This is a genomic window from Pseudoalteromonas sp. TB41, assembly GCF_000497975.1.
GTDB classification, from domain to species: Bacteria; Pseudomonadota; Gammaproteobacteria; order Enterobacterales; family Alteromonadaceae; genus Pseudoalteromonas; species Pseudoalteromonas tetraodonis.
Map to the genome: position 1 here is coordinate 1 of NZ_AUTH01000011.1, position 83,759 is coordinate 83,759.

The 83,759-nt window shown below is 40.4% G+C and carries 71 protein-coding genes and 5 pseudogenes; 37 read left to right on the plus strand and 39 right to left on the minus strand.

The window, feature by feature from the left end; translation table 11 throughout:
- Positions 1–8: 8 nt before the first annotated feature.
- Positions 9–1,189 (minus strand): IS3 family transposase gene (locus L641_RS0101785; RefSeq protein ID WP_086007400.1). Its coding sequence is split into 2 segments (ribosomal slippage): positions 9–931 and positions 931–1,189, totalling 1,182 coding nucleotides; the frame shifts between segments, so codons are not numbered across the junction.
- A gap of 256 nt (positions 1,190–1,445) precedes the next feature.
- On the opposite strand from L641_RS0101785, the gene L641_RS0101795 reads away from it, so the two are divergent.
- The 7 genes and pseudogenes from L641_RS0101795 to L641_RS0101825 all read left to right on the plus strand — a co-directional run bounded on the left by L641_RS0101795 (position 1,446) and on the right by L641_RS0101825 (position 9,036).
- Positions 1,446–2,126, plus strand: a complete 681-nt coding sequence (locus L641_RS0101795) for a DUF2326 domain-containing protein (RefSeq protein ID WP_024600960.1) — start codon at positions 1,446–1,448, stop codon at positions 2,124–2,126.
- 2 nt (positions 2,127–2,128) lie between these two features.
- A complete protein-coding gene (locus L641_RS22115; RefSeq protein ID WP_249365144.1) occupies positions 2,129–2,860 on the plus strand; it encodes an endonuclease NucS domain-containing protein in 732 nt (243 codons plus the stop codon).
- 601 nt (positions 2,861–3,461) lie between these two features.
- On the plus strand, positions 3,462–3,845 hold the full coding sequence (locus L641_RS0101805; protein ID WP_013464929.1) for a response regulator: 384 nt from the start codon (positions 3,462–3,464) through the stop codon (positions 3,843–3,845).
- An 8-nt stretch (positions 3,846–3,853) separates the two neighbouring features.
- Complete coding sequence (locus L641_RS0101810) at positions 3,854–4,759, plus strand: MoxR family ATPase (RefSeq protein ID WP_013464928.1); 906 nt, start codon at positions 3,854–3,856, stop codon at positions 4,757–4,759.
- Between the two features lie 232 nt (positions 4,760–4,991).
- Positions 4,992–5,753 (plus strand): DUF58 domain-containing protein, encoded by a 762-nt coding sequence (locus L641_RS0101815; protein ID WP_235420474.1) that lies wholly within the window; start codon positions 4,992–4,994, stop codon positions 5,751–5,753.
- A pseudogene (locus tag L641_RS22120) lies at positions 5,746–7,717 on the plus strand (DUF3488 and transglutaminase-like domain-containing protein). Before L641_RS0101815 ends, L641_RS22120 begins: the two are co-directional and overlap by 8 nt.
- Positions 7,714–9,036: a Na+/H+ antiporter family protein gene (locus tag L641_RS0101825; protein ID WP_024600962.1), complete on the plus strand. Its 1,323-nt coding sequence runs from the start codon at positions 7,714–7,716 to the stop codon at positions 9,034–9,036. Before L641_RS22120 ends, L641_RS0101825 begins: the two are co-directional and overlap by 4 nt.
- A 183-nt stretch (positions 9,037–9,219) precedes the next feature.
- On the opposite strand, the gene L641_RS0101830 is transcribed toward L641_RS0101825, so the two are convergent.
- The 3 genes from L641_RS0101830 to L641_RS0101840 are packed head-to-tail and all read right to left on the minus strand — an operon-like array spanning position 9,220 to position 11,328.
- Positions 9,220–9,654 carry an acyl-CoA thioesterase gene (locus L641_RS0101830; RefSeq protein ID WP_008114650.1) on the minus strand — a complete coding sequence of 145 codons (435 nt, stop codon included), beginning with the start codon at positions 9,652–9,654 and terminating at the stop codon, positions 9,220–9,222.
- Between the two features lie 5 nt (positions 9,655–9,659).
- Entirely contained in the window at positions 9,660–10,478 is an 819-nt protein-coding gene (locus L641_RS0101835; RefSeq protein ID WP_024600963.1) for a M23 family metallopeptidase, read from the minus strand.
- Positions 10,471–11,328 carry a 6-carboxytetrahydropterin synthase gene (locus L641_RS0101840; RefSeq protein ID WP_024600964.1) on the minus strand — a complete coding sequence of 286 codons (858 nt, stop codon included), beginning with the start codon at positions 11,326–11,328 and terminating at the stop codon, positions 10,471–10,473. The genes L641_RS0101835 and L641_RS0101840 overlap by 8 nt, the downstream gene beginning before the upstream one ends.
- A gap of 195 nt (positions 11,329–11,523) precedes the next feature.
- Here L641_RS0101840 and fabA point away from each other — a divergent pair, with 195 nt between their 5' ends.
- On the plus strand, positions 11,524–12,039 hold the full coding sequence (gene fabA, locus L641_RS0101845; protein WP_010389976.1) for a bifunctional 3-hydroxydecanoyl-ACP dehydratase/trans-2-decenoyl-ACP isomerase: 516 nt from the start codon (positions 11,524–11,526) through the stop codon (positions 12,037–12,039).
- Between the two features lie 63 nt (positions 12,040–12,102).
- Here the strand turns inward: fabA and rmf are convergent, their stop codons facing one another.
- Positions 12,103–12,273 (minus strand): ribosome modulation factor, encoded by a 171-nt coding sequence (rmf, locus tag L641_RS0101850; RefSeq protein ID WP_008114656.1) that lies wholly within the window; start codon positions 12,271–12,273, stop codon positions 12,103–12,105.
- Between the two features lie 363 nt (positions 12,274–12,636).
- Here rmf and L641_RS0101855 point away from each other — a divergent pair, with 363 nt between their 5' ends.
- From L641_RS0101855 to L641_RS0101865, 3 genes are all read left to right on the plus strand, one after another.
- Positions 12,637–13,272, plus strand: coding sequence for a TetR/AcrR family transcriptional regulator (locus tag L641_RS0101855; protein ID WP_016900341.1), 636 nt, complete (start codon positions 12,637–12,639; stop codon positions 13,270–13,272).
- Positions 13,273–13,321: 49 nt separating this feature from the next.
- Positions 13,322–14,314, plus strand: coding sequence for an MDR family oxidoreductase (locus L641_RS0101860; RefSeq protein ID WP_024600965.1), 993 nt, complete (start codon positions 13,322–13,324; stop codon positions 14,312–14,314).
- A gap of 72 nt (positions 14,315–14,386) precedes the next feature.
- Positions 14,387–14,803: a VF530 family DNA-binding protein gene (locus tag L641_RS0101865; RefSeq protein WP_008114664.1), complete on the plus strand. Its 417-nt coding sequence runs from the start codon at positions 14,387–14,389 to the stop codon at positions 14,801–14,803.
- A gap of 63 nt (positions 14,804–14,866) precedes the next feature.
- Here the strand turns inward: L641_RS0101865 and L641_RS0101870 are convergent, their stop codons facing one another.
- Both L641_RS0101870 and L641_RS0101875 read right to left on the minus strand, forming a co-directional pair.
- Positions 14,867–15,298, minus strand: a complete 432-nt coding sequence (locus tag L641_RS0101870) for a DUF3859 domain-containing protein (RefSeq protein WP_024600966.1) — start codon at positions 15,296–15,298, stop codon at positions 14,867–14,869.
- Positions 15,299–15,356: 58 nt separating this feature from the next.
- Positions 15,357–17,174, minus strand: coding sequence for a phosphotransferase (locus tag L641_RS0101875; protein ID WP_024600967.1), 1,818 nt, complete (start codon positions 17,172–17,174; stop codon positions 15,357–15,359).
- 239 nt (positions 17,175–17,413) lie between these two features.
- Here L641_RS0101875 and L641_RS0101880 point away from each other — a divergent pair, with 239 nt between their 5' ends.
- Both L641_RS0101880 and L641_RS0101890 read left to right on the plus strand, forming a co-directional pair.
- A complete protein-coding gene (locus L641_RS0101880) occupies positions 17,414–18,931 on the plus strand; it encodes a leucyl aminopeptidase (RefSeq protein WP_024600968.1) in 1,518 nt (505 codons plus the stop codon).
- Between the two features lie 183 nt (positions 18,932–19,114).
- Positions 19,115–20,662, plus strand: coding sequence for a methyl-accepting chemotaxis protein (locus tag L641_RS0101890; protein ID WP_024600969.1), 1,548 nt, complete (start codon positions 19,115–19,117; stop codon positions 20,660–20,662).
- A 49-nt stretch (positions 20,663–20,711) separates the two neighbouring features.
- Here L641_RS0101890 and L641_RS0101895 read toward each other — a convergent pair whose 3' ends face one another.
- The 5 genes and pseudogenes from L641_RS0101895 to L641_RS0101915 all read right to left on the minus strand — a co-directional run bounded on the left by L641_RS0101895 (position 20,712) and on the right by L641_RS0101915 (position 24,500).
- Complete coding sequence (locus L641_RS0101895) at positions 20,712–21,263, minus strand: cytochrome b (protein WP_024600970.1); 552 nt, start codon at positions 21,261–21,263, stop codon at positions 20,712–20,714.
- A gap of 452 nt (positions 21,264–21,715) precedes the next feature.
- Positions 21,716–22,231, minus strand: a complete 516-nt coding sequence (locus L641_RS0101900) for a hypothetical protein (RefSeq protein WP_024600971.1) — start codon at positions 22,229–22,231, stop codon at positions 21,716–21,718.
- A 150-nt stretch (positions 22,232–22,381) separates the two neighbouring features.
- A pseudogene (locus L641_RS23095) lies at positions 22,382–22,707 on the minus strand (IS3 family transposase); the annotation flags it as partial.
- Between the two features lie 211 nt (positions 22,708–22,918).
- Positions 22,919–24,034 (minus strand): annotated as a pseudogene (locus tag L641_RS23140) (transposase).
- Positions 24,035–24,224: 190 nt separating this feature from the next.
- Positions 24,225–24,500, minus strand: coding sequence for a hypothetical protein (locus tag L641_RS0101915; RefSeq protein ID WP_013464909.1), 276 nt, complete (start codon positions 24,498–24,500; stop codon positions 24,225–24,227).
- A gap of 253 nt (positions 24,501–24,753) precedes the next feature.
- On the opposite strand from L641_RS0101915, the pseudogene L641_RS23770 reads away from it, so the two are divergent.
- Positions 24,754–25,186, plus strand: a pseudogene (locus tag L641_RS23770) (phage integrase N-terminal SAM-like domain-containing protein); the annotation flags it as partial.
- Positions 25,187–25,292: 106 nt separating this feature from the next.
- Here L641_RS23770 and L641_RS0101925 read toward each other — a convergent pair.
- The 7 genes from L641_RS0101925 to L641_RS0101955 form a co-directional block, all read right to left on the minus strand.
- The gene (locus L641_RS0101925; RefSeq protein WP_024600973.1) at positions 25,293–26,063 is read right to left on the minus strand and encodes an SDR family oxidoreductase; all 771 of its coding nucleotides are present in this window, start codon (positions 26,061–26,063) and stop codon (positions 25,293–25,295) included.
- Between the two features lie 9 nt (positions 26,064–26,072).
- Positions 26,073–26,972 carry a 3-hydroxyisobutyrate dehydrogenase gene (mmsB, locus tag L641_RS0101930; protein ID WP_013464907.1) on the minus strand — a complete coding sequence of 300 codons (900 nt, stop codon included), beginning with the start codon at positions 26,970–26,972 and terminating at the stop codon, positions 26,073–26,075.
- Between the two features lie 4 nt (positions 26,973–26,976).
- Complete coding sequence (locus L641_RS0101935) at positions 26,977–28,134, minus strand: enoyl-CoA hydratase/isomerase family protein (protein ID WP_024600974.1); 1,158 nt, start codon at positions 28,132–28,134, stop codon at positions 26,977–26,979.
- Complete coding sequence (locus tag L641_RS0101940; RefSeq protein WP_024600975.1) at positions 28,134–28,913, minus strand: enoyl-CoA hydratase; 780 nt, start codon at positions 28,911–28,913, stop codon at positions 28,134–28,136. The genes L641_RS0101935 and L641_RS0101940 overlap by 1 nt, the downstream gene beginning before the upstream one ends.
- 10 nt (positions 28,914–28,923) lie before the next feature.
- Positions 28,924–30,081, minus strand: coding sequence for an acyl-CoA dehydrogenase family protein (locus tag L641_RS0101945; protein WP_024600976.1), 1,158 nt, complete (start codon positions 30,079–30,081; stop codon positions 28,924–28,926).
- 120 nt (positions 30,082–30,201) lie between these two features.
- Complete coding sequence (locus L641_RS0101950; protein WP_013464903.1) at positions 30,202–31,692, minus strand: CoA-acylating methylmalonate-semialdehyde dehydrogenase; 1,491 nt, start codon at positions 31,690–31,692, stop codon at positions 30,202–30,204.
- A 70-nt stretch (positions 31,693–31,762) separates the two neighbouring features.
- Entirely contained in the window at positions 31,763–32,944 is a 1,182-nt protein-coding gene (locus L641_RS0101955) for an acetyl-CoA C-acyltransferase (RefSeq protein WP_024600977.1), read from the minus strand.
- A gap of 330 nt (positions 32,945–33,274) precedes the next feature.
- Here L641_RS0101955 and L641_RS0101960 point away from each other — a divergent pair, with 330 nt between their 5' ends.
- From L641_RS0101960 to L641_RS0102000, 9 genes are all read left to right on the plus strand, one after another.
- On the plus strand, positions 33,275–33,709 hold the full coding sequence (locus L641_RS0101960) for a MerR family DNA-binding transcriptional regulator (protein WP_008114692.1): 435 nt from the start codon (positions 33,275–33,277) through the stop codon (positions 33,707–33,709).
- A gap of 37 nt (positions 33,710–33,746) precedes the next feature.
- Positions 33,747–34,922, plus strand: coding sequence for an isovaleryl-CoA dehydrogenase (locus L641_RS0101965; protein WP_024600978.1), 1,176 nt, complete (start codon positions 33,747–33,749; stop codon positions 34,920–34,922).
- A gap of 10 nt (positions 34,923–34,932) precedes the next feature.
- On the plus strand, positions 34,933–36,540 hold the full coding sequence (locus L641_RS0101970; RefSeq protein WP_024600979.1) for a carboxyl transferase domain-containing protein: 1,608 nt from the start codon (positions 34,933–34,935) through the stop codon (positions 36,538–36,540).
- Positions 36,541–36,552: 12 nt separating this feature from the next.
- Positions 36,553–37,323: an enoyl-CoA hydratase/isomerase family protein gene (locus L641_RS0101975; RefSeq protein WP_016899945.1), complete on the plus strand. Its 771-nt coding sequence runs from the start codon at positions 36,553–36,555 to the stop codon at positions 37,321–37,323.
- A gap of 8 nt (positions 37,324–37,331) precedes the next feature.
- Entirely contained in the window at positions 37,332–39,314 is a 1,983-nt protein-coding gene (locus L641_RS0101980; protein WP_024600980.1) for an acetyl/propionyl/methylcrotonyl-CoA carboxylase subunit alpha, read from the plus strand.
- Position 39,315: 1 nt separating this feature from the next.
- On the plus strand, positions 39,316–40,215 hold the full coding sequence (locus tag L641_RS0101985; RefSeq protein ID WP_008114701.1) for a hydroxymethylglutaryl-CoA lyase: 900 nt from the start codon (positions 39,316–39,318) through the stop codon (positions 40,213–40,215).
- 28 nt (positions 40,216–40,243) lie between these two features.
- Positions 40,244–40,942: a CoA transferase subunit A gene (locus L641_RS0101990; protein ID WP_010389947.1), complete on the plus strand. Its 699-nt coding sequence runs from the start codon at positions 40,244–40,246 to the stop codon at positions 40,940–40,942.
- 15 nt (positions 40,943–40,957) lie between these two features.
- Entirely contained in the window at positions 40,958–41,614 is a 657-nt protein-coding gene (locus tag L641_RS0101995; RefSeq protein WP_008114705.1) for a 3-oxoacid CoA-transferase subunit B, read from the plus strand.
- A gap of 247 nt (positions 41,615–41,861) precedes the next feature.
- Positions 41,862–42,740, plus strand: a complete 879-nt coding sequence (locus L641_RS0102000; protein ID WP_010389946.1) for a LysR family transcriptional regulator — start codon at positions 41,862–41,864, stop codon at positions 42,738–42,740.
- A gap of 648 nt (positions 42,741–43,388) precedes the next feature.
- Here L641_RS0102000 and msrA read toward each other — a convergent pair.
- Positions 43,389–44,696: a peptide-methionine (S)-S-oxide reductase MsrA gene (gene msrA / locus L641_RS0102005; RefSeq protein WP_024600981.1), complete on the minus strand. Its 1,308-nt coding sequence runs from the start codon at positions 44,694–44,696 to the stop codon at positions 43,389–43,391.
- A 178-nt stretch (positions 44,697–44,874) separates the two neighbouring features.
- On the opposite strand from msrA, the gene pxpB reads away from it, so the two are divergent.
- The 4 genes from pxpB to L641_RS0102025 all read left to right on the plus strand — a co-directional run bounded on the left by pxpB (position 44,875) and on the right by L641_RS0102025 (position 50,800).
- Complete coding sequence (gene pxpB / locus L641_RS0102010; RefSeq protein ID WP_024600982.1) at positions 44,875–45,534, plus strand: 5-oxoprolinase subunit PxpB; 660 nt, start codon at positions 44,875–44,877, stop codon at positions 45,532–45,534.
- Complete coding sequence (locus L641_RS0102015; RefSeq protein ID WP_008465709.1) at positions 45,527–46,468, plus strand: biotin-dependent carboxyltransferase family protein; 942 nt, start codon at positions 45,527–45,529, stop codon at positions 46,466–46,468. Before pxpB ends, L641_RS0102015 begins: the two co-directional genes overlap by 8 nt.
- Before the next feature lie 287 nt (positions 46,469–46,755).
- Positions 46,756–48,420 (plus strand): asparagine synthase B, encoded by a 1,665-nt coding sequence (asnB, locus tag L641_RS0102020; RefSeq protein WP_024600983.1) that lies wholly within the window; start codon positions 46,756–46,758, stop codon positions 48,418–48,420.
- 799 nt (positions 48,421–49,219) lie between these two features.
- Positions 49,220–50,800 carry a BCCT family transporter gene (locus tag L641_RS0102025; protein WP_013464887.1) on the plus strand — a complete coding sequence of 527 codons (1,581 nt, stop codon included), beginning with the start codon at positions 49,220–49,222 and terminating at the stop codon, positions 50,798–50,800.
- Between the two features lie 78 nt (positions 50,801–50,878).
- On the opposite strand, the gene L641_RS0102030 is transcribed toward L641_RS0102025, so the two are convergent.
- The 4 genes from L641_RS0102030 to L641_RS0102045 all read right to left on the minus strand — a co-directional run bounded on the left by L641_RS0102030 (position 50,879) and on the right by L641_RS0102045 (position 57,665).
- Positions 50,879–51,580, minus strand: a complete 702-nt coding sequence (locus tag L641_RS0102030) for a 3'-5' exonuclease (protein ID WP_016899938.1) — start codon at positions 51,578–51,580, stop codon at positions 50,879–50,881.
- A 3-nt stretch (positions 51,581–51,583) separates the two neighbouring features.
- A complete protein-coding gene (locus L641_RS0102035; RefSeq protein ID WP_016899937.1) occupies positions 51,584–53,479 on the minus strand; it encodes a putative nucleotidyltransferase substrate binding domain-containing protein in 1,896 nt (631 codons plus the stop codon).
- Positions 53,480–53,565: 86 nt separating this feature from the next.
- The gene (locus L641_RS0102040; protein ID WP_024600984.1) at positions 53,566–56,646 is read right to left on the minus strand and encodes an efflux RND transporter permease subunit; all 3,081 of its coding nucleotides are present in this window, start codon (positions 56,644–56,646) and stop codon (positions 53,566–53,568) included.
- 2 nt (positions 56,647–56,648) lie between these two features.
- Positions 56,649–57,665 (minus strand): efflux RND transporter periplasmic adaptor subunit, encoded by a 1,017-nt coding sequence (locus L641_RS0102045; protein WP_016899935.1) that lies wholly within the window; start codon positions 57,663–57,665, stop codon positions 56,649–56,651.
- 221 nt (positions 57,666–57,886) lie between these two features.
- Here L641_RS0102045 and L641_RS0102050 point away from each other — a divergent pair, with 221 nt between their 5' ends.
- Complete coding sequence (locus L641_RS0102050) at positions 57,887–58,324, plus strand: hypothetical protein (RefSeq protein ID WP_016899934.1); 438 nt, start codon at positions 57,887–57,889, stop codon at positions 58,322–58,324.
- Between the two features lie 59 nt (positions 58,325–58,383).
- Here L641_RS0102050 and L641_RS0102055 read toward each other — a convergent pair whose 3' ends face one another.
- Positions 58,384–59,391 carry a rhodanese-related sulfurtransferase gene (locus L641_RS0102055; protein WP_024600985.1) on the minus strand — a complete coding sequence of 336 codons (1,008 nt, stop codon included), beginning with the start codon at positions 59,389–59,391 and terminating at the stop codon, positions 58,384–58,386.
- 205 nt (positions 59,392–59,596) lie between these two features.
- On the opposite strand from L641_RS0102055, the gene L641_RS0102060 reads away from it, so the two are divergent.
- Complete coding sequence (locus L641_RS0102060) at positions 59,597–60,919, plus strand: DEAD/DEAH box helicase (protein ID WP_008114733.1); 1,323 nt, start codon at positions 59,597–59,599, stop codon at positions 60,917–60,919.
- Positions 60,920–60,921: 2 nt separating this feature from the next.
- Positions 60,922–61,752, plus strand: coding sequence for a S1-like domain-containing RNA-binding protein (locus L641_RS0102065; RefSeq protein ID WP_010389931.1), 831 nt, complete (start codon positions 60,922–60,924; stop codon positions 61,750–61,752).
- Between the two features lie 55 nt (positions 61,753–61,807).
- On the opposite strand, the gene L641_RS0102070 is transcribed toward L641_RS0102065, so the two are convergent.
- From L641_RS0102070 to gyrA, 10 genes are all read right to left on the minus strand, one after another.
- Complete coding sequence (locus tag L641_RS0102070) at positions 61,808–62,182, minus strand: hypothetical protein (RefSeq protein ID WP_016899933.1); 375 nt, start codon at positions 62,180–62,182, stop codon at positions 61,808–61,810.
- A gap of 90 nt (positions 62,183–62,272) precedes the next feature.
- On the minus strand, positions 62,273–62,977 hold the full coding sequence (gene pyrF, locus L641_RS0102075) for an orotidine-5'-phosphate decarboxylase (protein WP_016899932.1): 705 nt from the start codon (positions 62,975–62,977) through the stop codon (positions 62,273–62,275).
- 33 nt (positions 62,978–63,010) lie between these two features.
- Positions 63,011–64,147, minus strand: a complete 1,137-nt coding sequence (gene lapB, locus L641_RS0102080; RefSeq protein WP_024600986.1) for a lipopolysaccharide assembly protein LapB — start codon at positions 64,145–64,147, stop codon at positions 63,011–63,013.
- Between the two features lie 2 nt (positions 64,148–64,149).
- A complete protein-coding gene (locus L641_RS0102085) occupies positions 64,150–64,431 on the minus strand; it encodes a LapA family protein (RefSeq protein ID WP_008114742.1) in 282 nt (93 codons plus the stop codon).
- Between the two features lie 21 nt (positions 64,432–64,452).
- Complete coding sequence (gene ihfB / locus L641_RS0102090; RefSeq protein ID WP_024600987.1) at positions 64,453–64,740, minus strand: integration host factor subunit beta; 288 nt, start codon at positions 64,738–64,740, stop codon at positions 64,453–64,455.
- 66 nt (positions 64,741–64,806) lie between these two features.
- A complete protein-coding gene (rpsA, locus tag L641_RS0102095; protein ID WP_002961176.1) occupies positions 64,807–66,474 on the minus strand; it encodes a 30S ribosomal protein S1 in 1,668 nt (555 codons plus the stop codon).
- Between the two features lie 95 nt (positions 66,475–66,569).
- Positions 66,570–67,280, minus strand: coding sequence for a (d)CMP kinase (cmk, locus tag L641_RS0102100; protein WP_016899929.1), 711 nt, complete (start codon positions 67,278–67,280; stop codon positions 66,570–66,572).
- Between the two features lie 107 nt (positions 67,281–67,387).
- Positions 67,388–68,665: a 3-phosphoshikimate 1-carboxyvinyltransferase gene (gene aroA, locus L641_RS0102105; RefSeq protein WP_016899928.1), complete on the minus strand. Its 1,278-nt coding sequence runs from the start codon at positions 68,663–68,665 to the stop codon at positions 67,388–67,390.
- Positions 68,665–69,747 (minus strand): 3-phosphoserine/phosphohydroxythreonine transaminase, encoded by a 1,083-nt coding sequence (gene serC, locus L641_RS0102110; protein ID WP_016899927.1) that lies wholly within the window; start codon positions 69,745–69,747, stop codon positions 68,665–68,667. The genes aroA and serC overlap by 1 nt, the downstream gene beginning before the upstream one ends.
- Before the next feature lie 98 nt (positions 69,748–69,845).
- Positions 69,846–72,545 (minus strand): DNA topoisomerase (ATP-hydrolyzing) subunit A, encoded by a 2,700-nt coding sequence (gyrA, locus tag L641_RS0102115; RefSeq protein ID WP_008465686.1) that lies wholly within the window; start codon positions 72,543–72,545, stop codon positions 69,846–69,848.
- Positions 72,546–72,723: 178 nt separating this feature from the next.
- Here gyrA and ubiG point away from each other — a divergent pair, with 178 nt between their 5' ends.
- The 7 genes from ubiG to yfaE all read left to right on the plus strand — a co-directional run bounded on the left by ubiG (position 72,724) and on the right by yfaE (position 79,995).
- Positions 72,724–73,434: a bifunctional 2-polyprenyl-6-hydroxyphenol methylase/3-demethylubiquinol 3-O-methyltransferase UbiG gene (gene ubiG, locus L641_RS0102120; RefSeq protein ID WP_024600988.1), complete on the plus strand. Its 711-nt coding sequence runs from the start codon at positions 72,724–72,726 to the stop codon at positions 73,432–73,434.
- Positions 73,434–74,114, plus strand: a complete 681-nt coding sequence (locus L641_RS0102125; RefSeq protein ID WP_024600989.1) for an HAD-IA family hydrolase — start codon at positions 73,434–73,436, stop codon at positions 74,112–74,114. Before ubiG ends, L641_RS0102125 begins: the two co-directional genes overlap by 1 nt.
- A gap of 411 nt (positions 74,115–74,525) precedes the next feature.
- Positions 74,526–76,808, plus strand: coding sequence for a class 1a ribonucleoside-diphosphate reductase subunit alpha (gene nrdA, locus L641_RS0102130; protein WP_016899924.1), 2,283 nt, complete (start codon positions 74,526–74,528; stop codon positions 76,806–76,808).
- Positions 76,809–76,881: 73 nt separating this feature from the next.
- Positions 76,882–77,724 carry a class Ia ribonucleoside-diphosphate reductase subunit beta gene (gene nrdB / locus L641_RS0102135; RefSeq protein WP_024600990.1) on the plus strand — a complete coding sequence of 281 codons (843 nt, stop codon included), beginning with the start codon at positions 76,882–76,884 and terminating at the stop codon, positions 77,722–77,724.
- Between the two features lie 38 nt (positions 77,725–77,762).
- On the plus strand, positions 77,763–78,584 hold the full coding sequence (gene nrdB, locus L641_RS0102140) for a class Ia ribonucleoside-diphosphate reductase subunit beta (RefSeq protein WP_076916048.1): 822 nt from the start codon (positions 77,763–77,765) through the stop codon (positions 78,582–78,584).
- 26 nt (positions 78,585–78,610) lie between these two features.
- Complete coding sequence (gene nrdB, locus L641_RS0102145; RefSeq protein ID WP_008110144.1) at positions 78,611–79,741, plus strand: class Ia ribonucleoside-diphosphate reductase subunit beta; 1,131 nt, start codon at positions 78,611–78,613, stop codon at positions 79,739–79,741.
- Between the two features lie 5 nt (positions 79,742–79,746).
- Positions 79,747–79,995 carry a class I ribonucleotide reductase maintenance protein YfaE gene (gene yfaE, locus L641_RS0102150; protein ID WP_024600991.1) on the plus strand — a complete coding sequence of 83 codons (249 nt, stop codon included), beginning with the start codon at positions 79,747–79,749 and terminating at the stop codon, positions 79,993–79,995.
- A 247-nt stretch (positions 79,996–80,242) separates the two neighbouring features.
- Here the strand turns inward: yfaE and L641_RS23145 are convergent.
- The 4 genes and pseudogenes from L641_RS23145 to L641_RS0102165 all read right to left on the minus strand — a co-directional run.
- Positions 80,243–80,374: pseudogene (locus L641_RS23145) on the minus strand (transposase domain-containing protein); the annotation flags it as partial.
- A 99-nt stretch (positions 80,375–80,473) separates the two neighbouring features.
- Complete coding sequence (locus L641_RS0102155) at positions 80,474–81,475, minus strand: tyrosine-type recombinase/integrase (RefSeq protein WP_024600953.1); 1,002 nt, start codon at positions 81,473–81,475, stop codon at positions 80,474–80,476.
- Positions 81,472–82,398 carry a tyrosine-type recombinase/integrase gene (locus tag L641_RS0102160; RefSeq protein ID WP_024600954.1) on the minus strand — a complete coding sequence of 309 codons (927 nt, stop codon included), beginning with the start codon at positions 82,396–82,398 and terminating at the stop codon, positions 81,472–81,474. The genes L641_RS0102155 and L641_RS0102160 overlap by 4 nt, the downstream gene beginning before the upstream one ends.
- Positions 82,395–83,633: a site-specific integrase gene (locus tag L641_RS0102165; RefSeq protein WP_024600955.1), complete on the minus strand. Its 1,239-nt coding sequence runs from the start codon at positions 83,631–83,633 to the stop codon at positions 82,395–82,397. Before L641_RS0102165 ends, L641_RS0102160 begins: the two co-directional genes overlap by 4 nt.
- Positions 83,634–83,759 lie beyond the last annotated feature (126 nt).

Here is an 83,759-nt window from a genome sequence, read left to right on the forward strand (position 1 = left end):
TGTAGTGGTCAATAAAATTTGGCCACAGCTTTAGAATCTTGGTATCTAACCTCAGATTCATTTGGCGCTAAACCGGCATTATAATGATGTGGCCTAACGTTGTTGTAATACCCGTTGATATAATCACTCACACTATATTTAGCATCTTTAAAGTTTTCGTATCCAACCTTTGGCATCCACTCCGTTTTAAAGCTTCTAAAAAATCGCTCCATTGGCGCATTATCCCAACAATTTCCGCGCCTGCTCATACTTTGTGTAATTTTATAGCGCCATAAACGTTGACGATATTTTAAACTTGTATAATGACTACCTTGGTCTGAATGAAACATCAGTCCACTTGGCTTACCTCTGCTTTCATACGCGAGTTCAAGCGCTTTTAGCGTTAAGTTAGTATCTGGCGACAACGACATTGCCCAACCAACGACTTTACGTGCAAACAAATCAACAACGACCGCTAAATAGGCCCAGCGATTGCCTGTCCAAATATACGTCACATCACCGCACCACACGGTATCTGGCTCAACAACATCAAATTGTCTATCAAGCAGATTTGGAATTTCAAGGTGCTCATTACCACCGCGTTTATATGAATGTTGAGGTACTTGGCAGCTTTCAAGCTTTAATTTAACCATTAGCTTAGCAGCACGATAACGACTCAATTCAAAATCATTGTTCGTTGCTATTGCCGCGATTGTCCGCGCCCCAGCTGAGCCGCCGCTCATTGCATGTATGGCTTTAACTTCAGCTTCTAGCCTTATTTGCTCTGGCGTCGGCGTTGTATCCCGTATAGCCCAATATTTATAGCTGCTACGATGCACATTGAATACGTTACACAGCACGCTAATTGGGTAACGCTCTCGTTGATTTAGTTTCTCAATTAACGAGAATTGTTCAGGGAGTCGGACATCAAGAGAGCGGTAGCCTTTTTTAATATATCCTTTTCTAATTTAATGCGTTGGATTTGCTTTTTAAGTTCGCGGATTTCAATTTGTTCGGGCGTCATTGGTGAAGCAGATGGTGTCTGGCCACTCCGCTCTTGCTTTAATTGAGTAACCCACTTACTGACGGTTGATTTACCCACCCCCATCGCTTTGGCTGCTTCTTCTTGAGTATAACTTTGGTCAACTACAAGCTGAGCTGTTTCTAATTTGATTGCCGCAGAATACGTTGCGCGTTTTAATTTCGTCATTTTTTCACCCAAATTTGTATGCTTATTAGCATAACATTTCTTTCTTAATGGGTGGCCAAAATCACTGTACCACTACAATAGTGAATTTTCAAAATTTATTAAAAAAAGTCTTGATGAAGTTGTTCAATTCAGGAAACAAATTTCATCAAACAGAAATCGTTTTTTAAAAGAAAGGGAATCACAATATCAAAATAAGTTAGAAAGCATTCAATCGGAAGTTGCAGCTTTAGAAACGGAAAGATCTAAGTTTTATAAAATGTTAGATGAACTATCTGCATTCGATGCGTTAAAGAATGCTTATAACAACTTAGTTGAAGAGAAGGCTAACTTATCAGGACAGCTTTCTTATGTTGAGCAACTTGACTATATAGAAAATGCTATTGCAACTAAAAAGTCCTCTGTTAGTAAAACAGTAGCTGAAATCGTTAAAAATAAAGATAAGCTTGAGTGTGTTGTTGAAGGCATAAAAGAAGTTTTTTTAGATTTAGTTGACGGTTCAGTTGATACTGATAGTTCAGATACTAATCCTTACTTTAATATTGAAGCTAAAGCTAAGCAAAATAGTCCTCTTAAATTAACAATTGAAGTACCTAGGGGTGGGTCTTTAGGTAAAGGAAGATTCAAAATTCTAGCATTTGATATGACGGTATTTATATCCTCGTTATACAGGAATAAAAATTTACCCTCTTTCTTAATTCATGATGGGGTGTTTCATGCAATAGCTCACAAAACCAGAATTAAGTACCTCAATTACATAAATAGAAGGTTAAGCACTATCAAAGGCGCTCAATATATAGTAACTGTTAATGAAGACGAAATACTCTTTCCTGACAGTGAAGGTGTAAACGTTGAACTTGATTTTGACTTGAATGAAAGGACATTGATTACATTAGAAGATAACCCTCAATCTATGTTTCTGGGTAGGGATTTCGGTTAGTTATGGCTATAGAGCAAGGCATCTGGAAAATAGGCGATAAACCAACAAGATTAAAAACTGTAACCTTGGAAAGCGAACAACAATTGGAGGAACTCATAGTTGCAGACATTTCTATTTTAAATCCAAATTGGTTGCTTATTGGTCGTCAAGTGCGAACTGATTTTGATAAATACATTGATTTACTTGCTATAGATGCAAGCGGAAGTGTCATTATCATTGAGTTAAAGCGCGATAAAACACCAAGAGATGTCGTAGCTCAAGCACTAGATTACGCATCTTGGGTGGTCGAAATTGACGACAGTAAATTAGTTGATATTTATCATGATTACAGTACGAAATTCGCAATATCGGAACAAAGTTTGGATAGGGCGTTTGAGTCAAAATTCGGTGTTCCTTTCAACGATGTAAACTATGACGGCTCGCACCAAATGATAATTGTAGCTGCTGCATTGGATGCAAGTTCAGAACGGATCATCAACTATTTAAATGACAAAGCTAAGATACCTGTTAATGCTGTGTTTTTTACAGTATTTGAGGATGGTACAAATCAGTATTTAAGCCGAGCTTGGATGATAGCACCTGAAGAAACCCAAGATCGCGTTATTTCAAAATCAACAAAAGAGCCGTGGAACGGTGAGTTTTATGTTTCTTTTGGGCATGGTAAAGAGCGCCATTGGAATGATGCATTAAAATATGGATTTGTTTCCGAGGCCGTTGGTATTCAAATACATTAAACATGTTAGATATTGGTGATCGTGTATGGGTAAAAATTCCTAAAACGGGCTTTGTAGCTGTTGGAAAAGTCGCTGGTGAAATATCAAGAGCAGAAAACTACCGAATGGATTAAAGCAGTGCCGTTGGCTCAAGCATTTAATGAAACAGGATTGTTTGGAAATCAGAATTCAGTCTGCAAACCACAAACACCAAAGTGGTCACATACTGTTGAAAGAGTAAAAACGCATTTCAATCTTTAGAATTAATATTTTAAAAGTAAATATGAGTACTTTTTAAAACAATCTCAAATTATGAGTCCCTAGGGGACTCAATCTCCAGTGAGTCCCAAATCTCAATTTATAGTCCGTTTGTCAACAGTTAGTTTGATTAAGTATACTTCCACCGTATTTAACATAATATAAATTATAGGTAGTAATATATCTATACATAAGCAGCGCTCTATTTTAAAAGCTTTAAGTCCGCTAAGTCCAATACTAGACGGTATCGGACATTGTGTGACTTTAAACAACTATTATGGTTATTCATAGTTATCACCTTGAGGTTCCTTAATGCTTAGCTTAATATTAAAGCACAAGCCGTAAAAAACATTGAAGTATTCATATGGAATTTGTACGCCCACTCGAACCAATTTTAATTATTGATGATGTTAAACAGATCCGCGCTGATTTAAGCCAAGTATTAGCCGGTTTAGGTTTTGATGACATTATTGAGTGCGATAATTTTAATTGTGCTAAACCTCTGCTTATTGAAAAATCACCCAACGTTATATTCTTAGATGTTGATTTACCTGATTCTGAAAGCATTGAAATTTTAGAGTCGATTAACAACGAACACCCTCATGCACATGTTGTTATGTGTTCAGGCCACAATAGCTTTGAAACAGTGCAAAATACCTGGGAGCTAGGCGCAAAAGAATTTATAGCTAAGCCCTTTAACGCGCAAAAAGTTGATGCGGTAATGAAACGTTTAGAACTCATAGATTAAAGGAAATTATGCAGCACATTGTTACGACAATAATTGATGACCTATCTACCGTTATATTTGGTAAACAACAACAAATAAAATTAGCGTTAGCCTGTTTATTTAGTGAAGGCCATTTACTAATTGAAGACTTACCCGGCATGGGAAAAACCACTTTGTCGCATGCATTAGCTGCAGTACTGGGGTTATCGTATCAGCGTATACAATTTACCAGCGATTTATTGCCCGCTGATATTATTGGCACCAATATATTTAATAATAATGAACATAGTTTTTCATTTCATAAAGGCCCAATTTTCAGCCAAGTGGTGCTCGCTGATGAAATAAATCGCGCGGGTCCTAAAACACAAAGTGCTTTATTGGAGGCGATGGAAGAACACCAAGTAACAGTAGATGGAGACAAGTACCCGCTCCCTACTCCATTTTTTGTAATTGCGACTCAAAATCCATTATATCAGGCAGGTACATACCCGTTACCAGAATCACAACTAGATCGTTTTTTAATGCGAATAAGTTTAGGGTTTCCACCTAAAGATGCAGAAAAACGGTTACTGTTAAATAATCTAAAACGTGATTATTCGCAGTTACCGCAGCGAATTGAACAACATCAACTTAAGCAAATTCAAGATGCTATATCAAATATCACGCTAAGTTCGCCAGTGGTTGATTATATAATTGAGTTAGTGACTTATACTCGTGAATCTCAAACATTAACGACTTCGCTTTCCCCAAGAGCCAGTATGGCACTGGCTAAATCGGCCAAAGCGTGGGCCTATATTGAAGGCCGTGACTACGTATTACCCGAAGATGTACAGGCTGTTTTTTCAAGTGTGTGTCAGCATCGATTAGGCTTACATAGTGATGCGGGCGATACACAAATAGTTGCCATTTTAAAACATGTTTTAGTGCCCGTTTAGGTAAATGCGTATTTATAAATTTAAGCGCCCTACTCTTATTGACGATATAAAAAGCGCGATTTTAACTGCCTTATTAAAAAATAAGCACAAAAAAAATAGCATCACCTTAAAACATAATACTATTTATGTTTTACCATCCACGCTTGGCGTTTACTTTAGCGTTGTTGCATCATTAAATTTTGTAATGGGGATTAATTATCAAAATAATTTAATTCTGTTTATGGCTTATTTAATGTTTGTGATTATAATTTTTGCATTGTTATTGGGCTACAGTAATGCCAGAGGTTTAACTGTCAGCTTTAAATACGCCATTGACAGTTTTGCGCCTCAGACACCACAGCTAGTTTGGCAAATAGAAGCCGATGATCCTTGCCAATCCATTACATTGAGTTACCCCAAGGATTTAAAAAATGCGTGTTACATTACGCGCGTTAAAAATGAAGTAATAAAATGCCAATTATCATTACCTTACACCAAGCGAGGCTGTTACAAGTTAAAGCCAATAAAAATTGCCAGTAATTACCCCTTTGGTTTAGTCAGTGTGTGGAGTTATATACAACCGAATAAAGCAGTGTATGTTTATCCGTCAATAATTAAAACAACAAATCAAAAACACCAAAACTTAGTTGCAAATAATACCGATGAAGGCACTGAAAAACATAAAGGTGATGATGAATTTGAAAGTTTAATTACTCATTTGCCAGAAATGGGGTTACAGCGAATATCATGGAAGCACTATGCAAAAACACAGCAATTACTTGTAAAACAATTTAGTGATTTTAAATCAGCGGATGCACAATTCGATTTTAACTTAGTCACGGGCGATACCGAACAGCGTTTAGGGCAACTCTGTTTTTTAGTTTGCCAAGCATTTGAAAGTGATATTAATTATTCTTTAAAACTTCCTAATAAATTAATCACTACCAATTCAGGCAAGCTGCATCATCAGCGCTGTTTACAAGCGTTAAGCCAAGTCGGTAATGATAATGAATGAGATTAAAAACCATCGCGTTATTAATTTTGCTCTATCGTTTATTTATTTAGGGCTAGTCAGTTTTTTTACAGAGCACTTACCCCTGCCCTTTATTGCTATGCTTAGCGTGTTATGTGGCTGGAATATTTATTTAACAGTTAAGCAAAAGCAGAAACCCAACGCGTGGTTTGCTAATGGATTGGCCGCCATTGCATTAATTATTATGCTAAGCAGCATAGGCTTTAAAGATACCGTCGTATTGTTTGTCGCCATGCTGTTATTGTCGTGTGTTTTTAAATTATTGCAGGCAAAATCAAAACAGCATTACCAATTGATCATTACCCTTACGTTCTTTTCACTCTCAGCGGTGTATCTGTTTAGCCAAACCATTTTTACTACCTTAGTTATAAGCACCTTCTATATTTTAAACTTTGCGGTGCTAGGGTTATTAGAGTCTAGTCATAGCTTAAAACTCTCTTCAAAACAAAGTGCTAAAATTATGCTACTGGCTTTTCCTTTAGCCGTAATACTTTTATTATTTCTACCTAAACTTCCGGCATTTTGGCAACTACCTGGTCCAAAAATGGCACAAACAGGATTATCTGAACAAGTCGATCCGTTTGATATAGCAAAGTTATCAAATTCTGATGAACTGGTATTTAGAGCAAAATTTAATGGTACACCACCCCCTACGCCCTATTATTGGCGCGCTATTGTACATGATGAATTTGATGGTGCAGCGTGGAAAACATCCTCCTTTTTAAAGCAAGCGTTGATATTACCCGCTAAAAAAAGTACGAGTGAAAATGAGGCTCAGTATACGGTTATAGCTGAGCCTGCTATTTCAGATTGGCTATATGGGCTTGGTTTTTCAAGCAGTGAAAGCCCCAATGTTATTGCCAATACTTTAGGTTTATTACGTAAACAACAATATAAATCCAAGGTTTTACAATACACAGTTAATAGTGAACCGTTATCTAGTACATCGCTTAATAAGTCCCAACAGCGGTTTTATAGCCAATTAACTGTTAGTAATAATCAAAAATCTCAGCAGTTAGCGCAAAAATTAAAAAATAATAGTGCCAATGCCGATGAATTTTTTAATCAACTTTTAAGCTATTTTTCGAAAAATGAATTTAGCTATACACTAACACCTACACCCATGCGCGGCGAAAATACGCTCGATCAGTTTATGTTTAATAATAAACGCGGCTTTTGCGGGCATTATGCCAGTGCCGCCGCCTTTATTTTTAGAAGTGCAGGTATTCCTGCGCGTGTTGTCAGTGGCTATTTAGGAGGCGAGCTAAATAAAAACAGTGATTATATGACTATTCGTCAATACGATGCGCATGCCTGGGTTGAAGTATATACCGGCGCGGGTTGGAAAATATTTGATGCCACAGCGGTTGTCGCACCCGAGCGGTTAAACGGCTCCTTGTCACAAAGCACCACCCTTAATGACGAATTTAAAAATAATATTAACTTTGGACTCGTTAGTTTAAGTAACTATGCCGCCATTAATTGGCTTAGACTTGAATTAGAAAACTTAGATTATCAATGGTCTAGTTGGGTACTTGGGTTTGATAAAGACAAACAACAAGATTTGTTTGCTACCTTATTTGGTAATAAGTTTATTTGGCTGGTGCCAATTGGGGTTATTATTATTTTAATTTTGAGTTTTACGGCTTACTTTATTTATTTAAACAGACCTAAAGCCTCAANAACAACCGCCACTGGTCAATGAGTATTATGAAATTATTCGTTGGGCTAATAAACACGCGATTAGCTATCCTGAAAATGCCACGCCAACCCAAACTTTAGAACATATTAGCAATCAAGCGCCCCATGCAGAGCAACAAATAACCGCTTTTTGTGAGTTATTTAAGCAAGTGCGCTATGCAAGGCATCCATTTACTAAAGAACGTAAAAATCAGGCTAAAGATCTGATAAAATTAATTAAATCTACAAAACAGAGAAATCTATGAACGCAGTAATTATCGGCGTTATTTTAATGCTTGGACTCACTTTAGTCCGTGTAAATGTGATTGTTGCAATGACGATAAGTGCACTGGTTGCCGGATTAACCGCTGGCATGGGATTGAAAGAAAGCATCGATGCATTCAATTCAGGATTATCGTCAGGTGCCGAGATTGCTTTAAGTTATGCTATGTTGGGCGCATTTGCCGTGGCAATTTCTAAGTCAGGCCTAACACGTATTTTAGCTGCGAAGTTATTAGCTAAAGTTAATGCACAAACAGGTTCGAGTGAAACCCTGCTCAGCTATTTTATTCTGTTTATTATTTTGATTTGTGCTATTTCTTCACAAAATTTAGTCCCTGTTCATATTGCGTTTATTCCTATTCTAATTCCGCCGCTATTAGTGGTATTTAACAAATTGCGATTAGACAGACGCGCTATTGCTTGTATTTTAACCTTTGGTTTAGCCACCTCGTATATGGTACTCCCTTATGGGTTTGGTGGAATTTATTTATACTCAATATTACATAAAAACCTAGTGGATAATGGCCTTGAAATAGTCAATACCAGCGTACCTTTGGCGATGATTATTCCTGCTATTGGCATGTTCGTGGGGTTGTTAATTGCGCTGTTTATTACTTATAGAAAACGCCGAGAATATACAAATACCACCCTTACCGTTGAGAGTAAACAAACAGAAATTGATAACCCCAAAAAAGTAATGATGGTTGGTTTATTTGCTGTTGTTGCGTCGTTAATTGCTCAAAATGCCAGTGGCTCTATGATATTAGGCGGCCTAGTTGGTGTGGTTATATTTAGTGTATTCGGTGTGGTTAAGTGGGAAGAAAACGGCGACGTATTTAGTAAAGGCGTGGCAATGATGGCCATGATTGGTTTTATTATGATCTCAGCACAAGGTTTTGCCGCGGTCATGAAAGAAACTGGGCACGTAGCCAGCTTAGTTCACAGTAGCGCCGCTATTTTTGATGGTAATAAGCCGATGGCTGCGGCTGTAATTTTATTAGTGGGCTTATTCATAACGATGGGAATTGGCAGCTCGTTTTCAACGGTACCTATTATTGCCACCTTATTTGTTCCTTTATGTTTAGAGCTAAACTTTTCCGTAATGGCAACCGCTGCTCTTGTTGGTACTGCTGGTGCATTAGGTGATGCCGGCTCCCCTGCCTCTGATTCTACATTAGGGCCAACTTCCGGCCTTAATGCTGATGGTCAGCACGATCATATTTGGGATTCAGTGGTACCAACCTTCATTCACTTTAATTTACCGCTATTGGTATTCGGCTGGATAGCCGCCATGGTACTTTAATTTTTAAAAGGTGTGCTTTGTGCACGCCTTTTTATTTTGAAATTTACACCCTCCTTTTTACTGATTATCCCAAACAAACATTAATGCTAAGTTTGCAGCATTAAGAAATATAGTATGATGTGTTCTTATTGTGCTTTAATATAAGCACCTAGTTTGGTGCTTATATTAATTTACTATTTCGCGTTATAACTCAAAGCCATGTAGCATTTTATCGCATACTACCGGTGTTGGTCTGTGGTTATCATCCACGGCAACAAAGGTAAAACTACCCGTAATAGCAGAATGCTTATTATCTTTGTGCATGGTTTCTAGGAATATTTCAACATCTACCTTTAGGCTGGTATTCCCTACATGCGACACTTTTGAGATTAATTCGGCAAATGAACCTGCCGGAATAGCCTCTTTAAAATCTACCCTATCAGATGAAATAGTCACTAATGGCTTACGGCAAAAACGGGTAGCTGCTATAAAAGCAACCTCATCCATCCACGCTAATGCATCACCACCAAATAACGTATTGTGGTGATTAGTACGCCCAGGAAATACCGCTTTTGTAACCGATGTGGTCGAATCTTTTATACGCTGCGCAATAATTGCTTCGCGCTCTACTTGAGTCATAATCTCTACTTTTTGTTTGCTAATGTGTCTTGCATCAATAATGCAGGGTCAAGGCGTTCACCTTGCCAATTAAATCGCCAATCTAAATGTGGGCCAGTTACTCGCCCTGTCGCCCCTATTTCAGCCACTTTCATACCTTGTGTAATTTTATCCCCCACTTTTACATCTAGCTTGCTTAAATGAATATAAGTCGAGGTAACACCGTGACCATGATCTAAAATTAATGTGCCACCTGAGTAATATAAATCTGGCTCAGCAAATACCACGGTACCGCTGATCGGCGCATACACAGGAGAGCCTGTTTTATTTGCTATGTCTAAACCAAAGTGTGGTCTGCGTGGTTCACCATTAAAGTAACGCTGGCTTCCATAAACACCTGAAATACGGCCCTCGGCAGGCCTAAGCACAGGCTGTAAAAAGTACTCTAGGTCAGAGTTAACAGCGCGCGCTTTTCTTACCGCGACCGCTTCCCGACTAATACGCTCACTGACCGCTTTTGGTGGCGACACATATTTTTTTGCAACACCGGTTATTTTATCGATGTTGTAGTCACGAAGGGTTATAACTAAATTTTGGCTGTGGCTTTTTCCACTCTTATCAACCCATGATAGTGTGTGGTTTGGTTTGGCATCACGACCAAAACCAAATACAAATAAGCCAGTATCAGATAGCTTTAACGGCTTACCATTTAAGCTAACCGATTTTGCGTTATTTAATTGCCCTGTAACCAAGCCGCCTTGAGTTAAATGCCCTTTTAGTTCAACTGCCAAAGCACTAAAACTAAATGATGCAATTAACGCTGACACTAATAAGGATTTAAGCATAACTAATTGACCCCTTGCCGACGCCTTCATAAGCGGTAATTTTTACGTCTTTTTCTGGATGCTGCAGTTTTACTTGGCCGGCAATATACTCTGCAATACATTCTACTGTGGTATCTATTGGTAAAATGTCGCAACGCGATTCGCTAATAGCCATTTCAAAATAACCTTGCGCGGCTGTATATGCAAAACACACGTCATCCTCTTTGGCGATAATGTGTTTTAATTCAGAGGCGCTGATTTGATCTTCGCTGGTAGCTAAGTAAATATCTTGCCATTTATAAGCCCACTGTTTTTGTAAACGAGGCATAGAGATACCACCTAAGCTGATCCCTATTTGTGAACGATGGCCATGAATAATGCGCTGGCAATTACCATCATGCTTTTTAAGGCCATGGCTGTAGTGGTAGTAAAAACTTTGGTTGTGCTCAGGCTTTAATACCAGTTCAATTTTTTCAATATTATCAGGAAGCTGTGGCAGTATTGTGGCAACTAAATACTCTGTAACCGACTCAATGGTTATCTTATCGGTATCTATCAGGCAAAAAGCTTGATGAGGCGCACTCATTGCAAGGTGCTTATTCTCACCAAATGTACAATCTAATGTTTTATGATCAGCAAATTCATTAACGCTACCGTTTAGGTTATTTGGAACAGCTAAACGGTGATCAATACACTCATCAATAATGCCTTTTATTTGCTTTTTAACTAAGCCAAAGTCTAAAACCATAGACTCTTCATTTAGTTTGCCATGTAAAGTCAAATCAACAATCCAACTTTCGCCAACTGCACCGCGTTTATTGCATAAGTAAGAAAAATCAATCACAGTGAGTGAGTTAACAAAAAGGGTCATAAATTTCCTTTAAACTGATTAAAAGTCAGCCCTAATTATAATGATTTCTGTTAGTAATTGCGCGGTTTAATCATACTAAAATCAGTTGCATTGACTGATTGGCTATATTTAAACCATTTTTTAACTGCTCCGAGTTGTTTAGCGTACAAGTGTACGCTAAAGTACGGGGCAATTTCTAAGCAAAGATAAAGTGTTATGGAACCTAAAAATAGCTATACAAAAGAAGATTTGATCCTTTGTGGTCAAGGTGAAATGTTTGGTGAAGGAAATTGTCGTTTACCAAGTGACAACATGTTAATGATGGATCGTATCATTTCAATTACCGATGACGGTGGTGAACATGGTAAAGGTCAAATAGTTGCAGAGCTAGATATTGACCCTAGCCTTTGGTTTTTCGACTGTCATTTTAAAGGCGACCCAGTAATGCCTGGTTGTTTAGGCTTAGATGCTATGTGGCAACTTGTGGGCTTTTTCTTAGGTTGGTCTGGTGGTCCTGGTCTTGGTCGTGCATTGGGTGTAGGTGAAGTTAAATTTACTGGTCAAATATTGCCAACAGCTAAAAAAGTAACCTACCGTCTAGACATGAAACGCGTTATTAAGCGTAAATTGTTTATGGGTATGGCTGATGGAACCGTAGAAGTAGATGGCCGCGTGATCTACGAAGCAAAAGATTTAAAGGTAGGCTTGTTCCAAGATACCAGCGCGTTTTAATTTTAACGCACGCAACAAAAAAGCCTCTAACTAGAGGCTTTTTTGCTTAAATTCGTTGTGAGTTTATGTTTTATACATATTGCGATTTTCTATTGCCTCGCGCCAACCACCAAGCCACTCAGACTTAGGATCAACTTGTTGATAAGGGCAGTGCTCTTTTGAGCGACCAGCTAAACCAGCTTTAAAACCTTGAGAATGAGCTCTTTCTAAACGATCTCTTTTCTGTCTCTTCATCGGTAAAATCCTCACCTTTATATTTATATTTTTGTAGCATTAAATTCATCTACATTTAATAAATAGCCAACAAAAATGTTAAATTCAAACACAAAATACAATTAATTTGTTTGACTTTAACTAAGCTGCTGATGCAATGATAAATTAATTTAAAAATAATTTTATTGATCAACTATAACCAATTTAACTTTATTAAAATGTTCCGATACATCGGTTCAAAACACATAAGTGTCATATTTGTGACTAATAATATCCCCTTAAGTTCCCAATTAATTTGTAATCAAAAAATGAACGTCAGAGCTGTTTTAAAAACATCCCAAATAAAAGCTTGATTAATTAAAACCGATCGGTCTAATATAAAGCATGAACAAAACACCAGCAGTTGCAACTAGGCGTGGCCGCCCACCCAAAATAGCCAGAGACAGCGCAGATACAAAAGCGCTGCTCATTCGTGTGGGCTTAGAAACCTTAACTGAGTTTGGCTTTAGTGCCACCGGGCTCGACACCATATTAAAAAAAGCAAAAGTACCAAAAGGCTCTTTTTATCATTACTTTAAAAGTAAAGAAGCCTATGGTTTGGCTCTTGTTGATGCCTACGACGATTTTTTTATAAATAAACTTAAATTTTACCTAGAGCAATCTGAAGTCCCCGCACTTGAGCGCATTGTTAATTTCACACAAAGCGCAATTGCTGGAATGCAAAAGTATGATTACAAACGCGGGTGCTTGGTGGGTAACTTAAATCAAGAGCTTAATCATTTAAGTGACGACTTTAAAACTCGTTTAATGCAAAGCTACATCGCTTGGCAACAACAATTAAAACGATGTTTAGATTTAGCCCAGCAGCAACAAACTATTAATCCACACATTAATACCGAACAAATGAGTGAATATTTTTGGGTGGGTTGGGAAGGCGCAGTAATGCGAGCTAAACTAACCCAATCAAGTAAGCCACTTACTTTATACACAGAAATGTTTTTACGCGCATTACTCAGTTAATGCATTTTTTATTACTAATTTAAAGACGATCGGTCTAAAAGGAAATCTAATGAGCAATTCTATCAAAGCTATTGTTATAGATAAGCAAGACGACAACTACACTGCAGTCCTAAGCACCATAAACAGTGACGATCTACCAAACGAAAATGTATTAATTGATGTGCTTTACAGTACCTTAAATTATAAAGATGGCTTAGCCATCACGGGTAAAGGGCCTGTTGTACGTAGCTTTCCTATGGTGCCGGGGATTGATTTAGTGGGTACAGTGACTAGCAGCGACAGTGCTGAATTTAAAAGTGGCGACCACGTTATTTTAAATGGTTTTGGTGTTGGCGAAAAGCACTGGGGTGGCTTATCTCAAAAAGCGGCATTGAGCAGTGATTGGTTAATTCCCCTACCCGCTAACTTATCACCTAAACAAGCTATGCAAATTGGTACTGCCGGTTATACGGCAATGCTCAGTGTTATTGCACTAGAAAAGCAAGGCGTTACTCCCGAGTCAGGTGAAATTTTAGTGACCGGTGCTAATGGTGGCGTAGGCAGTTTTGCTATTTATTTACTAAGCCAGCTAGGTTATCAAGTCACCGCTGCAACAGGTCGTATGGAGCAAGCAGACTATTTAAAATCATTAGGAGCAACTAATGTAATTGATAGAAATGAGTTTTCTAACCCTGGTAAACCTTTGCAAAAAGAACGCTTTGCTGCAGCTATTGATTCTGTAGGTAGTCACACACTTGCAAATATTTGTGCATCACTTAAATATGGGGGGGTTGTTACTGCTTGCGGGCTTGCTCAAGGTATGGACTTACCGGCCTCGGTTGCACCATTTATTTTACGTGGGGTTTCATTAATGGGCATTGATAGCGTTATGCGCCCTAAAGCGGATCGTGTTGAAGCATGGGATCGTTTAGCTTCATTAGTTAATGCCGATTACTTGGATAAAATTTCAACTGAAATAAATCTTGATCAAGTCATTGAAAGCGCCGAGCAACTAATGCAGGGCCAAATTCGTGGTCGTGTAGTGGTTAATTGTCAAAGTTAAGCATTTTTGCTACTAAACTCTCGTTATTAAATTTATAATGTTCGCTGATTTTTTAATAACGAGAGAACACCTATGAGCAACCAAGAACTTTTCAGTAATAACCCACTGCAAGGCGTTAAATTAGAGCAAGTGGTTGAAGAACTGGTTGAGCAATATGGGTGGGAACTCCTGCATGCCTACTTACAACTTAACTGCTTTAAAAATAACCCTGACATTAAATCTGCAGTTAAATTTTTGCGTAAAACCGAGTGGGCACAACAAAAAGTAGATAATTTCTATTTGTACCGCCTTAAAAACTTACCTCGCCCAGATGACGTACAATACGAACTGCCTCCACGCGACCGCATTATTCCTGAAGGCGATAAACCAGGTGAGCCTTGCGAGTTAAGCTTTTCTGATGCAAAACGTATTCAAGAAAAAAAAGCAGCAAAACAACGTGCGCGTACCCGTAAGCAGCGTTCAAATTCAAGTAACCCGTGGGGTAACTAATACGTATTTTAGGCAAGAGTTAACAATAAACGTTAGCTCTTGCGTTACTGCAAACTGTAGTCATTAATAACCGCGGTATTTCCAAAAGTCGTCTTCAGTTTTAGTTTTTTCATTAATAAGATTAAATGTTTTATCCGCAATGACTTTCCCCGCTAAAGATAAGGTCATACGCCAGACACCTATTTTATCCTCAATAGGCACCCATACCGTATCGCCTAAATAAAACGACCAGTCGTTGTCTTTAACATATACAGTACCCTCAAAAGGCAGCATCACTTCGCCATTGGTATCTATAATACCTGGGTGGTAAATACAAAAATGTAGTTTTTCGCCTTTGGCTTTTTTAATATTAACTATCAGACCAAATTCTACATCAAGTTCTGCTTTGACTTGCGTAGTGAATTGAGTGATTTGCGGTAGTGATTTACTGTCTTTGTCCCAGTGACTATATATGCCGAAACTTTGTAATGTAATTTGTGGTTTAGATTTTGCCATTGAACTTTCTATTTTTGTACTTTCAATTTTTAAACCACCAGCTTAAGCGAGCGGTTTATTAATTAAGTAGTTGCTTTGGATTTTTAGGGTAATAATTGCTTGGTTGTTGTTCACATAAACCAAACTCACGAGTGTTTTTATAAGGTAACTTCATAAAGCCAGCCACCCCCACGTCGGTAATATTTACCGCGTATTGCATAAGCTTATTTAGTAAACGTTTAAATTCTACTTCTTTGCTGGCATCAAGTAATCTGTAGTAATGATGAATTTTCATTCTATCTGGCAGCGCTTCAAAAATAATACAGCCGGTATGATGTATCTGGTTTAGCTCAAATACACATTTAATCACTTTTTTAGGCAGTTGCAGTTGCTCATCGGGGTCTTTACCATCTTCAAAATATGAATGCGGACGGGTTACATCGCTGGCTTTTACATTAACCACTTCATAATCAAGCTCAGGTAACTGGTTAAATTTAAACGCGCCAGTCCCATCACGTTCTAACTGAATTGTTTTGCGGGCATCAAATAAACAGCACTTAAATAAGCCTTTTTGGCTAATAGCCTGGGCTAACATTACTGTGTTGTTTACTGCATCGGTGAATGCGGTTGCGAGGGTCTCGTCATGCATGATGAGTGACGATTCAACATACAAAGATTCATCTTTCCAATGAAAGCTGAGCCCTCCTACTACAGGATATTTAGCTAGACGGCTAATAGAAGCTAAAAACGCTTTTTCAGTATCCCCAGTATCAAATAAAAATTCTTTATAATACCTATCTAACTGAGCATCGTTTACATCGAGTAGTTGTTGTTTATGATCAGCTTGGCGTAAAAACTGTTTTCTAGAGCTATAAACTACGGTTTCGGGTTCGGGGTCTTGGCTAAACCAAAACGGAATTGCCGCTTTAGTTTCTGTTTTTGGTAGTTGTGGTAAATACGCTTTTGCCATGGTTTCTATGTTACGCATAAAATAGTCACCCGCTTTGTCCCTTACACTTCGCTCTTTTGAAAGCATGCCATCAATAACGTTTGCCAGCTCCTTAGGTAACATTAAACTACTGGCCGGTATAGCCTGAGCACCAAATCGGCAAGACTGCGCTGAGGCAAGTGCATATAGCGTTGATGCAACCCCCTGCTCATCAAAACGAGGGGATGACTTTTCACCCGACATTTGCGCATCACCTATAAAATAAACATCACCCATTCGTGCGTTAGTGGTACTTAAATCGCCGGACATTAAATCCATAAAATTACTGGCAATTGGGTTCCCTTGTTCATCTACTTGGGCATATACCGAACTCCCCCAGTCAACCAATGAAAGCTGCTTTTCATTTTCATCCCACACCAAGTTAGAGGGTTTAATATCACCATGTACAATAGGCTGCGGGCTTAAACCATTTTTATGACGACGTAAATCAAGCAACACATTTCTTAATTTAACCGCTAAGCTCATTATTTTGGCGGCCGGTAAGCGCCCTTGCTTTAGTGATACTTTTTCAAGGTCTTCACCAATGGCGCGCGCCATCATCAAAATACCTTGTTTTTTTATTCGCTCAAAGCCATAAAATGTTGGCACTAAGGGATTTTTGATTTGCGAAAGCATATACGCTTCATCTTCAAGACGATCACGTACACTTTGCGCGAGCGTAATTCTAGAAAACTTAAACACCCAAGGCAGGCCATGTTCATCATCCCCTGCAAATACAAACCCAAATGCCCCTGAGCCAATCATTTCTACCTTTTTATACCCAAGCAAAGTGAGCTGTTTAATACAAATATTAAGCCATTGGCGGTGTTTTTTTGCATCACGATGTGACAGCAAATAAACCGACTGTTCTTCGTTGATATAAAAATTGCGAATTTCTTTAGCTTTCAATGCGGGTTCTCTAGGTTAGTTGTTAAAAGCGCAGTGTTACCTTTATATTTGATAGTAACGCGAGCATTGTGTTAATTAAACCTTTAAGCATCACAATATGTTTATCAAGCCGTTATGTCATGATATTTAGTCATGATTTAGACATATATCGCTGTTATTTGCTATTTCGCCGTATCCTACTTAACCACAGCATCGTAAATAGGGTAAAACACACCTTTATATTATTCTTAGGTTAAAAAATGAAACGTATTATAAAAGCCTCTTCAATCGCGCTTGCTCTGAGTATGTGCATGAATGCCCAAGCCGCAGACTTTAATTTTTCTTCAAAAGTGAACAGCGATGCAAATACGCTGGTTGTATTTTATAGCCAAGATGGAAATAACAGCCAATTTAAAGCGCTCGACAAGCAGTTCGATGGCCAATTGAAACGCGTTATTGATATAGAAAATTTTACCGGCGATTACGCTAAAGTGGCACAACTTGTTGCGCCAAGTAAAAGTAACTACAGCCGCGTTTTAGTCGTAGGTACTGGTAATACAAGCGAGTTTGATAAAGCAAAAGCAGCTAAGTTAGGCGGTAATATTCACGCTCAACTAGTTAAAGCCAAAGTAGGCACTGCAAGCGTTGTATTTGAAGATGTAACCGGTGTAAGTGACAATGCATTACTTGCTGCTAACTTTGCCCATGGTGCAAACTTACGCGATCATCGTTTTGAAAACTATAAAAAAGAACCAAACACTGAAACAGTTAGCTACACATTTGATGTTGATAACACCAAGCAAACTCGCAAGCTTTACACCCAATTAGAAAGCATTCAAGCCGGTGTGTTTTTAGCCCGCGATTTAACCTCTGAAGTCGCTACCGAAATGACACCTGTTGATTTTGCTAATGCGGCAAAAGAATTATCATCTTTGGGCGTAACCATCAAAGTATTGGAGCCTAAAGAAATAAAAGAACTGGGTATGGGTGCATTAGAAGCTGTTGGCCGAGGTAGCCAGCAAGGTGCCCGTTTAGTGGTTGCCCATTATAAAGGGTCTGACGATGCCCCTATTGCCCTTGTTGGTAAAGGCATTACATTTGACTCAGGTGGTTACAGTATTAAAACCGGTGCATCTATTGCACGTATGAAGTCAGACATGGCCGGTGCTGCTGCAGTGCTTGGTACAGTTAAAGCAATGGCGTTAGCTAAAGCTGACAAAAACGTTGTAGCCGTTATGGGTATGGCTGCGAATATGGTATCGCAGTTCGCTGTAGCTCCTGGTGATGTTGTTCGCACCGCTGAGGGCTTAAGTGTTGAAATTTTAAATACCGACGCCGAAGGCCGCTTAGTATTAAGTGATGCTATGTGGTATGCACGTGAGCACTACAAACCAGAAATTATGATTGATGTTGCAACACTCACCGGTTCAAAAATCCGTGCTGTCGGCAATGAATACGCGGCAGTGTTCTCAGATGACGATACGCTAGTATCTCAACTAACGGTAGCCGGTAAACAAGTAAACGAAAACCTATGGCGCCTACCTTTAGGGTATAAAGATATGTTGGAGTCTGACATAGCTGATTTAACAAATGTGGGGTCAGGTGGCCCAGGCGCAACCACTGCTGCCACTTTCTTAGAGCATTTTGCTGGCGATACCCGTTGGGTGCATATCGATATTGCAGGTAATGCCTTAGTGAAAAAAGGTAAAGATGAGCTTTCACCAGGGGGAACGGGGTTTGGTGTTCGCTTATTAAGCGAATGGTTATTAGCTAACTAATTGTTTATTAATACTAATAAAAGCGCCAAAGTAGGTTTACTACTTTGGCGCTTTTTGTACGAAAACAGTTTTATAGAGCTCAATACATCACTATTAATAAATCCTTAAAAGTGTGTTTATTATTTGATTTTGTTTGATTTATAGTCAAAGATAGAAGGAACAATTAGTAACGAGGTCAAAGGAATGAAAATAACCTACCTGTTCTACAGCATTTTTTATTTAAGCATTTGTTTTCTTTTCTATTTTGAACAGCTCTCCACCACTGCTACAGCAATTATAGTGCTGTTATCTGCAATTTTTTATATAAAACCAGCAAAATCTGAAACAGCAAATGACAATTCGTCACTAGGTGCCGTGCAGTCGTTCAATAACAAAATTGCACAAAACATTACCAAAGCCACCTCAAAAAATGCCATAGGCGCAGCTGAAGTGTCATTTTATGTTGATAGCTTATCTAAAGAAATAGACGCTTGTTATAACGAGAGTGAAACTGTCGGGCGTGCCACACACGAGCTTTCACAAAATAGTACTGAACTCAGTGACAGCATGACCACTATTAATCAAGCAATGGTACAAACAGCGCAAGCCTCAAGCTCTGCCGATAGCCGCTTACAAACGGCCACCAGCCAAATTGATTCGTTATCAGGCTCTATAGATAAAGTGGCCCAGCAATTAGATTTATTATTAAAAAGTGCCAGTGATATACAAAGCATTACCCAAGTTATTCAAAACATTGCAGAGCAAACCAATCTACTTGCTTTAAATGCAGCCATAGAGGCCGCTCGTGCAGGTGAGCAAGGTCGTGGTTTTGCGGTTGTTGCCGACGAAGTGCGTAACCTTGCAAATAAAACCAATGAAGCAACCAAACAAATTGCAGACATGCTCACAGACATTAACGCCAACAGTATAAAAACCAATGAAGATATGAAGCAGGTTTCACAGCAAAGTATTTCTGTAAAATCAGAGCTAGAAAACGTGACTCAATCCTTTTTAACGATTAACCAAGATATTGGTGCCTCATCTACCGCGCTTGATAGTATGCATCAGTCTGTTTCGGCATTTCAGCATGCAACCACCCAAATAAATAGCTCAGTCACTAGCATCAGTAGTTTATTGGGCGAAGTTACTAAAAAAGGCAGTACAATTTCTCAGCAAGCGTCTTCTTTATCGCTGGGATCAGAATCAATATTTAGAGAGCTTGAAAACATAGAGTATGACGCATTCTTTAAACCAATCCTGATGTCGGCTAAACACGCCAGTAAAGCAATTGGCGAATGTTTTGAGGGTTGGATCCAAAGCGGAAAAATAACCCAGCAACAACTTTTTTCGCAAAACTATAAACCCATCGAGAATACTAATCCAACCAAGTACACAACCGATTACGATAAACTTACAGATCAATCACTGCCGGCTATTCAAGAACCAATACTGGAAAATAAAGACATTATTTTTGCAGGTGCCGTTGATACAAAGGGCTACTTTCCTACTCATAACAAACGCTATAGCCAAGCCCTAACCGGTAACTTTGAAAAAGATTTAGTAAACAACCGTACTAAACGTATTTTTAATGACCCGACAGGAATTCGCTGTGGTAGCCACACCGAAAGCTTTTTATTACAAACCTATAAACGTGATACCGGTGAAATACTGCATGACCTCTCGGTGCCAATTTATGTAAACGGTAAACATTGGGGCGGGTTTAGAATTGGGTTTAAGAGTACACATCATTAATTAATATAAAAAGGGAGACACATGGTCTCCCTTTTTATAGGTGATGTGTTTATTTTTTAGAAAACAGCATACGTTTAAAGGTGTTATCAGCCAAAATGTAATGATGAAATAATGCAGCCGCCGCATGTAAGCCTATTACGTAATAACCAACTTCGCCCGCTGTTTCGTGTATTTCTTTAATGGTTTTACCCAGCTCTTTGTTTTCACTTACCAATGGAGGCAGCTCTAAACCAAAAAATGGCACAGGTTTACCTGCCATACTTAATATTAACCAACCCGCAATTGGCATAGCAAACATAAACACATACAGCGCAAGGTGTACAAATTTAGCTAACTTATCTTGCCATTTTACAGGCTCAGGGTGTATAGCAGGTGCTGCACCACCCACTACACGCGCAACTACCCTCACGCTTACTAAAACTAAAACCGATAAACCCAACATAAAGTGCCACATTTTAAAGGCATCACGGGTTTCAGTGCCTTTATCAAATAATTCGCGAAGTTCAATACTACCGTACACAGTCACAATTAAAATAAACATCAACCAATGCAAAGCAACAGAGAGTGTATTGTAATGAGTATCTGTATTTTTAAAATTCATAATACCTCCTAATAAACGCATTAAAGTTAAAAGCTCACTTATGCATATGAGTACATGTATACAGGCTAACCTTTAATCACTCACAGTTTAATGATCTGAAACATAGAATGAGTTAATAAGTCAGTTCAATAGTTTAATGATTCTGGAATTTAAGTATTAGTTATAATAACTGAGCAAGCTTAAAATAAACTTAAATAATAGGCATAAAAAAACGGCAACCTTAAGTTACCGTTTTTTAAATTATCACGCGTTTAAACATTAATAAACCGCAGAGTATTGAGTGCGAGTGGTTTTGACTAACCAACACTTGCAGCATTGGCTCTTTTGATGTCTGAAGTCAAGATTTACCCCCTTTTGTTTCGAGGGGGTGATAATTGTTTCTAAAACTGTGTCGGCGCACGAAACCGAGTAAACTGTTAGCAGTACCGCTTTAAATTATTGTTTACTAGCGTTTATTGTAGAAATGTTTGCTTATTGTCGGCAATACAAGCTTCCACTGATTTTGGATGGTTTTCTCTATCAATAACCCAACATTCTTTGTAAATAGAGCAATAACAAAGTTCTATACTTATTAAATCATCGGCTTTGACAAGAGCTTTTGCATTCTCTCCTTTGTAAGAAACTGGGGTAATGTTGCTTTGAGGTGACAATGTGCGATTGCTAAGGTGTGATTGTCTGATATTCTGAAATGCCTCTATTTCAATCCATTTTTTTATGTATTTAGAATCATCCTTCACTTTTGCATATTTTATCAATGCAGGGCCAGTTCCATTATTACTTACACCGTAACCAAATGAATCTTTGCTAAAACTTCTGAATATTTCCAACCTTGGCCAAACTGATGCTCTTGCATATTCACGATCAACATAGGCTGAATAAATTGACGTAAAAGCAGTAACTAACCCTATAAGAAGAGCAGATAAAGCAACTATCATCTCAGGGTTTTTATACCACTTATTATTATCCATTCTTTATTATTCCTTAACTAAAATGATGGCAAATACGAAGCCATTTAAAGCCTTAAACACCGATTTGGTGAGATAGCGTTTTTTTGAAACAAAAAAGACGATAGCTTTCACAAGTGATCTTCACCCGATAAAGTTGACACCGTCCACGTTTCAATTAACTGCCGATTCAAACTCAGCAGACAATTTATATCCTAAACTTGAATGCAATCGCTGTCTATTATAAAAATAGTCTAGATAACCCTTTAATTTTGACACCTCTTTATAAAAGAACTTCACCTTCGCCGGTTTACTGTAATTATTAAATGCTTTGGCTCTTAAACCGTTTTCTAGCATTAAGCAGGCAACACGCTTTTGGCTTATGTTCACACCTTCTTTTTTAGCGAATGAAATACGCGCGGGCTACCATAGGTTTGATAATTGACATTGAACACGTACTTTATTATCAACAACAAATTAGCATCTGACAGCGCTCTAACTAACATGATGAACTAACATGACACCCACTTTAATTTAACAAGCAAAAGCTAAGTTCTTATATTTATTTTATAGGTTAATAATTTATGCTTTACGACTACGTTACTTTCGTTTCATCTAGCAAATAAGCCATTATTACACTTGAATCTAAATTCCACGCATAAAAATAACTGCATGATGCAGTTTCAACTTTTCTACTGAGTAATTTATAGTTTATGCTAATAGCCTTTCACAATTACTTGTATTAGCTCGCCGTTTTCGATTCAAATTTTCACAATAACTTGCTTGTGAGGTCGGCCTGCCAACTGCGCCGTGAAATACGAGTGTAAATTGTGTAGTGAGTTTTAACCAGTTTTCAGGAGATATATTGAGTCTTTCCAGTAAAGGAAGTTGAGTGTTATCAATATGGCCGCGTTTATCCTTTCGCATTATTCTCCCTGTTAATTCAACTAATTCAAGATACGACTTAAGCTTAAACGGCAGCCCTTTTGGCATAATTTGACTCGGCATACCTGCAAAGCGAAGTAGTTGTTTTGGCTGCTTGCCTTCTTTTGCGTATATTAAGCGTTTTTGTAAACTGGTATGGTGAGACTCTTCTGGAGTGATAGCCATCTTAGCCCTAATAGGGTTTAAATCGACGTATGCAATACACGCGGCAAGCGCCGCTTCATCAAGGAGTGCTTGTGATTTAAAGCGACCTTCCCATAAATTTATAGGGAATAAATTTGAATGCCGTTAGGCAGCCCGAAGGGTGAGCGCCATGGATGGCAGCGAATAAAACCTGCCAGTGCAGTTATCTTCTTTATTTGCTCTGCGCGCAATGTCTTCATTTAACGACCGCATAAACCAGCTAATACTTGATAAGCGCTCTCGGTATTCCTTTACTGTTTGATTAAAAAAGAAAAGTTCGGCTTTGCTTAGCTTTTCGCCTTGTATGTACTTTTGCGTAAGTACGGTGCCTTTGCACAGCTTGTGCCAGCGAATAACAATCGCTTTATCATTTAACCTATTAGCTTTCTTATCATCTACATACAACACTAAATGCGTGTACTTCAGGCATCCTGCCTTCCGCCCTCCGGGCCAGCTGCGCTGTTGTAAAATGTTCCAACATTTTGCTGGTTACTCATAACAGCATAAGCACATACGTCAATACAAAATACCTTGGTTAGTGCGAGTAACTTATCTTCAACCCACCCTTCTGCGATGCTCATACGATTGACCAATAAAATGGTCTTCACCGCACAAGAAAGCACGACGAACGCAACGTGAAATACAGTGATAATACTTTGTATCAACCAAGCTTACTTGACGCTTTCTTGCGATTGCCATAAGACACCCAGCTTTTTTCACACTGATTAAAGCCTAGTACTTAGTTCGCCAAACTGCAAAAATTAGAGTGGGTGTCAGTTTATTTATTTACTCAACGCCGCAAACACTGGCGGCGTGCTGGCGCATTTTTTGCGCCTTTGGTTTTTAGCAAAAAATGCGACAGCTTTAGCCCTCCGCGTGATTTGCCTTGTTAAGTTGCTCCATCAGTGAGCCAATTACTAAATAATCTAACTCCTAATGATCCCAACACTGCTAAACCAAATAACGAAGCAATATGTTCTGTAGGGTTAATACCAACGCTAACTAACGAAATAGCATTACCAAGTGCTATTACAATTAAAATACAGCCAACACCCGCCCAACTAGATTTCGTATTTGAGAAAAATCTAGTTAATGCTATTAGTACAAGTGCAATTACGTCAATCCAAAGTGCCCATTCTAAAACTACATCTTTCAAAACTTCCAATTTTACTACTCCATATGTGTGTGCAACTTAACAGTTTTGTCTACGACATTTGTCGCTTTATAAACCAACAAATGTCCATATATTACAATGCATTTATCTTAACCATCTAATAAACACCTGTAAATAATTAGTTAACTTTAAGTTTTTTTCTTTAATTTAGAAATACACCAAAATGGTGGAGATCAGTAATATTGGACAAGACGATAAACACTGTCCATATATACAGTTGCTTTTTTTACTAAAGATTCATGTCATGAAATCACCTTTTTTAACTATGATAGCCGAACAAATGTATCTAAAGCGTTATGCTAAAAGTACCGTTAAAGCTTATTTATACTGGATAGCTTCGTTTATTCGTTTTAACTCTATGAGGCACCCTACAACGATGTGAGATAATGAGGTCGAACTTTTTTAAATCATTTAGTCAACCAACAAAATGTTGCTTCTAATACTCAATCACAAGCCTTAAATGCGTTTAACTTTTTATTTAAAGAAGTGATTAAAAAGCCACTCTCATTATCATTAGGTTTTATTAAGGGTAAACGAGCAACTAAACTACCGGTAGTTTTAACGCAACAAGAAATAAACAATTTTTTAAAGTGTGCTCTGCGAAGCATTATTTACCCTGTGGATTACTTTATGGCAGTGGTATGCGATTAATGGAGGTACTACGTTTACGGATACATCAGCCCTTTTTCAAAATTATAAATGTCCGACTTAAAACAAAAAAAGCACAACCGAAAAGGCTGTGCTTTTTAATCAACTAACACTCATACGTTTATAAACATTAGTTTACAAACGAATACCGCCGTCTATCTCTACTACACGGCCAGTAAAAAAGTCGTTTTCGATAATATACTGTGCGGTATGGGCTATTTCAGCGGTTTCACCTAAGCGCCCTACGGGCGTTACAGCAAGCATGCGTTGTTTTGCTTCGGGCTTCATTACATCGGTCATTGCGGTGCTAATAACACCTGGGGCAATGGCGCCAACGCGAATACCAAAACGGCCAAGCTCTTTAGCCCATGTAGTGGTTAGTGCCACAACACCGGCTTTTGAGGCAGCATAGTTAGTTTGGCCAATATTACCCGCACGCGCTACGCTCGACATATTTACAATTACGCCACCTTTGCCTGATTCAATCATGTGGCTTGCAGCTTCGCGCCCTGCTAAAAATACACCTGTTAGGTTAACGTCAATCACTGATTGAAATTGATCAAGCGACATCTTCTTTACCACTTTGCCGTCTTTGGCTTTTATAAACATGCCATCGCGTAAAATGCCGGCGTTATTAATTAATACCCCAATGTAACCAAAGTCACTGTTAATGGTATTAAATACGTCTTCAACTTCGCTCTCTACGGTTACATTAGCGCTGTAGCCTTTAATAGTGCCTGTTACGCCTGCTAATGCAGATAGCTGCTCGGTTGCTTCATTTAATTGGGCTTGCGCCATATCAATTAAGGCAATATTAGCGCCCATTAAGGCAAACTTTTGCGCCATTGCAAAACCTAAGCCTTGTGCGCCACCGGTAATAACTACGGTATTATTTTTTATTTCCACAATACTTTCCTACTTCGAAAACAATTTAAAAATGGCACTAAAATCATCACTGCCTGCACCTTGGTGCTGCATCATAGTGTATAAATTTTTAGCCATTGAGCCCATTGGCGTCAGTGAATTACTTTGTTGCGCTGCTTCCATAGCAAGGCCTAAGTCTTTAGCCATTAAATCGACCATAAAGCCGGGTTTATAGTCGTTACTAGCTGGTGCGGTTTCCATAACACCTGGGCAGGGGTTATAAAGTTCTAACGTCCAGTTACGACCCGAACTTGCGCTCATTATGTCGCTGAGTACTTTTGCGTCGAGGCCGTTATTAATGCCCATTTGAATGGCTTCACTGGTGCCTGCCATTAAAATACTCAACAGCATATTGTTACATATTTTGGCAACTTGCCCAGCACCAATATCACCAGCATGGAATATGTTTTTACCCATATCGACTAATACAGTATTGGCTTTATCGAATGCAGCTTGCTCACCACCAACGATAAACGTAAGCGTTCCTGCTGTTGCACCTGCTACACCACCCGATACCGGTGCATCAACAAACGCAATACCTTGCTCACTTAGGGCATGGCCAACGTCACGTGCTGATTGTGCATCTATAGTTGAACAATCAATCACTAAGGTACTTTTACTCAGTACTTTAATTAAACCCGATTGCTCGTCTGTGCCTAAATAAAGTGATTTAACATGTTTGCTTGCCGGTAGCATGCTAATTAGCACATCAGCCTCGTGAGCACAGTCACTGGCGCTTTGCGCCGCACTAGCCCCATGATTCACAAGCTCTTTCACGGCCTCTGCACTTAAGTCAAACACGCGCACACTGTGGCCTGCTTTAACTAAGTTTGCTGCCATTGGGCCGCCCATGTTTCCTAAACCAATAAATCCTATATTAAGTTTACTCATCGCTTTACCCTTGTAAATTTAGTTGTGAAAAGTACGGCTCTAGCGGATGTTGCTCGCCAAAGCGGTTTGCAAAAAAGCTCTCTACTACTTCTTTTGGTACATCAGCTAACGATTTAAACTGCCACTGTGGCGCACCATCTTTATCGATTAGTAAGGCACGTACACCTTCTTGAAACTCGCCCACTTCACCGGCACGAACCGACATGCCCAATTCCATTTTAAAACACTCAGCTAAGTTTTTACCTTTGCTATGTTTGAGCTGCTCACTTACTAAGGCACAACTTAATGGGCAACCATGCGCCAACGATTTTTGTGCGCGTTGTAGCCATTTATCATCAGTGTTTAGATTTAAAATGTAATCTACCTGCTGCTGTAACGTGTCAAACTCGCCAAGCTTTTGAATCAAGCTTAAGTTTGCTTTTAAATTGCCTTTTGGCATACGGCTAGAGTTGTTATCTAACTCAATAAGCAAGGTACTTAGCTTGTCGTGATTTAAACTTGCTGTTTTACCCCATTTAGTATTGAGTAATGCTTCAACAAGCTCTGGGTACTTGTCGGCATTTACAAAGTGATCGGCAAGCGATACAAGCTTAGCGTCTTCACAATTTATAGATGCCGAGGTCAGCCCTAAAAACAAACCAACATGGGCGGGCATTTTATGTAAAAAATAACTGCCGCCTACATCAGGGTAAAGCCCAATAGTTTGCTCTGGCATGGCAATGCGTGATGTTTCGGTAACCACACGGTGGCTAGCACCGGCCATTAAACCTAAACCGCCGCCCATTACAATCCCGTTACCCCACACTAAAATGGGTTTGTTGTAACAGTGAATTAGATAATCGAGCTGATACTCTTGAGTAAAAAATTCTTCAACCAGTGACGTTGGTTTACCTTCGCTCATGGCTTTGTGCAAACTCACTACATCGCCACCGGCACAAAATGCTTTTTCACCAGCGCCTTTAAGAACCACTAATGCAATGTTATCGTCTTTGTCCCATTGCTGTAGTTGCGGCTCGAGTAAGCTGATCATTTCAAAATTAAGGGCATTTAACGATTTAGGCGCATTTAAGGTTGCAAAACCAATGAGTCGGCCATTGTCTGTGGTTGCCGTTTCAAATACCACGGCAGCATCAGCTGAATTTAAACGAGTAAGTTCTGTCATTAGCCATTCACCCAAATAGCTTTACGTTTTTCTAAAAAGGCGTTCACGCCCTCTTGCTGATCTTCGGTATCAAATAAACCAACAAACAGTTCACGCTCCAGTGGCAATGTATTCGCCATTGGTTGATGACGCCCTTTTTGAATCAAGGTTTTACATGCAGCAACCGACGATGGACTTTGCTCTGCTACTTGGTTTGCCAGTTTTAATGCTGCTGCAAAGCTTTCTCCTTGTGCAACCACTTCTTCTACTAAACCAATTTGCAGGGCTTTATCGGCTTTTAAGCGCTCACCGCATAAAATCATGCGTTTTGCCCAGCCCTCGCCAACAAGCCATGCTAAGTTTTGCGTTCCACCAGCACACGGTAATAAACCCACTTTTGCTTCAGGTAACGCCATTTGTGCTTGCTCTTCTGCAATACGAATATCACAAGCAAGCGCTACTTCAAGGCCGCCACCCATTGCATAGCCATTAATGGCTGCAACCGACACACCTCTAAAATTAGTTAGCGCTTCAAACGCGTCACCAAATACACGTGACATATCTGCAGCTACACCTTTATCGCCACTGGCAAATACATTGAGGTCGGCACCGGCGCTAAAAAACTTCTCGCCTTCACCAGTCAGTACTAACGCATAAATATTTTTATTGGTATTTAATTGGTTAACCGTGTCTTTAAGCGCCACTAAGGTGTCTTTCGTCCAGGTATTCGCTGGCGGATTCGACATGGTTAAAATAGCAACATGACCTTCAATAGTTAATTCAATGCTAGGATTTGACATACTAACCTCCTTATAAAACTTCGCTGGCTGATTCGGCTAAAATACGACGCGCAATAATCACACGCATAATTTCGTTAGTGCCCTCAAGAATTTGATGAACACGTACATCTCTAACATGGCGCTCAAGCGGGTATTCTTTTATGTAACCGTAGCCACCGTGAATTTGCAGCGCGTCATTACAAACAGTAAAACCTACATCGGTTGCAAAGCGTTTAGCCATAGCACAATAAGTGGTTTTTTCACTGTCGTTAGTATCAAGTTTAAACGCCGCTAAGCGCACCATTTGGCGTGCTGCTACAAGCTCGGTATTCATATCAGCAATTTTAAATTGTAGCGCTTGAAACGCAGCCAATGGCTTACCAAATTGGGTACGCTCTTTTAAATACTCACGTGCGGTATTAAGTGCCGCTTGTGCTGTACCAATAGAGCAAGTGGCAATATTAATACGGCCGCCGTCTAAACCTTGCATTGCAAATTTAAAGCCTTCACCTTCTTGGCCTAATAAGTTTGCGGCTGGAATACGCACATCTTCAAAGCTAATTAAACGTGTGGGCTGTGCATTCCACCCCATTTTTTCTTCTGCTTTACCGTATTCAACGCCTGGTGCATCTGCAGGTACAACAAAAGCCGAAATACCGCCAGGGCCGTCGGCTCCCGTACGTGCCATTACCACTAAAATTTCTGTTTCACCGGCGCCTGAAATAAACATTTTTGAGCCGTTAATAACATACTCATCACCGTCACGCACTGCTTTAGTTTTTAATGAAGCAGCATCAGAACCCGAGCCTGGCTCAGTTAAACAGTACGATGCAAGTAATTCACCCATTACCAATTGCTCAACGTATTTGTCTTTTACTGCATCGGTACCAAAGCTGGCTATCATCCAGGTTGCCATATTATGAATAGTTAACATGGCCGTTGTTGCCGTACAGCCCATCGCCAGCTGTTCAAAAATAATGCTTGAATCTAAGCGAGATAAACCTAAGCCACCGGCTTCTTCTGGGGTGTATAAACCACAAAAACCTAGCTCACCAGCGGCTTTAATTGTGTCTTTAGGAAAAATATGTTCGCGATCCCACTTGGCAGCGTGTGGTGCTAGTTCAGACTCTGCAAATTGGCGAGCGGTTTGCGCAAAGGCTTGTTGATCTTCAGATAAGTTAAAGTCCATGGTAGACCTCTTTAAGTGTGTTTTGTTTGTTGTCAGAGCATCCCATAACGGGAGTAATTAGTGAGGAGCGACAACACTGTGTGTTGTGTCCCTCTTTTTTATTAATTATTCAGTGCAATATTATTTAAGATTAATACTCATGTTTGGACCTGAGGCAATGTCATCCTCAAACCAACGAGAGGTAATAGTTTTAGTTTCTGTATAAAAACGAATACCTTGCTTACCGTATGTATGCGTATCGCCATAAAATGAGCCTTTCCAGCCAGTAAACGAGAAAAATGGCAGTGGCACAGGAATAGGCACATTAATACCCACTTGACCCACTTCAATTTCGTGTTGGAACTTACGTGCAGCTGCACCACTTGATGTAAATAATGAGGTACCGTTACCGTAAGGGCTTTCGTTAATAAGGGCGATGGCTTCTTCAAGCGTATCTACAAACATACACGCCAGTACTGGGCCAAAAATCTCTTCTTTGTACAAGTTCATCTCTTTGGTTACATCAGTAAATAACGTTGGGCCTATCCAGTTACCTTGCTCAAACCCTTCAACAGTAAAGTCAGAGCCATCAATTAAACAGGTTGCGCCTTGCGCTTTACCATCGGCAATCAATGATAAAATACGCGCTTTTGCAGCTGGTGATGTTTGCGGACCATATGCAGCGTCTGCATCATCCCATACACCTGGGCGTACACCTTCAAAGCCAGCTTTAATTTCATCAACCCAGTCTTTCGCTTGGCCAACAAATACCGCCACTGAAATACCCATACAGCGCTGACCTGCCGCACCAACTGATGCGCCTACTAAGTTATTAACTACGTGAGACTTGCTTGCATCAGGCATAATTACCATGTGGTTTTTAGCGCCCACACAGGCTTGCACACGTTTTAGGTGTTGTGTGCCTTTAGAATAAATGTATGCACCTACGCCACATGAACCTACAAATGAAATAGCGCGAACCGCTTTGTCTTCTAATAAACGGTCTACTTGCGGTTTTGTACCGTGCACAACTTGTAAAACACCCTTTGGTGCACCCGCTTCAATAAATAGCTCAGCTAAACGCATTGGCGTAAGTGGGTCTTGCTCAGAGGGTTTTAAAATAAAGGTATTACCGCACACAATTGCCAGTGGAAACATCCAAAGTGGGATCATGGCCGGAAAATTAAATGGGGTAATACCTGCACATACACCCAGTGGCTGCATATATGAATAGGTATCGATTTTACGCGCTACGTTTTCCATCGTCTCGCCCATCATTAATGATGGCGCATTAGCAGCTTGCTCAACTACTTCAATACCACGCCACACATCGCCTTTGGCATCTTCAAATGTTTTACCTAGCTCATGACAAATAATAGTGGCTAATTCATCATGGTTTTCTTTTAATAGCGCTGCATATTTCATCATAATGCGCGCACGTTCTGTAATTGGTACGTCTTTCCACGTTTTAAACGTTTCGCTGGCAGAGGCAATAGCCGCGTCCATTTCAGCGTCTGTAGCACATGGTACTTGCGCTAACACTTCTTGATTAGCAGGATTTACAACATCAATTAGTTCATTTGAAGTTGATTGAATAAATTCGCCGTTAATAAGTAAGGGTACTTGGTGCATAATTAAAATCCTATTGATTAAATTGGGTACCGCAGCGTTTTTGTTATAGTTGCTGCGGCTTTATTATTAGTTAAAGTGCTTCTACGGCCATGGCAACGGCTTCACCGCCACCAATACATAAAGAGGCTACGCCCTTTTTAAGACCCCGGTTTTTAAGTGCATGAATAAGTGTTACTAAAATACGCGCACCGCTGGCACCAATAGGATGACCCAATGCACAGGCGCCACCGTTAACATTAACTTTGTTCTCATCAAGCTTTAATTCGTTAATAGCTAGCATGGTAACCATGGCAAACGCTTCATTAATTTCCCATAGGTCAACATCGGCGGTTGTCCACCCTGCTTTTTCAAGCACACTGTTCATTGCGCCCACTGGAGCTACGGTAAATTCACTGGGTTTTTGAGAATGCGTGCTGTGAGCAACAATTCTACAAAGTGGTGTTAAACCCTCAGCTTTTGCTTTTGATTCGCTCATTAAAATCAGTGCTGCGCCACCATCTGAAATAGACGATGAGTTAGCGGCAGTAATAGTGCCGTCTTTTTTAAATGCTGCACGTAAACTTGGGATTTTTTCAGGGCGAGCATTACCAGGTTGTTCATCAATTGAAACTGTTACATCACCTTTGCGGGTTTTAATAGTATGAGGGGCGATTTCGTTGTCAAAGCTACCATTTTCTATGGCTGCGTTTGCTTTACTTAACGAACCCAGTGCAAACGCGTCCATTTGCTCACGGCCAATGCCATATTCATCAGCCGTGTCTTGAGCAAAACAACCCATTGCTTTATTGTCGTAAGCATCTTCAAGGCCATCGCTCATCATATGATCTTTTATTTCACCGTGGCCCATACGCATACCGCCACGGGCTTTAGGAATAAAGTAAGGCGCATTGGTCATGCTTTCCATACCACCAGCGATTGCTGATTCAATAGAACCCGCCTTAATTAAATCATTCGCTAACATCGCTGCTTTTAAACCCGAGCCACATACTTTATTAATAGTGGTAGCACCGGTGCTAAGTGCAAGCCCCGCTTTAAGCATTGCTTGACGTGCAGGCGCTTGGCCTAAACCGGCTGGTAATACACAGCCCATAATCACTTCATCAATTGCATCATTGCTTAAACCCGTTTGAGCAAGTGCACCTGCAATAGCTGTAGCACCTAGTTCGGTAGACTGCGCATCACTTAGTGCGCCCATAAATCCACCCATTGGGGTGCGTTTTGCTGCTACAATTACAACGCTTTCAAAAGACATAAAAAGGCTCCATTTTCAATTACCGCAAACATGTTTTATTATGTTTAGCTTAATGTTTAAACTAATCTGATAAATACGAGCATACATAAAATTTACGTTTACGCCAACGTAAATCTAAAATCAACTTTCTAATTAGTGTAAAAACTGTAAAGCAAGCTTGCTGAAAATGTATTGCAACCTCCACAAATGGCTTGTAACGTTTATAAACACTCAACTTCTAGTGTAAATCCGCATTTATTTTGTACGTCTAAAGTATAACAACCAGATCGTACTTTACCTTTACGTAAACTTCACTTATATTGGTGATATTCGAATGAGGTAAACATTACAATGAAATCAGATAATCAAACAAACTTTGCAAATTCAGCCAATGAGCCGGCTAAAAACGAACAAACTTTTAGTATCAGCGAATTAGCGAAAGAATTTGATATTACCACGCGCTCTATTCGCTTTTACGAAGACCAAGGGCTTATATCGCCAGAGCGCAACGGCCAAACTCGTATTTACTCAAAGCGCGATAAAGTACGCCTAAAGTTAATACTTCGTGGTAAACGTTTAGGGTTTACCTTGGCTGAAACCGGTCGTTTGTTTGAACTTTATGATGCAGACAAATCAAGCGCTAAACAGTTAGTTACTATGCTTGACCTCATCAGCGAAAAAAAGGCCGACCTATCTCAACAAATGGACGACATTAAAGTTGTACTAATGGAGTTGGTTACCGCAGAACGTCGTTGTCGCGACACGCTTAGCAAAATAGATGAATAAAATATAATAAACGTCATCAAACACACAGGAATGAATCATGAGCACTATTTCACTATATAAAGAAATGAATTTTGGTCTTGGCGAAACAGCGGACATGATCCGCAGTCATGTTAATAGCTTCGCAAGTCAAGAAATTGCCCCACTAGCTGAAAAAACAGATCTTGATAATGCGTTTCCCAATCAACTTTGGCCGCAAATGGGTGAAATGGGCGTTTTAGGCATGACCGTTGATGAAGAATTTGGTGGTGCGGGTTTAGGTTATTTAGAGCACGTTATTGCCATGGAAGAAATTAGCCGTGCAAGTGCCTCTATTGGCTTAAGCTATGGTGCGCATTCAAACCTGTGTGTTAATCAAATAAACCGTAATGGATCACAAGCACAAAAAGAAAAATACTTACCTAAACTAATTAGCGGTGAATACATTGGTGCCTTGGCCATGAGTGAGCCTAACGCAGGCTCTGATGTTGTATCAATGAAACTTAAAGCCGAGAAAAAAGGCGATAAGTACATTTTAAACGGCAATAAAATGTGGATCACCAATGGCCCTGATGCCGATACCTTGGTTATTTACGCAAAAACAGATTTAAATGCCGGTGCGAAAGGTATTACCGCCTTTATTGTTGAGAAAACATTCCCGGGGTTTTCTACCGCACAAAAACTCGACAAACTCGGTATGCGCGGATCAAACACCTGTGAACTGGTATTTGATAACTGCGAAGTACCCGAAGAAAACATTTTAGGTAACTTAAACGAAGGCGTTAAGGTACTTATGAGCGGCCTTGATTACGAGCGAGTTGTTTTAGCTGCAGGCCCGTTAGGAATTATGCAAGCATGTATGGACATTGTGGTGCCTTACATTCATGAGCGTAAGCAGTTTGACAGTCCTATTGGTCAATTTCAGTTAATTCAAGGCAAAATTGCCGATATGTATACACAAATGAATGCAGCCCGCTCTTATGTGTACACAGTAGCAAAAGCCTGTGATCGCGGCGAAACCACCCGTAAAGACGCAGCTGGCGCAATTTTATACGCTGCAGAGCTTGCAACTAAAATGGCCCTTGATGCAATCCAAATTTTAGGCGGCAATGGCTACATAAACGAATACGCAACAGGTCGCTTACTGCGTGATGCGAAATTATACGAAATTGGCGCAGGCACTTCAGAAATACGCCGCATGTTGATTGGCCGTGAATTATTTACTGAAAGCCGTTAAGGATTAATTTATGACGATTTTAAAATCGAGCGTTAATCCCCACGATCCTAGTTTTGTGCAAAACCACAAAAATATGTCGGCGCTGGTGGATGATTTACGCGATAAAGTTGCCAATATTAGCTTAGGTGGTGGCGCTGCACTTAAAGAGCGCCATGAAAGCAGAGGAAAGCTGTTTGTTCGTGACCGTATCAGTACTTTATTAGATGAAGGCTCACCCTTTTTAGAAATATCGCAATTTGCTGCATTTGGTGTGTATGAACAAGAGATACCTTGTGCCGGTGTGGTTGCAGGTATTGGTCGCGTAAAAGGCGTTGAATGTATGGTGATTGCAAACGACGCGACAGTTAAAGGTGGCACCTATTTCCCGCTTACTGTTAAAAAGCATTTACGTGCACAAGATATTGCTGAGCGTTGCCACTTACCGTGTATTTACTTAGTTGATTCTGGCGGCGCCAACCTGCCAGAGCAAGACGATGTATTTCCAGACAAACTGCATTTTGGGCGTATTTTTTACAATCAAGCACGTATGTCGGGTAAAGGCATTCCTCAAATTGCAGTGGTTATGGGGTTATGTACTGCAGGTGGTGCTTATGTGCCCGCTATGGCCGATGAAAGTATTATTGTAAAAGAGCAAGGCACTATATTTTTAGCAGGCCCACCACTGGTAAAAGCGGCAACAGGTGAAGAAGTTACCGCAGAAGAACTTGGCGGCGCCGATGTTCATTGTAAAACATCGGGTGTGGCAGATCATTACGCAGAAAATGATGCGCATGCATTATCAATTGCACGCCAATGTATAGAGCGAATTAATTACACACGCCCTACCGCCCCATTATTAGATGACGTAAAAGCCCCCCGTTATGACATTAACGAGCTTTACGGCATTGTTGGTACTGATCTTAAAAAGCCATTTGATGTGCGTGAAGTAATAGCCCGCACTGTCGATGACTCGTCTTTTGATGAATTTAAACGTTACTTTGGCGAAACACTGGTGACAGGCTTTGCCAGCATTTATGGCAACCCTGTGGGCATAGTGGCTAACAACGGTATTTTATTTAGTGAGTCGGCGCAAAAAGGCGCGCACTTTATTCAGCTGTGTGCTCAGCGCAATATTCCATTGGTATTTTTACAAAACATTACTGGCTTTATGGTCGGTAAAAAATACGAAGCCGAAGGCATTGCTAAACATGGCGCTAAAATGGTGATGGCGGTGTCGTGTGCTGATGTACCAAAATTCACCGTGCTTATTGGCGGCTCTTATGGCGCCGGCAATTATGGTATGTGTGGCCGTGCATTTGAACCGACCATGATGTGGATGTGGCCAAATGCCCGTATTTCAGTCATGGGTGGTGAGCAAGCTGCAGGTGTTATGGCACAAGTTAAACAAGATGGATTAGCCCGTAAAGGCGAAAGCATGAGCGAGCAAGAAGTTAGCGATTTTAAAAAGCCAATTATTAGTCAATACGAACAACAAGGTCATCCTTATTATGCCAGTGCCCGCTTATGGGACGATGGCATTATAGACCCTGTCGATACACGAAATGTGTTAGGGCTTGCATTAACAGCAGCTAAAAATGCACCACAGCGTGAGTCTAAGTTTGGCGTATTTAGAATGTAACCGGAGCGCACAATGTCAGTAACACTACAAATAACAAAATCTAATGTGGCTGTACTCGTTTTAAGCCGCCCAGAAAAACGTAATGCATTTAATAGCGACGTTATCCATGAGCTTATTCAATGTATTGAACATGCTAATACGCTCGATATTCGTGCCTTAGTCCTCAAAACCGAAGGTAAACATTTTTCAGCCGGTGCCGACTTAGCCTGGATGAAATCGATGGCAGATAATAACTATAACGATAACCTAGCTGATTCAATGCAACTGGCTAAACTTATGCAAGTATTAGCACAGAGCCCGCATCCTACAATTTGTGCGGTACAAGGTGCCGCCTTTGGTGGAGCATTAGGGTTAATTGCCTGTTGTGATATTGCGCTTAGTAAAGACGATGCACAATTTTGTTTAAGTGAAGTTAAACTTGGGCTAATACCTGCCGTGATCAGCCCTTATGTGATTAAGGCCATTGGTGAGCGTGCTGCACGCAGATATTTTTTAACTGCAGAAGTGTTTGATGCCCACACAGCAAAGCAACTGGGTTTAGTGCATCAAATTACTGGGAACTTAGAAACAGCCCTCGATAATTTGCTGCAAACCTTGATTGATAACGGCCCTATTGCCGTTAAAGCCGCAAAAGCACTTATTAACGATGTTGCCAATAAAGAGATAAACGAGGAGCTAATTGCACTGACTGCAGAGCGTATAGCTAAAATTCGTGTATCAACTGAAGGCCAAGAAGGACTGAGCGCCTTTTTTGATAAACGCCCTCCCCAATGGCAACTCTAGGACGCATTATGAACACAGTACAATTACAAAAAATTCTGATTGCTAACCGTGGCGAAATTGCCTGTCGTATTATGCGCACCGCAAAGCAAATGGGCTTAACCACGGTTGCGGTGTATTCAGATGCAGATAAAAACGCGCAACATGTAAAAATGGCCGACGAAGCCTACCATATTGGTGCTGCGCCAAGTAAAGATTCATACCTAGTCGCAGATAAAATTTTGCAGGTTGCTAAAGCTAGTGGCGCTGATTGCATTCATCCAGGCTACGGCTTTTTATCAGAAAACAGTGAATTTGCTAAAGCATGTGAAGCCCATAACATTGCTTTTATTGGCCCACCAGCAACGAGTATTGAAGCAATGGGCTCAAAAACCCGTGCTAAAGAAATAATGGCAGCCGCTAATGTTCCTTTGGTGCCAGGTTATTATGGCGATAAACAAGACCCTAGCTTTTTACAAGCTGAGGCTGAAAAAATTGGCTACCCTGTGCTTATCAAAGCGGCCTTTGGTGGCGGTGGTAAGGGCATGCGTATAGTTTCAAAAGCCAGTGAGTTTATAAGCGCATTAGAAGGTGCTAAACGTGAAGCTATTGCCGGTTTTGGTAATGATCTGGTTTTGCTTGAGCGTTATGTTGACCAACCTCGCCATGTTGAAGTGCAAGTATTTGCTGATAACTATGGCAACTGTGTGTATTTAGGTGATCGTGATTGTTCATTGCAGCGTCGACATCAAAAAGTGATTGAAGAAGCGCCTGCCCCCGGTTTATCAGACTCATTGCGTAAAGAAATGGGCGAAGCCGCGGTAAGATGTGCCCTAGCAATTGACTACCGAGGCGCTGGCACTGTGGAATTTTTACTCTGTGGTGATGAGTTCTTTTTCATGGAAATGAATACTCGCTTGCAAGTAGAGCACCCAGTAAGTGAAATGGTCACAGGCGTTGATTTAGTTAATTGGCAAATTAATGTAGCCAGTGGTTTAGCGTTACCTTTAGCGCAAGCAGATATTCAGCTACAAGGACACAGCTTTGAAGCACGTATTTATGCTGAAGATCCAAGTAATGACTTTATTCCGTGCTCTGGCACTATTGAGGCACTATATACGCCCGCTAACAGTGAATATGTACGTATTGATACTGGTATTGCCCAAGGTGATGAAATAAGCCCGTATTACGATCCAATGATTGCCAAACTTATTGTTCATGATGATAACCGCGACCAAGCACTTTCGCGTTTACAACAAGCATTAACACAATTTCATTTAGCCGGATTTAGCACTAATATCAGCTTTTTATATAATTTAGCGATTCATCCACGCTTTAAACAAGGTGCTCCAAGCACCCACTTTATTGCAGAGCAAGGTGAAGCGTTAGTTACTATTGACCCGTCTTTATTACAAACTAGCCGCTTAATTGCAGGTTTTGCGTATTTAGCATCACTTGGTAGTAATACAAGTAGTGCAAATCCATGGCAACAATTACATGGGTTTAGTTTAAATGCGCCGCAACAAGTTAAAATTCCATTTAGCGATACCCCCTTAAACGCAATAAAAACCGCGCAGGGCTATAGCATGACCATTAATGACAACACCTTTGAAGTGCAAGGTGAGTTAACTAATGGCTACTGCAACGTATCGATTAATGGCGCTAAACACACTGCGCATGTTAGCCACGTTGATAATGCCATTACTGTAATGAACCAAGCACTGCAAACTAAGTTTGAATGTGTTGATAAACATTTCATCAGCTCACATGAAAATGAGGCATTACCCCTTGCTGCGCCACTTAATGGTACTGTAGTTAAACACTTGTTAGAGGTGGGAAGCACCATTACTAAAGGCGATGCAGTGGTTATAATTGAAGCAATGAAAATGGAATACACGCTTAATGCCCCACATGATGGCGTATTAAAAAGTTACTGTTTTGCTGAGGGTGAACTGGTAAGCCATGGCGCTTTACTGGCCATAGTTGAAGACACAACTGCAGAGGAACCCGCTTAATATGAGTTCATTATTACCTAAAGCAGTGCGCATTGTTGAAGTGGGCGCCAGAGATGGACTTCAAAATGAAGCCGCTGTAGAAACTGCTGATAAAATAACGCTTATTAACGCACTCGCCGCTGCAGGCATAAAAGACATAGAAGCTGGTGCGTTTGTCTCACCTAAATGGGTGCCACAAATGGCAGACTCTAGTGAAGTAATAAGCGCACTTAATTTACCTGAGGTTAATCTCAGTGCCCTTACCCCTAATTTAAAAGGGGCAGAGGCAGCAGATGCTGTAGGTATTAAAGAATTTGCAATATTTACCGCAGCGAGCGAAGCATTTTGCCAAAAAAATATTAATTGCTCTATTGAGCAAAGTTTGGCGCGTTTTAGTGAAGTTATGGCTTTTGCAAAGGCGCATAACATTCGGGTACGCGGTTATGTAAGTTGTGTGTTAGGTTGCCCGTATGAGGGAGATGTTGACCCTCATACTGTACTGGCTGTTGCTGCTAAACTCTTAAAAATGGGCTGTTATGAAATTAGCCTAGGTGACACCATAGGTGTTGGCACACCCGCTAAAGTAATAGAGCTACTTACATTGCTACTTAAACATATTGATAAATCTAAACTTGCTGTACATTTTCACGACACATACGGGCAAGCGCTCACAAATATTTACGCTGCTCTAAACCTTGGTATAGCAACGGTTGACAGTGCTGTTGCCGGCCTTGGTGGCTGCCCATATGCCAAAGGCGCGTCAGGAAATGTTGCCACCGAAGATGTTGTATACTTACTGCAAGGACTTGGCATTGAGCATGGAATTGATTTACAAAGGCTTGCTGAGGCAGGTTGGCAAATTACGAGTGCACTGAACAAACAACCTGCTAGCAAGGTTTCTGCAGCATTACACGCACAATAATTAAATAGCACAGAATGAGGAGTGACTCATGGCCGGTTTTGATAAAGTAGTTTCTAGTTATGAAGCTGCAATGGAAGGTTTAAAAGACGGCGATACAATAATAGCCGGTGGTTTTGGCTTATGTGGTATCCCTGAGGGTCTAATTGCCCAAATTAAAAAAATGCAAACTAAAGAATTAACCGTTGTTTCCAATAACTGTGGTGTTGATGACTTTGGTTTAGGGCTGTTACTGCACGACAAGCAAATTAAAAAAGTGGTCGCCTCATACGTTGGCGAAAATGCCTTGTTTGAACAGCAACTACTAAGTGGCGAGATTGATGTAGAACTTACGCCACAAGGTACTCTTGCTGAAAAAATGCGTGCTGGTGGTGCAGGAATACCTGCTTTTTACACAGCCACAGGTTACGGCACACCGGTTGCTGAGGGTAAAGAAGTAAAAGAGTTTAATGGTCGCCCTTATATTTTAGAAGAGTCAATTACCGGTGAATTCGCTATTGTAAAAGCATGGAAAGCGGATCGCTACGGCAACTTAGTATTTCGTCATACAGCCATGAACTTCAATCCAATGGCGGCTACTGCGGGTAAAATTACCATTGCAGAAGTAGAGGAAATTGTTGAGCCAGGCGAACTTGAGCCAAGCCAAATACATACGCCAGGAATTTTTGTTAACCGCGTTATAAAAGGTAACTTTGAAAAACGCATTGAACGTGTTACCACACGAGATTAAGCAGGAGCACTAACAATGGCATTATCACGTGAACAAGTCGCAATGCGCGTAGCTCAAGAGTTACAAGATGGGTTTTATGTTAATTTGGGCATTGGTATTCCGACACTCGTCGCAAACTATGTACCCGATGGCATAGAAGTTATGCTACAGTCCGAAAATGGTCTTTTAGGCATGGGCGAATACCCTACTAAAGCCACTGTTGATGCGGATATGATCAACGCAGGTAAAGAAACCGTGACGGCAGCTACTGGTGCAGCTATATTTAATAGTGCAGATAGTTTTGCCATGATACGGGGTGGTCATGTAGACTTAACCGTTCTGGGCGCGTTTGAGGTAGATCAAAACGGTTCTATAGCCTCATGGATGATCCCTAAAAAATTAATTAAAGGCATGGGCGGAGCGATGGATTTAGTCGCAGGTGCAAAAAACATTATTGTTACCATGACCCATGCCAGTAAACACGGCGACTCTAAGTTATTAGAAAGCTGTACGTTACCGCTAACGGGCGTTAACTGTGTTAAAAAAATAGTTACTGATTTAGCCGTTCTAGAAGTAAAAGACGGCGCATTTCATTTACTAGAACGCGCACCAGGCGTATCAGTTGATGAAATTATTAGCAAAACGGCAGGTAAATTGCTTGTTAATGGTGATATTCCTGAGATGGTGTTTTAAACCACTCATAATTTCACTCTGTACCGACCTCATTCCCAGTGCCAATGGCGCTGAGTTACCCAAAATCCCTCGTAAGAGGGATTTTTTTTGTCTATATTTTAGTTTTTGCACTATAGTGACAATTTAACGCACCACTTAGGTGAATTCGACCTAATAAAATAAATAAATTGCTGATATAGTTAGTTTTTATTTTTGGTTTAATTATTGCCTATTACTAGGCGATTGAAATAACTTTATACTGGATACCATGCAAACACCTATTCGCGGCCTTCGCTCTTTTTGTTTTGCCGCAAAAAGCTTAAGTTTTAAACATGCTGCTAAAGAGCTTTACTTAACGCCCTCGGCTGTAAGCCACCAAATTAAACAGCTAGAAGAGCAGCTAGGCATTGATTTATTTCAAAGACAAACTCGCTCTATTAGTTTAACGCCTGCAGGTAAAAACTTTTTTGAAGCAATTTATCCAATTATAAATATGCTAGAGAGCACCATTAATGAATTTAGTCAGTTACAACAAAATGTAAACTTAACCATTACCCTGCCCGAATTTTTTGCCAGTGAATTGTTAATGCCTAAGCTCAGTGAATGGACCAGCGAGCACCCTAATATTAATTTACACATGGATACCCTCAAAACACGCAAAGAGCTGACTCGCCAAAGTGATTTATCTATAATTTTATCTTCAAGTAAACCGCTTGATGGACTAGCTACTGAGTTATTTAATTTAGAATATATTCCAGCGTGTAATAAAAAACTGCTTGAACAATGGCAAAACGATCATTGCCAAGCGCTTAATCAAGTGCCGCTTATTGTTCATAAAGCACGCCCTTGGGCTTGGCATCAGTGGGCAGAAAAAGTTGGGATTGATGACTTTTCACCAACGCAAATTATTCAAATAGATAGTATGTTTGGTGTAGCAAGAGCGGCGCAGCAAGGAATGGGGATTGCACTTATTCCTCTACCAATTAGCCAAAGCTGGCTGGATGAGCAATGGCTCTATAAACTGTTTGAACAACCCCTTACCACCAAAGATAAATACTACTTGGTACAACACGGCTCTAGTACGGCAAACCACCCGCTCGATTTGTTTGCAAAATGGGTAATTAACACCTTCAGACAAACAAAGTGACTATTAATTAAACGCCCTTTTATGGGCGTTTTGTTATTTACGACCTTTTTTAAATATTTTTTGTGTCTCACGCAAATCTAAAAAAATAAAATATAAGCAGCATTATCAACCACTTGAATAACTCCTTGTTGACTGAATTTATAGATTAGTTTTTTTCACTTATTAGTTTTGTTTTTATCGCTTGTCGAAATTGAGTAAAAGCTCTAAAGTTAACTCAACAAATCAGCAACGACCAAAAATAATAAAACGCGTTACTGAAACCAAATTTAATTAGTTTGTAACAACAAGCTAGTAAAAAAGAATCTTTATTGTGTGTGAAGATGTTGTCAGTGTAAAAAACAGCTCAAGTTCGGTGGTGACTTAGCTTGGGTTGTTTTTATTTTACGCTTACACCCGCCAATAAATATAAGAATCTTTATTGTGTGTGAAGATGTTGTCAGTGTAAAAAGCAACTCAAGTTCGGTGGTGACTGAGCTTGAGTTGTTTTTATTTACGTTCACATCAGCAACAATAATTCAGCATTAGTTATTACTAATACAACCCCCCGAATCTTTATTGTGTGTGAAGATGTTGTCAATTGAAATGCAGCGACCTTTTTTAAGTATCGCTGCTTTTTTTTACTTTAAATTTGCTTATTTGCTAATTAGCTTAAACATCATCTGATCTGTTTATTTCCTCACGAGCAACAAATTCTAATACAGTGGCATTAATACAATATCTATCTTGACCATTTGGCCCTTCACCCGGGAATAAATGCCCTAAATGAATCCCGGTACTTTTAGATTTAAGCTCAATACGTTGCATTCCCCAACTGTTATCTTCATGCTGCGTTACGCTGTCTTTTACAGGATGTGTAAACGACAACCAGCCAGTACCCGAATTAAATCTGTCGCGGGTATCAAACAAGGGTTCACCACTGAGTTTATCGATAAAAATGCCATCGGGGGTGTTTTTAAAAATAGCGTATTCTTTGCAATATGGGCTGTCGGTTTTAGCGTTAAACGCCACTTTATAAGCTTCACTGTCACCGAGTTTAAATGCACCTAGCGCTTTATAAAACAGCTCGGCATCCATATAACCTTGGCGAGAATACACTTCTACTCCATCTTCTAAAAATAGTATGGTGGGTGTAGCCCAAGTTGCACTTTTGATAGTTAAGCCGCTAAGCTGATCAGCATGGCGAAATGTCATTGGTATTGTGCCTTTGTAGTCATTGGCTACCGTCGCTTTAAACTTTTCACAGTAAGGGCAGTAATCGCGAGAGTCTAAAATAACAATTTGTTTGCCAGTCAACAATGCCGTGTTATCAACCTGCTGCTTTTCGTCTTGACTAAAAACAACACCGGTTGAATGGTCTGGGCAATAACCGTTTGGATATTTTTCAAGGTAATTTTGATGATACTCATCAGCAGAATAAAATTGCTCTAGTGGCTTAATTTGTGTAGCTATTGTTCCATAACCTGCTTTGGTGAGTAACTGCTGGTACTGCTGTGTTACAGCAATCGCGGTGTTTGCTTGCTCGTCACTTGTAGTTAAAATAATAGAGCGATATTGTGTGCCTACATCATTACCTTGGCGGTTTTTTTGAGTCGGATCGTGGCTTTCGTAATAATTTTGCAGCAGCTCTTTTGCCGAAATAATATTGCTATTAAATGTAACCTGCACCACTTCAGCGTAGTTATCTTCATCGAAGCGACGCGATAACTTAGTTATATTTTTGTAGCTTGGTTTAAACCCATGCCCATCGGCATAGCCCGACTCTGCATCGAGTACTCCATTAAGTGCTTCATAGCGTTTTTCTGCCCCCCAAAAACAACCCGAGCCAAGCACTAGCTTTTCTACATGCATAGTGGCATTTAAATCACTGGATTTAGTTACCTCATCTGACGAAATTGCGCTCATCGTACTTAGTAATCCCGACATAGCAAATGTAGCTAATATTAACCCCTTAAACATACGATTACCTCTTAGTTTTAGTTACCCTAAAGCTGACCTGTAAACTCAACAATTAATTTCACACACAACAAAACTTTACGAATGAGGGAGTTTATTCGATCCGAGCTTGTCTATTAATATCGTAATATTACAGTGACTGTGATAGCTTAAATGTAATTAATATTAATGAGTTATCGATATGAGCATGATTCCTAGTATAAAAATTTTAACGAACTCTAGCCTGCTTTTTGATGTTTCTCACTACAGCGAACCACACATACTTGCGACGCAAAAAAAGCTTTGGGCACTCGCCCAACACTGTAAAAACAGCAATGAATTTATCGATTTGGTACCAGCTATGAACTCGTTAACTTTGTATTTAAAGTCCTCAGAAATGCTTAATAAATGGTACAACACTTTAGCTAAGTTATGGGATGAAGTGGATGATTACCCGTTTGATAGCCAGCACCACCAAATTAATACCTACTACCAAGGTGGAGATTTAGATTACGTAGCTAACTATCATCAACTCACAATTGATGAAGTGATTAACTTACATAGTAAAGAGTTATATCACGTTCTATTTTTAGGCTTTGTTCCCGGTTTTCCTTATTTACATGGGCTCAACTCACGGTTATTTACCCCAAGGCGAGATAATCCGCGAGTGAGTGTACCTAAAGGCGCGATTGCCATTGGAGCAGACCAAACAGGTATTTACCCTGAAGATTCGCCAGGTGGTTGGCATATTATAGCTCACACTGATGCCTGCTTATTTGATTCTAAAGCGGCTAATCCTTGCTTATTTAAACCTGGCGATACCATAGAGTTTGTGCCTGTAAAAGGAGTAAGCAATGATTAAAGTAATCAAGAGCGGTATTCAACTAACAATCCAAGATTTAGGCCGTGTGGGTTTTCGTCATTTAGGGGTTAGCCGCTCGGGTAGCTTAGACGCCTATGCGCACATTATTGCCAATCGCTTAGTAAATAATCACGATAACGATGCCGTACTTGAACTCACCGTTGGGTTATGTGAATTGCAATTTGAGTGCGATACCGTCATTGCTCTGCATGGAGCCGACTTAAACGCTAAAATTGACACTCAAGCCGTTTACCCCGGGTGGAGTTATCCGGTAAAAGCAAAACAAACACTTAAATTTGATACAGGACGCGGTGGCTCCAGAGCTTACATTGCCGTAAAAGGTGGAATTGAATGCCCTGAAGTTATGGGCTCTAAATCAACCGACTTAGGGGCAGCCATTGGTGGTTTTAATGGCCGAGCATTACAAAGCGACGATATTATAAAAATAACCCCATATACTCAGCCTTGGCTATGCAATAAAGGTGCATTAACACCGCCTAAACGAAAAGTTATTCGGCTACATCAAGGCCCACATCATGAACTACTTACACCTGAGTGTATAAACGCTTTCTGTACCACCTCATTTACTATTAACCCGAATAGTAATCGAATGGGAGTACGCTTAGATCATAATAATAGCCAAATAATGCAACACTCGCTCTCACTGCACTCACTCGCAGTAGCACCGGGAAGCGTGCAACTCCCACCTGATGGCAACCCAATTGTGCTGTTAAATGATGCACAAACAACGGGGGGCTACCCATTGATAGGCCATGTAATAGAGGCGGATTTACATCAGTTTGCTCAGTTTAGAACCGCCGATTCTATTACTTTTGAGTTTGTAACGCTTGAACAAGCAACCGCGGCAAAAAGTAAACTCGATGCACATCTATCTCAGCTTAAATTGAGTTTAAATCGCTATTGGACTAATTAACTTAAAGCTATTTTCTTAACGATTATATTTGCACCCACTTGGTGCAAATATATATTTTCATGGGCATTAAATGCTTATCCCTGCCTGTTTTAAATTAAAAATTGTACAATTCGTTGCTATCACACTATCGACCTCACCATGTTGGTGCACCAGTAACTTGTTTGGTGCATAAATTATTCTTATTAATTTAAAAAAGCCGTGTGACTTAGGTATTTATTTCTGATAAAACAAGGTTAGTCTTTAGCAAACTCGCTATCGTAGGCACTTAATAGGAATGAGGAAAAATTATGTGTTCAATATTCGGCGTACTCGATATTAAATCGGATCCCAGCCAGTTACGCGCTCAGGCAATCGAAATGTCCAAACTGCTTCGCCACCGCGGGCCTGATTGGTCTGGTGTGTATTCATCTGATAAAGCAATTTTAGTGCATGAGCGCTTAGCCATTGTTGGCGTATCAAGCGGTGCTCAACCCCTTTACAACCCAGAAAAAACCCATATTTTAGCGGTTAATGGCGAAATTTATAACCACAAAGAGCTGGCCGCTAATTTAGAGGTCGACTTTGATTTTCAAACCCAGTCAGATTGTGAAGTGATTTTAGCCCTGTATAAACAAAAAGGGCCGGCATTTTTAGATGACTTAAATGGTATTTTTGCTTTTTGTTTATATGACGAAGAGCAAGACGCGTACTTAATTGGTCGCGATCACATTGGTATTATTCCACTGTACACAGGTCACGATGAGCACGGTAACTTTTATGTAGCGTCAGAGCTCAAAGCGCTGTCACCTATTTGTAAGCACATTGAAGAGTTTCCGCCGGGGCATTACCTTTACAGCAAAGACGGCAAATTAACCTCTTACTATCAACGTGATTGGCAACGCTATGACGCCGTTAAAAACAACGATGCCAAGGCAGAAGATGTAAAAGATGCTCTAGAAGCCGCGGTAAAACGCCAGCTTATGTGTGACGTACCTTACGGTGTATTACTATCAGGTGGATTAGATTCGTCTGTTATTTCAGCTATTACTCAACATTTTGCTGCAAAACGTATTGAAGACAACGACGAAAGTGACGCTTGGTGGCCTAAACTGCACTCGTTTTCAGTGGGTTTAGAGGGCTCTCCCGATTTAGCAGCAGCGCAAAAAGTGGCTGATATGATAGGTACTATTCACCACCCTATTATTTTTACTATTCAACAAGGTATTGATGCACTTAAAGAAGTGATTTATCACATTGAAACCTACGATGTAACCACTATTCGTGCATCAACCCCTATGTACTTAATGGCGCGTCAAATTAAAGCCATGGGTATAAAAATGGTGCTCTCAGGTGAAGGTGCAGATGAATTATTTGGCGGTTATTTATATTTTCATAAAGCGCCTAATGCACAAGAATTTCATGAAGAGCTGAACCGTAAAGTTTCAAAGCTCCATATGTTTGACTGTTTACGTGCCAATAAATCAATGGCGGCTTGGGGTGTTGAAGCACGCGTACCATTTTTAGATAAAGAGTTTGTTGATGTGGCAATGCGCATTAACCCTGAAGCTAAAATGTGTAAAGACGGCAAAATTGAAAAACACATTTTACGTGCAGGCTTTGACGGCTACCTCCCAGATGAAGTGTTATGGCGTCAAAAAGAGCAATTCTCTGATGGCGTTGGCTACAGCTGGATAGATACCTTAAAAGAATTTGTTAATGAGCAAGTAACGGATCAAGAATTGGCGAATGCCAAATTTAAATACCCAATTAACACGCCAGACTCTAAAGAAGCGTATTTTTACCGCAGTATTTTTGAGTCGCACTTCCCAGGCGATGCCTCGGCTAAGTGTGTACCACATGGTAAATCAGTTGCGTGTTCAACCCCAGAAGCACTCGCATGGGATGCATCATTTCAAAATAATGCCGACCCATCAGGGCGCGCCGCGGGCGTTCATAACGAAGCGTACAAATGAAAATTTAACCATCCTAAGCTGCAGTGTTAAAGCTGCAGCTTTTTTTGGTGTCTTTGTGCGTAATTTTCTTAAAATGCTTATTGCACTGAGAGAAGTGAATGAGAAGAAAATGAGAAAGTAAAAGCCATTCTGCCTCATCATTTTTGTTTAATTATGTGGCTTTGTTACTTCTCTAAAAGCGCAGCGTCTCTTTACCCTCTTCGTGAGTTAAGCTGTTAAGACTCAAAATAAATGAGAAAGCAAATTAGTTTAAACTGCAAAATAAGTATGCCACCTTTTTATAAAAACTACTTTAACATCGCTATTTTCATTGCTGATTCTATTAACCTCCCCTTGGCTAAAAATCCAAAGCTATAAAAATGTAATTAAAAAGTCATAAAAAAGCCCATTTAACAAATTACTCTTAGTTTTAAAAATCAGAGTACGCTTTTAGCGTATCAAATTAAGTGATTTATCTGTTTATACGCCCTATTAATATGAATATTCATTAACTTAGCTTTTGCATTCATTGCTATTTACGACTATAAAATAAAGTGCTAACGCGTTAGTTTTCATTTTCTTAGCGACCAGACATGTACAATAAAAAGACAAAGTCAGCTCAAAATTTTAGCAAAGTGTTAATTCTTTCGTATTTAATATTTAACTCCCCTAGCAGTAAAGGTATGATGGGCAATTAAATTAGTTAGTCTTCTAATTATTCGTGTTGTTAGCTTTGGCAAAGAATCTAATAAGACGAATACAGTGAACTATAAAAAACTGGCATTAAGCCAGCCTGTTTCATTAACCAATGAGGTATTGCATGAGCGAGAATCATGACAAGTACAGTATTGACAATACGGACTACACCGTAGGTCAAGACAACGTGCAAAAATGGGGGTTTGATATACATAACCCTGTATTCGGAATAAGTGCAGGGTTAATAGCGCTGTTTTTAATTGCCGTATTAGTATCTGATGCCGAAGTTGCTAAAACAACGCTAGATGGTATTAAAACCGATATTATTAATAATTTTGACGGCCTGTTTATGTGGGCTGCTAACTTCTTTGTTATTTTTTGTTTAGTTTTAATTTTTTCGCCTTACGGCAATATCCGTTTAGGCGGCGACGATGCTAAACCATCTCACTCTCGTATTTCTTGGCTGGCAATGTTATTTGCAGCAGGTATGGGTATTGGCTTAATGTTTTGGGGAGTTGCTGAACCGGTGGCTTATTACACCGGCTGGTATGAAACACCGCTTAATGTGGCTGCCAACACCCCAGAAGCAGCAAAGCTTGCAATGGGCGCAACTATGTTCCACTGGGGTCTTCATCCTTGGGCCATTTATGCGGTTGTCGCGCTTTCTTTAGCGTTTTTCACATACAATAAAGGCTTACCGCTTTCTATACGCTCAATTTTTTACCCTATTTTAGGTGATAAAGCATGGGGCTGGCCGGGGCATATAATCGATATTTTAGCTGTGCTTGCGACCTTATTTGGTTTGGCAACGTCTTTAGGATTAGGTGCTCAACAAGCTTCAGCGGGTATTAACCACGTATTTGGCCTTGAAGGTGGCGTAGGTTCACAAATTCTGGTTATTACAGGGGTGACGTTATTAGCCATTGTCTCAGTTATTCGAGGCATTGATGGTGGCGTTAAGCTACTAAGTAACGTCAATATGCTTATTGCTTTAGTGCTACTGGTATTTGTATGTTTAGTTGGTTTTGCTGTATCTATGGGTAATATACCAAACACGGTAATGGGCTATGTAGAAAACATTATTCCGTTAAGTAACCCACATGGTCGTGAAGATGAAACATGGATGCATGGATGGACAGTATTTTATTGGGCTTGGTGGATTTCGTGGTCACCGTTTGTAGGTATGTTTATTGCCCGTGTTTCACGTGGTCGTACAATTCGTGAGTTTTTAACCGCTGTACTACTTATTCCTACAGCAGTCACTATCTTATGGATGTCTATTTATGGCGGCATCGCAATTGACCAAGTAGTTAATGGAATTGGTGCCCTAGGAACTGACGGTTTAACAAGTGTGCCTATGGCGATGTTCCAAATGCTTGATGAAATGCCAATGGCGAACGTTTTATCTTTCATTGCTATTGTTTTAGTACTGGTATTCTTTATTACTTCTTCTGATTCAGGGTCACTTGTAATCGATTCAATCACAGCAGGTGGTAAGATTGATGCGCCGGTACCACAGCGTATTTTTTGGGCGTCTGTTGAGGGTGCTATCGCTGCTGCATTACTTTGGATTGGTGGCACTCAAGCGATTGAAGCACTGCAAGCGGGGGCTATATCAACCGGTCTGCCATTTACCATTGTATTGTTATTGATGTGTGTAAGCTTAATTTTAGGTTTACGAACTGAGCCTCGCCCAGTTAAATAACACAACACATTCCATAATAAAAAAGCCGCAAATTGCGGCTTTTTTTGTGCTCTATTTTTAACAGTAATGCTTCAATAGCTAAAGCCAAATTTCACTCACTGGCGTGTCTGATCTATAGTGGTAACTCAGCTGCGCTTGCAGCAGCTCGGCAGTGGCTAGTGCATCAGTAAGCGCATTATGGTTTTGATACAGTGGCAATGAATAACGCTCCCGTGTATCACTTAACCTAAGTGATCCTAGCTTTGAATTAAACAGCCTGCCTAATAACCCCTGCCGCGCTTTAAGCGCCCGCCTTTCTATTTCCATCGTATCAACTAGTGCAAACTCAATGCCCTCTTTTATACGCATAAGTAGCGCGTTATAAAAAAAATGACGTTCTATTGCAGCATAATGTACCACCACCACTTTGCCTTTAAGGGCATCAAGCAGTGGCGCTAAAATTCGATTAAGATCAGGGGCTTCATCCACTTCTGAATGAGTAATTCCATGAATAACTATTGACTCTTCACTTAAATCTCGTCGTGGTTGCACCACCCAGTGACGGCTCTCTTTACAATAAATACGATTCACATTAAAAGGCACCAGCCCCACACTAACAATATCATCGCTATTCGCATCAAGGCCGGTTGTTTCAAAGTCGAGCGCCACAAAAGGGACATCTTTAATTGGAGCAGCCTGATTGGTAAACGCTTGTTGATAAAAGTCTTTAAGTAACGGGTTTTGCGCAGTTTGCAATAACTGCTCGTAGCGCTGTGACCAATCTAACGGTGATTTAGCCATAACTTATTTCACACCCGGGTGCGCAGAATAGCTAAATTTTAAAAAGCTTTGCGCTTTTTCTAAAATAGCAAAGGCTTCTTTTAAATTACTTTGCTCAAAGGGTGAAAGTAAATGGGGGTCTAGATCGTTATCTGGGGCTTCACCCTGCTCTATTTGCCACGCCTGATGACGAATACGTACTGTGGCAATATACTCAAACGCATCACGTAAATCTTGTGCTTTACCTTTAGGCAGTAAATTTGCCTCTATAATATCTTCTAAGCGCTCAAAGGAGTTTTGTTTACGTGAGCCAACCGCTAAGGCGTGCACGCGCACCACATCAGATAGCGGCGCCGTACCACGGCGTTTTAAGTTCATTGACCGCTTATGCTGGCCATTATGCTCAAGCACAAAACCGTTAAAGAATCCTAATGGCGGCGTTCTATTGCGGGCATTGGCAGCAAGGTTCGCTAAAAAGCGTTTGTTTACTTTGCTTTCTTTGGCCACCAGCGTTTTAAGCTCATCGGCCCATTTTAGCTTGCCCCATACACCATCTAAGTCAAAAAATATCGAACTATTAAGCAGTGCTTGCGGTTTCGGCTCGGCCATCCAACTAGCAAATTTTTCTTTCCATTGTGTACGGGTCATACGCCATTTTTTAAACGACGCCATAATTTCACCGTCACAATAGGTATAGCCACATTTAGCTAAACCATCACACACAAAATCTGATAGGTTTTGAAAATACTCATCGTGCAGTGCTTCATCAAAACTATTATCCAAAATGAGAGCATTATCTTGATCAGTCACAATTAGCTGCTCGTCGCGGGCCATTGAGCCTAAGGCTATAAAACAATAAGGAATAGGCGGCTCGCCAAATTTTTCTTCGGCCAGTGCTAACAAACGCTGTTTAAAGGTACGGCCTATGACCGCCATAGCGGTTCCTATCATATGCGAATTTGCATCTTCATTAACCATACGTACAAATACATTAGGTAATTGGCGCGCGTAATGAACTAAGTCATCAACTGATTGCTGCGCTAAAATACCGCGTACTAACAGTAAGCTACTTTGTGATTCATAACGTAAAATGTCAGACAGCGATATTACCCCAATAGGCCGTTTTTTATGTACCACAGGTAAATGATGTAAGTTATCTCTTAGCATGGCTAATACGGCTTCAAACACATAGGCGTTGCTATCAAGTAGTACTAAGCTTGATGTCATTACTTCTTTGGCGGGTGTATCATATGTTAACCCTTGGGCAACCACCTTAGTGCGAATATCTCTGTCGGTTATGATCCCAACAACTTGACCGTCGTCTTCTTCTGGGTCGTCGCTTATTTGTTTTTCTATGTCGGTAACTAACACTGAAGAGACCGATTCTTGCGTCATTAAAAATGCGACGTCTTGAATAGCAGTTTGCATTGTTACTGTGACCACATCACGGTGTAATAATGACTTCACTTTCGCGGTGGTTAAATCATTGCTGTCGGCTTGCTCTACAATGGCTTGGTGCAAACGTACGTTACCATCCACTTCAAAAAAATCGGCAAAGGTTTCGTATTTATCACAATATTCGTTGAAGGTATTAACGTTAATACAATAGGTTAAGGTGTCTTCTAGGGCTCGAGCCGGAAAGCGCACTTTGCGGTTCATCAATAGGCCCATTTGGCCAAAAATGCCGCCTGTGGCTAAACGATTATAGAGCTCGCCATTACGACGTGAAATTTCAACCGAGCCACTACGAATAATATATAAGTCACTAATATCTTGGCCTAAATGTAAAATATCAGTTTGCGCACGAAAATAAGCAACTTCAATTTGCATTGCTAGTTCGTTTAGTGCCTCGCTCTCAAGCGTATCAAAGGGGGGGTGTTCAACTAAAAATTGGGCTATTTCAACTTGCTCGGCCTGCATGGGTGATCCTTGTGGCTTTAATCTAGTTGAATTGTGGGCTTAATTGGCTATTTTTTCAAAGAAAAATAGCCAATTAGCGTAATTAGTTAGTCAAGTTGCTCCAGCTCTTGGGCTAATTGCTTTGACTCATCGCCACGAGGACTGGTAAAGCGGGCTAATCCTAAATAAATCACCGGTGTTAAGTAAAGCGTAAACAATACTGCTAACGCAAGTCCACCAAATACCACCCAACCAATGGCATTACGTGCTTCTGCTCCGGCACCTGTTGACATAATGAGGGGTAACGCACCGAGTAAGGTCGATATTAAGGTCATGGTGATTGGTCTTAAACGTACCAATGCAGCTCGTTCAACCGCTTTTCGAACACTCAGCCCCTGATCTCTTAATTGATCAGCAAACTCGACCAATAAAATTGCATTTTTAGCGATTAACCCAATTAACATCACTAGGCCTATTTGCGAGTAAATATTCAGTGAGGTACCGGTTAAATACAGCGCTAGAATGGCCGATGTAATCCCAAATGGTACAGTGATCATTACCACGATTGCACTGTTAACATTTTCAAATTGCGCCGCAAGTACTAAAAACACAATTAAAAATGCCAATACGTAGGTCATTAATACTTCGTTGGAGGTTTCTTCAAATGTCAGTGCTTCCCCTTTAAATGCAAGAGTAATACCTGCTGGTAATGATTGCTCAGACACTTGCTTTATTTGTTCCACTAAGGTGGCAATTGTTAAGCCCTCAGGCAGCTCCATACTGAGCTCTATGGCACGGCGCTGAGCATGACGCTCAAGCTCGGCAGCAACCCCTTCCTCTGAAATGTTAGCGACACTACTGAGCGGCACCAATTGATTATTACGAGCTCTAATAAACAAGTTTGCTAAATCACTTGGGTCGTTAATAGTTTGATTTTGTGCCTGTAGCATAATAGGAATAGATTGATCGCCAATGTTTAAATCAGCGATATCGTCACCATTAATAGCGGCTCTTAATGTAATTGCGATATCACTTAAAGACACGCCAAGTTCTTCTGCGCGTCGTCTGTCAATATTAACACGCAATTGCGGCTGCGATGGCTGATACGATACTCTTACCGGCGCAGCTTCTGGCACGGCTTTTTCAAGATCAGCTGAGAACTGCTGTGCAGCCTTAAATATTTCAAGATAATCTTGTCCAAGTAAAGCGATTTCTATGCCGCCACCTTGGCCACGTAAATTTAAGCTATTTGCCCCACCAGGGTAAGCTGGTGCGCCTGGGATGTTGCCTAAAGGCTGGCGAATTTTATTAATAATTTCTTGTTGGCTAAAGTTACGTTCATCCCAATGCTTTAATGGCACAGTAATAAACACAATATTGGGATCCCATTGCCCAACCACAGTGTAAATAGACTCAATTTCACCACTTTCAACGAAAGGCAATAAGGTATCTTCCATTTTAATGGCTTGTCTATCCATAAAGTTTAAGCCTACGCCATCAGGTCCGCGGGCAAATATTCTAATTTTACCGCGATCTTCAGTAGGGAGCAGTTCGTTATCTAAACTCATATACAAAGCACCCGAACCGCCTGCAACTAATAAACAAACAATAAAGGTAACCCACGCATGATCCAGTACTTTATGAATTGTTTTGGTATAAATATTGGCAAGCACGTTACCAAATTTCGCAAAGGGGTGAAAACCACCTTGCTTAAGCTTTAGTTTTGAGGTGAGCGCCGGTACTAACGATAAAGCAACAAAGCTAGATATAATTACCGCACCAGCTAGTACGCCACCAAACTCCCTAAATAAACGCCCTGCTGTAGAGGGTAAAAATGCGATGGGTACAAACACAGCCGCTAATACTGCAGTGGTGGCAATAACGGCAAAAAATACTTCGCGGGTACCAACAACCGCTGCGGCACGCCTTCCAAGGCCTAACCCTCGCTGGCGTTGAATGTTTTCACTCACTACAATTGCATCATCAACAATTAATCCTGTCGCTAATACCAGTGCTAATAAGGTTAAAATATTAATTGAAAACCCAAGTGCCCATATCAGTGCTAATGAACCTATAAGCGCAACAGGAATGGCAAATGCTGGGACTAATGTTGCACGCCATGAGCCAATAAACACCCACAAGGTGATGATCACTAGCAGTACCGTCAGTACCAATGAGTTAATCACTTCATCTACTGAGCTTCTAATAAACTGCGCGTCATCTGATGTTAGCGTAAACTCCATCTCAGGAAAGCGCTCCCGCATCCCCTCTATAAGGTTGAGTACTTCATCAGAAATTTCGATGGTGTTGGACTGTGCTTGGCGAATAATTTCCATACCAATAACAGGTTTACCATTAAGTCTTACCATAGAGCGCGGATCGGCCGGACCAAAGTACACGGCAGCAATATCGCTAATACGAGTATCGCCCTGAATTATAATGTCGCCCACCTGTGCGGGGGTAACAGACGTTGCATCAGCGCGCACTATTATTTGCTGATCGTTTGATTTTAAACTCCCTGCAGGCACATCAAAGGGGGCTTGCCTGAGTACATCGGCGACATCTGGAATCGTTAAATTAAAACTGCTGAGCTTTAATGGATCAATGCGAACCCTGAGCACACGTTCTCTATCGCCGTTTAATCGTACGTCGGCAACGCCAGGAATAGTTAAAAACTGCGGCGCTAAGTCAACATCAACCCGCTCTGTTAATGCCTCTAACGATAAACTTTCGCTTGATACTGTTAATGAAACCACCGCTTCAGCGTCGTTATCAGCCTTAATAATAGAAACGCGCTCTACCTCTTCAGGGAGCTCTCTTTGCACTCGAGCAACTGACTCACGCGTTTCATTCGCAGCGTCGTCAAGGTTAACACCCGGTCTAAATTCAACCACAATGCGTGAATTACCTTCTTCACTTTGTGCACGAATCGATTTAACACCGCTCACGCGGGCCACGGCACCTTCAAGTTTACTGGTAACTTCGGTATCAACGGTTTCAGGTGAACCACCAGGGAACGAGGCTGATACAGTAATACGGGGTCTGTCTACATCTGGAAGCTCTCGAACTTCTACGCCTGCTATGGCGGCAATTCCGGCAATAATAATCAGTAAATTCAGTACCACAATAAGCACTGGGCGGCGAATAGCCATTGATGGCAAGTCTTGCATCATAGGTTGCTGTTTCATGGCTACTCCTGCGTATTAGCGATTGGCGCTGAGAAGCTTAGCTCTTGGTTAGCTCGTAAGCGTTGTACGCCCTCTACCACTAAGTTATCTTGTTCTTTTAAAGCCCCCGAAACTAATAAACGACCTGCAAGGCGCTGTTCAATTTTAACATCAATTCGAGTGGCTTTTTTATCAACACTTGTCCATACGTAAGGGCCTGTTGCTCCCCACAGTAATGCCGCCTCAGGTACAGCAGCAAAACGTTGCCCTTCTACTTCAATATGAACACGAAAACTCATGCCAGGTAAGAACTTTTGCTGCGGGTTTTCAAGCTGCGCTTTTACACGTAAGGTGCGGGTTTGTGGGTCTATTCGTGAATCTAGATAAGCAATTTTTGCGTTTACAGCATTTTGTGACTGCCAAGGGAATACTTTTACATTGCCTTTATTGCGCAGCATATAAACGGCCGATTCTGGGGCGTTAAAATTTATATATAAAGCACGCGTATCATCAATACTTGCAATCGCCGTTTGGGGAGTAATTCTGTCACCCACTTCAACGTCGGTAAGTCCCATAGTGCCGTTAAAAGGCGCACGAACTTGGCGGTCTTCAAATTCTGTTTCTGCTTGGGTAAGGGTCACTTTTGCTAATTCAACAACTGTTTTTGCATCATCCACATCACTTTGTGGCACAGCCCCTTTTGCTTGGCTTTGCTTTAAACGTGCGAGGGTTCTTTGGGTGTCAGCAAGTTTTATTTTTGCCTCTTCAAGTGCCGCTTTTTGTCTTCGTGAATCAAGTTCAAGTAACACATCACCGGCCTTTACGCTATCACCCGGTTTAAAATGGACCGCCGTTACTTTATCGCCCACAGCCGGATATAAAATAACCGAATGAATTGCTTCGGCGTTACCGACAGCCTGAACTTGCTCTTTAGCACGTTCCATCGCTACCTGCTCCACCACGACATTGGCACTCTTTACAGATAAACTTAACGACATTAAAGAAAAAAACACGCTGGTAAAAAGAATTCGCGATTTCAAAGGGTGACCCTAATTAATTATTATTTCCATTATGTTACGCAGTTTAACAGCTCTATGATCAATAAATAGCTAAGTACGATAAATTAGCAAAACAATAAGCTGAAATTAAGCATGCTAGCCACTCTTACATATTTTTACAGCTGCATACAAAATCCACACATATTTAAATTACATTTATGACTATGATTTAGCTCATCAATATTTTTAATAAAGGCACATTTATGAAAAAGAGTTTAATTATGGTGATCTTACTATCAGGCTGTGCATCACCAGGGATTGATCGGGCAGATCAAAATCAAGTTGTTAAACGTTATTATGCGTCTGTTGAATCAATACAAAAAGTAACACTCTCCTCAGAAGTGGGAACTGGAATAGCTGCTGGTGCGGGGTTTGGCTTTGTAGATAGCTTAGATGGCAATAAAGAAGAAATGATTGGCGGCGCCATTGTTGGTGGATTAGTCGGTGGATTATTTACTGCTTTATTTGAAGGGGGCAACACCGCGTATCAGTATAATCTATATGCTGCTGATGAAGGTAAATTTACCGTTATTCAAAAGAAAAAGCTCGATAAAAACACAAAATGTGTGCTCGTCAATGCTGCCAACAAGGTCACGCTCTCTACTACAGATACAAGCAATTGTGAAAAGAGTATAAAATAAAAAACCTCAGTTAAAACTGAGGTTTTTTTATTAATAACGTACAAACAAAAAAGTACCGCTTATTTATTTCGCTGTGCTTCTTTTTGCGCTTTTTTAGCTTCTTTACGTTGTTGTAAAACAGCTTGTGCTTCGTTACCAATGTGGCCTTCACCGCGCGCTTGAGCAAGCTCTATTTGCTTTTGGCGCTCTGCAAAGCGAGCGCGTTGTTCATCGGTTACATTGTCAATACAGTGGTGACAAGACACCCCTTCCATGTATTCTGGCTTTTGCTTTTCTTCTTCTGTGATAGGCATGCGACATGCATGACACTGATCGTATGAGCCTTTTTGTAAGTCATGATTTACCGCTACACGGTTATCAAATACAAAACACTCGCCTTCCCACATGGTTTCTTCTTTTGGCACTTCTTCTAGGTATTTTAATATGCCGCCTTCAAGGTGGTAAACCTCATCAAAACCTTGCTCTTTCATATAGGCTGTTGATTTTTCACAGCGAATACCACCAGTACAAAACATGGCTACTTTTTTATGTTTTGATGGGTCTAGGTTTTCTTTGGCCCACTGAGGAAATTCACGGAACGTTTTAGTGTTTGGGTCTACTGCGTTTTGAAACGTACCAATTTCAATTTCGTAATCATTACGGGTATCAACAAGGATCACCTCTGGATCAGAAATAAGGGCATTCCATTCATGTGGCTTAACATAACTGCCCACTACTTTTAATGGGTCTACGCCTTCAACACCCATAGTCACAATTTCTTTTTTCAGCTTAACTTTTGTGCGATAAAACGGGCATTCGTCATCAAATGATTCTTTGGTAACAATGTTGTCTAAATTTGGTTGGGTGTCTAACCACGCAAGTAAATTATCTATGCCTTCACGTTTTGCAGAGACAGTACCGTTAATCCCCTCTGCAGCAATTAATAAAGTGCCTCGTACTTCGTTTTGCTCCATTACATTAAGTAAAGGTTGGCGAAGTGCTTCAAAATCCGGCAGAGAAACAAATTTATACAGAGCGCATACAACAAAGTGTTCGCTGGTTACATTATCTTTATGGACAGTAGTCATGGTATTCCTATTTTGCTTTTAAAACCCGCAAGGGGCGTTTACCGAATCGTAAATCCGGCGCATATGGGGCGCGTATTTTACGCTTTTTTTATTTAAATGCAAAAAAATGGATGATAATGCGCTTTTTACTGTTAGCGCAGTAGCTCAGTGGGCTATAATGCGCGGATAAATTTATACAGACTTGCTCATATTGGAGAAACATACATTGCACTTTACTGATCTTGGGATTGATACTCGCCTAGAAACACAATTAGCGCACCAAGGGATCACCCAGCCTACCGATATTCAAGCTCATGCTGTGCCAACGGCACTGGCGGGACATGACATTTTCGCTCAGTCAAAAACTGGGTCAGGCAAAACTTTAGCGTTTTTATTACCGGCTGTGCAGCGTGTAATGAAACAAAAAGCACTCAGTAAACGTGATCCTCGTGTACTTATTGTTGCTCCAACTCGTGAGCTTGCGACCCAAGTTTTTACTCAACTTCGATTACTTATTGCCGGTACCAACATAAAGGCCGTTAAAATCCTCGGTGGCGAAAATTTTAACGACCAAATTAAAGCACTGCGTAACGACCCTCACTTTGTGGTCGCCACACCTGGGCGTTTAGCCGATCATTTAAAGCAACGTTCATTACAATTAAGTGGCCTAGAGTTACTTATATTTGATGAAGCTGACCGTATTTTAGATTTAGGTTTTACCGATCAACTTAAACTAATTAATGAACTAGCCGATCATCGTCTTCGTCAAACTTTATTGTTTTCGGCGACATTAGATCATGCTCAAGTTGATGCGTTATCGCGTAATTTATTAAAAAAACCAAAACAAATTATGCTCAGTGCAGCCAATGAGCAACACAGTGATATTAAACAAACACTGTATTTAGCTGACCATCTTGATCATAAAGAAGCACTGCTTGAGCACTTTTTAAACCAAGATAACGTCGGCCAGTGCATTATATTTACTGCCACACGGGCTGATACCAGCCGTTTAAGTGAATCATTAAATAGTAAAGGCTTTAAATCTGTCGCATTAGCTGGGGATTTAACTCAAAGTAAGCGCCTTGATATTATGGATGCGTTTAGCCGTGAAAACTTTAAAATATTAATTACTACAGATGTTGCTTCGCGCGGTTTAGATTTACTCAGTGTTACCCATGTTATTAACTTTGATTTACCAAAACACGCAGAAGAATACGTTCATCGTATTGGTAGAACTGGTCGTGCTGGTTTTAAAGGTAACGCATTATCACTTGTGGGCCCTAAAGATTGGACAAGTTACTTGGCAATAAAATCATTTTTAAATGATGAATTATCGTTTGCTGCTGTTGAGGGTTTAAAAGCGAAATTTAAAGGTATTAAAGAGAAAAAAGTAGCGCCAATTAAACCGACTAAAAAAGCAGTGACCGCTAATAAGCCACAGCCAAAACGAAAAGCAAAACCGAAAAAGCCAGCGGCCCCAATTAAAGCACCTCTTAATATTGATGGTGATACCCCGATGCGTCGTAAAAAAAAGCCTGAGCAGGAATAATTATGAGTTACCTAGGAACCACCCAAACCCTTTTTGTTAAAGAAGTCAGCAACGAAGGTGCCTATTTAGATGGGCATGACTTAGGTGAAGTTTTTTTACCTAAACATGAAATAAAACATGAGCTTGAAGCCGGCGACAGCATCAGCGTATTCACATTTTTAGATAATGCAAACCTGCCAACAGCCACAACTAAAAAGCCGCATGCTCAAGTGGGTGAATATGCCCTACTGCGTGTAAAAGAAATAAACAGCATAGGCGCATTTTTAGATTGGGGCTTAGAAAAAGACGTACTCGCACCGTTTAATGAACAAAAACCACGTATGCAAGAAGGCTACTCATATTTAGTGCGTTTATATCTTGATAACGCCAGTCAGCGTATTTGTGCCTCAACTAACTTTAACCGTTTTTTATCAAAAGATGAGCCTCAGTATAGTCACTTACAAGAAGTTGACTTAATTGTTGCAGGCAAAACTGATATTGGTTACAAGGTGCTTATTGAAGAATCCCATTTTGGCGTCGTGTTTTACAACATGGTGTTTAAAAACCTGTTTGTTGGTCAAAAGCTAAAAGGATTTATTCAAAAAGTACGTGAAGACGGAAAAATTGACGTCATACTTGAAAAACCAGGCATGGGTAAAGTAAGCGAGCTTGGTGAAAAAATAATGGAAAAACTAAAAGATGAAGGTGGCATATTAGCCATAGGCGATAAGTCTGAACCTGAATTAATTAAAAAAGTGTTTTCGACCAGCAAAGCAAATTACAAAAAAGCCATTGGCGGTTTATTTAAACAAGGCTTAATTGATATTGAAGCTAAGTCTATTCGTTTAAAATAATTAAATAAAAAGCCACTTAAGTTTTAAACCTAAGTGGCTTTTTAGTATCTGAAATTTATAACCTAATATTTTTATAAGGTAAGGTACAGCGAGAATATTCATTTGAGTATTCAATTAATTCTTTTTTAGAATCTAGATTTAACGGCGCTAGCCTAAAAACTTTTTCTGTACACTCATTTTGCATTTCATCATGTGTCGCAACACAGTCTCTGCTGCTAACATCTATTCCTGCTAACACACCTTCATTGGTGTAACACAGATGCTGGGCATAATTTTGAGCAATTTTTTTAAACTTGAATAAATCAACGGGGTAACCAGATACCAAGTCAGTAACGTTTGAAACATCATCATACATTTTAGTTGAAAAAACATATTTATTAACAGCAAAGCCACTAATGATAATTACAACTAAAAATATTATTATACGCAAAGCAAATCCCTCACTGCACACCCATAATTTAAATGTAGCACAAAGAAAAGCAGTTGTAAGGAACTGCTCTCAATTATGCTAATTTTTAATTTAAGCTATTGATTCATTTACATCATTTAGTACTTTTACAGGATTTTGTGCCTGAGTGATCGGACGCCCAATCACTAAATAGTCACTACCCGCTTCAATCGCTTCTTTAGGTGTCATAATACGTTTTTGATCGCCTGCATCACTGCCCGCTGGGCGAATACCTGGCGTAACTAATTTAAACTCTTTCCCTAAAGCAGCCTTTAAACTTTGCGCTTCTTGCGCGGAACACACTACACCATCAAGCCCTGCTTGCTTTGTTAATTTAGCTAAATGCATAACTTGCTCTTGTGGTGATTTAGTTATACCTAAACGCTCAAGTTCAGCTTCGTCCATGCTGGTTAATACAGTTACCGCAATCAGTAATGGCGCTTTGTCGCCAAACTGCTCAAGTGCTTGTTTAGCTTTATGCATCATTTCATAACCGCCCGATGCATGTACATTGACCATCCATACACCCATTTTAGCCGCAGCAGTCACCGCTTTAGCAACGGTGTTTGGAATATCGTGAAACTTTAAATCTAAAAATACATCAAAACCTAAATCGACCAATTCTTTAACAAATGCAGGACCAAAATAAGTAAACATTTCTTTGCCCACTTTTAATCGACAGGTATCTGGTGATAACTGTTTTACAAATGCTAAAGCAGTTTGCTGATCATCATAATCAAGCGCGATAAGAATTTTTTTTGATTTTTCGAAAGACATAACTATCCTACTAGTGAGCGAAAAGTATAAAGATTAAAATCCGTCTAAGCCTCTGCTAGGCACAATGGTTTCCCAGTGTTTACATGAAGGGCAATTCCAATAAATGGTGTAGCTAGTAAAGCCACAATGCTGACATTGAAAGTCAGGTTTAGTGGCAATGTAAGAAGTAACAAGTTTATCGATTTGATTAAGCACATCTTTTGTATTTTTATTTTCTGTACTCATTAACTGTAATAAAAAACTAAAGCCACGAATAGTGGGTTGACGTTTTAAATTATCAGTTAAAAATTCAAAGGCTTGTTCAGTGTGTCCTTGCTCAAGCAAGGCTTGGCAATGCTGTATTTTTATCATCACCCCACCCTTTTCTAGTAACTCAGTAATGAGTTCATGGAATTGGTGAGTTAATTTTAATTGCTTATAGCTGTGAGCTAACTTTTCAATAAACAATGGCGCAAAAAAAGTAAATTGGCAGATTAATTCTCGCCAATAGTAAATTGCTTTTACGTAATCTTCTTTGGTGTAAGCTGACAGTCCAAGCTCATATAAAGGCCTAATTGTTTTAAAGTTTAAGCTAATGGCTTTGCGCATAAGTTGTGGGTTATTACTGGCAATGGCATGCTCACAGTAAAAATTAGCGATGGCTTTAAAGTGTTGTTCTTTTGAAAAAAGCTCAGTATGCGCTTCAAACATATTAATGCCTTTTTCCCATTCACGGGTTTGTGAATATAAAGAAATAATAGGATCGAGTGCATCTGCATGGCTATTTTTTACCAGCCATATTAAATGTTCTTCTGCGCTGTCTAATAAGCCAGCCATAATATAATCTTCGGCTAGTTCTAAACGGCTATTAGCGGCTTGTTTTTCGTTAAGACTTGGGTGTTTTAGCAGTAGTTCGTGAATTTTTATTGCGCGGTCAAGCTCACCACGGCGGCGAAACATGGTGGCTAAAGTAGAATAATGTTCAACAGAGTCAGCAGCTACTTCGAGCAAATTAATTAAATGCTCAAGCCCCTGATCTTCTTCTCTATCCAGTAAAAACTTTAAGCCTTTACTGTATTCAGAAGTAATTTGACGATTAAACTGATGAGCCTGATTTTTTGCACTGTTTTTCCCCATGATCCAACCATAACCGGCAGCAACGGGAAGCAGTAAAAACAACAGCTCAATCATAATTAGGTGTCTTTGTTGGCAATACGCTTTTTATTATCTTTTTCAGGCGTTAATTGCTTTTTTAAACGGTAATTTTGCCACTTTAATTGCGTGAACAATTTAAAACTCACAAAACAACCCACTACAACACCTAGCAAAAAGCAGATACTTATTATAACGGCTAAAGGTAATGTATTACTGGCTATTATGTAGTTAATTTGTGTTAATTGTGGGTTTTGAGAACCCAATACAAATGCACCAATTAAAAAAAGTGCCGCCAGAATAATTTTTAATACCTTGAACAAGTAACTACTCCAATAAGTTTACTAAGCAATGCTCTCGTTTACACGGTCACGTAGTTCTTTGCCTGGTTTAAAATGAGGTACATGCTTACCATCTAACTCTACAGTTTCACCTGTTTTAGGGTTACGGCCTGTACGAGGCGCACGGTAATGCAAAGAGAAACTTCCAAAACCTCGGATCTCAATACGATCTGAAGAAGATAATGAGCCGGCCATTTGTTCAAGAATTTCTTTAACAGCGTTCTCAACATCTTTCACAGGAATATGTGCGTGTTGTTCAGCAAGTGTTTCTATCAGTTCTGACTTAGTCATAGCGTTTCCTTAAAAGAAATAGTGGAAGGGCATAAACTGCCCTTCCAATTAAAAGACTATAATTAATTAGTCTTTTTGTGCATTTGCGAAAGCAGCTGCCATTGCGTTTTCGAACACTGGCTCTTCTTTCTTAAGCTTCTCTAGTACTTCTTTCTCTTCTGCTTCGAAAAGAGCTTTAACAGATAAGCTTAAAGTGCGGTTCTTACGATCAACACCAACGTATTTAACTTCAATCTCGTCGCCTACAGAAACAACAGTAGTTGCATCTTCAACGCGCTCTTGAGCGATATCAGCTACACGGATGTAACCTTCAACGCCTTCGATAAGTTCAACAGTTGCGCCTTTCGCATCAACTTCAGTCACTTTACCTTTAACAATAGCACCTTTTTTGTTTGCATCAAGGTAGTTATTGAATGGGTCAGCTTCGATTTGCTTAACACCTAGAGAGATACGTTCACGCTCTGGGTCAACTTGCAATACGATAGCAGTGATTTCGTCGCCTTTCTTGAATTCACGTACAGCTTCTTCGCCAGGTGTATTCCAAGAAATGTCTGAAAGGTGTACAAGACCATCAATACCACCGTCAAGACCGATAAAGATACCGAAGTCAGTGATTGATTTGATCTTACCAGTAACTTGATCGCCTTTGTTTTGTAGACGAGCAAATTCCTGCCAAGGATTAGCAATACATTGCTTAAGACCAAGAGAAATACGACGACGTTCTTCGTCGATTTCAAGAACCATAACTTCAACAGTGTCACCAAGTGAAACAACTTTTGAAGGGTGGATGTTCTTGTTAGTCCAATCCATTTCAGAAACGTGTACTAGACCTTCAACGCCTTCTTCGATTTCTACGAAGCAACCGTAATCAGTAAGGTTAGTTACACGGCCAGAAAGTTTAGAACCTTCTGGGTAACGACCAGCGATAGCTGCCCATGGATCTTCACCAAGCTGTTTAAGGCCTAGAGATACACGAGTTTTATCTTTGTCGAATTTAAGAACTTTAACTGCGATTTCGTCGCCAACATTAACGATTTCTGAAGGGTGTTTAACACGCTTCCACGCCATATCAGTAATGTGTAGTAGACCATCAACACCACCAAGGTCAACGAATGCACCGTAGTCAGTAAGGTTCTTAACGATACCTTTAACTTCTTGACCTTCAACAAGGTTAGCAAGAAGCTCTTCACGTTCTTGTGAGTTTTCTGATTCGATAACTGCACGACGTGAAACAACAACGTTGTTACGTTTTTGATCAAGCTTGATTACTTTAAATTCAAGCTCTTTGCCTTCAAGGTGAGTTGTGTCACGTACTGGACGAACATCAACAAGTGAACCAGGTAGGAAAGCACGGATTGAATCAACTTCAACTGTGAAACCGCCTTTAACTTTACCGTTGATAACACCAGTAACAGTCTCTTGCTCTTCACATGCTTTCTCAAGACGGATCCACGCTTCGTGACGCTTCGCTTTCTCACGAGAAAGGATAGTTTCACCGAAACCGTCTTCGATTGCATCTAGTGCAACATCTACTTCGTCGCCAACAGCAACTTCTAGTTCACCAGCAGCATTTTTGAACTGCTCTGCAGGGATAGCACTTTCTGATTTAAGACCAGCATCTACAAGTACAATGTTGTTCTCGATTGAGATTACTGTACCTTTAACGATAGAGCCTTGCTCTGCTTCAAAACCCTTTAAGCTTTCTTCAAATAACTGCGCAAAATTTTCTGACATACGAATATACGTCTCATATATTAATACCAATAAGCAACCATGCTGCATGGGGTTGTTAAAATAGCACTGGCATCCTGCTGGTGCATAAAATGTATTTAGCTTCGTTTAGGAAGCTTACCTTCTGAGATGCTCGCATCTAATAAAGTTATAACTTTATCAAAGACTTGCTGTGCGTTGAGTTCGCTAGTATCAAGCTCAATCGCATCCTCTGCAGGTACAAGCGGCGCAACGGCGCGATTCATATCGCGATCATCACGTGCTTGAATGTCCTGTAATAGACCACTTAGTGTAACATCAAGCCCGCGCTCATTCAACTCAACAAAACGTCTGCGAGCACGTTCTTCTGCACTTGCGGTTAGAAATATCTTTAATGGCGCATCTGGAAATACCACAGTGCCCATATCGCGGCCATCGGCAATTAAACCGTTTTCTGTTCTAAACGCACGCTGGCGGCGAAGCAACGCTTCTCGAACACGCGGCAATGCGGCCACTTTAGACGCTGCAGCACCCACTTCTTCATTTCGAATAGTGGTTGTGACATCTTCGCCTTCTAAAATAATCTTTCCTGCATTAGTGTCACTGTCTATCAAAAACTGCACATCAAGATTTGCAGCTAATGGGACGAGTGCTTCTTCGTTATCTAACGCAATTTGGTGATGAAGTGCTGCAAGTGATAGTACGCGATAAATTGCTCCGCTATCTAACACATCCCAGCCTAATTTTTCAGCCAATAGGCGACAAACAGTTCCTTTACCAGAACCACTTGGGCCATCTACGGTGATTACGGGCATTAATAACGCCGGCATTTAAAACCTCCTTCAATGCACACCAAAATAAACCGCCACATTATACGCCAATTAATAAAGATTATCCGCTTTTAGTATGTAACTTTTTATAAATACTTATAAATAGCCTATTTACTGACAGATGCTAACACTTTGAAAAATGTTGGGAATGTCTTATAAGTACAGGCCGGATCGTTAATCGTTATGGGCTTACCCCCTACTGCCACCATTGCAAAGCACATGGCAATACGGTGATCGTCGTAGGTATCTACAGCCACATTATTAAATTGCTTTGGCGGTGTGATCTCAATAAAGTCGTGCCCTTCAACCACTTCGGCCCCTACTTTTTTAAGCTCGGTGGCCATTGCATGTAAACGGTCAGTTTCTTTTACCCGCCAGTTATAAATATTACGAATAGCGGTTGGCCCTTTAGCAAACAAGGCAACAGTCGCCAAGGTCATTGCAGCATCAGGTATCGCATTAGCATCTATATCGATACCGTTAAGCTCGCCTTTACGAACAACTAAATGCTCGTCATACCAATCAATTTTGGCACCAACCTGCTCCATCACTTTAGCAAAGCCAATATCACCTTGAACTGATTTAGCGCCAACGCCTTTAATTTCTATTTCGCCACCGGCAATTGCTGCAGCAGCAATAAAATAAGAAGCCGATGAAGCATCACCTTCAACCATTATGCGCTCAACCGCTTGGTATTGCTGAGCACCTTTAACGAAGAACGTGGTGTAATTATCATGCTCAACAGTTACACCAAAGCGCGCCATCACATCCAGAGTAATATCAATATAAGGCTTAGAGACTAAGGTACCTTTAATTTTAATGTATGTATCGCCTTTAAATAACGGCGCAGCCATGAGCAGCGCCGTTAAAAATTGACTTGAAATACTGCCGTCAATTTCGACTTCACCACCGGCTATTTGCCCACCGATAATTTTAAGTGGTGGGTAATCTTTATTTTTTAAATAACTTACATTACCACCCAAGGCTTGTAAGGCATCAACTAAATGACCAATTGGTCGCTCTTCCATGCGCGGCTCACCAATTAACTCATACTCACCAGCAATCGCACTCAGTACTGCCGTTAATGGTCGATACGCTGTACCTGCATTACCTAAAAACAACGGCTCAGTTGGCGTATTAAACACGCCACTCACGCCCTCTACGGTTGCTACGGTGCGTTCAGTATTAAGCGTTACATTAACGCCCAAGTGCTTTAACGCACCCAGCATATGGCGAATATCGTCGCTATCGAGTAAGTTTTCAACAACCGTGGTGCCGTTAGATAATGCTGCTAATAATAAAATTCGGTTTGATAAACTCTTTGAGCCCGGTAATGTCACACTGCCATTCACTTGTGAAATAGGGGCTAAGAAAAGTTGCTCCATTAACTATTCTCCTTGGCGAAGTTAGCCATAAAGTCAACTAAGGCTTGTACACCTTCCAATGGCATCGCGTTATAAATACTGGCGCGCATCCCGCCAACAATACGATGACCTTCAAGCGCTAACAAGCCCGCTTCTTTTGACTCTTTAACAAACTTATCATTTAAGCTTTCATCAACCAGCCAAAAAGGCACATTCATACGTGAACGGCAATGCTTCGCTACTTTATTGGTATAAAAATCTGAACCATCAATAAAATCATAAAGCAGCTGCGCTTTGGCAATATTATGAGCTTCCATGGCTTTTACACCCCCGGTTTGCTCAAGCCATGCAAATACTTCTGCCGCTAAATACCAAGCAAAAGTCGGTGGGGTGTTAAACATGCTGCCTTGTTTTGCCTCAAGGGCGTAATCTAAAATACCCGGCTTGGCGAGCCCTTCACGCTCAAGTAGCGTTTTGCGAACAATCACAATAGCAATACCCGATGGACCGATATTTTTTTGTGCACCCGCGTAGATTAAATCAAATTTATTAACGTCAATTTCGCGCGATAAAATAGTCGATGACATATCGGCCACAATCGGCGCCGTTGGATGACTGGGTACGTCAAATATTTCAAGGCCGTCTACGGTTTCATTCGGGCAATAGTGAATGTAAGACGCATCAGCAGGTAAAACCCAATCGGCTACCTGCTTAATAGAAAACAGGCCGTTATCATCATTGCGCACATCAACAGCGTGTGTATTTGTAAACTTATCTGCTTCGCTGGTTGCACTTTTTGACCAAACGCCATTTTCACAATAAACTGCTTTTTTACCGTTAACATGAAGGTTTAAAGGTACGGCACTGAATTGACCTCGACCACCACCGTGCATAAATAGCACTTCAAACTCGTCACTTATATTCATTAAACGACGCAGGCTGGCTTCACATTTAGCGGTTAATGCTAAAAATTCATGACTACGATGACTTATTTCCATCACCGATACACCAAGACCTTGCCAGTTTAAAAACTCTTTTTGCGCTTTTTGCATGACTGCCGGTGGTAACATTGCAGGGCCTGCACAAAAATTATATATACTCATTACCTTTTCCTCATTCCAGTAATTTAACTTGAATTAAACTAATTTAATTTTTTTCAACTACATAAAAAAAGCGGCCAAGGCCGCTTTTTTCAATCTAATTATTCTGAAGGAGGATTGTCATCCGCCACTTCATCAATAACTGTATCTACTGTTTCAACGTCTTCGATATCAACCAAGTCACTTTCAGTCACTTCAATTTCTTCTATACGTTGTAAACCAACTACTTGCTCTTCGTCAATAGTTCTGATCAAAATAACACCTTGGGTGTTACGTCCAACCGTAGAAACTTCATTAACACGAGTACGTACTAAGGTACCACGATTCGAAATAATCATTATTTCGTCGTTGTCATCAACCTGTACAGCACCAACAACAGCACCGTTACGCTCACTCACTTTGATTGATACAACACCTTGAGTTGCACGACTCTTAGATGGGTAATCTTCAAGTTGGGTACGCTTGCCGTAGCCATTTTCTGTCACTGTTAATATTGCACCATCATTCTTTGGTACAATAAGTGATACAACACGCTGATCGTCTGGCATCTTAATACCACGAACACCCGTTGCAGTACGGCCCATAGGACGTACACCTTTGAAACGGATTTCAGGCTTACCTTCTTCATCAAGAACAGGGTTACCATTTTCATCAACAACAGCCGTTTCTTCAGCCTCTTTAAAGCGAACAACTTTACCCGCATCAGTGAACAACATAATTTCGTTGCTGCCATCGGTAATATCAACACCGATTAAGCTATCACCTTCGTTTAAGTTAACCGCAATGATTCCGCTTGCACGTTGACGACTGTATGCCGTTAATGGCGTCTTCTTAACCGTACCGAACGCCGTCGCCATAAAGATGTATTTATCATCTTCATAATCGCGTACTGGCAGGATTGCAGTAATACGTTCATCTGCTTCAAGTGGTAATAAGTTAACAATTGGCTTACCGCGCGCTGCACGACTGGCAAGTGGCAACTGGTATACTTTAAGCCAATATAAACGACCCGCTGTAGAGAAACAAAGAATAGTATCGTGCGTATTGGCAACCAATAAACGTTCAATGAAATCTTCATCTTTCATCTTAGTTGCTGATTTACCTTTACCACCACGACGCTGCGCTTCGTAATCAGTTAATGCTTGATACTTAACGTACCCTTCATGTGAAAGCGTAACAACTACGTTTTCTTCGTTAATTAGGTCTTCAAGGCTAATATCGTGTGCTGCAGCATTTATTTCAGTGCGGCGCTCATCACCATATTGCTCTTTAATTTCAACGAGCTCATCACGAATAACTTCCATTAAACGCTCTGGATTTGCCAAAATGAATAATAACTCGGCAATCAACTCAAGTAATGATTGATATTCGGTAAGAATTTTTTCGTGTTCAAGACCAGTAAGTTTGTGTAAACGTAAGTCTAATATTGCTTGAGCTTGTTGCTCAGAAATATAGTACTGACCATCACGAATACCAAGCTCGCTTGCTAACCAATCTGGGCGTGCCACGTTGTCTTCGCCTGCTTTATCAAGCATGGCTTTAACATTACCTAATTCCCATGGACGCGCTGTTAATGCAACTTTTGCTTCAGCAGGTGTTGGCGACTTACGAATAAGTTCGATAATTGGGTCAATGTTAGCCAGTGCAATCGCTAAACCTTCTAGCGTATGCGCACGGTCGCGGGCTTTGCGTAAATCAAATACCGTACGACGGGTAACAACTTCACGGCGGTGAATAATAAACTCTTCAAGCATTTCTTTTAAGTTGAAACACTTAGGTTGGTTATTAATTAACGCAACCATATTCATACCAAACACAGTTTGTAACTGAGTTTGTGAATAAAGGTTGTTTAAAATAACTTCACCTACGTCACCACGTTTGATCTCGATAACGATACGCATACCGTCTTTATCTGATTCATCACGTAATGCGCTGATCCCTTCAATTTTTTTATCTTTAACTAACTCGGCGATTTTTTCAATCAAACGTGCTTTGTTAACTTGGTAAGGGATTTCATGAACAATAATGGTTTCGCGACCCGTCTTTTCATCGGTTTCGATGTCAGCACGCGCACGCATGTACACTTTACCACGACCGGTTTGATAAGCTTGTTCAATGCCTTTTTTACCGTTAATAATCGCCGCAGTTGGGAAATCAGGCCCAGGAATGTAATCCATTAACTCCGTAATGGTCAATTCAGGGTTTTGAATAAGCGCTAAACAGCCATTCACGACTTCTGTTAAGTTATGTGGCGGAATATTTGTTGCCATACCAACCGCAATACCCGATGAACCATTAACTAACAGGTTAGGTATTTTAGTGGGTAACACATCAGGAATTTGCTCTGTGCCATCGTAGTTAGGCACAAAATCAACCGTTTCTTTTTCAAGATCGGCTAATAATTCGTGCGACATTTTTGCCATACGTACTTCTGTATAACGCATTGCCGCTGCTGAATCACCATCAACCGAACCAAAGTTACCCTGACCATCTACTAGCATGTAACGCAGTGAGAATGGCTGAGCCATACGTACGATGGTGTCATAAACTGCACTGTCGCCGTGTGGGTGGTATTTACCGATTACGTCACCGACCACACGGGCCGATTTTTTGTAAGGCTTGTTCCAGTCATTACTAAGCTCGTTCATTGCAAACAAAACGCGGCGGTGAACAGGTTTTAAGCCGTCACGTACGTCTGGTAATGCACGTCCTACAATTACACTCATGGCGTAATCTAAGTAGGAGTTTTTTAACTCGTCTTCAATATTGACTGGCAGAATTTCATTGGCGAGATCAGTCATTTGATATCACATTCCTTCAGTATCAGCTCTTAACAACCCAGTATTAGGTATTAAGAGTGTTTGTTATTATTTCTAAGTAACCATGCTATCACAATTAATTTTAATTTACAGGCGCAAAACTTTGCGATTTATCAATTTAGGCCTATATAATGGCCTCAGATTGACGAGGAAGTATTTTATGACCGAACATCAAAATGTAGATAACGCAGAAATAGCAAAGTTTGAAGCCATCGCAGAACGTTGGTGGGATTTAGAAGGCGAATTTAAGCCGCTTCACGAAATTAATCCATTACGATTAGATTTCATCGCAGACAAAACCAAAGGATTATTTGATAAAGAAACCCTCGATGTAGGATGTGGTGGTGGCATTTTAAGTCACAGCATGGCGCGAATGGGCGCTAAAGTAACTGGCATTGATATGGGCCAAGAGCCTTTAACTGTCGCCAAGTTACACAGCTTAGAAACAAGTGTCCCCGTTGAGTATATAAAAGTACCTGCAGAGCAGTTTGCAAATGAGCACCCTGAGCGCTTTGATGTGATCACTTGTATGGAAATGTTAGAGCACGTCCCCGACCCTGCTTCTATTATTCATGCGGTGGCTAAATTGGCAAAACCAGGCGCTGATGTTTTTTTCTCTACTCTTAATAAAACCCCAAAAGCTTATTTATACGCTATTGTCGGGGCAGAAAAACTACTAAAAATGGTCCCAGAGGGTACCCATGACCATAAAAAGTTTATTAAACCTGCACAATTAATTGCATGGGCAGAGCAAGCTGGCTTAAAAGTACGTGCCAGTGCTGGGTTAAGTTACAATCCACTTTCAAAGCAATATACAATTAGTGATGATGTGAGCGTAAATTATATGCTGCATTTTGAGAAGTTAGCGTAATGGCAAGCTCTCAAACCCCCATTGCCCCAATGGAATATCAAGCATTGCTGTTTGACTTAGATGGCACTTTACTCGATACCGCTGATGATTTAGGCGCCGCACTAAACACCGTGCTGCAAAATCATCAACAACCCCAAGTGGGCAGTGATATATATCGCCCCGCGGCTTCAAACGGTGCTGCCGCTTTATTGGCTGCTGGTTTTAAAGAAAGCTGGGCACAACAGCCGCAAGAGCAACTTTTACATGAGCTAGTTACGCAATACGCTGCCAACATTGCCACCCATACCCAATGTTTTGTAGGAATAGAGCAATTACTAATCGCACTTGATAACAAAGCAATCCCTTGGGGAATTATGACCAATAAGCCCGGATTTTTAACTGATCCTTTAGTCAAAGCGATTCCTGCATTAAAAAATGCACGTATTGTGGTTAGCGGTGATACCTTAGCTGAATCTAAGCCCTCACCCCTTCCTTTACTGTATTGCGCTGAGCAAATGAGTGTAGATCCTTCGCGTTGCTTATATATAGGTGATGCGCAGCGTGACATTCAGGCAGGTAAAGCAGCCAATATGCACACCGCAACCGCACTATGGGGATATGTACCGAGTGTTGACGAGGCATTGGCTTGGAATGCGGATTTTAATTGGCACAGTCCTATAGATGCATTTAACCACATATAGTGCCATGTTAATTAATAAACACTACATATTGTGATTGTGTTAGTTTTTACGCAAAGCTTGATGATAAAAAAAGCAGACAAAATTTATTTTAAAAAAGCGTAAATTTAATCTTTCCTTAGTTGATTTTTACAAATTTCAACTTAACCGAATGATCAAAGGTTAATGCCTACTAACACAATTGCGTTATCCCAACGTTATCCACAATGAGAGCGGTTTCTGTCCCTTGCAAAAGATCCCAGACCACACTATCTTGTGATCTCTAATTTGAACAACACCAGATATTGTGGCTAAATGTTATTCAATTAAATTCACCAAACCGGTGAAAATAACAATAAACGAATAGGCACTGCGCTTTTTTAGGTGCACGCATTGGTCAAAAATATTTAATTCCCAAGGAATACAGGCAAAGCTATGAACCAACAGTTATCTGTAAGCAAACGTGACGGTCGTAAAGAGCCACTCGATCTTGATAAGATCCATCGCGTTATTGAATGGGCCGCCGAAGGTTTAAATAACGTTTCGGTTTCACAAGTTGAACTAAAATCGCATATTCAATTTTATGACGGTATTCGTACTAAAGACATCCACGAAACGATTATTAAAGCTGCTGCGGATCAGATCTCAAAAGAATCGCCTGATTATCAGTACCTTGCTGCTCGTTTAGCTGTATTCCATTTACGTAAAAAAGCCTATGGCCAGTTTGAACCACCGCGTCTTTTTGACCATGTTACTAACATGGTTGAACAAAAACGCTACGATGCACATTTACTCGTTGATTACACAGAGCAAGAATTAGATGAGCTAGATGCGTACTTAGACCATTCTCGCGATCTTAACTTTAGCTACGCAGCAGTAAAACAGCTTGAAGGTAAATACCTAGTTCAAAACCGTGTAACGGGTGAAATTTACGAAAGCGCGCAGTTTTTATATATCTTAGTGGCTGCAAGCTTATTCTCTGATTACCCTCGTGATACACGTATTGATTACATCAAACGTTTTTATGATGCGGTTTCATTATTTAAAATTTCTTTACCTACGCCAATTATGTCGGGCGTACGTACACCAACACGCCAGTTTAGCTCATGTGTACTTATTGAGTGTGGCGATAGCCTAGACTCAATTAATGCTACATCATCAGCAATTGTTAAATACGTTTCTCAACGTGCTGGTATTGGTATTAATGCAGGTCGTATTCGTGCACTAGGTAGCCCTATTCGTAACGGTGAAGCGTACCACACAGGTTGTATTCCGTTTTATAAGCACTTTCAAACAGCGGTTAAAAGCTGTTCGCAAGGCGGTGTACGTGGTGGCGCAGCAACCCTTTTCTACCCGCTTTGGCATTTAGAAGTTGAAAACTTATTAGTACTTAAAAATAACCGTGGCGTTGATGATAACCGCGTACGTCACTTAGATTACGGCGTACAGTTTAATAAACTCATGTACTCACGTTTAATTAAAGATGATTACATTACGTTATTCAGCCCCTCTGATGTGCCTGGCCTTTACGATGCATTTTTTGAAGATCAAGACGAGTTTGACGCGCTATATGTAAAATATGAGCAAGACGAGTCAATTCGTAAAAAACGAATTAAAGCAATTGAGCTGTTCTCTATGTTTGCTCAAGAACGTGCTAGCACGGGTCGTATTTACTTACAAAACGTTGACCACTGTAATACACACAGTCCGTTTATCTCAAAAGTGGCGCCTATTCGTCAATCTAACTTATGTTTAGAAATTGCGTTACCAACTAAGCCTCTTAGCAACGTGAATGATGAAGAAGGTGAAATTGCACTTTGTACATTATCTGCGTTTAACTTAGGTGCCATTGAGTCTTTAGATGAACTAGAAGAGTTAGCTGAGCTTGCGGTACGCGCACTTGATAACCTACTTGATTTCCAAGACTACCCAGTACCTGCAGCTAAAAATGCAACTATGGGACGTCGTACGCTAGGCATAGGCGTTATTAACTACGCATACTACCTAGCTAAAAACGGTAAGCGTTATTCAGATGGCAGCGCAAATGCGCTTACGCACAGAACATTTGAAGCGATTCAGTACTACCTAATGAAAGCATCTAATGAGCTGGCAAAAGAGCGTGGTGCCTGTCCTAAATTTAACGAAACAACGTACTCACAAGGTATTATGCCAACGGATACGTACAAACGTGATTTAGATAAAATTTGTGATGAACCACTTCATCTTGATTGGGACGCGTTACGTTCCAGCATTAAAGAGCACGGTATGCGTAACTCAACACTGAGCGCATTAATGCCATCAGAAACATCATCGCAAATATCTAATGCAACCAATGGCATTGAGCCACCGCGTGGCCATATTAGTGTTAAAGCAAGTAAAGACGGTATTTTAAAACAAGTTGTCCCTGAGTACGAACGCCTTAAAGATAGCTATGAGTTACTGTGGGATATCCCATCTAACGATGGTTACTTACAATTAGTAGGCATAATGCAGAAATTTATCGACCAAACGATTTCAGCAAATACTAATTATGATCCAAATAAATACGAAGGCGGTAGAGTACCTATGAAAGTCTTATTAAAAGACTTACTTGGTGCCTACAAGCTAGGTGTTAAAACGCTGTACTACCATAACACCCGTGATGGCGCATCAGACGCACAAGAAGACGCTCCAGAAGTGGAAGATGATGATTGTGCAGGCGGCGCGTGTAAAATTTAATAGTTAAACTTAAAGCGGGCGCCTTGCCCGCTTTGTCCTGATAGTTTTAGTGATAGTTTTTTGAGTGATAAACATGTCTTATACTACTTTTAGCAGAAATCATAATAACCAAATGCAAGAGCCAATGTTTTTTGGTCAAACCGTTAACGTGTCACGTTACGATCAACAAAAATACCCTATTTTTGAAAAGCTGATTGAAAAACAATTGTCTTTCTTTTGGCGTCCTGAAGAAGTTGACGTAAGTAAAGACCGTTTAGACTTTCAAGCGCTTCCTGATCACGAAAAACATATCTTTTTAAGTAACTTAAAATACCAAACTTTACTTGATAGTGTTCAAGGCCGTTCGCCTAACGTTGCACTATTGCCAATTGTGTCAATTCCTGAGCTTGAAACATGGATTGAAACATGGGCGTTTAGTGAAACCATTCACAGCCGTTCATACACACATATTATTCGTAATGTAACTCAAGCCCCTGAACTCATTTTTGACGACATTGTTAGCAATGACAAAATTAGTGAACGTGCCGATGCCGTAACCACTTATTACGACGATTTAATTAACTCGGTGTCGCTTTACAACCTGTACGGTGAAGGCAAACATGACATTAATGGTGAAACCGTTGTGGTTAATTTATTTGAGCTGAAAAAGAAATTGTATCTGGCGATGATGTCAGTGAACATTCTTGAAGCTATTCGCTTTTATGTCAGCTTTGCGTGTTCATTTGCGTTTGCCGAGCGTGAGCTAATGGAAGGCAATGCTAAAATTATTAAGCTTAAATCCCGTCAGTCATGCACACACAATAGCAAAATTTTAAAAACTAATCAAGCTAAATCAAACACAAACAACGTGATCAACTTGTGTGGAACCACACATAAAATTACAAAAAATGCCACACAACTTAAAATAGCAGCATAAAAAATAAATATGTGGCTTTATCCCGGAATAAATAAAAAATGAAATATACTACTTTTAATCAAAAAAATAATGACGCTTTAAAAGAACCGATGTTCTTTGGCAACCCTGTGAATGTATCACGTTATGATGTTCAAAAACACGTGGCATTCGAAAACTTAATTGAGAAACAACTGTCTTTCTTCTGGCGACCAGAAGAAGTTGATGTATCAAAAGATCGCGGGGATTGGCAAAGTCTATCTGATGCCGAAAAGCACATTTTCATCTCTAACCTTAAATATCAAATCTTACTTGATAGTATGGCCGCACGTTCAGTTAATGCGGTGTTACTCCCATTGGCTTCCTTACCTGAAGTTGAAACATGGATAGAAACATGGGCATTTAGTGAGACGATTCATTCTCGTTCATATACACATATTTTAAGAAATTTATTCACCAACCCTGGTGAAGTATTTGATGAAATAATCATTAACCCTGCAATATTGAAACGTGCTGAAAGTATTTCGCTTTACTTTGATGATTTAATTTTATATTCACAGTTATATAACTTACATGGCGAAGGTAAACATACATCTGAAGGTGTTGAATATGATGTTACTTTACGCAAATTAAAGGAAAAGTTATACCTTGCGGTGTGCTCTGTTAATGCTTTAGAAGCTATTCGTTTTTACGTTAGTTTCGCCTGTTCGTTTGCGTTTTCAGAGAGATCTTTACTTGAGGGGAACAGCAAACTAATTCGCCTTAATTCACTACAAAAAACATCACATTTAACTGGTCGGTCGGTCGCCCTTCCTTTAGAATCAAGCAATAAAACGAACTTTAACTTATGTGAAACATCACATAAACACAGCATTGCTGCATAACACAAGTATTTATGTGAGGTTTAAAAATGAAATACAGCACCTTTAATCAAACACAAAACAACGCATTAGCAGAGCCTATGTTCATGGGTCAAAGCGTCAATGTTTCTCGGTATGATCAGCAAAAGCATATGGTATTCGAGAACCTTATTGAAAAGCAGCTGTCGTTCTTCTGGCGACCAGAAGAAGTAGACGTATCGAAAGATAGAGCTGATTGGCAAACGCTCAGTGAAGCTGAAAAGCACATCTTTATCTCAAATTTGAAATATCAAACACTACTTGATTCAATTGCGGCTCGTTCAGTTAGTGCTGCATTTCTACCTCTGGTTTCAATACCTGAGCTCGAAACATGGATAGAGACATGGGCTTTTTCCGAAACTATTCATAGCCGTTCTTATACGCACATTTTGCGTAACCTATTTACTGACCCAAGCGAAGTTTTTGACGATATCGTCATTAACTCTGCGATCATCAAACGTGCTACTAGCATATCTAAATACTTTGATGACCTAATTCAAATCACGCAAGTGTATAACTTACATGGTGAAGGTGTTCATGAAATTGATGGTAAAAAAGTCGAAGTGACTGAACGCAAAGTTAAAGAGAAGCTTTATTTAGCTGTGTGCTCAACAAACGCACTAGAAGCGATTCGATTTTACGTGTCATTTGCTTGTTCATTTGCCTTTGCAGAACGCTCATTGCTTGAAGGGAATAGTAAACTGATAAAACTTATCTCGCGAGATGAATCCGTGCACCTTTCGAGCACACAGGCCATACTAAATCTATGGTCTAGCGGCAAAGATGACCCCGAAATGAAGGAGGTGTCAGCTGAACTAAAAGAAGAAGGTCGTCAGATATTTCTTGAGGTAGTTGAGCAAGAAAAAGAGTGGGCTGACTACCTATTTAAGGATGGTTCAATGATTGGTTTGAATGCTGACATTCTGAAGCAATATATTGGATACATCAGTAATCAGCGCATGGCTGCTATAGGTTTAGATACACCGTTCGATGTAAAGAGCAACCCACTGCCTTGGATGAGCTCTTATCTCGTAAGCGACAATGTTCAAGTAGCTCCTCAGGAAGCTGAGTTAAGTAGTTACTTGGTTGGTCAAGTTGATTCAGAAGTTAATGCAACAGACTTCGGTGATTTTGACTTGTAGTTGCGATGAAGTTAAAGATAGATGGCAAGCTGATTGGAACTTGCCATCCTAACAAAACAATACTTGAGAATATGGAAGCTTTAGAGTTAGTGCCTAATTATATGTGCAGAGATGGATTTTGCGGAGCTTGTAGAATAAAAATAAAAAGTGGCACGGTTAATTACTCTTCAGAACCTTTGTCCTTTGTGCGAGACGGCGAAATTCTTACTTGTTGCTCAAAAGCTGAAACAGATATTGATCTAGAAACAGACTAAGTAAGATGTCGCTCAACTACAGGGCATACCTTGCTCAGTTAACGCCCAGATAAACCATGGATAACGCTTCAAGTTTTCCATGGTTTATTTACATACAGACCCGTGAACACTCCCTAAGTAATGAAATTCTTTTTTATTTTTTAAAAGTTCTGAAAGGTAACTGTTGCGCAAATGTGACTTGCTTGGTGCTCTGGTTATTGCTTTGAAGTCAGCCGCTGCTCCTACGTGAGCGTCTAGCGAACTACACCTATGTTTTAAAATTCCAGGGTAACAAGCTGTCGATATCGGGCTCAGGCTGGCACAGTTCATCAAGGCAAGCACAGATGTAATTAAATGGGATTAGACCATTTATCTTGGCGGTTTATACCGAAAGAAAAACTATGCCGAACACATGCTGCCCAATTTCATAAGTGTGCTGGTATTACTGTCATTTGACTGTAAGGATCCAGTTTCTATTCGGCATAGTTTAATCCTAGAACTACAAGCTGGTGAGAAAACCTAACAACTTATCGCTCGGTTTATAGTGAAGATCACTGTGCTTATTAAATGGCGCTACTTTCGCTAATGCTGCTTCCTTCAGTGCCATATGAGCATGTAAGTATCTTTGTGTCGTTTGTGTAGATTCATGTCCAAGCCACATCGCTATTACCGTGGTATCAACACCTGCGCTAAGCAGCTCCATTGCTGCGGTGTGTCGAAGCACATGAGGTGTTACATGCTTCTGCTTCAGCGATGGACATTGAATACTGGCATTAGCAGCATGTTTCTTTACTAAATACTGCACACTGTCTGCACTAAGACGATTGCCGCGTATTGTTGGAAACAGTATATCCTCTTCCATACCAGGAAGCGCTAACAGCCAAGTTTTCATGATACGAACAGCAGGTTTGGTTAAAGGAGTACTTCTTTCTTTCCGACCTTTGCCAAGACATCGGACATGCGCCCCTTGGTCAAGAAATAGGGACGTACTATTGAGCCCGATGATTTCAGAAAGACGCAGCCCTGTCTGTAACGCTAAAAAAAGTAGAGCGTGATCACGATGGCCTATCCACGTCGTTTTATCCGGACTTGCCAGTAATGCCTCTATTTCCGTTCGCTCCAAGAAGTGGATCAGCCTCTGCTCATGTCGTTTACTAGGGATAACTAATACTCGCTGAATTTGTGCGCTATACCCAGGCTCTTCGTATTCTAAAAAGTGGAAAAATGAATGAATGGCAGTCAGACGTAAATTTCTTGTGCGAGCACTGATTACTCGGTGCTCTTCAAGATCATTAAGAAATGCGCTAACTAATTCTGCGTTGATATCTTCTAGCGTTAGCGCAGATGGCGCTTTCCCTAGCTGTTTTTTTGCAAACACCAATAGCAGTCGAAAGGTGTCTCGATAGGAGTATATCGTGTTGTGACTGACGCGTTTTTGATTGATTAAACGAATAGTAAACCAACGTTCAAGCAAGCACGGAAATGCGGTAGTGGCTTTCATAGTTCAGCCTCCAAACGTGTTTCTAAGCGACGCGCAGCAAGTTCCAGTAGCTCTGGACAGGCAGATAAATACCAATAGGTATCACGCACACAACTGTGACCGAGGTAAGTAGACAATTTTGGTAACAAGGTGTCTACCTTTTCTCCAGTTCTATACCATCGTAATAGCGTATTGACCGCAAAGCTATGTCTAAAATCATGGATCCGTGGTCCTGAGCTAGCATTTGGGGTACGTAATCCAATTTGTCGTGATAAACGTAAAAATACACGAGAAACATACTGCGGTAATAAACGGCCACCGCGCTCTGCTACCAAAAAGTACTCACTGCAAGGAGGGTTAATAAGTTCATCGCGACGGCGATCATACTCGACTAGAATACGCTGAGTACTTGCATGTATGGGAACGTAGCGTGATTTTCCAAACTTTGTATCGCGTACAGTGAGAATACAGTTCTCAAGATCTACATCTTGGCGTTTGAGAGTCAAAGCTTCGCTGATACGCAAGCCTGTTGTCGGTAAAAGACCAAAGAGGCAATGGTATGTCCAGCGCCTTAATTTGTTTACCGGTTTAAGAGCTAATGCGGCCTCCAACAATGCCTGTATCTCAATATCAGAGTAAATGTACGGTTTAGCAGAGCCGCTATAGGATAAAAGTCCAACCGGCGGTACCTCTGTGTGTATGTCCATTGTTTGCAAGTGCCGAGCAAACCCGCGAACATAGGCCAGTTTTATAGCCCAGCTAGCATTTTTTCCAGGCGATTGGGTTGCCCATTCAAGTGCAAGTTTGGTAGTGACAAAAGTACTACTGTACTGCTCCATAAACGTAACGAAGCCTTCTAAATCTCTAGCTGGTTGAATAAACTTGTGGCCCAGTCCGCGTCTAAGATCCACATATTCATGTAATATTTTACGTAAGGAGATCATTGTGCTACTCCCGGCCATGGCATGGCTAATGCTCTTAATCCATCAATATTAACTTTGGCATAAATACGTGTCGAATCATGGCTCTTATGGCGAAGTAGTTGACCAATTTCGGACAGTGAAGCACCTGCTTGAAGCAAGTTAGTTGCAAGGCTATGGCGAAAAATATGAGTCCCTTTATGCTTTAGTGTTAACTCAGCTCGCAGTAACGCTGCTTTAGCAATTTGTGAGATCCCAGCAGAGCTTGCAAACTGAGAATGTGGCGCCAATGAGCGTACAAAAACTGAACGGCTATCAGTCTTTGGCCGTGCGTTTTGTAAGTAATCTGATAGCGCCGCACCCACTTCAGGCAGCAAAGGCAAAGCAATAAGCGTTCGACCCTTTCCTCGAATGTTGAGGTTACCAGCATGCCAGTTGATGTCATCTAACTTCAACAGAGCTATTTCATTCGCCCTCAGTCCTAGCCGACTTAATAGCATAAGTACTGCGTAATCCCTTAAGCCAACGGCACTGCTCGTGTCGCAACTGTTCAGCACCTTTTGAATTTGGTTAGAAGATAGATGTTCTGGGAGGGTGGTTAGGCTCCATCTTCTGATACTAGGTACAGCAGAAGACAAATTGTAGGTTGTATACCCCTTATATAAAAGATACCTAGCGAACGCACGTAGTGTCCAACACATATTTTTTGCAGAGCTAGGGCTTTGGTCATGTGCGTGTTGCACTAGAAATTGCCTTACATCTTGTCCTCTTAAGCTTGAAAAGCATGAAACACCATCAGGGCAACACTGCCAAAGAAACTTCCTCAGTGGTATTCGATGTCTGATGACTGAAGTTTCACAAAGTCCATGATTTTGCATCAAATGCTGTTCAAAGTCCTGAATGATCTGCGACAGATGATCTAACACAATCGTTGCTGCTGCTGCTGTTGCATTGAGCGCTCTTAGCACTATAAGAAGTCTAATAAGAGCTGCGTGATCAGACAAAAAAGGATGTCGATTTTTTTGCCTAAATTTTTCATATTGTAGTACTGATGCTTCGTTAACATCAGTCACCTTATACTTTTTACTGGCTAACCATGCGCTATAATCAGCAGCAACTCTAATGTTACGAGCGCCACTCTGGTAGCAGTGACCTTCAGTAATTAGATGCTCTGCATAAGCCTTCATATAAACGCCCAAAGGGCCCGTATGAAGTCGCGCTATTGTTTTTTTACACTTGAAAAATGCCGAAACACTCATAATCCTTCTCCGTAAATTAATTATTAGAAGTCAGATCACACTATGCCGAAGCAATCATATGCAAGTATCTTTGTATTATAGGGTTCTAGCCAAGTGATTCGGCATAGTTTTTCTTTCGGTATAAAC

Excerpts from the sequence above, each read along its gene's own strand:
- L641_RS0102125 (WP_024600989.1), top strand. The coding sequence starts at position 73,434 with ATGGCAAGCTCTCAAACCCCCATTGCCCCAATGGAATATCAAGCATTG.
- L641_RS22115 (WP_249365144.1), top strand. The coding sequence starts at position 2,129 with ATGGCTATAGAGCAAGGCATCTGGAAAATAGGCGATAAACCAACAAGA.
- cmk (WP_016899929.1), bottom strand. The coding sequence starts at position 67,280 with ATGCCGGCGTTATTAATGCCCGTAATCACCGTAGATGGCCCAAGTGGT.
- L641_RS0102165 (WP_024600955.1), bottom strand. The coding sequence starts at position 83,633 with ATGAGTGTTTCGGCATTTTTCAAGTGTAAAAAAACAATAGCGCGACTT.
- asnB (WP_024600983.1), top strand. The coding sequence starts at position 46,756 with ATGTGTTCAATATTCGGCGTACTCGATATTAAATCGGATCCCAGCCAG.
- L641_RS0102015 (WP_008465709.1), top strand. The coding sequence starts at position 45,527 with ATGATTAAAGTAATCAAGAGCGGTATTCAACTAACAATCCAAGATTTA.
- L641_RS0102055 (WP_024600985.1), bottom strand. The coding sequence starts at position 59,391 with ATGACTACTGTCCATAAAGATAATGTAACCAGCGAACACTTTGTTGTA.
- L641_RS0101955 (WP_024600977.1), bottom strand. The coding sequence starts at position 32,944 with ATGTCTTTTGAAAGCGTTGTAATTGTAGCAGCAAAACGCACCCCAATG.
- L641_RS0102065 (WP_010389931.1), top strand. The coding sequence starts at position 60,922 with ATGAGTTACCTAGGAACCACCCAAACCCTTTTTGTTAAAGAAGTCAGC.
- L641_RS0102155 (WP_024600953.1), bottom strand. The coding sequence starts at position 81,475 with ATGAAAGCCACTACCGCATTTCCGTGCTTGCTTGAACGTTGGTTTACT.
- L641_RS0101945 (WP_024600976.1), bottom strand. The coding sequence starts at position 30,081 with ATGGACTTTAACTTATCTGAAGATCAACAAGCCTTTGCGCAAACCGCT.
- L641_RS0101970 (WP_024600979.1), top strand. The coding sequence starts at position 34,933 with ATGACGATTTTAAAATCGAGCGTTAATCCCCACGATCCTAGTTTTGTG.
- L641_RS0102000 (WP_010389946.1), top strand. The coding sequence starts at position 41,862 with ATGCAAACACCTATTCGCGGCCTTCGCTCTTTTTGTTTTGCCGCAAAA.
- L641_RS0102035 (WP_016899937.1), bottom strand. The coding sequence starts at position 53,479 with ATGCAGGCCGAGCAAGTTGAAATAGCCCAATTTTTAGTTGAACACCCC.
- nrdA (WP_016899924.1), top strand. The coding sequence starts at position 74,526 with ATGAACCAACAGTTATCTGTAAGCAAACGTGACGGTCGTAAAGAGCCA.
- L641_RS0101935 (WP_024600974.1), bottom strand. The coding sequence starts at position 28,134 with ATGACAGAACTTACTCGTTTAAATTCAGCTGATGCTGCCGTGGTATTT.
- L641_RS0101810 (WP_013464928.1), top strand. The coding sequence starts at position 3,854 with ATGCAGCACATTGTTACGACAATAATTGATGACCTATCTACCGTTATA.
- gyrA (WP_008465686.1), bottom strand. The coding sequence starts at position 72,545 with ATGACTGATCTCGCCAATGAAATTCTGCCAGTCAATATTGAAGACGAG.
- L641_RS0101895 (WP_024600970.1), bottom strand. The coding sequence starts at position 21,263 with ATGAATTTTAAAAATACAGATACTCATTACAATACACTCTCTGTTGCT.
- L641_RS0101990 (WP_010389947.1), top strand. The coding sequence starts at position 40,244 with ATGGCCGGTTTTGATAAAGTAGTTTCTAGTTATGAAGCTGCAATGGAA.
- L641_RS0101835 (WP_024600963.1), bottom strand. The coding sequence starts at position 10,478 with ATGCTTAAATCCTTATTAGTGTCAGCGTTAATTGCATCATTTAGTTTT.
- fabA (WP_010389976.1), top strand. The coding sequence starts at position 11,524 with ATGGAACCTAAAAATAGCTATACAAAAGAAGATTTGATCCTTTGTGGT.
- L641_RS0101900 (WP_024600971.1), bottom strand. The coding sequence starts at position 22,231 with ATGGATAATAATAAGTGGTATAAAAACCCTGAGATGATAGTTGCTTTA.
- L641_RS0102025 (WP_013464887.1), top strand. The coding sequence starts at position 49,220 with ATGAGCGAGAATCATGACAAGTACAGTATTGACAATACGGACTACACC.
- lapB (WP_024600986.1), bottom strand. The coding sequence starts at position 64,147 with ATGATTGAGCTGTTGTTTTTACTGCTTCCCGTTGCTGCCGGTTATGGT.
- rmf (WP_008114656.1), bottom strand. The coding sequence starts at position 12,273 with ATGAAGAGACAGAAAAGAGATCGTTTAGAAAGAGCTCATTCTCAAGGT.
- ubiG (WP_024600988.1), top strand. The coding sequence starts at position 72,724 with ATGACCGAACATCAAAATGTAGATAACGCAGAAATAGCAAAGTTTGAA.
- msrA (WP_024600981.1), bottom strand. The coding sequence starts at position 44,696 with ATGTTTAAGGGGTTAATATTAGCTACATTTGCTATGTCGGGATTACTA.
- L641_RS0101855 (WP_016900341.1), top strand. The coding sequence starts at position 12,637 with ATGAACAAAACACCAGCAGTTGCAACTAGGCGTGGCCGCCCACCCAAA.
- L641_RS0101860 (WP_024600965.1), top strand. The coding sequence starts at position 13,322 with ATGAGCAATTCTATCAAAGCTATTGTTATAGATAAGCAAGACGACAAC.
- L641_RS0101825 (WP_024600962.1), top strand. The coding sequence starts at position 7,714 with ATGAACGCAGTAATTATCGGCGTTATTTTAATGCTTGGACTCACTTTA.
- L641_RS0102160 (WP_024600954.1), bottom strand. The coding sequence starts at position 82,398 with ATGATCTCCTTACGTAAAATATTACATGAATATGTGGATCTTAGACGC.
- L641_RS0102040 (WP_024600984.1), bottom strand. The coding sequence starts at position 56,646 with ATGAAACAGCAACCTATGATGCAAGACTTGCCATCAATGGCTATTCGC.
- pyrF (WP_016899932.1), bottom strand. The coding sequence starts at position 62,977 with ATGTCTTTCGAAAAATCAAAAAAAATTCTTATCGCGCTTGATTATGAT.
- L641_RS0101830 (WP_008114650.1), bottom strand. The coding sequence starts at position 9,654 with ATGACTCAAGTAGAGCGCGAAGCAATTATTGCGCAGCGTATAAAAGAT.
- nrdB (WP_024600990.1), top strand. The coding sequence starts at position 76,882 with ATGTCTTATACTACTTTTAGCAGAAATCATAATAACCAAATGCAAGAG.
- L641_RS0101960 (WP_008114692.1), top strand. The coding sequence starts at position 33,275 with ATGAAATCAGATAATCAAACAAACTTTGCAAATTCAGCCAATGAGCCG.
- L641_RS0101965 (WP_024600978.1), top strand. The coding sequence starts at position 33,747 with ATGAGCACTATTTCACTATATAAAGAAATGAATTTTGGTCTTGGCGAA.
- L641_RS0101870 (WP_024600966.1), bottom strand. The coding sequence starts at position 15,298 with ATGGCAAAATCTAAACCACAAATTACATTACAAAGTTTCGGCATATAT.
- nrdB (WP_076916048.1), top strand. The coding sequence starts at position 77,763 with ATGAAATATACTACTTTTAATCAAAAAAATAATGACGCTTTAAAAGAA.
- L641_RS0101980 (WP_024600980.1), top strand. The coding sequence starts at position 37,332 with ATGAACACAGTACAATTACAAAAAATTCTGATTGCTAACCGTGGCGAA.
- mmsB (WP_013464907.1), bottom strand. The coding sequence starts at position 26,972 with ATGAGTAAACTTAATATAGGATTTATTGGTTTAGGAAACATGGGCGGC.
- L641_RS0101880 (WP_024600968.1), top strand. The coding sequence starts at position 17,414 with ATGAAACGTATTATAAAAGCCTCTTCAATCGCGCTTGCTCTGAGTATG.
- rpsA (WP_002961176.1), bottom strand. The coding sequence starts at position 66,474 with ATGTCAGAAAATTTTGCGCAGTTATTTGAAGAAAGCTTAAAGGGTTTT.
- L641_RS0102050 (WP_016899934.1), top strand. The coding sequence starts at position 57,887 with ATGAAAAAGAGTTTAATTATGGTGATCTTACTATCAGGCTGTGCATCA.
- L641_RS0101940 (WP_024600975.1), bottom strand. The coding sequence starts at position 28,913 with ATGTCAAATCCTAGCATTGAATTAACTATTGAAGGTCATGTTGCTATT.
- aroA (WP_016899928.1), bottom strand. The coding sequence starts at position 68,665 with ATGGAGCAACTTTTCTTAGCCCCTATTTCACAAGTGAATGGCAGTGTG.
- L641_RS0101890 (WP_024600969.1), top strand. The coding sequence starts at position 19,115 with ATGAAAATAACCTACCTGTTCTACAGCATTTTTTATTTAAGCATTTGT.
- L641_RS0101805 (WP_013464929.1), top strand. The coding sequence starts at position 3,462 with ATGGAATTTGTACGCCCACTCGAACCAATTTTAATTATTGATGATGTT.
- L641_RS0102030 (WP_016899938.1), bottom strand. The coding sequence starts at position 51,580 with ATGGCTAAATCACCGTTAGATTGGTCACAGCGCTACGAGCAGTTATTG.
- ihfB (WP_024600987.1), bottom strand. The coding sequence starts at position 64,740 with ATGACTAAGTCAGAACTGATAGAAACACTTGCTGAACAACACGCACAT.
- L641_RS0101865 (WP_008114664.1), top strand. The coding sequence starts at position 14,387 with ATGAGCAACCAAGAACTTTTCAGTAATAACCCACTGCAAGGCGTTAAA.
- yfaE (WP_024600991.1), top strand. The coding sequence starts at position 79,747 with ATGAAGTTAAAGATAGATGGCAAGCTGATTGGAACTTGCCATCCTAAC.
- serC (WP_016899927.1), bottom strand. The coding sequence starts at position 69,747 with ATGAGTATATATAATTTTTGTGCAGGCCCTGCAATGTTACCACCGGCA.
- L641_RS0101815 (WP_235420474.1), top strand. The coding sequence starts at position 4,992 with ATGTTTGTGATTATAATTTTTGCATTGTTATTGGGCTACAGTAATGCC.
- pxpB (WP_024600982.1), top strand. The coding sequence starts at position 44,875 with ATGAGCATGATTCCTAGTATAAAAATTTTAACGAACTCTAGCCTGCTT.
- nrdB (WP_008110144.1), top strand. The coding sequence starts at position 78,611 with ATGAAATACAGCACCTTTAATCAAACACAAAACAACGCATTAGCAGAG.
- L641_RS0101975 (WP_016899945.1), top strand. The coding sequence starts at position 36,553 with ATGTCAGTAACACTACAAATAACAAAATCTAATGTGGCTGTACTCGTT.
- L641_RS0101985 (WP_008114701.1), top strand. The coding sequence starts at position 39,316 with ATGAGTTCATTATTACCTAAAGCAGTGCGCATTGTTGAAGTGGGCGCC.
- L641_RS0101995 (WP_008114705.1), top strand. The coding sequence starts at position 40,958 with ATGGCATTATCACGTGAACAAGTCGCAATGCGCGTAGCTCAAGAGTTA.
- L641_RS0101950 (WP_013464903.1), bottom strand. The coding sequence starts at position 31,692 with ATGCACCAAGTACCCTTACTTATTAACGGCGAATTTATTCAATCAACT.
- L641_RS0101795 (WP_024600960.1), top strand. The coding sequence starts at position 1,446 with ATGTTAGATGAACTATCTGCATTCGATGCGTTAAAGAATGCTTATAAC.
- L641_RS0101840 (WP_024600964.1), bottom strand. The coding sequence starts at position 11,328 with ATGACCCTTTTTGTTAACTCACTCACTGTGATTGATTTTTCTTACTTA.